At 60.7% G+C, this 114,302-nt stretch carries 103 protein-coding genes (1 of these 103 running past the window's edge); 53 read left to right on the top strand and 50 right to left on the bottom strand.

The features are described 5' to 3' along the window. Positions 1–2,683, top strand: the 3' portion of a protein-coding gene (locus HX855_RS06965; protein WP_177082864.1) for an ATP-binding protein. It extends 23 nt beyond the left edge of the window; the window shows 2,683 of its 2,706 coding nt (coding positions 24–2,706); its start codon lies beyond the left edge, outside the window; its stop codon occupies positions 2,681–2,683. A 4-nt stretch (positions 2,684–2,687) separates the two neighbouring features. Here HX855_RS06965 and HX855_RS06960 read toward each other — a convergent pair whose 3' ends face one another. Further along, complete coding sequence (locus HX855_RS06960; RefSeq protein ID WP_177082862.1) at positions 2,688–3,497, bottom strand: EAL domain-containing protein; 810 nt, start codon at positions 3,495–3,497, stop codon at positions 2,688–2,690. Between the two features lie 716 nt (positions 3,498–4,213). On the opposite strand from HX855_RS06960, the gene HX855_RS06955 reads away from it, so the two are divergent. The 5 genes from HX855_RS06955 (at position 4,214) to HX855_RS06935 (ending at position 13,220) form a co-directional block, all read left to right on the top strand. Continuing rightward, entirely contained in the window at positions 4,214–4,732 is a 519-nt protein-coding gene (locus HX855_RS06955; RefSeq protein WP_177082860.1) for an Hcp family type VI secretion system effector, read from the top strand. 132 nt (positions 4,733–4,864) lie between these two features. Next, entirely contained in the window at positions 4,865–7,765 is a 2,901-nt protein-coding gene (locus HX855_RS06950) for a type VI secretion system tip protein VgrG (protein WP_177082858.1), read from the top strand. Continuing rightward, positions 7,762–12,492 (top strand): RHS repeat-associated core domain-containing protein, encoded by a 4,731-nt coding sequence (locus HX855_RS06945; protein ID WP_177082856.1) that lies wholly within the window; start codon positions 7,762–7,764, stop codon positions 12,490–12,492. Before HX855_RS06950 ends, HX855_RS06945 begins: the two co-directional genes overlap by 4 nt. Positions 12,493–12,497: 5 nt before the next feature. Further along, positions 12,498–12,905 (top strand): Imm1 family immunity protein, encoded by a 408-nt coding sequence (locus tag HX855_RS06940; RefSeq protein ID WP_177082854.1) that lies wholly within the window; start codon positions 12,498–12,500, stop codon positions 12,903–12,905. Positions 12,906–12,956: 51 nt separating this feature from the next. After that, a complete protein-coding gene (locus HX855_RS06935) occupies positions 12,957–13,220 on the top strand; it encodes a PAAR domain-containing protein (protein ID WP_177082852.1) in 264 nt (87 codons plus the stop codon). An 83-nt stretch (positions 13,221–13,303) separates the two neighbouring features. Here the strand turns inward: HX855_RS06935 and HX855_RS06930 are convergent, their stop codons facing one another. The 10 genes from HX855_RS06930 to HX855_RS06885 form a co-directional block, all read right to left on the bottom strand. After that, positions 13,304–14,518, bottom strand: coding sequence for an integrase arm-type DNA-binding domain-containing protein (locus HX855_RS06930; RefSeq protein WP_177082850.1), 1,215 nt, complete (start codon positions 14,516–14,518; stop codon positions 13,304–13,306). Positions 14,519–14,887: 369 nt separating this feature from the next. Beyond that, on the bottom strand, positions 14,888–15,664 hold the full coding sequence (locus HX855_RS06925) for an XRE family transcriptional regulator (RefSeq protein ID WP_177082848.1): 777 nt from the start codon (positions 15,662–15,664) through the stop codon (positions 14,888–14,890). A 213-nt stretch (positions 15,665–15,877) separates the two neighbouring features. Beyond that, entirely contained in the window at positions 15,878–16,405 is a 528-nt protein-coding gene (gene ppa / locus HX855_RS06920; RefSeq protein WP_003176323.1) for an inorganic diphosphatase, read from the bottom strand. Between the two features lie 93 nt (positions 16,406–16,498). Beyond that, positions 16,499–17,329, bottom strand: coding sequence for a zinc-dependent peptidase (locus HX855_RS06915; RefSeq protein ID WP_177082846.1), 831 nt, complete (start codon positions 17,327–17,329; stop codon positions 16,499–16,501). A gap of 6 nt (positions 17,330–17,335) precedes the next feature. Then, a complete protein-coding gene (locus HX855_RS06910; protein WP_177082845.1) occupies positions 17,336–17,992 on the bottom strand; it encodes a DedA family protein in 657 nt (218 codons plus the stop codon). 240 nt (positions 17,993–18,232) lie between these two features. After that, positions 18,233–18,691, bottom strand: a complete 459-nt coding sequence (locus HX855_RS06905; RefSeq protein ID WP_177082843.1) for an N-acetyltransferase — start codon at positions 18,689–18,691, stop codon at positions 18,233–18,235. A gap of 92 nt (positions 18,692–18,783) precedes the next feature. Continuing rightward, positions 18,784–19,632: an ethanolamine ammonia-lyase subunit EutC gene (gene eutC, locus HX855_RS06900; protein ID WP_177082841.1), complete on the bottom strand. Its 849-nt coding sequence runs from the start codon at positions 19,630–19,632 to the stop codon at positions 18,784–18,786. After that, entirely contained in the window at positions 19,629–21,023 is a 1,395-nt protein-coding gene (locus HX855_RS06895; RefSeq protein WP_177082839.1) for an ethanolamine ammonia-lyase subunit EutB, read from the bottom strand. Before HX855_RS06895 ends, eutC begins: the two co-directional genes overlap by 4 nt. 64 nt (positions 21,024–21,087) lie before the next feature. After that, the gene (eat, locus tag HX855_RS06890) at positions 21,088–22,536 is read right to left on the bottom strand and encodes an ethanolamine permease (protein WP_177082837.1); all 1,449 of its coding nucleotides are present in this window, start codon (positions 22,534–22,536) and stop codon (positions 21,088–21,090) included. A 236-nt stretch (positions 22,537–22,772) separates the two neighbouring features. Beyond that, positions 22,773–24,293, bottom strand: a complete 1,521-nt coding sequence (locus HX855_RS06885) for an aldehyde dehydrogenase family protein (protein WP_177082835.1) — start codon at positions 24,291–24,293, stop codon at positions 22,773–22,775. Between the two features lie 283 nt (positions 24,294–24,576). On the opposite strand from HX855_RS06885, the gene HX855_RS06880 reads away from it, so the two are divergent. The 4 genes from HX855_RS06880 to HX855_RS06865 all read left to right on the top strand — a co-directional run bounded on the left by HX855_RS06880 (position 24,577) and on the right by HX855_RS06865 (position 28,795). Further along, positions 24,577–26,481, top strand: coding sequence for a sigma-54-dependent Fis family transcriptional regulator (locus HX855_RS06880; RefSeq protein WP_177082833.1), 1,905 nt, complete (start codon positions 24,577–24,579; stop codon positions 26,479–26,481). 61 nt (positions 26,482–26,542) lie between these two features. Continuing rightward, positions 26,543–27,892, top strand: a complete 1,350-nt coding sequence (gene mpl / locus HX855_RS06875; protein WP_177082832.1) for a UDP-N-acetylmuramate:L-alanyl-gamma-D-glutamyl-meso-diaminopimelate ligase — start codon at positions 26,543–26,545, stop codon at positions 27,890–27,892. Continuing rightward, positions 27,889–28,518 (top strand): flavin prenyltransferase UbiX, encoded by a 630-nt coding sequence (gene ubiX, locus HX855_RS06870; RefSeq protein ID WP_003219402.1) that lies wholly within the window; start codon positions 27,889–27,891, stop codon positions 28,516–28,518. The genes mpl and ubiX overlap by 4 nt, the downstream gene beginning before the upstream one ends. After that, positions 28,511–28,795, top strand: a complete 285-nt coding sequence (locus HX855_RS06865) for a YceK/YidQ family lipoprotein (protein WP_177082830.1) — start codon at positions 28,511–28,513, stop codon at positions 28,793–28,795. The genes ubiX and HX855_RS06865 overlap by 8 nt, the downstream gene beginning before the upstream one ends. A gap of 137 nt (positions 28,796–28,932) precedes the next feature. Here the strand turns inward: HX855_RS06865 and HX855_RS06860 are convergent, their stop codons facing one another. The 3 genes from HX855_RS06860 to HX855_RS06850 form a co-directional block, all read right to left on the bottom strand. Continuing rightward, the gene (locus tag HX855_RS06860; RefSeq protein WP_177082828.1) at positions 28,933–29,574 is read right to left on the bottom strand and encodes an oxidoreductase; all 642 of its coding nucleotides are present in this window, start codon (positions 29,572–29,574) and stop codon (positions 28,933–28,935) included. A gap of 28 nt (positions 29,575–29,602) precedes the next feature. Continuing rightward, positions 29,603–31,321 (bottom strand): C13 family peptidase, encoded by a 1,719-nt coding sequence (locus HX855_RS06855; RefSeq protein ID WP_177082826.1) that lies wholly within the window; start codon positions 31,319–31,321, stop codon positions 29,603–29,605. A gap of 102 nt (positions 31,322–31,423) precedes the next feature. After that, entirely contained in the window at positions 31,424–31,879 is a 456-nt protein-coding gene (locus HX855_RS06850) for a MaoC family dehydratase (protein WP_010174760.1), read from the bottom strand. 165 nt (positions 31,880–32,044) lie between these two features. Here HX855_RS06850 and HX855_RS06845 point away from each other — a divergent pair, with 165 nt between their 5' ends. The 4 genes from HX855_RS06845 (at position 32,045) to HX855_RS06830 (ending at position 34,049) form a co-directional block, all read left to right on the top strand. Next, the gene (locus tag HX855_RS06845; RefSeq protein WP_177082824.1) at positions 32,045–32,407 is read left to right on the top strand and encodes a CidA/LrgA family protein; all 363 of its coding nucleotides are present in this window, start codon (positions 32,045–32,047) and stop codon (positions 32,405–32,407) included. After that, complete coding sequence (locus tag HX855_RS06840) at positions 32,404–33,120, top strand: LrgB family protein (RefSeq protein WP_177082822.1); 717 nt, start codon at positions 32,404–32,406, stop codon at positions 33,118–33,120. The genes HX855_RS06845 and HX855_RS06840 overlap by 4 nt, the downstream gene beginning before the upstream one ends. 21 nt (positions 33,121–33,141) lie before the next feature. Then, on the top strand, positions 33,142–33,732 hold the full coding sequence (locus HX855_RS06835) for an LON peptidase substrate-binding domain-containing protein (RefSeq protein ID WP_177082820.1): 591 nt from the start codon (positions 33,142–33,144) through the stop codon (positions 33,730–33,732). A gap of 107 nt (positions 33,733–33,839) precedes the next feature. Then, positions 33,840–34,049, top strand: coding sequence for a hypothetical protein (locus HX855_RS06830; protein WP_177082818.1), 210 nt, complete (start codon positions 33,840–33,842; stop codon positions 34,047–34,049). On the opposite strand, the gene HX855_RS06825 is transcribed toward HX855_RS06830, so the two are convergent. Together HX855_RS06825 and HX855_RS06820 are read right to left on the bottom strand one after the other, a co-directional pair. Then, positions 34,043–35,359 (bottom strand): bifunctional DedA family/phosphatase PAP2 family protein, encoded by a 1,317-nt coding sequence (locus HX855_RS06825; RefSeq protein ID WP_177082817.1) that lies wholly within the window; start codon positions 35,357–35,359, stop codon positions 34,043–34,045. The two genes, HX855_RS06830 and HX855_RS06825, sit on opposite strands and share 7 nt — an antisense overlap. 149 nt (positions 35,360–35,508) lie before the next feature. Beyond that, positions 35,509–36,192: a DNA-3-methyladenine glycosylase gene (locus HX855_RS06820; protein WP_177082815.1), complete on the bottom strand. Its 684-nt coding sequence runs from the start codon at positions 36,190–36,192 to the stop codon at positions 35,509–35,511. Positions 36,193–36,368: 176 nt separating this feature from the next. Here HX855_RS06820 and HX855_RS06815 point away from each other — a divergent pair, with 176 nt between their 5' ends. From HX855_RS06815 to HX855_RS06755, 13 genes are all read left to right on the top strand, one after another. After that, positions 36,369–37,634 carry a glutamate-5-semialdehyde dehydrogenase gene (locus tag HX855_RS06815; RefSeq protein ID WP_177082813.1) on the top strand — a complete coding sequence of 422 codons (1,266 nt, stop codon included), beginning with the start codon at positions 36,369–36,371 and terminating at the stop codon, positions 37,632–37,634. After that, positions 37,634–38,278 carry a nicotinate-nucleotide adenylyltransferase gene (gene nadD / locus HX855_RS06810; RefSeq protein ID WP_003215431.1) on the top strand — a complete coding sequence of 215 codons (645 nt, stop codon included), beginning with the start codon at positions 37,634–37,636 and terminating at the stop codon, positions 38,276–38,278. Before HX855_RS06815 ends, nadD begins: the two co-directional genes overlap by 1 nt. A 69-nt stretch (positions 38,279–38,347) precedes the next feature. After that, positions 38,348–38,842, top strand: a complete 495-nt coding sequence (rsfS, locus tag HX855_RS06805) for a ribosome silencing factor (RefSeq protein ID WP_003215432.1) — start codon at positions 38,348–38,350, stop codon at positions 38,840–38,842. A gap of 9 nt (positions 38,843–38,851) precedes the next feature. Next, positions 38,852–39,319: a 23S rRNA (pseudouridine(1915)-N(3))-methyltransferase RlmH gene (gene rlmH, locus HX855_RS06800; protein ID WP_003185785.1), complete on the top strand. Its 468-nt coding sequence runs from the start codon at positions 38,852–38,854 to the stop codon at positions 39,317–39,319. Positions 39,320–39,334: 15 nt separating this feature from the next. Continuing rightward, the gene (gene mrdA / locus HX855_RS06795) at positions 39,335–41,233 is read left to right on the top strand and encodes a penicillin-binding protein 2 (RefSeq protein WP_177082811.1); all 1,899 of its coding nucleotides are present in this window, start codon (positions 39,335–39,337) and stop codon (positions 41,231–41,233) included. Between the two features lie 31 nt (positions 41,234–41,264). After that, positions 41,265–42,368 carry a rod shape-determining protein RodA gene (rodA, locus tag HX855_RS06790; protein WP_163003192.1) on the top strand — a complete coding sequence of 368 codons (1,104 nt, stop codon included), beginning with the start codon at positions 41,265–41,267 and terminating at the stop codon, positions 42,366–42,368. 17 nt (positions 42,369–42,385) lie between these two features. Next, entirely contained in the window at positions 42,386–43,399 is a 1,014-nt protein-coding gene (gene mltB / locus HX855_RS06785) for a lytic murein transglycosylase B (protein ID WP_177082809.1), read from the top strand. Then, positions 43,399–44,397 (top strand): septal ring lytic transglycosylase RlpA family protein, encoded by a 999-nt coding sequence (locus tag HX855_RS06780; RefSeq protein ID WP_177082807.1) that lies wholly within the window; start codon positions 43,399–43,401, stop codon positions 44,395–44,397. The genes mltB and HX855_RS06780 overlap by 1 nt, the downstream gene beginning before the upstream one ends. A gap of 185 nt (positions 44,398–44,582) precedes the next feature. After that, positions 44,583–45,740, top strand: a complete 1,158-nt coding sequence (locus HX855_RS06775; protein ID WP_177082805.1) for a D-alanyl-D-alanine carboxypeptidase family protein — start codon at positions 44,583–44,585, stop codon at positions 45,738–45,740. Positions 45,741–45,824: 84 nt separating this feature from the next. After that, positions 45,825–46,100 carry a DUF493 domain-containing protein gene (locus HX855_RS06770; RefSeq protein ID WP_177082803.1) on the top strand — a complete coding sequence of 92 codons (276 nt, stop codon included), beginning with the start codon at positions 45,825–45,827 and terminating at the stop codon, positions 46,098–46,100. Continuing rightward, positions 46,100–46,747: a lipoyl(octanoyl) transferase LipB gene (gene lipB / locus HX855_RS06765; RefSeq protein ID WP_177082801.1), complete on the top strand. Its 648-nt coding sequence runs from the start codon at positions 46,100–46,102 to the stop codon at positions 46,745–46,747. Before HX855_RS06770 ends, lipB begins: the two co-directional genes overlap by 1 nt. 2 nt (positions 46,748–46,749) lie before the next feature. After that, complete coding sequence (lipA, locus tag HX855_RS06760) at positions 46,750–47,769, top strand: lipoyl synthase (RefSeq protein WP_375140063.1); 1,020 nt, start codon at positions 46,750–46,752, stop codon at positions 47,767–47,769. Positions 47,770–47,964: 195 nt separating this feature from the next. Continuing rightward, entirely contained in the window at positions 47,965–48,900 is a 936-nt protein-coding gene (locus HX855_RS06755; protein WP_177082799.1) for an LD-carboxypeptidase, read from the top strand. Positions 48,901–49,033: 133 nt separating this feature from the next. On the opposite strand, the gene HX855_RS06750 is transcribed toward HX855_RS06755, so the two are convergent. The 5 genes from HX855_RS06750 to leuS form a co-directional block, all read right to left on the bottom strand. Continuing rightward, a complete protein-coding gene (locus HX855_RS06750; protein ID WP_177082797.1) occupies positions 49,034–50,359 on the bottom strand; it encodes a lytic murein transglycosylase in 1,326 nt (441 codons plus the stop codon). 61 nt (positions 50,360–50,420) lie between these two features. Continuing rightward, complete coding sequence (gene arfA, locus HX855_RS06745; RefSeq protein WP_177082795.1) at positions 50,421–50,585, bottom strand: alternative ribosome rescue factor ArfA; 165 nt, start codon at positions 50,583–50,585, stop codon at positions 50,421–50,423. An 84-nt stretch (positions 50,586–50,669) separates the two neighbouring features. Continuing rightward, positions 50,670–51,707 (bottom strand): DNA polymerase III subunit delta, encoded by a 1,038-nt coding sequence (gene holA / locus HX855_RS06740; protein ID WP_177082793.1) that lies wholly within the window; start codon positions 51,705–51,707, stop codon positions 50,670–50,672. Positions 51,708–51,746: 39 nt separating this feature from the next. Next, on the bottom strand, positions 51,747–52,352 hold the full coding sequence (lptE, locus tag HX855_RS06735) for an LPS assembly lipoprotein LptE (protein WP_177082791.1): 606 nt from the start codon (positions 52,350–52,352) through the stop codon (positions 51,747–51,749). Positions 52,353–52,441: 89 nt separating this feature from the next. Beyond that, positions 52,442–55,048 (bottom strand): leucine--tRNA ligase, encoded by a 2,607-nt coding sequence (gene leuS, locus HX855_RS06730; RefSeq protein WP_177082789.1) that lies wholly within the window; start codon positions 55,046–55,048, stop codon positions 52,442–52,444. Positions 55,049–55,309: 261 nt separating this feature from the next. On the opposite strand from leuS, the gene HX855_RS06725 reads away from it, so the two are divergent. Then, the gene (locus HX855_RS06725; protein WP_177082787.1) at positions 55,310–55,627 is read left to right on the top strand and encodes a hypothetical protein; all 318 of its coding nucleotides are present in this window, start codon (positions 55,310–55,312) and stop codon (positions 55,625–55,627) included. Between the two features lie 99 nt (positions 55,628–55,726). Continuing rightward, positions 55,727–56,488 (top strand): YdcF family protein, encoded by a 762-nt coding sequence (locus tag HX855_RS06720; protein WP_177082785.1) that lies wholly within the window; start codon positions 55,727–55,729, stop codon positions 56,486–56,488. Positions 56,489–56,608: 120 nt separating this feature from the next. Here HX855_RS06720 and lnt read toward each other — a convergent pair whose 3' ends face one another. The 5 genes from lnt to miaB all read right to left on the bottom strand — a co-directional run bounded on the left by lnt (position 56,609) and on the right by miaB (position 62,041). Further along, positions 56,609–58,132 carry an apolipoprotein N-acyltransferase gene (lnt, locus tag HX855_RS06715; RefSeq protein ID WP_177082783.1) on the bottom strand — a complete coding sequence of 508 codons (1,524 nt, stop codon included), beginning with the start codon at positions 58,130–58,132 and terminating at the stop codon, positions 56,609–56,611. An 8-nt stretch (positions 58,133–58,140) separates the two neighbouring features. Then, on the bottom strand, positions 58,141–58,980 hold the full coding sequence (locus tag HX855_RS06710; RefSeq protein WP_005791724.1) for an HlyC/CorC family transporter: 840 nt from the start codon (positions 58,978–58,980) through the stop codon (positions 58,141–58,143). 27 nt (positions 58,981–59,007) lie between these two features. Further along, the gene (ybeY, locus tag HX855_RS06705) at positions 59,008–59,481 is read right to left on the bottom strand and encodes an rRNA maturation RNase YbeY (RefSeq protein WP_177082781.1); all 474 of its coding nucleotides are present in this window, start codon (positions 59,479–59,481) and stop codon (positions 59,008–59,010) included. Continuing rightward, the gene (locus HX855_RS06700) at positions 59,474–60,475 is read right to left on the bottom strand and encodes a PhoH family protein (protein ID WP_177043315.1); all 1,002 of its coding nucleotides are present in this window, start codon (positions 60,473–60,475) and stop codon (positions 59,474–59,476) included. The genes ybeY and HX855_RS06700 overlap by 8 nt, the downstream gene beginning before the upstream one ends. Before the next feature lie 237 nt (positions 60,476–60,712). Continuing rightward, positions 60,713–62,041 (bottom strand): tRNA (N6-isopentenyl adenosine(37)-C2)-methylthiotransferase MiaB, encoded by a 1,329-nt coding sequence (gene miaB / locus HX855_RS06695; RefSeq protein WP_177082779.1) that lies wholly within the window; start codon positions 62,039–62,041, stop codon positions 60,713–60,715. A gap of 132 nt (positions 62,042–62,173) precedes the next feature. Here miaB and HX855_RS06690 point away from each other — a divergent pair, with 132 nt between their 5' ends. Beyond that, the gene (locus HX855_RS06690; RefSeq protein ID WP_003215457.1) at positions 62,174–62,500 is read left to right on the top strand and encodes a DUF1820 family protein; all 327 of its coding nucleotides are present in this window, start codon (positions 62,174–62,176) and stop codon (positions 62,498–62,500) included. 129 nt (positions 62,501–62,629) lie between these two features. On the opposite strand, the gene HX855_RS06685 is transcribed toward HX855_RS06690, so the two are convergent. The 4 genes from HX855_RS06685 to HX855_RS06670 all read right to left on the bottom strand — a co-directional run bounded on the left by HX855_RS06685 (position 62,630) and on the right by HX855_RS06670 (position 66,157). After that, positions 62,630–63,184 (bottom strand): tetratricopeptide repeat protein, encoded by a 555-nt coding sequence (locus HX855_RS06685; RefSeq protein WP_017476238.1) that lies wholly within the window; start codon positions 63,182–63,184, stop codon positions 62,630–62,632. A 225-nt stretch (positions 63,185–63,409) separates the two neighbouring features. Further along, complete coding sequence (gene hemL, locus HX855_RS06680) at positions 63,410–64,693, bottom strand: glutamate-1-semialdehyde 2,1-aminomutase (RefSeq protein WP_177082778.1); 1,284 nt, start codon at positions 64,691–64,693, stop codon at positions 63,410–63,412. 21 nt (positions 64,694–64,714) lie between these two features. Continuing rightward, positions 64,715–65,341 (bottom strand): thiamine phosphate synthase, encoded by a 627-nt coding sequence (gene thiE / locus HX855_RS06675; protein ID WP_177082776.1) that lies wholly within the window; start codon positions 65,339–65,341, stop codon positions 64,715–64,717. Between the two features lie 18 nt (positions 65,342–65,359). After that, the gene (locus HX855_RS06670; protein WP_003215474.1) at positions 65,360–66,157 is read right to left on the bottom strand and encodes a hydroxymethylpyrimidine/phosphomethylpyrimidine kinase; all 798 of its coding nucleotides are present in this window, start codon (positions 66,155–66,157) and stop codon (positions 65,360–65,362) included. Positions 66,158–66,443: 286 nt separating this feature from the next. Here HX855_RS06670 and HX855_RS06665 point away from each other — a divergent pair, with 286 nt between their 5' ends. The 4 genes from HX855_RS06665 to HX855_RS06650 all read left to right on the top strand — a co-directional run bounded on the left by HX855_RS06665 (position 66,444) and on the right by HX855_RS06650 (position 72,934). Further along, entirely contained in the window at positions 66,444–68,822 is a 2,379-nt protein-coding gene (locus tag HX855_RS06665) for a hybrid sensor histidine kinase/response regulator (RefSeq protein ID WP_177082774.1), read from the top strand. A 91-nt stretch (positions 68,823–68,913) separates the two neighbouring features. Beyond that, positions 68,914–70,566 carry an acyl-CoA dehydrogenase family protein gene (locus tag HX855_RS06660; protein WP_177082772.1) on the top strand — a complete coding sequence of 551 codons (1,653 nt, stop codon included), beginning with the start codon at positions 68,914–68,916 and terminating at the stop codon, positions 70,564–70,566. Positions 70,567–70,722: 156 nt separating this feature from the next. Then, the gene (gene amn, locus HX855_RS06655) at positions 70,723–72,222 is read left to right on the top strand and encodes an AMP nucleosidase (RefSeq protein WP_172834544.1); all 1,500 of its coding nucleotides are present in this window, start codon (positions 70,723–70,725) and stop codon (positions 72,220–72,222) included. Positions 72,223–72,292: 70 nt separating this feature from the next. Then, on the top strand, positions 72,293–72,934 hold the full coding sequence (locus tag HX855_RS06650; protein ID WP_029616066.1) for a pseudouridine synthase: 642 nt from the start codon (positions 72,293–72,295) through the stop codon (positions 72,932–72,934). Here HX855_RS06650 and HX855_RS06645 read toward each other — a convergent pair. Continuing rightward, positions 72,929–73,138 (bottom strand): DUF2788 domain-containing protein, encoded by a 210-nt coding sequence (locus tag HX855_RS06645; protein WP_026077819.1) that lies wholly within the window; start codon positions 73,136–73,138, stop codon positions 72,929–72,931. The genes HX855_RS06650 and HX855_RS06645 overlap by 6 nt on opposite strands. Before the next feature lie 186 nt (positions 73,139–73,324). Beyond that, a complete protein-coding gene (locus HX855_RS06640; protein ID WP_003194418.1) occupies positions 73,325–73,804 on the bottom strand; it encodes an Lrp/AsnC family transcriptional regulator in 480 nt (159 codons plus the stop codon). Between the two features lie 414 nt (positions 73,805–74,218). Here HX855_RS06640 and HX855_RS06635 point away from each other — a divergent pair, with 414 nt between their 5' ends. After that, on the top strand, positions 74,219–75,355 hold the full coding sequence (locus HX855_RS06635) for a DUF6515 family protein (protein WP_177082770.1): 1,137 nt from the start codon (positions 74,219–74,221) through the stop codon (positions 75,353–75,355). Here the strand turns inward: HX855_RS06635 and HX855_RS06630 are convergent. Together HX855_RS06630 and HX855_RS06625 are read right to left on the bottom strand one after the other, a co-directional pair. Further along, positions 75,352–76,245, bottom strand: coding sequence for a cation diffusion facilitator family transporter (locus HX855_RS06630; RefSeq protein ID WP_177082768.1), 894 nt, complete (start codon positions 76,243–76,245; stop codon positions 75,352–75,354). The genes HX855_RS06635 and HX855_RS06630 overlap by 4 nt on opposite strands. A 15-nt stretch (positions 76,246–76,260) precedes the next feature. Further along, complete coding sequence (locus HX855_RS06625) at positions 76,261–76,680, bottom strand: polyribonucleotide nucleotidyltransferase (RefSeq protein WP_177082766.1); 420 nt, start codon at positions 76,678–76,680, stop codon at positions 76,261–76,263. A gap of 250 nt (positions 76,681–76,930) precedes the next feature. Between HX855_RS06625 and hrpB the strand changes: the two genes are divergently transcribed. Next, positions 76,931–79,438 carry an ATP-dependent helicase HrpB gene (hrpB, locus tag HX855_RS06620; RefSeq protein ID WP_177082764.1) on the top strand — a complete coding sequence of 836 codons (2,508 nt, stop codon included), beginning with the start codon at positions 76,931–76,933 and terminating at the stop codon, positions 79,436–79,438. A 138-nt stretch (positions 79,439–79,576) separates the two neighbouring features. Here the strand turns inward: hrpB and HX855_RS06615 are convergent, their stop codons facing one another. Together HX855_RS06615 and HX855_RS06610 are read right to left on the bottom strand one after the other, a co-directional pair. Next, complete coding sequence (locus HX855_RS06615) at positions 79,577–80,665, bottom strand: endonuclease/exonuclease/phosphatase family protein (protein WP_177082762.1); 1,089 nt, start codon at positions 80,663–80,665, stop codon at positions 79,577–79,579. A 40-nt stretch (positions 80,666–80,705) separates the two neighbouring features. Beyond that, the gene (locus tag HX855_RS06610) at positions 80,706–81,365 is read right to left on the bottom strand and encodes a YciC family protein (protein ID WP_177082760.1); all 660 of its coding nucleotides are present in this window, start codon (positions 81,363–81,365) and stop codon (positions 80,706–80,708) included. Positions 81,366–81,544: 179 nt separating this feature from the next. Between HX855_RS06610 and HX855_RS06605 the strand changes: the two genes are divergently transcribed. The 3 genes from HX855_RS06605 (at position 81,545) to HX855_RS06595 (ending at position 83,557) form a co-directional block, all read left to right on the top strand. Then, positions 81,545–82,315 (top strand): DUF2076 domain-containing protein, encoded by a 771-nt coding sequence (locus tag HX855_RS06605; protein WP_177082758.1) that lies wholly within the window; start codon positions 81,545–81,547, stop codon positions 82,313–82,315. A gap of 129 nt (positions 82,316–82,444) precedes the next feature. After that, a complete protein-coding gene (locus tag HX855_RS06600) occupies positions 82,445–82,921 on the top strand; it encodes an NYN domain-containing protein (RefSeq protein WP_032861784.1) in 477 nt (158 codons plus the stop codon). 24 nt (positions 82,922–82,945) lie between these two features. Then, positions 82,946–83,557, top strand: a complete 612-nt coding sequence (locus tag HX855_RS06595) for a PolC-type DNA polymerase III (RefSeq protein WP_003215504.1) — start codon at positions 82,946–82,948, stop codon at positions 83,555–83,557. 193 nt (positions 83,558–83,750) lie between these two features. On the opposite strand, the gene HX855_RS06590 is transcribed toward HX855_RS06595, so the two are convergent. Further along, on the bottom strand, positions 83,751–84,044 hold the full coding sequence (locus tag HX855_RS06590) for a DUF6124 family protein (protein WP_177082756.1): 294 nt from the start codon (positions 84,042–84,044) through the stop codon (positions 83,751–83,753). 489 nt (positions 84,045–84,533) lie between these two features. Beyond that, a complete protein-coding gene (locus HX855_RS06585; protein ID WP_010174823.1) occupies positions 84,534–84,995 on the bottom strand; it encodes an Lrp/AsnC family transcriptional regulator in 462 nt (153 codons plus the stop codon). Between the two features lie 161 nt (positions 84,996–85,156). Between HX855_RS06585 and yedA the strand changes: the two genes are divergently transcribed. Beyond that, entirely contained in the window at positions 85,157–86,053 is an 897-nt protein-coding gene (yedA, locus tag HX855_RS06580; protein ID WP_177082754.1) for a drug/metabolite exporter YedA, read from the top strand. 48 nt (positions 86,054–86,101) lie between these two features. Then, positions 86,102–87,433, top strand: coding sequence for a DEAD/DEAH box helicase (locus tag HX855_RS06575; protein ID WP_177082752.1), 1,332 nt, complete (start codon positions 86,102–86,104; stop codon positions 87,431–87,433). 106 nt (positions 87,434–87,539) lie between these two features. Here HX855_RS06575 and HX855_RS06570 read toward each other — a convergent pair whose 3' ends face one another. From HX855_RS06570 to HX855_RS06560, 3 genes are all read right to left on the bottom strand, one after another. Beyond that, positions 87,540–88,769, bottom strand: coding sequence for a TIGR03862 family flavoprotein (locus HX855_RS06570; protein WP_177082750.1), 1,230 nt, complete (start codon positions 88,767–88,769; stop codon positions 87,540–87,542). Positions 88,770–88,836: 67 nt separating this feature from the next. Further along, positions 88,837–92,172 carry a type III effector HrpK domain-containing protein gene (locus tag HX855_RS06565; RefSeq protein WP_177082748.1) on the bottom strand — a complete coding sequence of 1,112 codons (3,336 nt, stop codon included), beginning with the start codon at positions 92,170–92,172 and terminating at the stop codon, positions 88,837–88,839. Between the two features lie 131 nt (positions 92,173–92,303). Next, entirely contained in the window at positions 92,304–93,224 is a 921-nt protein-coding gene (locus HX855_RS06560) for a histone deacetylase (RefSeq protein WP_177082746.1), read from the bottom strand. Between the two features lie 76 nt (positions 93,225–93,300). Here HX855_RS06560 and HX855_RS06555 point away from each other — a divergent pair, with 76 nt between their 5' ends. Genes HX855_RS06555 through HX855_RS06545 form a run of 3 tightly spaced genes read left to right on the top strand, consistent with a single transcriptional unit; the run spans position 93,301 to position 95,365 of the window. Beyond that, positions 93,301–93,870: a GNAT family N-acetyltransferase gene (locus HX855_RS06555; protein WP_177082744.1), complete on the top strand. Its 570-nt coding sequence runs from the start codon at positions 93,301–93,303 to the stop codon at positions 93,868–93,870. Positions 93,871–93,911: 41 nt separating this feature from the next. Then, positions 93,912–94,781: an acyl-CoA thioesterase II gene (tesB, locus tag HX855_RS06550; RefSeq protein ID WP_010174840.1), complete on the top strand. Its 870-nt coding sequence runs from the start codon at positions 93,912–93,914 to the stop codon at positions 94,779–94,781. Next, the gene (locus tag HX855_RS06545; RefSeq protein WP_177082742.1) at positions 94,778–95,365 is read left to right on the top strand and encodes an HAD family hydrolase; all 588 of its coding nucleotides are present in this window, start codon (positions 94,778–94,780) and stop codon (positions 95,363–95,365) included. Before tesB ends, HX855_RS06545 begins: the two co-directional genes overlap by 4 nt. Positions 95,366–95,494: 129 nt before the next feature. Here the strand turns inward: HX855_RS06545 and HX855_RS06540 are convergent, their stop codons facing one another. From HX855_RS06540 to HX855_RS06530, 3 genes are all read right to left on the bottom strand, one after another. Further along, positions 95,495–96,475, bottom strand: a complete 981-nt coding sequence (locus HX855_RS06540) for an alpha/beta hydrolase (RefSeq protein WP_177082741.1) — start codon at positions 96,473–96,475, stop codon at positions 95,495–95,497. Next, entirely contained in the window at positions 96,476–97,366 is an 891-nt protein-coding gene (locus HX855_RS06535) for a neutral zinc metallopeptidase (protein WP_003215526.1), read from the bottom strand. 236 nt (positions 97,367–97,602) lie between these two features. Beyond that, positions 97,603–98,019: a hypothetical protein gene (locus HX855_RS06530; protein ID WP_177082739.1), complete on the bottom strand. Its 417-nt coding sequence runs from the start codon at positions 98,017–98,019 to the stop codon at positions 97,603–97,605. Positions 98,020–98,205: 186 nt separating this feature from the next. Between HX855_RS06530 and HX855_RS06525 the strand changes: the two genes are divergently transcribed. Then, entirely contained in the window at positions 98,206–99,084 is an 879-nt protein-coding gene (locus HX855_RS06525; RefSeq protein WP_003215531.1) for a DMT family transporter, read from the top strand. A gap of 5 nt (positions 99,085–99,089) precedes the next feature. Here HX855_RS06525 and HX855_RS06520 read toward each other — a convergent pair whose 3' ends face one another. Further along, the gene (locus HX855_RS06520) at positions 99,090–100,424 is read right to left on the bottom strand and encodes an MFS transporter (protein WP_177082737.1); all 1,335 of its coding nucleotides are present in this window, start codon (positions 100,422–100,424) and stop codon (positions 99,090–99,092) included. Positions 100,425–100,678: 254 nt separating this feature from the next. On the opposite strand from HX855_RS06520, the gene quiC reads away from it, so the two are divergent. Both quiC and HX855_RS06510 read left to right on the top strand, forming a co-directional pair. Further along, positions 100,679–102,577, top strand: a complete 1,899-nt coding sequence (gene quiC, locus HX855_RS06515) for a 3-dehydroshikimate dehydratase QuiC (RefSeq protein ID WP_177082735.1) — start codon at positions 100,679–100,681, stop codon at positions 102,575–102,577. 71 nt (positions 102,578–102,648) lie between these two features. After that, positions 102,649–103,314, top strand: a complete 666-nt coding sequence (locus tag HX855_RS06510; protein WP_177082733.1) for a TetR/AcrR family transcriptional regulator — start codon at positions 102,649–102,651, stop codon at positions 103,312–103,314. A 125-nt stretch (positions 103,315–103,439) separates the two neighbouring features. On the opposite strand, the gene HX855_RS06505 is transcribed toward HX855_RS06510, so the two are convergent. Both HX855_RS06505 and aroQ read right to left on the bottom strand, forming a co-directional pair. Further along, a complete protein-coding gene (locus tag HX855_RS06505) occupies positions 103,440–104,300 on the bottom strand; it encodes a shikimate dehydrogenase (protein WP_177082731.1) in 861 nt (286 codons plus the stop codon). Further along, on the bottom strand, positions 104,297–104,737 hold the full coding sequence (gene aroQ, locus HX855_RS06500; RefSeq protein WP_087693554.1) for a type II 3-dehydroquinate dehydratase: 441 nt from the start codon (positions 104,735–104,737) through the stop codon (positions 104,297–104,299). The genes HX855_RS06505 and aroQ overlap by 4 nt, the downstream gene beginning before the upstream one ends. A 295-nt stretch (positions 104,738–105,032) precedes the next feature. On the opposite strand from aroQ, the gene HX855_RS06495 reads away from it, so the two are divergent. After that, entirely contained in the window at positions 105,033–105,461 is a 429-nt protein-coding gene (locus HX855_RS06495; RefSeq protein WP_177082729.1) for a DUF4160 domain-containing protein, read from the top strand. Then, positions 105,458–105,925 (top strand): DUF2442 domain-containing protein, encoded by a 468-nt coding sequence (locus HX855_RS06490; RefSeq protein WP_177082727.1) that lies wholly within the window; start codon positions 105,458–105,460, stop codon positions 105,923–105,925. Before HX855_RS06495 ends, HX855_RS06490 begins: the two co-directional genes overlap by 4 nt. A 57-nt stretch (positions 105,926–105,982) precedes the next feature. Here HX855_RS06490 and trmA read toward each other — a convergent pair whose 3' ends face one another. Together trmA and HX855_RS06480 are read right to left on the bottom strand one after the other, a co-directional pair. After that, positions 105,983–107,062, bottom strand: a complete 1,080-nt coding sequence (trmA, locus tag HX855_RS06485; RefSeq protein ID WP_177082725.1) for a tRNA (uridine(54)-C5)-methyltransferase TrmA — start codon at positions 107,060–107,062, stop codon at positions 105,983–105,985. Next, entirely contained in the window at positions 107,059–108,354 is a 1,296-nt protein-coding gene (locus tag HX855_RS06480; RefSeq protein ID WP_003215557.1) for an NCS2 family permease, read from the bottom strand. Before HX855_RS06480 ends, trmA begins: the two co-directional genes overlap by 4 nt. Positions 108,355–108,554: 200 nt before the next feature. On the opposite strand from HX855_RS06480, the gene HX855_RS06475 reads away from it, so the two are divergent. From HX855_RS06475 to HX855_RS06460, 4 genes are all read left to right on the top strand, one after another. Next, a complete protein-coding gene (locus tag HX855_RS06475) occupies positions 108,555–109,001 on the top strand; it encodes a DUF4879 domain-containing protein (RefSeq protein WP_177082723.1) in 447 nt (148 codons plus the stop codon). A gap of 106 nt (positions 109,002–109,107) precedes the next feature. After that, on the top strand, positions 109,108–109,632 hold the full coding sequence (locus HX855_RS06470; protein ID WP_177082720.1) for a (2Fe-2S)-binding protein: 525 nt from the start codon (positions 109,108–109,110) through the stop codon (positions 109,630–109,632). After that, entirely contained in the window at positions 109,629–110,618 is a 990-nt protein-coding gene (locus HX855_RS06465; RefSeq protein ID WP_177082718.1) for a xanthine dehydrogenase family protein subunit M, read from the top strand. Before HX855_RS06470 ends, HX855_RS06465 begins: the two co-directional genes overlap by 4 nt. After that, entirely contained in the window at positions 110,615–112,798 is a 2,184-nt protein-coding gene (locus HX855_RS06460; protein ID WP_177082716.1) for a xanthine dehydrogenase family protein molybdopterin-binding subunit, read from the top strand. The genes HX855_RS06465 and HX855_RS06460 overlap by 4 nt, the downstream gene beginning before the upstream one ends. On the opposite strand, the gene HX855_RS06455 is transcribed toward HX855_RS06460, so the two are convergent. Beyond that, positions 112,795–114,033, bottom strand: coding sequence for an MFS transporter (locus tag HX855_RS06455; RefSeq protein ID WP_177082714.1), 1,239 nt, complete (start codon positions 114,031–114,033; stop codon positions 112,795–112,797). The genes HX855_RS06460 and HX855_RS06455 overlap by 4 nt on opposite strands. Between the last annotated feature and the right edge of the window lie 269 nt (positions 114,034–114,302).

Here is a 114,302-nt window from a genome sequence, read left to right as displayed (position 1 = left end):
TGAAGATGCTATTTTTCTCTCAATAACTTTCGTGATGATGTTTTTTATTTTTAAGTTTTATAAAAAGAAGAAAAGCGCTGAAAGAATTGAATTTGAAAAAAACAATTTAGAAGCAATTATCGAGGGTGTGTCTTCACCTTTAGCATACATTGATGTTTATGGGGAATGTAAATACGTCAGTGACCAATATAGAGAGCGGTTCGGAATTGAAACTGGCGAAGACGAATTTTTAAAAAAAGACTTATCCGCTTTTTATCCATCTTGTATTAAGAGCGCGATTGATGACGCTTTAAAAAAAGTATTGAGGGATAAACAAAGAGTTGATTTTGAAGTCGAACACGGCCAAGGCGAATCAGGAGTTTTGCTGTTTAATATCAAACCAGTGTTTAATTCAGGTGTGATCTTCGTCGGTGCAGTGATTTCTTTTACGGACGTTAGTTATATGCGCTTAATTCAGCAAAAGGCTCTGTCCCTCGAGATGCATCTTGATCGAGTGACTACACATTTACCAGTGGGTTTATTTGAAGCTCACCAAATAGAGGGTAGCCATCCAAGCTTTAAATATCTGTCCGGTCCCGTCGAAAAAATGCTTGGATTGAAAATAGAGGACATTCAACATGATTCGAAGAATCTTTTTAAAATGTTACATTCCGCGGATTACCAAAAATTACTAATAGATATGGCAGTATCTGCTGAAAACTTACAGCCAATGTCCTGCGTTGTACGTTGTCAAACTGAGAGCAGGGAGCGGCATATTAGAATTGATGCCGTTCATGAAACGATTGCCAAAGGAGTAATTGTCTGGAGCGGAATTTGGGTCGATATAACGAATGAATGGGAACAATCCTTGGATTTATCAAAAGCTAAGGAGTCCGCTGAGGAAGCGGTTAGAGTCAAAAGTGAGTTTTTGGCAACAATGAGTCATGAGATCCGAACTCCAATGAACGGGATATTTGGATTGTTGGAATTATTGCATTCTAAATCGATGTCTCCTGACCAGCAGCGTATTTTGCAAATGATTGATGAGTCAACGAAGTCTCTCATGACAGTGCTAAATGATATTTTAGATCTTTCAAAAATGGAGTTTAATCATCTAGACTTGCATTATGAACAAACTGATTTAAGGGCGGTCATTGGCAATGCTATAGGAATAACTGCACATCAAGCTCATTCAAAAGGGCTTAACGTATATGTCAATATCGATGATAAATTGGCCCCAACGGTTCTCATCGATAATTTGCGTTTGAGGCAGGTATTGCTAAACCTGATCACTAACGCCATTAAATTTACATCTGAAGGTGAAGTATCTCTCCAAGTGAGTGTGGATAATATAAATGAGGCTGAGCAATTTGTAACTATCGTTATCTCTGATACAGGTATAGGTATGGACGAGAAGCAGACAGGCAGGCTTTTTAGCCCCTTCACTCAAGGCGACAGTTCCGTAACCCGAAGATATGGAGGGAGCGGGTTGGGGCTAGTTATTAGTGAGAGACTTATAAAGCTAATGGGAGGAGCTATAAGTTTAGAAAGTACACTTGGATTTGGCACGCATGCTAGTATTAAGCTCTTAGTAAGAAAGTCTCCATCACCTAAAAATTTCAATTTTTTATATGGGAAGTGCGTTTCCATAGATTTAGTTAGTGAAAAAAATAAAACTGCGCTTGAAAATTTGCTTTTGGTTTTAGGAGCTAAGATTGAAAATAAAGAAGACCTTAAACATTGTTGTATTCGCTTCATCGATGAATCAAAACTAATAGATAAAAAAAGTTTAAAAAATGTTATTGCGGTATCTGATAGCCCTATATTTTCTGGTTGGAAAGAAAACTCTAATTCCTATCCAATACTCAGTAGCAATCCATTTATATGGGGGGATTTGATCTATGCTTGTAGTGAAATAGTTGAAATGCTCGATGAGCCAAGCAATATTTCTGATATTGGTTGCATAGAGAAAAAGCAATGTAAAATTTTAGTTGCAGAGGACCATCCTATTAATCAGGAGCTGATCAGAGGGCAGTTAAAACGATTGGGCTATGCTTGCGAAATCGTTTCAAATGGATCAGAAGCAATACATCGTTTTAACTCTAAAATTCATTGTATGTTAATAACAGACTGCTACATGCCCGTAATGGATGGATATTCTTTAGCGAAAAAATTGAGATCGAAATTACCTAAGCTTTCTAATTTTCCAATCATTGCAATGACTGCAAGCGTTCAAGTTGAAGAGCACGAGCGTTTCTTGTCTTCAGGGATCAATACGCTTTTGTTAAAGCCACTTAACTTAGATACTTTAAGATGTACTCTTGAAGAGTGGCTGCCCTTATACTTTCATACATGCGAAGAGGCTGGCTCAGCGTCGCCGAAGACTGTCGATACCGCGCAACTATCCGAAGCACTCATGGAAAATCCTGAACTTTCTTGCTTGTTAGAACAGTTTAAAGAATTGAATCTGTCTGACTTAAATAAACTTTCAGTTTTTTCATTGCTTGATAATCCTGAAAGCGTACTCGAGACTCTGCATAGAATTCGAAGTAGTTTAAATGTTTTTAAGCTAAATAATCTGGTGGAGTATGTTTGCACTGTTGAGGAAGCTATCGTTGATAATGTGGGTTTTAATGCGGAACAAAGTCTTTCGGAATGCATCTCAAGGTTGATTGGTTTTTTTGAGGCTATCAAGCTCAAATAGACTTTTACAGTAATATAGCTCCGTTCCAGCGATTGTACCAATTTTCTATATATGCTTGAGGGATAGGAGGGGAGAAAAGAAAACCTTGAGCAAAGTCACAGCCTAAGCTTTGTAACAATAAGAGTTGCTCTTTATTTTCCACTCCTTCAGCCACCACATGTATGCCCATTGACTTTGCCATGGTTACAGTATTTTCTACTGCAATTAAATGTTTGTTTGATGTTAGAATTTTTTTTATGAATAGCCTATCTAGTTTTAACTCGTCGCAAGGTAAATCACATAGCCTATCTAAAGACGAGTATCCAGTGCCATAGTCATCGATAGAAATGCGTATCCCTGCGCTTTTAATTTTTCGAATGTTGCTCGCTACAGATTGTTTTTTGAAATTAGTGTCTGTTGTTTCAGTAATTTCGAATGTTAAAGGGGCGGAAGCTTGTTTTTTTGTCTCGATAGTTTTCAGTAATTTTCTAATGTATTCTGAGTCTTGTATCTGGTTAGCATTAATGTTTAAAGACAGTGGTAGAGTTTTTCCTGAATCAATAAATTTTTTTTGGGTATCCAGAACTTGATGTAGAATTGACTCGGTTATCGGATTTAATAGCTTGTGTGATATTATTCTATCCAAAAAAAAGTTTGGTGTGATAAGCCCATGAGAGGTGCTTTGCCATCTCATTAATACCTCCATTCCTATAAAATCCATACTGAGTAAGTCAATTTTTGGCTGGTACCAAGCTATAAATTCATCATTGTTAAAAGCATTGAAAATGGCCTCATCGGAAATGTAAATGGATTTCGTAAAAGGATTTGATCTCACAGTTTTTCTCTTTAATAGATGTTAGTTATAATTATCCCATACAAGATAAAGGCCGACATCCAGAATATTCTGGTAATTGTATTGTGGTCATAAGCGAGCAGAATGCCATATTTTCATGGCCCTGTTTAATTTTTGCAGGGCGTATTGTGCTTATTAATAAGGTAAGATCGGTGTTTAATAGTATATTAAATATTTGGGGCTATCTGCGGCTAGACTTTGGATTTTAATAATTTTTTGGTTCGTTGCTTTTATTTTTAATGCCCTATTTTACGTTGGATAACCTTGCAAGAACTCAGCCCAGATGCCGGCTTCATAACTAAACTCATCCTTTCGCCTGGGGGTGTAAAAAAGATCTCGCCTTTTTTGAAAAGCTAGAATCCAAACGATAAATATGTCACCGAGAAGCAGTTGCTGGTCGGCTGAAAGGTTGAGTAAGATGTTGCGCACTGAAATGTGGATAAACTTGTGGATAGTTTTATGCAGCCTGCATGGTCCGCTATGTACAGACGAAAGTGCAAAAAGTTGCGCAACTATGCGCAACTTTTTGCGCACTTTATTCTGCGTTTTCGCATGAAAGTCGGAAAGTATACGGGGAGGTAGATTTAAGTCTTTGATAAATAATGGCTATGGAATAGCTGGCTTGGATTTTGATATCTCAGTCGGACACCTGGCAGGCATTGCGCCTACGGGTTCCCTATTTAGCAAGGAGCATCTCCATGGCTACGCCCGCCTATATGTCCATCACCGGTACCAAACAAGGTTTGATCACCGCCGGTGCCTTCACCGCTGATTCGGTTGGCAACACCTACCAGGAAGGTCATGAAGACCAGGTCATGGTTCAGGGTTTCAGCCACGAAGTGATCATCCCGCGTGACCCGCAGTCCGGCCAACCCACCGGCCAGCGCGTGCACAGGCCAGTTAAAATCACCAAGGTGTTCGACAAGTCCTCGCCGCTGCTGCTGGCAGCCCTGACGTCGGGCGAGCGTCTGACCTCCATTGAAATCCAGTGGTACCGCACCTCGGCTGCCGGCACCCAGGAACACTACTTCACCACCAAACTTGAAGACGCAATCATCGTCGACATCAAAGACTACATGCACAACTGCCAGGATCCGGCGAACTCACACTTCACTCACCTGGAAGACGTTGAGTTCACCTACCGCAAAATCACCTGGACCCACGAAGTTTCTGGCACTTCGGGTTCCGATGACTGGCGTACCCCGGTCGCCGGTTAAGTCGGGCCGACTGCCTCAATACATCGGCCAGCGTTGCTGGTCGATGCTGTTCGCGTTACTCAAAAATTCTGCGTTCGTTGATGCCCCACTTGGGTGTTGAGGGACGCTGCTGCACTGTATGAGGAGCCAGGGATGTTCTCACCGGCCAACCAGCCCCATTTCATGCTGACCCTCGAGGGCGCGGACTTTCAGGTTCTGGCCTTCAAGGGTCGCGAAGCCTTGAACACGCCATTTGAGTTTGAGCTGGAGTTGGTCAGTGAACGCGCTTTCCTCGATCTCGAAAGCCTGCTGCACAAACTCGCGTTCTTGCAGCTGTCGCCCTCGGGCAGCGGTATTCACGGGCTGGTCTACAGCATCGCTCAGGGCGAGGCCGGTAAACGCCTGAGCCGCTATCGGATTTCGTTACGTCCGCAACTGGCCTACCTGGCCCATCGGGTCAATCAGCGCATTTTCCAGCAGATGACGGTGCCGCAGATTATCGCTCAGGTATTGGAAGAGCACGGCATCCTCACCAGCGATCATAAATTCCAGCTGGGTGCGGTCTACCCCGAGCGCATTTACTGCGTGCAGTACGATGAATCCGACCTGGATTTCATCCAGCGTCTGTGTGAGGAAGAGGGTATTCACTACCATTTTCAGCACAGCGCCCAAGGCCACCTGCTGGTGTTCGGCGACGACCAGACGGTGTTCCCGAAACTCTCGCCAGTGGCCTATCAGCAAGACACCGGGATGGTCGCCGACACACCAATGGTCAAACGCTTCGGTCTGCGGCTGGCCACCCGCACCAGTCGCGTCACTCGCCGTGATTACGATTTCACCAAACCGCGCATCGAACTGGAAAGCGCCGCCAAGAGCGCCGCCCAACCGGACTTGGAAGATTACGATTATCCGGGCCGTTTCGTTGACCGCGAACGCGGCAAGTACCTCGCCAATCGGAACCTTGAGCGCCATCGCAGCGACTACCAATTGGCCGAAGGTCACAGCGATCAGCCGCTACTGGTCAGCGGGCATTTCCTGGCCCTGACCGAACACGCCAATCCGGCCTGGAACGACCTATGGCTGCTGACCGAAATATTCCACGAAGGCAAGCAACCGCAGGTGTTGGAAGAGTCGGTGACCGGCGATGTCACGGACGTGAAGGACGGCTTCCAGCAGGGGTATCGCAACCGGTTCAGCGCCATCCCCTGGAGCGTGCCTTACCGTCCGCCACTCGATCACCCGAAACCGAAAGTGCTCGGCACCCAGAGTGCGGTGGTCACCGGCCCCGAAGGTGAAGAGATTTTTTGTGACCAGTATGGCCGGGTGAAGGTGCAATATTTTTGGGACCGAGAAGGTCAGCACGACGACAAAACCAGCTGCTGGATGCGTGTCGCGTCGAACTGGGCCAGTCAGAATTTCGGCGCGATCAATCTGCCGCGTATCGGTATGGAAGTGCTGATTACCTTTTTGGAAGGTGATCCCGATCAACCTCTGATTACTGGCTGCCTGTACCACGGCGCCAACCTACCGCCGTACAAGCTGCCGGATTTCAAAACTCTGGCTACGGTCAAGAGCAAGGAATACAAAGGCAGCCGTGCTAACGAATTACGCATCGACGACACCACCAGCGAGATCAGCATCGCCTTGCGCAGTGACCATGGCGCCAGCGCGATCAACCTTGGCTACCTGACTCATCCGCGCCCGTCGGGTGGTCAGCCGCGAGGTGAAGGCTTTGAACTACGGACTGATCGACACGGGGCAATACGCGCTGCTGCGGGTTTATTGATTACCACCGAGCCGCGCCCGAACGAAACCAAGCATCACAAGGACTTGCCGGAAACTGCCGAACGCCTGGCCACGGCCAGCGATCAGCAGGATGGTTTCTCAATCCAGGCCATCGAGAATCAGGCGCAGGAAGCTGGCGATCAGGATGACGTAGCCAAGGCGCTGCATGCCCAGCATCAGGGTATTGTCGGCCCCGCCAACATCAACGCAAATGAGTTTTCGGAGTTCACTCAACCGCATCTGGTACTCGCCAGTCCGGCGGGTATCGCGCTGACCACGCCACAGTCCACTCATATTGCTACCGGCGAACACTTGGCCTTGAGCAGCACAGGGCACACCAGCCTGTCGGTCGGCAAACGCCTGCTCGCCAGCGCCAGCCAGGGTATGCGCCTGTTCGTGCAGAGCATGGGCTGGCGACTGGTCGCAGCCTCGGGCGATATCGACGTGCGAGCGTTGAAGGACAGCATCAACCTGCTGGCTAAACTCAACATTACCGCCAACGCTGACCGCATCACCCTCACCGCCAAGACCGAACTAGTGATTCAGGGCGGCGGTAGCGCTACGACTTACAACGCCGGTGGCATTACCCACGTCACCACCGGGCCCTACACCGCCCACGCGGCGAGCTTCGCCTATACGGGGGCAAAAAATCTGGCCGGCGCCTTCCCGGAACCGCCGAAACCGGGCAACGGCAATCTCGAATTGTTCAATCAGTACGCCGGGCTACAGGGCATCAAAGGCGGCGATTTTGAAGTGATTGATGCGCTGGGCAAGAGCCTCAAGGGTACGCTCGACGCCAAAGGTTTTGCCACGGTCTCTGGCGCTGCGCCGGGGCCGGCGCGGGTGATGTTTGGCAAGGACCCGGCGGACACCTGGAGCGAGGGCAGCTACATCGGTAAACCGGATTGGCCGCTCAGTCCGCCAACGTCCGGTGGTATTCCGTCCCAGGTGCAAGCCATGGTCGCCAAGGCTCTACCGAGTGCGAGCGGTAGTACCGACCTCTTGGCGAAAGGGAAAGGCTTGGCACAGACCGGCATGAGCGCCGTGAGCACCGCCCAAGGCGCGATGCAAACCGCGCAGCAAGTCCAAGGCGTAATGCAAGGTGGTTCGGCTGGGTTGCCGAAGCTCGCCAGTGCGGTCATACCGAACGCAACGAGCCTCCTCGGCTCGGCGAGCAAGAGCGGCAAGTTGCCGAGTCTGCCGGCCCTCACACCTCCCAATATTTCCCTCAAAACCCCGAGCCTGCTGGCGGGTGAGATGCTTTCATGACTTCAGAAATCACTGTTGCAACAAAGCGCGAACCTCAGGTAGCGATCGTTCCGCTGAACCTCATCAAAGTGGAGGATGTCGGACGTAGCGCCGCGCATTTCGACGCTTGGCTCCAGTCCGCCAGCGGCGGTGTCGTCACCCTCGACCAGATCAAGAACGTTGCCGGTATGTTGCCGGTCGTCGGCAACATCATGGCGCTGGTTGATGCCTTGAATGACATCGTCACTCTGTCCACCAGCCAAAAACGCGACGTGCTCGATTGGGTCAGCCTGGGCATCAATCTGATCGGTGTCTTACCCGCGCCACCGAGTATGGCCGCTGCCCGTATGAGCCTGCGCCCGACGCTATTCCTGGTTCGCCAGGAGTTGATGCAGGCTGGCAAGACGTTGCTGGGGGATTCGCTGATTGAGATTGTCGTCGGGCACCTGAATGCCGATATCGTCGGCACCATCGATGACTTCGTGAAACAGGCTCAGACCAAACTCAAGGAAATTCTCGACGACGCCGGTAAGCTCGGTGAAAGCGTGATCAACGAGATTGCCAATGGCCTCGAGAAAGCAGTCACAGGTCAACTCGACGCCAAGGGCAATGTTCACGAGGCAGAGCAGCAGTTCGACGCCGCAGGCAATCAGTTGCTGCATGATCCCAAGGCCGCCATCAGCAATATCTTCAGCGCTGTGGCCAATGTCTACAAGGCTGCCGGCAAGGGCGTTGCCAATAGTGCCGCACAGCATCTGCTTCCTGATGAGGTGAAGAAAAAGGTGCTGGCCAGCACCTCCTCGTTGCGAGCTGTGGGTCCGGAGTTGCGTACTCAGCTCAATAGTCTGAGTGATCCTCAGATGCAGAAATCCATAGGCGCGTTGCTATTAGTGCTGGCCGGCGCTGTCGCGACTTGGCGTAAGCGCAACGCCCATGGTCAAGGTGGCAATGTCAAACCCGGTGCTACCAGCCAGGCCACACACAAGGCGGGTGAAGGCAAGGTGGACGTCAATGAGCACGAGGGACCGGCGCAAAACCATCCCAATGAAAAGAAGAATTGTGCCTGCGCAGGTACCGGCGGGAGTATCAGTTTCGCTTTGGGCTCGGAGTCCTTAAAACACACTGATTTCAGTTTGCCGGGACCGTTTCCGATTGAGTGGACCCGTACCTATTCCTCAAACCTAGACGCTTATGATCAGGATGTACTGGGTGCGCGCTGGATCACTGCCTTCACGACGCGTTTCGACCTGGTCGATAACGCACTGAAGTTCCATGACGCCGACGGCCGCAGCCATGACTATCCGCTGCCCAAAGTCGGCTTGTTCCACTACGACGCTATCGAAAATCTCACGGTGGTCCGCGTCACTGACGACCAGTTGCTGCTGTGCCGTGGCTTCGAGCGCAAGGAAACCTACGTGCGCCGTGGCCAGCGCTACCTGCTGACCGGCGTGGTACTGCGCAACGGCGCCGGGATCATGCTCCATTATGAACACCGCCACGGCGAGCGGTCAGTGTTGTCGGACCTGATCACCTATCAGGATGATGTGACCAAGGTCCACCTGCACCTCGGCACGATGATTGATGATCACGGTCGGCTGATCGGTCTGTGGGAAATTCGTGACGGCGTACCGCTGCGTCAGCTCTGCGCTTACCAGTACGACAGTGTCGGTGACTTGATTCAGGCACAGGATGAGAATGGTGCAGCCTGGAGCTACCAATACCAGCGTCACCTGATTACCCGCTACACCGACCGCACGGGGCGCGGTATGAACCTGGAATGGCAAGGCCAGGGCGCCGATGCCAAGGCCGTGCGCGAATGGGCCGATGACGGTAGCTTCTATACCCACTTGGAGTGGGACGAGAACATCCGTCTGGCCTACGTCACGGATGCCCTTGGCAACGAAACCTGGCACTACTACGACAGCCTTGGCTACACCTACCGCATCCGTCATCCCGACGAACGTTCCGAATGGTTGTTCCGCGATAACGCAAAAAACGTCGTCCGCCATGTCCACACTGACGGCAGCACCGATCGCTACAGCTACGACGAACGCAGCAATCTGCTCGAACATATTCGGGCTGACCACAGCGTCCTGCACTACGCCTACGACGACCAGGATCAACTGATCAAGATCAGCGACGCCGAAGGCGGACTGTGGCAGCGAGATTACGATGACCACGGCAACCTCGTTGAGGCCGTCGACCCGCTGGGTAACAAGACTGAATACGCCTACAACCCGGCCGGTCTGCCGACGGAGATCAAGGACGCCAACGGCAACGCGAAAGAACTCGAGTACAACGACGCGGGTCAGTTGGTGAAGTACACCGACTGTTCTGGCAAGGTGAGCGCTTGGGAATATAACGAACGTGGGCAAATGGTTTGTTTCACCGACGCCGTCGGGAACAAAACCGAATACCAGTACAAGGCAGGGCAACTGGTACTGATCCAGCATCCAGACAAGACCGAGGAACGTTTTGAACGCGACGCAGAGGGCCGTTTGCTGGCCCATGTCGACGGGCTGGATCGTTGCACCACCTGGAGTTACACCGCCGCTGGCTTGATCTCCGAGCGAGTAGACGCTGCCGAACAAACCCTGCGCTACCGGTGGGACCGTCTTGGTCAGTTGCTGGCGTTGGAAAACGAAAACCAGCAACAGGCAACGTTCCAGTACGACCCGGTTGGCCGCTTGCTCAAGGAAACGGGCTTCGACGGTCGCAGCACTGTGTACGACTACGACCCGAGCACCGGCCAATTAGCGGGCACCATCAATGGGCAGCGTGTTACTGCAGTCAAATTCGACCCAATGAATCGATTGATTGAGCGTCGCGCCAGTTTGGGGAATCAGTCACAAAGCGAAACCTTCGCCTACGATGGCAACGGCAATATGGTCATGGCCAGCAACGCCGATAGCCGCCTGCAATGGTTCCACGACCCCGCCGGCAATGTGCTGCACGAGCACCAACACTATCTGGGCCTGCAAAAGCCGATGGTCGCGGTCTGGGCGCACGAGTACGACGTACTCAACCAACGTGTCGCCACCACCCGCCCGGATGGGCACCGTGTCAGTTGGTTGACCTATGGTAGCGGCCATTTACTGGGGATGCGCCTGGATGAACACGAACTCATCGGCTACGAGCGCGACGACCTGCATCGCGAAATCGCCCGTCACCAAGGCAACCGCCTGTTGCAAACCCAGCAATGGGATCCGGCGGGGCGCTTGCAAGAACAACTGCTGAACCGCAGCGACGACAAATCCACACTGCTCAAACGCGAGTACAAGTACGACGCTGCCGGGCAACTGACCAACATTAACGACAGCCGCCGTGGCCCGCTGTCCTATCGCTACGATTTGGTGGACCGATTGCTCAGTGCCACCAGTCGTCTGGGCGTCGAAAACTTCGCCTTCGACCCGGCCAGCAACCTGCTGGACAACAGCGTCGCGGAAGTCCGCCGCCCACTGGATCAAGATCCAAAACGCAACAAACTGATGGATAACCTGCTGCGGGAATACGCTGGCACCCATTACGAATACGACGAACGCGGCAACCAGATTCGGCGCTGGCACAACGGCCAACAGAGCCACATGCGGTGGGACCTATTTGACCGACTGGTGCGTTTTGAAGACAGTCGCCTGAGAGTCGATTATGCCTACGATGCACTGGGGCGTCGTCTGCACAAGAGTTCCTTCGCGCACCATAAACAACGACCTGACGGCGGCTCACAATGGAACCACAACGAGCATGCCCGTAAACAACGCGAGCATGGCTGCGGCTTCACCCTGTTTGGCTGGGACGGCGACACACTCGCATGGGAAAGCAGCCCGGCCCAGGTTGATGGCCGCGCGGGCCGCACGGTGCATTACCTTTACGAACCCGGCAGTTTCGTGCCCGTGGCGCAGGCCATGCGACACCAACCGATTCGCCTGTTGGCCCAACCGACTTACGAAGGTGCCTACAACGTTGATGATGATCCGTTGTGGAACCACAAGTCCAAAGCACAACCCTTTGATGTGCTGGCTTGGTACCAGTGCGACCATCTGGGTACGCCGCAAGAGCTTACTGATCACAACGGGAAAATCGCCTGGAGCGCGCAGTACAAGTCTTGGGGTGAAGTGCAAGAACAGCGCTCGGAATGGGCCCAGCGTGAAGGGCTGACCAATGCGATTAGGTTTCAGGGGCAGTATCACGACCATGAGACGGGGCTGCATTACAACCGGCATCGGTACTATGATCCGCAGGTTGGACGGTTTATTAGCAAAGACCCGATTGGGTTTTCTGGTGGGTTGAACGTATATGCGTACGCCCCAAACCCTACCGGCTGGGTTGATCCTTTTGGATTGGAAAGAGAATCCTGCAGTCCGACGCAACAGCTTGCTGAGCGAAGAAAATCACTTGGACTACCTAAGGCAGGTTCAGCAGAAGACACTTCTACGTTGGCTCTTTTAGAGGTCAATGGCCAACGTTTTGAAGGTATAAATTCAGGGGCTCAAAATCCTAAAACTCCGATTACCCTTGACCGCGTCAACGCTCAAACTAAAACTCATGCAGAAGCAGAGGCGGTACAGCATGCGGTTAATGCTGGTAAGGCAGGTAAAGCAGATAGCGCTGAAATGTGGGTGGACCGGGATCCCTGTCGGGCATGCGGTCTGCCTGGTGCCGGTGGGATTCGCTCACTGGCTCGTAACCTTGGCTGTAATATAACCGTGCATTCGCCAAGCGGAACAAAAGTCTATACACCAACGAAGTGATGACGATGAAGATCAAAAAGATAATTGAAGATGAAAGCATGGGTAACCGCTGTAACTCTCACGAGCGCTTAAATCCCCGCGAATCAGACCTACTTTCAGCGCTAGATCGCTTGGATGGCAGGGCATTCAGCTCAACTCTGTTTTTTATCGATGATGAAAATTTCATGAGCGTCGGCGGAGGAAGAGACAACATTTATATTGTCTTTGTCGGTATAGGCGTAGACCAATCGCTGTTTACCTTGATCAACGCAGATTCGCCTGATAGTGGGTTTTGCGATGTAGTCGTAGGAGGGCAATCCGGCAGCTATCCCCAGCACCAATGTGTTGATAAAGAGACGGCGAAGAAGGCCTTATTGCATTTTGGCGCAAGTGGGGCTCCGGATTCCAAATTATCTTGGGATCATGAAAGCTGAGTGCAGTATTTTTACGACAAAGCGATATTTTCAAGTGAAGGGGACTGCTAATTGAAAGACATCATTCGCCTTGGTGACTCCACCAGCCACGGTGGAGTGGTACTTGAAGCGTTTTCCCAAGCCGACCTCAACGGCAAACCCATTGCTGGTGTCGGCCATAAGGTCAGTTGCCCTCTGTGCAAAGGTATCTTCGCCATAGCCGAGGGCAGCAGCACCTACACGATAGACGGGACTCCGGTGGCTCTTGAGGGTATGAAAACCGCTTGTGGTGCTGCTCTTATTGCCAGTGGCCCACTAGGTGCGGTGACCAGTTAGTAGATGGCATATCAATTCCTAAAGCCGTAGGTCAGGGGGATTTGTCCAACCGATCTTCCGGCTGGGCGGAAGTGATGGCACGCTCAACGTTGGGATACTGTGGTGGGGGAAGTTATAAAGTTGCTCCAGTCGTTCATTAGTAAGCGGCGTTTATCTAAAAAGTCTGAGCGAGAATAGGCCCCTTCAGTCTGATCGCGTTCATCATGCGCCAACGCCATCTCGCAAACCTCGCGTGGGTAGTGAGTGCACTCACCGGCCCAATCACGAAACGAGGATCGAAAGCCGTGTCGTGTTACATGTTCATACTCCATGCCGTGTAGGAGCGTTCGTATTGCGTTTGCATGCATGAATCCTGTCTTGCCCTGGCCTGGAAATAGAAAGGCGCTTCCCTCATCTCGCGGAATGCTCTTAACCAGCTTTACTACTTCTTCGGCAAGCGGAATTACGAAAGGTACCCGCATCTTCATTCGCTCACCTGGCATCGACCAAGTCCCAGCTTCTAGATCAAACTCATCCCAACGAGCGAACCTGACCATGTGGGCGCGTGCGCTGGTCATGATCAACAGTTGAGCGGCCCAAGACGGAGGCGTGGAGTTTGCCCTGAGTTTTATCATCAGATCCGGCACATCCTGCCAGCGCAACGCTTCAAAGTGCTCGCGCTTCCGGGCCTTCTTCTTTTCAGCACGGCTCAACAGATTGTCTAAGTGCCCGCGCCAGCGAGCAGGGTTCTCACCCTCTCGTAGATTGCGTGCCTTGGCGGCGTCCAGGACTTGCTCAATTTGCCCACGAACCTCATCGGCAGTTCGCGTTTTGGTAGCCCAGATAGGTTGCAGCACCTTGAGCACTTCGGGAGTCCCGATGTCTTCGGCTGACAGCTTGCCTATGTGAGCAAACGCATACAGCTCCAGCTTTCGCAGCCAGCCTTTACGCCACTTCTCCGACCACGTCGCGCCGTGAGCATCCCGGTATTCCGTTGCGAGTGTTTCAAACTTCAGTTTCTTGGCTTCACTTACTCGTTCGGCTTCCCGTTGAGCTGCACGTTCTATGTCTCTGGCAGCTAGGGGATCGATGCCATCGCTCAGTTGGCTGCGTTTGGCACTGGCTGCTTGTCTGGCTTTCTTGAGACTGACTTCAGGGAATGAGCCCAAGCCCATTTCCCTACGACGTCCCGCTAATTGAAAGCGAAGTAGCCAGGATTTACGTCCGGTAGGTTTGACCACCAAGCGAAGCCCATCACCATCTTCATAGGTGCCGGGTTCAGTCAGGTTTTCGACTTGTTTCGGATTCAGCTTACTCATTGATTTCCCCTTGCAGTCCGTCTTGTCCCCCCACCTGTCCCCCCACTTCATCGTCGGATGAGATCAAATGGCGTTGAACACTATCGGACAGGGGTATGCCTGAAGCCCCCAGAATAGCTAAGCTATCAGGAAGATTCTTGGATGGGATAGGATTATTTCGGACAATTAAAAAGCCGGCTTGTGGCCGGCTTCTCGGGGACTGGTTCAGCTTATTTTTGGTAAACCTCACCAGCCTTCAAATCGTTCACCCAAACTCGCGCCCGGGTGATAAGGGGCATCAGCGGGAACTCCTCCGCATCGCCAGGCAGGGCGGACTGGCTTTACGCCAACCCCCTGCCAAATGTGCGGCGCATGATACCCACATTCGCCTCAATTTCCCAGCTTCGGATCCGATTTAGAGCCTTCGTAGCCCAATAAATGCTCATCCAGCGGCACCGGTGGGCGGCGATTATTCAGCGTGGCCCACCAGAACACCCAACCCAGAATCTCGAAGTTCTGCTCGTGCCGCTGTTCGTAGGTCAAAAACTCGTCCGGGTGCTCGGCGCTGTTGTGGCTGCGCATTCGCAGGCCGCCTCCGGGGCGGTTGTAGAGGTATTTGATGCGCAACATTCCATCGTGTTGTACCGCGTAGATCTCGCCGTCGATGATTTTTTTGCGGCCGCAGTCGATGGCAAGGGTGCTTCCGTCCTGGATGATATCGATCATGCTGTTGCCGACCATGTAGGCACCGAGTGCCCGCTCCGGGTTGACGCCGATGGTTTCAAGGGTGTGCAGGGAGAGGCGAATGCTTTCGGTTGAGGTGAAGGTGGGGTGGAGGGGAATCTCCACGTCGATTTTTACCGGCCCCGAGACCGGGTGAGTGATGTAGTTGCCGCTTTGTTCGCGGGCGATACGGTGGGAGTTGTCTGCTTCGTTGCCTTCCAGCAGGTAGTTGGTGGGTGGATGTTTGGGGCCTTCACCCGTGCGCAGCCAGCGGCTGGTGACGCACAGCAGTTCTGCGAACTCGTTGAGACGGCCCATGGGGACGCCGCGTTTGAACCAGTTGTTTACGTGTTGAGGCGTAACATCGCGGTTCTTGGCGAAGTCGGAAGCGGAAAGATGAACTTCCCTTAATAGCGCTCTTAAGCGATCACCTGATGTATTCATAAACGCAGAGTTTACTGGCCGTAAAGTCAGATCAAATAAACCATGCGTTGAGTTGCCGTATGTAGGTGTTTCCTTATTGAAGGCTTATTCTATTAGTTAACTAAGCTAGTTAAACATGAGCTGTAAAAGTGTTTATTAAAATGGCGGGGTGTTTATGTTTTTCCCAAAAAAAAGCCCCGAATAATCGGGGCTTTTTCAGAGCGAGTAGCGGTATCAGCCTTTGTAGGCAGCCACCGACTTCATGATCTCGGCGCGGGCGGCGTCTGCGTTGCCCCAACCGTCGATCTTCACCCATTTGCCTTTTTCGAGGTCTTTGTAGTTCTCGAAGAAGTGTTTGATCTGTTCCAGCAGCAGTGGCGGCAGATCAGTGTATTCCTTCACGTCGACGTACAGCTGGGACAGCTTGTCGTGAGGGACTGCGATAACTTTGGCATCGCCGCCGCCGTCGTCAGTCATGTTCAGGATGCCGACCGGGCGTGCGCGGATAACCGAGCCTGGGGTAACCGGGTAAGGGGTTACGACCAGCACGTCGAGGGGGTCACCGTCGTCAGCCAGGGTGTTGGGGATGAAACCGTAGTTGGCCGGGTAGAACATCGGGGTGGCCATGAAACGGTCAACGAACAGGCAGTCGCTGTCTTTGTCGATTTCGTATTTGATCGGCGCGTGGTTGGCCGGAATCTCGATGGCGACGTAGATGTCGTTCGGCAGGTCTTTGCCAGCCGGAATCTTGCTGTAGCTCATTGGGCGTTGCCCCCGTAGTTGGCCATGAAACATGGCCGGATTGGCCTAAAAGTGGCGGCGATTATAGGCATATTCTGACGCCGATGCCATGCGTCAGACGTCGTAGGGCGCTTGGCGTTCAGTCGGGTACCGCACGTCGCCGGCCTGCAGTTGGTGCAGGCGCGCCAGGGGATCCTGACGGTAGAAGTGGCTCAGTTGCGCGTACACCTGTGGATAAGTGCTGACCAGCAAATCCGGGGCACTGAAGAAATATTCGCTGGTGACGGCAAAGAACTCGGCCGGGTTTTCTGCGGCGTACGGGTCGATGGCGGTTTCGGCGTCCGGGTTGCGGTCAAGCTGGTGGTTGAGGTCGTCGAAGGCGCTTTGCATGACGCTGGCCCACTCCTGCACGCGCATGTGGCTGTGCAACGGCGGTAGGCCGTTGGCGTCGCCGTTGAGCATGTCCAGTTTGTGGGCCAGTTCGTGGATCACCAGGTTGTAGCCTTCCCAGTTGCCACTGGCCAGCACCCCCGGCCAGGCGAGAATCACCGGGCCCTGTTGCCAGGCTTCGCCGCTGTGCTCGCCGTCCCACTCGTGTTCCACGCCGCTGGCGTCGCGATGGCGCTGGGGGCTGAGGAAGTCGTCGGGGTACAGCACGATCTCGTGGAAACCCTGGTACCAGTCGAGGTCGCCGAGGTTCATCAGCGGCAGTTGCGCCTGGGCGGCGAGCAGCAGGCGTTGTTCCTGGTGCAGTTCGACGCCGGGCAGGGCCGTGAGGTGTTTTTCGGCGAGGAACACCACGCAGGCTTCCCGCAGCCACTGGTCTTCTTCTGCGGTGATACCGTCGAGGAAGGTCAGGTGATGGCGCACCCGCTGCCACGTTTCATCGGCAATCGGGTGCTTGGCCAGCAGGCGCCGGCGACGCCAGGCGCTGAGGGACCACATCGCCGGTTACTGCGGCTTGGCTTCGGAGGAGCTGCGGCCAAAGCGGCTGCGGAACACGCCGATGATCATCGGTATTAGCGACAGCAGGATGATGAACACCACCAGCAGCGACAGGTTTTTCTTGATGAACGGCACGTTACCGAAGAAGTAACCCAGGGTTACCAGGCCGCCGACCCAAAGGATGGTGCCGAACACGCTGAAACCGAAGAACCGCGGGTAGGGCATTTTCGCGATACCGGCGACGAACGGTGCAAAGGTCCGCAGGATCGGCAGGAAGCGCGCCAGGGTCACGGTTTTGCCGCCGTGCTTGTCATAGAAATCGTGGGTTTTTTGCAGATAGTCGCGACGGAAGATTTTCGAGTTGGGGTTGCTGAACAAGCGCTCCCCGGCCGTTCGTCCTATCACGTAGTTGGTGCTGTCCCCCAGGATGGCCGCGAGCATCAGCAAGCCGCCCAACAATACAGGGTCCATGCCGCCGCCCGCTGCGATGGCGCCAGCGATAAACAGCAAGGAGTCACCCGGCAGGAATGGCATGACCACCAGGCCTGTTTCGCAAAAGATAACCAGGAACAGAATGGCGTAGATCCACACTCCGTAGTTTCTCACCAGCATGTCGAGGTACACGTCGAGATGCAGGATAAGGTCGAGCGGGTTGAAATCCATGGAGGGCACCTGTGTGAATGGCCTGGCTCAGCGGGCCTGTGCGGAGGCTTCGGGTAATAAGGGCTACAAGGTAGTGGGGTATTTCTTACGACCCTGAAAGGTCCGCATTATACGGACAGAGTCGTGAAAAGCGTGTTGGTTTTGTAGCGGGGAATGTCGCGACATGGGTCTTAGTGTAGACACCGACTCAGCGTGGGAGGGGGCTCCCACACCCGATGCATGTCGTTTGGTTAATAGATGTCAGTCTTCACTGATGGGCAGCACGTAGTTCTTGAACTCGGTGTCTTCCCGAAAGCCAATGGATTCGTAGGTTTTTTGTGCCACCTGGTTGTCGCTGCTGGTGGAGACACGCAGGCGCACGGCGTGGGTTTCCTTGGCCATCTTCTTCGCGGTGCGCATCAGGTTGTCGGCCACCAGCTGCCGGCGAGCGTCTTCGGCCACGTAGATGTCGTTGAGGATCCACACGCGCTTCAACGAGAGAGAGGAGTAGCTCGGGTACAGCTGGCAAAAGCCGAGCAGTTTCTTGTCGTCATCGTCGGCCAGCGCCAGGTAGATCACGGACTCCTTGCGGCGCAGGCGTTTTTCCAGGAAGGCGCGGCTCGAATCAGGGAAGGGCAATGCGCCGTAAAACTCGCGGTATTTGACGAACAGCGGGGTCAACAGGTCCAGGTGTTCCAGGGTCGCTTGAGTTATCCGCATGCCAGGCCTCAACTTCCAAATGGGGTATGACCACACAAGCGGCCGTGTCTCGATGCTGCCTAAAGCGGACAAAAAGCGCAATCGTGCAGGGATCAGTCCTTAGGTGCGCTGAGCAGGAAGTTGCCTTTCATCAGGTCAGGATCATCCGACTCGAGTGTCTGCAACTGCGCTTCATCCTTGAGATTGACCCCCGACAACTGCCGGCGACAGGCCTCACGCATCAAGTAAAGCAGGCGATGAGCCGCCATGCCGTAGCTCAAGCCTTCCAGCCGCACATTGGAGATGCAGTTGCGGTACGCATCGGTGAGGCCCACCTTGGGGTTGTAGGTGAAATACAGGCCCAGGCTGTCCGGCGAGCTGAGCCCCGGCCGTTCGCCGATCAGGATCACCACCATTTTCGCCCCCAGCAACTGGCCGACTTCGTCAGCCACTGCCACACGGCCCTGTTCCACCAGAATCACCGGCGACAGCGACCAGCCTTCAGCGTGGGTTTGTTCCTCCATGCGTGTCAGAAACGGCAGCGTGTGTTTATGCACCGCCAGGGCCGACAAACCGTCGGCCACCACCACCGCCAGGTCCACGCCGCCGGGGTTGGCTTGTGCGTAGTCGCGCAATGCCTGGGCCGACTCATCACTCAGGCGCCGCCCCAGGTCGGGGCGTTGCAGGTAGCTATGGCGGTCGACGGCGGCGCTGTGCAGCAGCAGGGTGTCGCGGCCACGCTCGGCCAGTTGGCTGCTCAGTCCTGCATGGTCAAACGGCAGGTGTACCGCGTCCCGCGCCTGGGCGTGGGCAAACTGGAAATCCAGCTGCGCACCCGTAGGAATGCTGGTACCGGTACGGCCCAAGGCAATCCGCGCCGGGGTCAGGCGCCGCAGCTCCAGCCACGGGTTGTCCACGTTATTTTCCGGGGTGTCGATGTGCACAGGCGGTTCCTTCTTCATCCCAGTTGCGCCAGGGCGTGGCGAAATGCCGGTGGCAGGCTGTTGCCGAAGTGCACCTTGCCGTCGGCTTGCGTGAAGATGCCCATCTTCGCCAGCCACTGTTCAAACTCCGGCGCCGGCTTTAAACCCAATGTTTGCCGGGCGTACAGCGCGTCGTGGAACGAGGTGGTCTGGTAGTTGAGCATGATGTCGTCGGAGCCCGGGATGCCCATGATGAAGTTGATCCCGGCCACGCCCAGCAGGGTCAGCAGGGTGTCCATGTCGTCCTGGTCGGCTTCGGCGTGGTTGGTGTAGCAGATGTCGCAGCCCATCGGCACGCCCAGCAGCTTGCCGCAGAAGTGGTCTTCGAGGCCGGCGCGGATGATCTGCTTGCCGTTGTACAGGTACTCGGGGCCGATAAAACCGACCACGGTGTTCACCAGAAACGGCTTGAAATGCCGGGCCACCGCATAGGCGCGGGTCTCACAGGTTTGCTGGTCGACGCCAAAATGCGCGTTGGCCGACAAGGCGCTGCCCTGGCCAGTTTCGAAATACATCAGGTTTTGCCCGAGGGTGCCGCGGTTCAGGCTCAGGCCTGCGTCGTAGCCTTCCTGCAGCACGCTCAGGCTGATACCGAAACTGGCGTTGGCCGCTTCGGTGCCGGCGATCGACTGGAACACCAGGTCCAACGGCACGCCACGGTTGATGGCTTCGATGGACGTGGTGACGTGGGTCAGCACGCAGGCCTGGGTCGGGATTTCGTAGCGCTGGATGATCGCGTCGAGCATTTCCAGCATGGCGCAGATCGAAGCGATGCTGTCGGTGGCCGGGTTGATGCCGATCATGGCGTCGCCGTTGCCGTAGAGCAGGCCGTCGAGAATGCTCGCGGCGATGCCGGCGGGTTCGTCGGTGGGGTGGTTGGGTTGCAGGCGGGTGGACAGGCGCCCGCGCAGGCCCAATGTGCCGCGAAATTGTGTGATGACGCGGATCTTTTGCGACACCAGGATCAAGTCCTGCACGCGCATGATCTTCGACACGGCAGCCGCCATTTCCGGTGTCAGCCCGGGCGCCAGGGCGCGCAGGCTGTGTTCATCGGCCGCGTCACTGAGCAGCCAGTCCCGCAGGCCGCCCACGGTCAGGTGGCTGATCACCGAAAATGCCTGTTTATCGTGGGTGTCGATAATCAGCCGGGTGACTTCGTCGCTTTCGTACGGGATCAACACCTCTTCAAGAAAGTGTTTCAACGGAATATTGGCCAGGGCCATTTGCGCCGCGACCCGCTCACCGTCGTTCTGGGCGGCAACGCCGGCCAGGAAGTCCCCGGAACGCGCCGGGCTGGCCTTGGCCATCACGTCCTTGAGGCTGTCAAAGCGGTAGGTCAATGCGCCGACCGCGTGGGAAAAGCTTGCCATACAGAGTCTCCTTGTCGGTGCGGGCAGCATTTGAGTAAAGCGCCCGCACCGAGGTTTACGGCGTTTAGTGCAAGGCGGCCTCTGCGGCCTGGATCGCCGCAAATTCTTCTTCCGGCGTGCCTGCTACCAAGTGATGCCGACTGTAGAAAGCAAAGTAAGCAATTAATACTCCATAGATGATCGCGGCGCCAATGACCACGCGCGGATCCACCAGGAAGCCCGCCACAACAGCGATGCAGGCCAGCACCAGGGCGACGCCCGAGGTGAAGATGCCGCCCGGCGTACGGTACGGGCGGTCCATTTTGGGGCGTCGGATGCGCAAGGTGATGTGCGCGGCCATCATCAGTACGTAGGAAATGGTCGCGCCGAACACGGCCACCAGGATCAGCAAATCACCCTGGCCGGTCAGCGACAGGCCAAACCCGATGATGCCGGGGATGACCAGGGCCAGCACCGGCGCCTTGCTTTTGTTGGTCTGGGACAGTTTGCGCGGCAGGTAGCCGGCGCGGGACAGGGCGAAGATCTGCCGAGAGTAGGCGTAGATGATCGAGAAGAAGCTCGCGATCAACCCGGCCAGGCCCACCAGATTGACGAAGTGGCCCATCCACGTGGAGCCGCCGTAGGCCTTGGACAAGGCTTCCACCAGCGGATTTCCCGATGCCATCAGCGCGTAGGCGCCAGCGCCGCCGGGTGCGATCACCAAAATCAGCAGGGCGAAACTGGTCAGCACCACAATGGCGCCAATCAGGCCGCGAGGCAGGTCGCGTTTGGGGTTTTTGGTTTCTTCGGCGGCCAGCGGCACACCTTCGACGGCCAGGAAGAACCAGATCGCATAGGGGATCGCCGCCCACACCCCCACATAGCCAAAGGGCAGGAAGGTGCTGGCACCCTTGGCCTCGGTCACCGGAATGTCCAGCAGGTTGGCGACACTGAAATGCGGCACCATCGCCACCAGGAACACACCCAGGGCAATCGCGGCAACGGCGGTAATCACAAACATCAGCTTCAACGCTTCACCCACGCCGAAAATGTGGATGCCGATAAAGATGATGTAGAACGCCAGATAGATCATCCAGCCGCCAATGCCGAACAACGACTCGCAATAGGCGCCGATAAACACCGCAATGGCGGCGGGGGCGATCGCATATTCGATCAGGATCGCGGTGCCGGTGAGGAACCCGCCCCAGGGGCCGAATGCGCTGCGGGCAAAGCCGTAGCCGCCGCCGGCGGTAGGAATCATGGAAGAGAGTTCGGCCAGGGAGAAACACATGCACAGGTACATGGTGGCCATCAGCAGTGTGGCGAGGAACATGCCGCCCCAGCCACCCTGGGCCAGGCCGAAGTTCCAACCGGCGTAGTCGCCGGAAATAACATAGGCAACCCCGAGACCGACCAGAAGCACCCAGCCGGCGGCGCCTTTTTTCAGTTCCCGTTGTTGGAAGTATTCGGTGCCGACGTTTTCGAAGTCGACGGAAGACCCGGACGCCGGAGCGCCGTTTGGTTCGCTAGGCATAATGGAATCCCTTTCTTATTGTTTTGTCCCGGCTGACTTAAGCCGGATGAGTCGCAAGGTCTTGTGAAGATCACGTGTGGGAGCGGGTTTGCTGTGGTGAGGGGGCTTGTCCCCCGTTGGGTTCACCACCGATTGACGGGGCTGCTTCGCAGCCCAACGCGGGGCAAGCCCGCTCGCCACAGCAAGCCCGCTCCCACATTTTTTATTGCGTTTCAAATGTGGGAGCGGGTTGTCAGTTAGAAGAAGCCCAGCGGATTGATGTCGTAGCTCACCAGCAGGTTTTTGGTCTGCTGATAGTGATCGAGCATCATTTTGTGGGTTTCACGGCCCACGCCGGACTTCTTGTAACCACCGAACGCGGCGTGCGCCGGGTACAGGTGATAGCAGTTGGTCCAGACACGCCCGGCCTTGATCGCCCGGCCCATGCGGTAGGCGCGGTTGATGTCGCGGGTCCACAAGCCGGCACCCAGGCCGAACTCGGTGTCGTTGGCGATTGCCAGGGCTTCGGCTTCGTCCTTGAAGGTGGTGATGCTCACCACCGGGCCAAAGATTTCTTCCTGGAACACCCGCATTTTGTTGGTGCCCTTGAGCAGGGTCGGCTGGATGTAATAGCCGGTGGACAGGTCGCCCGTCAGCTTCTCGACCTTGCCGCCGGTCAGCAACTCAGCGCCTTCGCCCTTGGCGATTTCGAGGTAGGACAGGATCTTGTCGAATTGTTGCTCGGACGCCTGGGCGCCGACCATGGTGTCGGTGTCCAGCGGGTCGCCACGTTTGATCGACTCGACCTTCTTCATGACCACTTTCATGAAGTCGTCGTAGATCGACTCTTCCACCAGCGCGCGGGACGGGCAGGTGCACACTTCACCCTGGTTGAAGAACGCCAGCACCAAACCTTCGGCGGCTTTCTCGATGAATTGCGGTTCGGCTTTCATGATGTCGGCGAAGAAGATGTTCGGCGATTTGCCGCCCAGCTCAACGGTGGACGGAATGATGTTCTCGGCGGCCGCATGCATGATGTGCGAGCCCACTGGCGTGGAGCCGGTGAAGGCGATCTTGGCGATGCGCTTGCTGGTGGCCAGGGCTTCGCCGGCTTCTTTGCCGTAGCCGTGCACCACGTTCAGCACGCCTGGCGGCAGCAGGTCGCCGATCAGCTCCATCAGCACGTTGATGCCCAGCGGGGTTTGCTCGGCGGGCTTGAGCACCACGCAGTTGCCGGCGGCCAGGGCGGGCGCGAGTTTCCAGGCGGCCATCAGCAGCGGGAAGTTCCACGGGATGATCTGGCCGACCACGCCCAGCGGCTCGTGGAAGTGGTAAGCGGCGGTGTGTTCGTTGATTTCGGCGCTGCTGCCTTCCTGGGCGCGGATGCAGCCGGCGAAGTAACGGAAGTGGTCTGCGGCCAGCGGGATGTCGGCGTTCAGGGTTTCGCGCACGGCCTTGCCGTTGTCCCAGGTTTCGGTAATGGCCAGCAGTTCGAGGTTCTGCTCAATGCGGTCGGCGATTTTCAGCAGCACCAGCGAGCGGTCCTGGGCCGAGGTCTTGCCCCAGGCGTCAGCGGCAGCGTGGGCGGCGTCCAGGGCCTTGTCGATGTCCTTGGCCGTGGAACGCGGGAATTCGGCGATAGGCTTGCCGTTGACCGGCGAGGTGTTGGTGAAATAGTTGCCATCGACCGGCGCAACAAACTCACCGCCGATGTAGTTGCCGTACTTGGCCTTGAACGAAACGATAGCGCCTTCAGTACCGGGGTGTGCGTAACGCATGGTGGGTATCTCCTGGCTTTTGTGTTTATTGGAGGACGCACGGTTGTGCTTGTTAAAGCGTAGAGCAAAGGTTGGGCCAGTGCCTCGCAGTGCCCGTAAATCAAGGGGTTGGAGGTTGTTGCAAACCGTTGCTGTGGCACGCCTGATACAGGCCGAGTGACACTTTGTGCCATAAACGGTACAGCCTGTGACCCATGGGTCTGCCCGGGATTGCAATGGTCGGAGCGCTGGAGGATGCTGGGTGTTCGCGCGGTGTCGTTCACGCAGGGAGAATAATAAGAACATGCAAAACGATCATTTCAGTCGCCATGCCCAGCAAGTCCTGACCGTCACCCGTGGGCAGGACCCGCTGCACGGCCCCGGCAGCGATCCGTCCATCGCCCGCTCCTGGCTGCGCTGCCTTGAGGACTATCACCTCGACCCCGCGCTGACCATCGCCCCCACGGTGCTTGAACATGGCCGCCTGCTGGAAAGCCGCGAACGCCTGCAGCAAGTGCTGACCATTGCCGGCAGCGAAATGAACAGCCTGCATCAACAGCTCTCCGGTGCTGGCCATGCGGTGCTGCTCACCGACGCCCGCGGGGTGATCCTTAACTGCGTCACCGCCCCCAGCGAGCGCAAGATTTTCGAGCGCGCCGGGTTGTGGCTGGGCGCCGACTGGAGCGAGGCCTGCGAAGGCACCAATGGCATTGGCACCTGCCTGGTGGAGCGCCAGTCCCTGACCATTCATCGCGATGAACACTTCCGTGGCCGGCACACCGGCCTTACCTGCTCGGCCAGCCCGGTGTTCGACCCCCATGGCGAGTTGCTGGCGGTGCTGGATGTTTCGTCTGCCCGGGAAGCGGTGTCGCGCCAGAGCCAGTTCCACACCATGGCGCTGGTCAATCTCTCGGCGAAAATGATCGAGAGCTGTTACTTCCTGCGGCATTTTGAGAACCAGTGGTTGCTGCGCTTTCATTTACAGGCGGAGTCCGTGGGCTTGTTCAGCGAAGGGTTGCTGGCGTTCGATGGTGAAGGGCGCATTTGTGCGGTGAACCAGAGTGCGTTGAACCTGCTGGGGAAAGTCCGTGGCGGTTTGATGGGGCAGCCGGTGGAGGCGTTTTTCGATTGCTCCCTGGACGAATTGCTCGGGCGTGCCAGCGCGAATGCCAGCGCCAGTTGGCCCCTGCGTACCCGCGATGGCCGTGGGTTGTTCGCGGTGTTGCGCGGCCAGCCACGGAGCGTGCCGGCGCCGGTGGCCCAGGCCGTACCCGAGCGGCCGCGGCTGCCGGGCATTTGCCTGGGGGATGCGGCGCTGCAAAACGATTTTCGCAGAGCCTTGCGTGTGTTCGAGCGTGATGTGCCGCTGCTGATCCAGGGTGAAACCGGGTCGGGCAAAGAGGCGTTTGCCAAGGCGGTGCACCATGCCAGCCTGCGCGCGGATAAAGCCTTTGTGGCCCTCAACTGCGCCGCCATCCCCGAAAGCCTGATCGAAAGCGAGCTGTTCGGCTATCGCGGCGGCAGTTTCACCGGTGCCCGCAAGGAAGGCATGCGCGGCAAGCTGCAGCAGGCGGACGGCGGTACGTTATTCCTGGATGAAATCGGCGATATGCCGCTGGCGTTGCAAACCCGGCTATTAAGGGTGCTTGAGGACCGCCTGGTGGTGCCCATCGGCGGAGAACCCCAGGCGGTGAACGTCAGAATCATCAGCGCCACCCACCGTCACCTGGTGGACCGGGTGCAGGACGGCAGCTTTCGTGAGGACCTGTATTACCGGCTCAATGGGCTGGAAGTGGCCTTGCCGCCGTTGCGTGAACGCAGTGACAAGTCACAGTTGCTGGACTTCCTGCTGGCCGAGGAGGCCAGCGATCAGGCGGTGTTACTCGACGTCGAGGCCCGCCAGGCCCTGTTGGCATTCGCTTGGCCGGGTAACGTGCGGCAGTTGCGCACGGTATTGCGCACCCTGGCGGCACTCTGTGACGACGGACGGATTGGGGTTGAGGACTTGCCGATAGCCATTCGCCAGGTCCGGCCGCAGCCCGTGAGGATGGAAGAGTCTTCGGATTCGCCCCTGGATGATGCGGAGCGCCTGGCGCTGCTCAATGCCCTGGAGCAGCAGCGCTGGCACATGAGCCACACGGCTGAGCAACTGGGGGTTAGCCGCAATACCTTGTACAGAAAACTGCGTAAACACCGGATCGCCCGCTAGCTAAAGAGTGCGATTTTCCCCACCCTACGCTAACCTGCCTCGATGTTTTACGAGGTCGACTATGCACATTCATATTCTCGGTATTTGCGGCACGTTCATGGGCTCAATGGCGGTGTTGGCCAAAGAGCTGGGCCATCATGTTACTGGCTCCGATGCCAACGTTTACCCGCCCATGAGCACGCAACTGCAGGCCCAGGGCATTGAGCTGACCCAGGGTTACGACCCGGCGCAATTCGACCCGGTCCCGGACCTGGTGGTGATCGGCAATGCCATGGTGCGTGGCAACCCGGCGGTCGAGTACGTCCTGAATAAAGGCTTGCCCTACGTGTCTGGCCCGCAATGGCTGGCCGATCATGTGCTGCAGGGCCGTTGGGTGCTGGCGGTTGCCGGCACTCATGGCAAGACCACCACCAGCAGCATGCTGGCCTGGGTGCTGGAGCATGCGGGCATGAGCCCGGGCTTCCTGATCGGCGGTGTGCCGCAGAACTTCTCGGTGTCGGCGCGCCTCGGTGACACGCCGTTTTTTGTCATCGAAGCGGATGAGTACGACAGCGCGTTCTTCGACAAGCGCTCCAAGTTCGTTCACTACCGCCCGCGCACGGCGATCCTGAACAACCTGGAGTTCGATCACGCCGACATCTTCCCCGATTTGCCGGCCATCGAGCGGCAATTCCACCACTTGGTACGCACCATTCCGAGCGAAGGCCTGGTGATTCACCCCACCACCGAACCGGCGTTGCAGCGCGTGATCGAGATGGGCTGCTGGACCCCGGTGCAAACCACCGGCGCGGGCGGGCAGTGGCAGGTCAAGCTGCTGAGCGAAGACGGCTCCACATTTGAAGTGCTGTTTGAAGGCGTTGCCCAAGGCATCGTCGAGTGGGACATGACCGGCCAGCACAACGTCGCCAACGCCTTGGTCACCCTGGCGGCCGCACGGCATGTTGGCGTGGTGCCGTCCATGGGCATCGCCGCCTTGAGCGCGTTCAAGAGCGTCAAGCGCCGTATGGAAAAGGTCGCCGAAGTGAATGGGATTACCATCTACGACGACTTTGCCCACCACCCGACGGCCATCGCGACCACCCTGGATGGCCTGCGCAAGCGCGTGGGGGACGCCCAGGTGATCGCGATAATCGAGCCACGCTCCAACTCCATGAAGCTGGGCGCCCACCGTGATGGCTTGCCGGAAAGCGTCAACGATGCCGACCAGGTGGTGTGGTATGCGCCGGCCAACCTTGGCTGGGACCTGCCTGCCATCGCGGCGCTGTGCACCGTACCGTCGATTTGCTGCGACGCTCTGGAAGGGATCATTGAGCACGTGAAACACCAGGCCAAGCCCGGCGCCCACGTGGTGATCATGAGCAACGGCGGCTTCGGCGGCCTGCACGGCAAACTCGCCGAGGCCCTGAAGTGAGCGGCCCGGAACGCGTCACCCTGGCGATGACCGGCGCGTCTGGCGCGCCCTATGGCTTGCGTTTGCTGGACTGCCTGGTGCGCGAAGACCGTGAGGTGCATTTCCTGATCTCCAAGGCCGCGCAACTGGTGCTGGCCACCGAGACCGATGTCGCGTTGCCGCCCAAGGTGCAGATGATGCAGGCCTTCCTCACCGAGTACACCGGTGCGGCGGCGGGGCAGATCAAGGTGTATGGCAAGGAAGACTGGATGTCGCCGGTGGCCTCGGGCTCCGGCGCGCCGGCGGCGATGGTGGTGGTGCCGTGTTCCACCGGGACCTTGTCGGCGATTGCAACGGGTGCTTGCAACAACCTGATTGAACGTGCCGCAGACGTGACCTTGAAGGAGCGCCGCCAGTTGATCCTGGTGCCGCGCGAGGCGCCGTATTCGAGCATTCACCTGGAGCACATGCTCAAGCTGTCGAATATGGGCGTGACCATCTTGCCCGCGTCGCCGGGTTTTTATCACCAGCCGCAAACCATCGATGACCTGGTGGATTTTGTGGTGGCGCGGATTCTGAATCTGCTGAATATCCCTCAAGACATGCTGCCGCGCTGGGGCGAACACCATTTGAGCAGTGATGAATAAGCTATTGATGGTGCTGGTTGCGCTGCAACTGGGTGGGTGTGCCACGGCGCGCACCCTGGACGCGGCACAACCCGGGGCGCCGGTGGTGTATGCCGGGACCCGCCTGGATATGTATGCGATTCAGGGCGGGTGCTGCGCGATGGACCGCTTTGGGGCCGAGGCGCCGAGCTATCCCCATGTGGACCTGCCGGCCAGTGCCTTGCTCGACACGCTGCTGTTGCCGCTGTCGGTGCTGACGGTGTTGGGGGTTGGGTTTAACGCGACGGGCGGGCTGTAGGAGCTGAAAGGGTCGGCGCCTGTGACGGCCTCATCGCAGGCAAGCCAGCTCCCACATGAGACGGTACTCACCATGACAGCGCGGTCAATGTGGGAGCCGGGCTTGCCCGCGATGAGGCCAGCTGGCTCACAGCAAAACTACTTGCCGAGCTTGCGCAGCTCATCCGACTCCACCACCCGTATCCCATCCTGCTCTTCCAGCGCCAGGCGCCACATCGCCCGCGCCAGTTCACACACTTCAATACCGTGGTACTTGCCCGGAATCAGGCGCGACAATGGCCCGGCCAGTTGCTCGGCCAGCCGTGGCTCCAGCCGCTCACCCAGCAACAGCGAAGGTCGGACGATGGTCAGTTGTGGCCAGTCCTGAGCCTTCAGTGCCTGTTCCATCTCGCCCTTGACCCGGTTGTAGAAGATCGAGGATTTCGGGTCGGCGCCAATCGCGCTGATCACGATCAGGTGCCGGGCGCCCATTTCCCGTGCCCGCTTGGCGAAGGCCACCACCATGTCCAGGTCCACGGCGCGGAAGGCGGCTTCGGAGCCGGCCTGCTTGATGGTGGTGCCCAGGCAGCAGAAGGCGATGTCCACTTGGCCGCTGAGCTGCGGCAGGAATACCGCCGGGTCGCCTACCGGGTTTTCCAGGTGCGGATGCTCGGCCAACGGCTTGCGGCTCGGTGCGAGCACCCGGGTCACGGTCGGTTCGTTGAGCAGGCGGTCCAGCAGGTGCTCCCCGGTCAGGCCGGAGGCACCGGCGAGCAAGATATGCTGAGGCGTCAGGTACATGATGTTTCCCCCTTGGTACAGTTTCAGCTTAGTTGCTCTTGGCTTCCTTGCTATTCATTGAGACGCTTTCCAGCGCTTTTCGTGCCTGCTGTTTGCGTAATAGTTGCCAGTGGGCAATCACGCCCTTGGGGGCCCAGATCTGCGGTTCGGAGGCTTCGAAGTTGTCCGCCTGTTCCCGTTCGGCCACGTGGGTTTGCGCCAGTTTGAAGGCTTGCTGCAAATCGTCGGTCTGGTTGAAGGCCTGGGCGAAGAGGGCGTCGCCGAAGTAGGTGAAGTCGGCCTCTTCGGAGCAGCCGAACGACACGCGGTCGGCCCGCGAGGCGGTCATGATCAGGGTGTGCTCGTCTTTCAGGGCTGGAATGAAACCACCGGAATAGCAGGCCGAAATCACGATGATCTTGTCGCGGTTTTTCAGCGGTGCCAGCACGGCGGCCAGCTCATCGGCCGGCAGGTCGGCCAGCTCCATGCGCGGTTGGTCGAGCACCAGTTCGTGTTCGTGGGTGCCGTGGCTGGTCAGGTAGATAAACACCAGGTCTTGCGGGCCACTGCGTTCGGCCAGGGTCTGGACCGCGCGGCGCAGGCTTTCGCGGGTGGCCATGGGGCGGTCGGCGATGTGGTCGCGGTGGTTCACCAGGCGGATCTGGCCATAAGCGCCGAAGCGGGTGGCGAGCATGTTGCTGACGTAGTCGGCCTCACGCAGGAACACGCTTTGTTTGCCGTCGCCGGCCACCACCAGGGTGTACAGCTCTACCCCGGATTTGGAGGCGGGCACGGCGGCGAGGGCGGCATCCAGCAAGCGGCCCTGGGCAAACAGGCCGATCTCCAGCGGGTCTGGCAACAATTTGCCATCGGCGTCGCGCACGCGCATGCCGTTCACCCAGGTGCCGGCCTGCACGGTGCCGTCGGTAAGCACCAGGGTGCCGCGGCCTTGGTAACTGTCACTGTCGAAGCCGCCGATATAGAAGCTGCCGTCGGTGAGGTTCAGGCGGCCCGTGCCCGTGAAGCGCCAGTCGACGAATTGGCCCACGTAGTGGCTGCCGTCGACGCCGATCAGTTCGCCTTTTCCGCTGAGGGCGCCTTCCTTGAATTCGCCGATCCACACGTCGCCGTCGGCGTTTTCATAACGGCCCTTGCCGTTGAGTTGGTTCTGTTTGAAATGGCCGATGTACATGTCGCCTTCGGCGCTGTTGAAGGTGCCGTTGCCTTCCAGTTGGCCATCGACGAAGCGACCGCTGAACTGGTTGCCGCTGTCGTCGTTGCGCTGGCCTTCGCCGTTGGGTTTGCCGTGGGCGAACTGGCCCTGGTACTGGCTGCCGTCGGCCAGTTCGAGGCGGCCGAGGCCGGAGTACTGGTCGTCCTTGAATTCGCCGCGATAGGTCATCTGCCCTTCTTTGAGGGTGCCTTCGCCGTTGCGTTTGCCTTGTTTAAAACCACCGACGTAGCTATTGCCCGCGGTGGTCAGGCTGCCCTGGCCATCGAACAGGCCTTGCTGGAAGCGGCCTTTATAGACCTCGCCGTTGCTGCCGTGCCATTCGCCCTGGCCGTGCCACTGGCCTTTATCGAACTGGCCGGCGTACCAGCTGCCGTTGGGGTAATCCACCCGACCCTGGCCTTGCAGCAAGCCATTGACCACATCGCCACGGTAACGACCGCCATCGGGCAGCCGTGCATCGGGCGGCAACAGCGATTCGCCGTCGCCGCACGCGGTGAGCAACAGGACAAGAGCAAGGGGAGCGAGTGGGCGCATAGCGGGATCCGGATAATTGAGCGCCGAGTATGCCGCAGCTGCGAGATCTATACATAAATTTACATGAAATGTGGTGAGCAGGCGGGCTCACCACGGCAAGGCTCAGACGAAGCAGAGTGACAGCGACTCGGCTATGTACGCAGGTTTTTCCTGGCCGTCGATTTCCAGGGTGCAGGTGGCTTTAAGCAGCCATTGGCCGGGTTTTTTCTCGGTGGCGTCGGTCAGGGTCACGGCCAGGCGCACCCTGGAGTCAACCTTCACCGGCTGGATGAAACGCACGCTGTCCAGGCCATAGTTGACGGCCATCTTCAGGCCCTCGGGCATGATCAGAATGTCTTCGATCAGCTTGGGAATCAGTGACAGCGACAGGAAACCGTGGGCGATGGTGCCGCCGAATGGCGTCTGGGCGGCTTTCACCGGGTCGACGTGGATGAACTGAAAATCGCCGGTGGCTTCTGCGAACAGGTTGATGCGTTCCTGGTCGATGGTGAGCCATGCGGAACGTCCCAGTTCCTTGCCGACATAATCCTTGAGTTGCGCTACGGGTACTGAGGGCATTGCGACTCTCCTTGGTTCATCAGTGTGTAGGTTTGGACAGGTCCAGAGAACCAATGTAGATCATCACGGGCACTTGGTACGGTCAACCCACCATGCTTTTGGCGAATGCCGCTCCATAGAGGCGGCGTGCTTATAATGCCGGCACGCTTTAAGGGGGGAGAACGGATGCTGTTACGCGGTCTGACATGGCTGGTGCTGTTTCAATTGCTCGGCACGGCGCTCAATCATTTGTTTGTCCCGGTGTTGCCGGGGCCGATTATTGGCCTGCTGCTGATGCTGGCATTCTTGATATGGCGCGGCGAAGTCGGTGAGCCCCTGAGCCTGGCGGCCAGCAGTCTGCTGCGCTATTTGCCGTTGCTGCTGGTGCCGCCGGCGGTCGGTGTGATGGTGTATGCCAAGGACATTGCCGCCGACTTCTGGGCCATCGTCGGCGCATTGGTGCTGTCGCTGGTGGTCGCCATGGGTTTTGTCGGCGTGTTGATGCAAAAACTGGTCAAGCGTCAGGCGCAGCGGGAGGAGGGCCAATGACCGTGGATTGGCAGGGCGCCTGGGCCGCCGTGATTCACCACCCCTTGTTCGGCATCGGCATTACCCTGGGCGCCTATCAACTGGTGCTGGCCGGTTTCGAGAAAACCCGCTGGATATTCCTGCAGCCGGTGCTGGTGTCGATGCTGCTGGTGATCGGCGTGTTGCTCGGGTGCGGCCTGACCTACGTCGAGTACCGCAAAAGCACCGAGATCATGAGCATCCTGCTGGGCCCGGCGACGGTGGCCCTGGCGGTGCCGCTTTACCTGAATCTGCGACGGATTCGCCAATTGTTCTGGCCGATTTTTACTACGCTGATGGTGGGAGGCGTATTGGCTACCGGCCTGTGCGTGCTGTTGGGCTGGTGGTTTGGCGCCGAACACATGATGCTGATGACCATGGCGCCCAAGTCGGTGACATCGCCGATTGCGATGCTGGTGGCCGAGCAGATCGGTGGCGTGGCGGCATTGGCGGCGGTGTTTGTGCTGATCACCGGGGTGATTGGCGCGATGATCGGGCCGGCGTACTTGTCGCGCCTGGGGGTGCACAGCCCCGAGGCCCGGGGTATGGCGCTGGGCATGACCGCCCACGCCGTGGGCACGTCGGTGGCCCTGCAGGAAAGCGAAGAAACCGGCGCCTTTGCGGCGCTGGCCATGAGTTTGATGGGCGTGGCCACGGCGGTGTTCCTGCCGTTGGCCGTGTCGCTGGTTAGTTAAGTCGGGTTTAAGGAAACCTTTATGAGTCTGGCGCTTTTCCCGCTCAATACCGTGCTGTTCCCCGGGTGCACCCTCGACCTGCAACTGTTCGAGGCGCGCTACCTGGACATGATCAGCCGCTGCATGAAAAAGGGCGAAAGCTTTGGCGTGGTGTGCATCCTCGACGGCAACGAGGTCGGGCTGGCCCCGGATGGCTACGCGTTGATTGGCTGCGAAGCGCTGATTCGCGATTTCAAGCAGCAGGACAATGGCCTGCTGGGGATTCGGGTCGAGGGCGGCCGGCGTTTCCGGGTGCGCGACGCCGGTGTGCAAAAGGACCAGCTGCTGGTGGCCGAGGTGCAGTGGCTGCACGAGCACCCCGAGCAACCGCTGGAGGAGGAAGACGCCGATTTGCTGGCGCTGCTCCACGCCCTGGCGGAGCACCCGATGGTGGCCTCCCTGGACATGGGTACCCATGCCGATGGCCAGCAAGCCTTGGGCAATCAGCTGGCGTACCTGCTGCCCTTCACCGAGGCCGACAAGATCGACCTGTTGCAACTCGATGACCCGCAGCAACGGCTGGATGCGATCCAGCTACTGCTGGATGAGCTGCAGGGCGAGTTGTTCACCTGATCCGGCTGTCCGGAATTAACCTTCACGATCTTCGGATTTGTCGTCGTTGTCCTGATCCCGTTGCCTGAAATAGTGGGCAATCACGTAACGAGGATCAGGGGAAACGGATGATTCGGCTTTCGCAATCGGAGCAGATGGTGTGGGATGGTTTTTTTATCGCCATCACCACACAGATACTTCATTTGGACGACGGGCGTGGCGCGGAGTACATCGCCGAACGCGCCGCAGATATCGCTGACGAGATGCTCTTGGAGCGGCGCGAGCGCAGCGTTGAGCGGGTTGCCGCGCCGGTCGACTGGCTGGGGCCCGCTCAGTAGGCGTACCTGAGCAGTGCGTGGGACGTACCGGTAAACGCTATGGCCCCGAGCACGGCGCCACACACCGGCAAGATCAGCCACCAGACTCTCGGCGGCATCGGCGGCAGCAGGCTGCGGTGCTGGCTGAAGTGCAGGCTGAACGCGCAAACCGTCATCGCCAGCAGGGTGCCCGCCAGGATGTCCGTGGGCCAGTGGGCGCCCAGGTACACCCGGGACACGGCGATGGTGGCGGCGGGGATGCAACCCAGCACCAGCCACGTCAAGCGCAGGCGGGTCGGTTGACCACGGCCGGCCAGCACTGCCAGCGCCAGGAAGAACGCAAACGAGCCGGACGCATGGCCGCTGGGCATGCTGAAGCTGGTGAGCGGGTCGGTCAGCACTTCCGGGCGCATCCGCGCAAAAAACAACTTGGTGCCGGTGTTGATCAACGCGGCGCCCAGCAGGGTGGCGCCGACAAAGATTGCCTGGCGCCACTGCCTGGCCACGACCAAAAGGCCGGTCAACACGGCGCTGGCGACGAACATTTTCTTGAACTCACCGAGCTGGGTCACCATCACCATCGCCCGGTCGATCGCCGGGCCGCGGTGTTCCTGCACCAGGGCCATCAGGCCTTGGTCAAAGTCGTTGAGGTAGCGGTAGCCGATAAACAGCGCGATCAGCAGCGTGCCGCCCATGCAGCCAATCCACAGCGTGGCACGCCGGTGGCCGCGCAGGCTGCTATTCAGGCTCACGCCGATCAGCACCGCCAGGCAGGCGGCGACAATCCCGGCCTCCGGCCAGAACCCTTCGGGCAGTGGCAGGCGGAAGGCGGCGCCGGTGGCCCAGCCTGGCAGCAGATACACCACCGACCAGCCCGCGCCGGCCAGCAGGCTCACGGCCGCAAAGCGCGGGAAGGGCATGTCGCACATGCCTGCGACCATCGGTAACATCGGCCGCAACGGGCCAATGAAGCGTCCCACCAACAAACTGGCGATGCCGTACTTCTGGAAGTAAGCCTCGGCGCCGCTCATCCATTCAGGGTGATGCCGCAAGCCAGGAAGGCGCCGGATGTTCTGGTGGAAGTGACGGCCGAGGAAGTAGGAAACAACATCGCCCAGCACGCCGCCGAGGAAGCCCAGCAACAGGGTTTCCCCGAGGGATAATGCGCCGCTGCCCGCCAGCGCAGCGATGGCGAACAGCAACACCGTGCCCGGTACGATCAGCCCGGCAATCGCCAGGCACTCCACGCACGCCACGATAAACACCGCCACGGCCAGCCATTGCGGGTTCAGGGTCAGCCAGCCGGTAATGCCATCGAGCCATGGGCCCATAAAAACAAACTCCCTTTGTGAATGCTGCCCCCACTGTAGGAGCGAGCTTGCTCGCGAAGGTCGTTAACGATAACGCGGGCTTTCTGGTTTAACGCGGCGCTCTCAGGTTTTTCACGAGCAAGCTCGCTCCTGCAGAGGGCTAGTGTGTTTCAAATCAAAAAATAGTCGCGGCCTTCGACCTGGCCCCGGCGCAGCGGGTTCCGCGTGCAATACGGCGCGTAACCGGCATCGACGAAACGGTACATCAGGTGTTCATCGCGTCCGCCGGGGATGCCCAGGCGGGTGGTCTGGATGATCTGCGTCGGCGCCAGGCCCACGTCTTCGACATAGAGCAGTTCCTGGTCAAAGCGTTTGGCATCCCACATCGGCACCTTCAGCCCCAAGGCCTTGCACAGTAGCGTCTGGCCGGCACACAGCTTTTGCGAGGCGCGCGGCCGGCCGCTGGCGTCCGGGTTATTCAACAGCATCTGCGCCAGGCTGGCCGGGCCGGATACATCATCGACCCAGGGATAGGCCGATTTGATCAGCACCGCATTGCCTGGACCCTGGGCGCTGAAGTTCAGCGAATCGCCGCCGCGGGCGTAGTACATATAGATGTGGCCGCCATCCAGAAACAAAGCCTTGCGCTTTTCTGTGTAGCCCAGGGACGCGTGGCTGCCTTTTTCCGCCAGGTAATAGGCTTCGGTTTCGATAATTCGCGCCGACAGCCACAAATCGCCCACGCGATGACGGATGACTTTTCCCAACAAATCCCGCGCGAGCAGTTGCGCGTCGCGGTCGAAAAAGCCGTCGGGCAGGGCGTTGGCAGGGATCAAGGGCGCAAAACTGGACATGGCGATCGAAGGTAATACGGCTAAATGTGACAGGATGATAACAACTCCAGCCTTAATTCCCGCTGAACGTCGGGTTTTTACAGTTCATTTCGACCATCCGCCCCTCACCGCTGTCCGTAGGACGGCGTCACAGCTATAATCTGCCGCTTTCCTCTTTGCCAAGACCCCACCCGACCATGACTGAGTCCGTTCTTGACTACATGACCCGCCTGGGTCGCGCTGCCCGTCAGGCTTCGCGGTTGATCGCCCGTGCGAGCACCGCGCAGAAGAACCGTGCGTTGCTGGCCGCCGCGGATGCTCTGGATGCCTCGCGCTCCGAGTTGACCGCCGCCAACGAGCAAGATCTGGCCAACGGCCGGGCTAATGGTCTGGAGCCTGCACTGCTCGATCGCCTGGCGCTGACGCCGGCACGCATCGACGACATGATCGAAGGCTTGCGTCAGGTGGCCAAGCTGCCTGACCCCATCGGTGAAATCCGCGACATGCGCTACCTGCCGTCCGGCATTCAGGTCGGCAAGATGCGTGTGCCCCTGGGCGTGATCGGCATCATTTATGAGTCGCGCCCGAACGTGACCATCGACGCCGCGAGCCTGTGCCTCAAGTCCGGCAACGCCACCATCCTGCGGGGCGGCTCCGAGGCCATCAATTCCAACCGTGCCATCGCCGCGTGCATTCAGCAGGGCCTGGCCGTGGCCGAGCTGCCGGCCGAAGTGGTGCAAGTGGTGGAAACCACCGACCGCGCCGCCGTCGGCGCACTGATCACCATGCCTGAGTTCGTCGATGTGATCGTACCGCGCGGCGGCAAGAGCCTGATCGAGCGCGTGAGCCGTGATGCCAAGGTGCCGGTTATCAAGCACCTGGACGGCGTCTGCCACGTGTTCATCGACGTCGCCGCCGACCTCGACAAGGCGATCCGCATCGCCGACAACGCCAAGACCCACCGCTACGCCCCGTGCAACACCATGGAAACCCTGCTGGTGCACGCCGGCATTGCCGAGCGCGTGCTGCCGCCGCTGGCCGCCATCTACCGCGACAAGGGCGTTGAGCTGCGTGGTTGCGAGCGTACCCGGGCGATCCTCGGCAGCGACGTGATCGAAGCCACCGAGCAGGACTGGTACACCGAGTACACGGCGCCGATCCTGTCGATCCGCATTGTCGACGACCTGGACCAGGCCATCGAGCACATCAATAAATACGGCTCCAAGCACACCGACGCCATTGTCACCGAGCATTTCAGCGATGCCCGGCGTTTCCTCAACGAAGTGGATTCCGCTTCGGTGATGGTCAACGCCTCGACGCGTTTTGCCGACGGCTTCGAGTACGGCCTGGGGGCGGAGATCGGTATCTCCACCGACAAGCTCCACGCACGCGGCCCGGTTGGCCTGGAAGGGCTGACCAGCGAGAAGTACGTGGTGTTCGGTGACGGTCATGTGCGCACTTGATGGGTAAACGCATCGGGCTGCTCGGCGGCACCTTCGACCCCGTGCACATCGGCCATTTGCGCAGTGCACTGGAAGTCGCGGACGCCCTCGGGCTGGATGAACTGCGCCTGGCACCGAATGCCCGGCCGCCTCATCGCGACACGCCGCAGGTGTCTGCGCAGCAGCGCCTGGAGATGGTCCGCCTCGCGGTGGCCGGCATTGCACCGCTGGTGGTGGACGACCGCGAACTCAAGCGCGACAAACCGTCCTACACTGTCGACACCCTGGAACTGATGCGGGCCGAGCTGGCCGCAGACGACCAGTTATTTCTACTTTTGGGCTGGGACGCATTTTGCGGCCTGCCCACTTGGCACCGCTGGGAAGAGTTGCTCCAGCATTGCCACATCCTGGTGCTGCAACGCCCGGATGCCGACGCAGAATCGCCGGATGCCTTGCGCAACCTGCTGGCAGCGCGGTCGGTAAGTGACCCATTGGCCCTGACCGGGCCGAGCGGGAATATTGCATTCGTCTGGCAAACCCCGCTTGCGGTGTCTGCCACCCAGATCCGTCAACTGCTGGCCAGCGGGAAGTCGGTACGTTTCCTGGTGCCTGACGCGGTCCTGGCCTACATCGATGCGCACGGACTTTACCGTGCGTCGAACTGAAAAGGCGCGCTTGAACGCACGAACATTCGTGCAGCGAGCGCCCGAACATACGAGCAAAACGAGTTTTATATGACGAACAAAGACGTAAGCAAAGTTAAGCGCAAAGGCACGTTCAAGAGCGCTCCTCTGCCAGTAGAAGCCCACACCGGCCCTGAGCTGGCCGGCGAAGAGCTGGTCAAGGTTGCCGTGGCTGCCCTGGAAGACGTGAAGGCCCAGGACATTCAAGTCCTGGACGTGCGCGACAAGCAGAGCATCACCGACTTCATGATCATCGCCACCGGTACCTCCAACCGCCAGATCGGCGCGATGCTGGACAAGGTTCGCGAAGCGGTCAAAGCCCAGGGCGTCAAGCCATTGGGTGAAGAAGGCAAGGGCGACAGCGACTGGGTGCTGCTGGACATGGATGACGTGATCGTTCACATGATGACCAGCAACGCCCGCCAGTTCTACGACCTGGAGCGTCTGTGGAAAGGCGCCGAGCAGAGCCGTGCCGCTGATGGCAAGCACCACAGCCCTGAAGTCGGCCACGCGCACTTCGACAAGCTCAACAAAGACCAGGAATAAGGAACGGCTGTGCGCCTGCGTCTGATCGCTGTCGGTTCACGCATGCCCAAGTGGGTGGAAGAAGGCTGGCATGAATATGCCAAGCGCCTGCCATCCGAATTGGCGCTGGAACTGGTGGAAATACCGCTCAATACCCGGGGCAAGAATGCCGATGTGGCCCGCTTTATCCGTCAGGAAGGCGAAGCCATGTTGGCCAAGGTTGGCCCCAATGAGCGGATCGTGACCCTCGAAGTGCACGGCAAGCCCTGGAGCACCGAGCAGTTGGCGGTGGAACTGGACCGCTGGCGCCTGGATTCGCGCACGGTGAACTTCATGGTGGGCGGCCCCGAAGGGCTGGCGCCGGAAGTGTGCGCACGGGCGGACCAGCGCTGGTCGCTGTCGCCCCTGACACTGCCGCACCCGCTGGTAAGAATCCTGATCGGTGAACAGCTGTATCGCGCCTGGACAGTTCTGTCCGGGCACCCTTACCACAAATAATCTGCGCCTTTCCCGATGACCCAGCCGATCCGCATCAAGGACCACGAGAAAGACGCACGTCTGGTACGCGCTCGAGTGGTATTTGGCGCGATCATGGTGTCGGTGCTGTTTGCGGTGCTGATTGCCCGCCTGTATTTCCTGCAGGTGATCCAGTACGACTATCACTCCACGTTGTCGGAAAACAACCGGGTGCACGTGCAGCCGATTCCTCCGACCCGTGGGCTGATTTTCGACCGCAATGGCGTGGTGGTAGCGGATAACCGGCCCAGCTTCAGCCTGAGCATGACCCGTGAGCGCTCCGGCGACTGGCAGCAAATCCTCGATGTGATCGTTGACGTGCTGCAACTGACGCCGGAAGACCGGGTGATCTTCGAAAAACGCATGAAGCAGGGGCGCCGGCCATTTGAGCCGGTGCCGATCCTGTTCGAGCTGAGCGAAGAGCAGATCGCCCGCATCGCGGTGAACCAGTTCCGGCTGCCGGGTGTGGAAGTGGTGGCGCAGTTGGTGCGCCATTACCCGCAAGGGGCGCACTTCGCGCATTCGGTTGGCTACATGGGGCGGATCAACGAGAAAGAGCTCAAGACCCTCGACCCGGTCAACTACAGCGGCACCCACCATATCGGCAAGACCGGCATCGAGCGTTTCTACGAGGCGGAACTGCACGGGCAGGTGGGTTACGAGGAAGTCGAGACCAACGCCCGTGGTCGCGTGTTGCGGGTGCTCAAGCGCACCGACCCGGTTCCCGGCAAGGACATCGTGCTGAGCCTGGACATCAAGTTGCAGGAAGCGGCAGAGATGGCCCTGGGCGGTCGCCGTGGTGCGGTGGTGGCGCTGGACCCGAATAACGGCGAAGTGCTGGCAATGGTCAGCCAGCCGAGTTTCGATCCGAACCTGTTTGTCACCGGGATCAGCTTCAAGGCCTACGCCGAGTTGCGCGATTCGATTGACCGGCCGTTGTTCAACCGTGTTCTGCGCGGCCTGTATCCACCCGGCTCGACCATCAAGCCGGCGGTGGCGATCGCCGGCCTGGACTCGGGTGTGATCACGGCGTCGAGCCGCGTGTTCGACCCCGGCTACTACATGCTGCCCAACTACGATCACAAATACCGTAACTGGAACCGCACCGGCGACGGCTATGTGGATTTGGACACGGCGATCATGCGTTCCAACGACACCTACTTTTATGACCTAGCCCACAAGCTGGGGATTGATCGGCTGTCGGCCTACATGGGCAAGTTCGGCCTCGGTCAGAAAGTCTCCCTGGACATGTTCGAGGAGTCCCCGGGCCTGATGCCGTCCCGCGAGTGGAAGCGCGCGACGCGCCGGCAGGCGTGGTTCCCGGGCGAAACCCTGATCCTGGGGATCGGCCAGGGCTATATGCAGGCCACGCCGCTGCAGTTGGCCCAGGCCACGGCGCTGGTGGCCAACAAGGGTGTATGGAACCGCCCGCACCTGGCCAAGACCATCGAGGGCGAGCGCCCGCTGGATGAAAACCCGATCCCGGACATTGTCCTGCGCGACCCGTCCGACTGGACCAAGGTCAACCATGGCATGCAGCAAGTGATGCACGGTGCCCGGGGCACTGCGCGCAAAGCCGCAGTGGGCGCGCAGTACCGGATTGCCGGCAAGAGCGGTACCGCCCAGGTGGTCGCGATCAAGCAGGGCGAAAAATACGACCGATCCAAAGTTCAGGAGCGTCACCGCGACCACGCCTTGTTCGTCGGCTTTGCCCCGGCCGACAACCCGAAAATCACCGTGGCGGTGATGGTCGAGAACGGCGAGTCCGGCTCCGGCGTGGCTGCGCCCGTGGTACGCCAGGTGATGGACGCCTGGTTGCTGGCCGAAGACGGCCGGCTCAAACCCGAGTATGGCGGCACCCCATCCAGCGTGGAGGCTACGGCCAGTGAAGAGTAATTTTGATCGCATCCTCTCCAGCGAGGATGTGATGCGCCGTCGCGCCACCCTGCTGCAGCGCATGCACATTGATGGCCCGTTGTTGATCCTGCTGCTGACCCTGGCGGCCGGCAGCCTGTTCGTCCTGTATTCGGCCAGTGGCAAAAACTGGGACCTGCTGATCAAGCAGGCGTCCTCGTTTGGCCTGGGCCTGTTGTCGATGGTGGTGATCGCCCAGTTGGAGCCGAGGTTCATGGCGCGCTGGGTGCCGCTGGGTTATGTCGCCGGCGTGTTGTTGCTGGTGGTGGTGGACGTCATGGGGCACAACGCCATGGGCGCCACCCGCTGGATCAACATCCCGGGGGTGATTCGCTTCCAGCCGTCGGAATTCATGAAGATCCTGATGCCGGCGACCATCGCCTGGTACCTGTCAAAACGCACACTGCCGCCCCAGCTCAAGCACGTGGGGATCAGCCTGATATTGATCGGCGTGCCGTTTATCCTGATTGTGCGCCAGCCCGACCTGGGCACCTCGCTGCTGATCCTCGCGGGCGGTGCGTTCGTGCTGTTCATGGGCGGCCTGCGCTGGCGCTGGATCCTCAGCGTGCTGGCGGCTGCCGTACCGGTGGCCGTGGCGATGTGGTTCTTCTTCATGCACGACTACCAGAAGCAGCGAATCCTGACGTTCCTCGACCCGGAGAGCGACCCGCTCGGCACGGGCTGGAACATCATCCAGTCCAAGGCCGCCATCGGTTCCGGCGGCGTATTCGGCAAGGGCTGGCTGCTGGGCACCCAGTCGCACCTGGACTTTTTGCCGGAAAGCCACACCGACTTTATCATCGCGGTGCTGGGGGAGGAGTTCGGCCTGGTGGGCATTTGCGCGCTGTTGCTGATCTACTTGCTGCTGATCGGTCGTGGCCTGGTGATTACCGCCCAGGCGCAGACGCTGTTCGGCAAATTGCTCGCCGGCAGCCTCACCATGACGTTTTTTGTTTACGTTTTCGTCAACATCGGTATGGTCAGTGGCCTGTTGCCGGTGGTTGGGGTGCCGTTGCCGTTCATTAGCTACGGCGGAACTTCGCTGGTGACATTGCTGTCAGCGTTTGGGGTTTTGATGTCGATCCATACCCATCGTAAGTGGATCGCACAGGTTTGAATAAGGTGAAGATGTCAATGCAAGTAATGCGCGGCTGGGCGGCTCGGCACGTGTCCTGGATGGGCCTGTTGGGCCTGTTGGGAGCCACTGTGCAGGAAGCGCAGGCCGGCGACTACGACGGTTCGCCCCAGGTTGCCGAGTTTGTCGGTGAGATGACCCGCGACTATGGTTTCGCCGGTGAACAGCTGATGGGCGTGTTCCGCGAGGCCCAGCGCAAGCAAGCGATCCTTGACGCCATCTCCCGGCCCGCCGAGCGCGTGAAGCAGTGGAAGGAATATCGCCCGATGTTCCTGACCGACGCCCGCGTGGCGCGTGGCGTGGACTTCTGGCGCCAGCACGAAGCCGTGCTGGCCCGCGCCGAGCAGGAGTACGGGGTTCCGGCCCAGGTGATCGTGGCAATTATCGGCATCGAAACCTTCTACGGCCGCAACACCGGCAGCTACCGGGTGATCGACGCACTGTCGACCCTGGGCTTCGATTACCCGCCGCGCGCCGAATTCTTCCGCAAGGAACTGCGCGAGTTCCTGCTGTTGGCCCGTGAAGAGCAGGTCGACCCGCTGACCCTCAAGGGTTCCTACGCCGGAGCCATGGGTTTGCCACAGTTCATGCCCAGCAGCTTTCGCGCGTATGCCGTGGATTTCGACGGCGACGGCCATATCAATATCTGGAGCAACCCCGACGATGCCATCGGCAGCGTTGCCAGCTACTTCAAGCGTCACGGCTGGGTAGCCGGTGAGCCGGTGGTGATCCGCGCCGAGGTGACCGGTGACCGTGCCGACGAGGGCCTGACCCAAGGTATCGAGCCCGTCAAGACCGTCGGGGAGTTGCGGGCGCTGGGCTGGTCGAGTCAGAATGCGCCACGCGATGACATGTCGGTTACGGCGTTCCGCCTCGAAGGCGAGAACGGCCCGGAATACTGGATGGGCCTGAAGAATTTCTACGCAATCACGCGTTATAACCGCAGTGTGATGTACGCCATGGCCGTGCATCAGCTGTCAGACATGCTGGTCCAAGCACGGGGCGTCAAGTAATGCCGGTATCACCGATGTACAAACCCCTGAAGCTGGTGGCATACGCCGCATTGTCGTTATTGGTGGTCAGTTGTTCCACCAGTCGCGCACCTGTGCAAAAGTCCGGTGGTACGGCCATCCGCTCGCAGCCGGGCCTGGACATCAACCGTGCCCACAAAGACGGCGCGCCGTGGTGGGATGTGGATGTTTCGAAAATCCCGGATGCCACGCCAACCCTGCACACCGGTCCTTACAAGGCCAACCCCTATACCGTGTTGGGCAAAAACTATTTCCCGCTGCAAGACTCCAAAACCTACGTTCAAACGGGCACGGCCTCCTGGTACGGGACCAAGTTCCATGGCCAGAACACCGCCAACGGCGAAGTGTATGACCTGTACGGCATGAGCGCGGCCCACAAGACCCTGCCGCTGCCCAGTTATGTTCGGGTGACCAACCTGGACAACAACCGCACGGTGATCCTGCGGGTCAATGACCGCGGGCCGTTCTATTCGGACCGGATCATCGATCTGTCCTACGCCGCCGCGAAGAAACTCGGGTATGCCGAGATCGGTACGGCGCGGGTGAAGGTTGAAGGTATCGACCCGGCCCAGTACTGGGCCGAGCGTGGCAAGCCAGCACCGTTGATGCTCAACGAGCCGCAAACCCCGCAACCGCAAGTCACCGCATCGGCCGGCAAGATCGAGCAATGGACGCCGCCGCCGGCGCAGCACGCTCCGGACACGGTCGTCATACCGCGCGCAGCACCGGGCGCGTCTACCGCGGGCGGGCAATACCTGCAAGTTGGCGCTTTCGCCAACCCGGACGCGGCAGAACTGTTAAGGTCCAAGCTCAGCGGGATGGTCAACGCGCCGGTGTTTATCAGCTCTATTGTGCGTAACCAGCAGACCCTGCACCGTGTGCGCATGGGCCCGATCGGAACGCCTGGCGAAGTGGCACAAGTGCAGAACAGTGTGCGCATGGCCAACCTGGGGCAACCCAGCGTGGTCACCGCCGAATAAGCAGTACAAAGGATTGATGGTTCAGGCTCGCATGCGGGTTTGAGCCTTGGTTGTTGGCTCGTTGAACAATAAAAACCCAGGGGCAAGGGGTGGGCGTACAACCGAACACGCGACAGTCTGGCGACGGGCTGTCTGAATAGTTTTGCCCGCGAGGGCAAGTTTCCATAAGCAATTTCGAGAGACGGATGAACATCACCACCTTAGCCAAACGCACGTGCCTGCTTCTTTCGCTGATCATCACCCCGGCCGCCTGGGCGGTTGAAATGGTGCCGGCTTCCCCGCAACTGGCTGCCAAGGCCTGGGTCCTCATGGACGCCGCCAGCGGCAACGTGCTGGTGGAGAACAATGGTGACCAGCGCCTGCCCCCAGCCAGCCTGACCAAGCTGATGACCGCCTACATCGCGACCCTGGAAATCCGTCGCGGCCAGATCGGTGAAAACGATCCGGTGACCGTCAGCGAAAACGCCTGGCGTACCGGCGGTTCGCGGATGTTCATCAAGGTGGGCTCGCAGGTTACCGTGAGCGACCTGCTGCACGGCATCATCATCCAGTCCGGTAACGACGCCAGCGTGGCCCTGTCCGAGCACATCGCCGGCAGCGAAGACGCGTTCGCCGACATGATGAACAAAACCGTGACTGACCTGGGCATGACCAACAGCCACTTCATGAACCCGACGGGTCTGCCGAACCCGGAGCACTACTCGTCGGCTCACGACATGGCGATCCTGGCGCGCGCGATCATCCGCATCGACCCGGTGCACTACGCGATCTACTCCCAGAAAGAGTTCTACTGGAACAACATCAAGCAGCCTAACCGCAACCTGTTGCTGTGGCGTGACAAGACCGTCGACGGTCTGAAAACCGGCCACACCGAAGAAGCCGGCTACTGCATGGTGTCGTCTGCTGTCCGTGACGGTCAGCGCCTGATTGCCGTGGTGTTCGGTACCAACAGCGAGCAGGCCCGTGCGGCCGAGACGCAGAAGCTGCTGACCTATGGTTTCCGTTTCTTCGAAACCCAGACCTTCTACCAGAAAGGCACCGAGCTGGCTCAAGCCCCTGTATGGAAAGGCGCGACCCATCAAGTCAAGGCCGGCCTGGCTGAAGACCTGACCCTGACCATGCCTAAAGGCCAGCTCAAGAAGCTCGTTGCCAGCATGACCATGAACCCGCAACTGGTCGCACCGATCGCCAAGGGCGACGTCATCGGTAAAGTCGAAGTGAAGCTGGACGACAAAGTGGTGCACAGCGCCGACCTGATCGCTCTGGACGCCGTCGACGAAGGTGGTATCTTCCGACGCGTGTGGGATAGCATCCGTCTATTCTTCTACAGCTTGTTCAACTGATAGTGTGCACCTGCATGACCCTGCGCTGATCCGGCGCGGGGTTATGCCCGTCGCCACGGCTTACGCTTACGAGGCCGTTACGCCATGACCGATACCGAAGTAAAGGCGCCAAAAATCGAATTCCCGGTGGTTGATTACCCCATCAAGGTGATCAGCGATACCGGTGTGGGCCGTAAGGACGCGATTATCGCAATCGTCAAAAAGCACGCGACGATCAACGATAACCGCGTGGACGAGCGCCCAAGCTCTGCCGGCAAGTACACCACCATTCAGTTGCACATCGTTGCGACTGACCAGGACCAGCTCTACAACATCAACAGCGAACTGCGGGCTACCGGCTTCGTGCACATGGTGTTGTGATGTCACAGACCCTGGGCTTTCGCGAGCTCGGCCAAATGGCTTACGAACCGGTGTGGCACGCCATGCAGCGGTTCACCAACGAGCGCGGCACCGAAGCCCCGGATGAAATCTGGCTGGTCGAACACCCGCCGGTTTTCACCCAGGGTCAGGCCGGCAAGGCCGAGCATTTGCTGCTGCCGGGAGAAATCCCGGTGGTGCAGGTCGACCGCGGCGGGCAGGTGACTTACCATGGCCCTGGCCAATTGGTGGCTTATCTGTTGCTGGACGTGCGCAGGCTGGGTTTTGGCGTGCGTGAGCTGGTCAGTCGCATGGAGACATGCCTGATCGAGCTGTTGGCCAGCTACGGTGTGACCGCAGTGGCCAAGCCGGATGCACCGGGGGTTTATGTCGATGGCGCGAAAATCGCCTCCCTGGGCCTGCGGATTCGCCACGGCTGCTCCTTTCATGGCCTGGCCCTGAACGTGGACATGGACCTGGCGCCGTTTCGACGGATCAATCCCTGTGGTTACGCCGGTTTGGCGATGACCCAGTTGAGCGATCATGCAACACCACTAGAATTTGCCGAGGTAAGTGCCCGGCTGCGCGCGCAGCTCGTCAAACACCTCGACTATGCTGAGCAGACGACCCTAACGGGCGGAATCGACTGATTATGACTACTGATGCAGTGCAAACCATGATCCCGACGCTGGATGTTACCGAGCGTCCGGCCCCGCGTGCCAAGGTGGAAGCCGGCGTCAAGCTGCGCGGCGCCGAGAAGGTTGCACGCATTCCGGTAAAGATCATTCCGACCACCGAACTGCCGAAAAAGCCTGACTGGATTCGCGTGCGCATCCCGGTTTCGCCGGAAGTCGACCGTATCAAGGCCCTGCTGCGCAAACACAAGCTGCACAGCGTGTGCGAAGAAGCCTCCTGCCCGAACCTGGGCGAGTGCTTCTCCGGCGGCACCGCCACCTTCATGATCATGGGTGACATCTGCACCCGTCGTTGCCCGTTCTGCGACGTTGGCCACGGCCGGCCGAAGCCACTGGACGTCAACGAGCCGGAAAGCCTGGCCATCGCCATCGCCGACCTGAAACTCAAGTACGTAGTGATCACCTCAGTGGACCGCGACGACCTGCGTGACGGTGGTGCCCAGCACTTTGCCGACTGCATCCGCGAGATCCGCAAGCTGTCGCCGAACGTGATGCTCGAAACCCTGGTCCCGGACTACCGTGGCCGGATGGACGTCGCGCTGGCAATCACCGCCGCCGAGCCGCCGGATGTGTTCAACCACAACCTGGAAACCGTGCCGCGCCTGTACAAGGCTGCGCGTCCGGGTTCGGACTACCAGTGGTCGCTGACGTTGCTGCAGAAGTTCAAGCAGATGATGCCGCACATCCCGACCAAATCCGGCCTGATGCTGGGCCTGGGCGAAACCGACGAAGAAGTCATCGAAGTCATGAAGCGCATGCGCGAACACGACATCGACATGCTGACCCTCGGCCAGTACCTGCAGCCGTCCCGCAGCCACTTGCCGGTACAGCGCTTCGTGCACCCGGACGTGTTCGCCTGGTTTGCCGAAGAAGGCTACAAGATGGGCTTCAAGAACGTCGCTTCCGGCCCGCTGGTACGTTCCTCGTACCACGCCGACGAGCAGGCGAAACTGGTCAAGGCCAGCCTGGTCTCGTAAGCCTCGCCCTCACTGTAGGAGCGAGCTTGCTCGCGAAGAACTCAAGAGCACCGCGCGCGTCCAGGACGCGCGCGTTATCGTTGACGACCTTCGCGAGCAAGCTCGCTCCTACATGTTGCGGTTAAGTCATCCTCTTCTGTTTGCAACCATTGCTGTTTAGAGTGCCTTGGGCAATCCACACGAGGAGAACCATGGATGACGACTCAATTAACCACTTGTGCGGTACCTGCGCTGCGCGCCGAAGGCGTGATCGGCCTGATTGCCCCTGCCGGGCCGGCCGAGCTGGATATCGACAAGGCCACGCAATGGATGCGTGCCCGAGGCTACACACTGCGGATTTTTCCGGGCGTGAGGCAGCGTGATGGCTACCTGGCCGGCAGTGACGATGTACGCCTGAATGACCTGCACGGGGCGTTCGCCGACGCGTCCATCGACGCCATATTTTGCCTGCGGGGCGGCTACGGCACGCCGCGCCTGCTGGACCGCCTCGACTTCGACCTGCTGCGGGCCAACCCCAAGCCATTCGTCGGCTACAGCGACATCACCGCCTTGCACCTGGCGATCCACCGGTATGCCGGTTTTGTCACTTTCCACGGGCCGATGTTCAACGCTGACCTGTTGGGCGACAAGCTGCAGCCGACTGAGTCGTCACTGTTCAGCCTGCTGCGCGGGCAAGTGAAGGCCGGTAGCCAGCTCACCCACCCGGTGGCTTACCCGTTGACCACCATCGAGCCAGGCATCGCCTGCGGGCGGCTGCTGGGTGGCAATCTATCAATGATCGCGGCGGTGATGGGGACGGCTTACGAGATGGATGCCGAGGGCATCATCCTGTTTATCGAAGACGTTAACGAACCGCTGTACCGCATCGACCGGCTGCTCACCCATTTGCGCCTGGCGGGCAAGCTCGCTCAGGTGGCGGGCGTTGTGGTGGGGGATGTGGCGGGGGTTGATAGCCTTGCGCTTGAGCGATTGCTGAAGCAGACCTTCGAGCCGTTGTGCATCCCTGTGCTGTCCGGCTGGCGCAGCGGGCACTGCAACCCGAACCTTACGTTGCCGATGGGCGCCAGGGTGCGGTTGGATGCGGGGGAGAAGCGGTTGGTGTTGGAGCAGGATGTGGTGTTTAAGGCCTGAGACTTCTGTGGCTTCTGAGGGCCTCTTCGCGAGCAAGCCCGCTCCCACATTTTGACCGTGTACTCCCTGAAGGAATAAGGTCGAAGTGTGGGAGCGGGCTTGCTCGCGAAGACGGTAGCAGCCATACCGCTATCTAGCGGCTCTGCAACGACTCCAGCAACTTCACCGTCGGATACCCATCCGCCGGCCAGCCCAGTGACTGCTGCGCGGCACGAATCGCCTTGCGGGTATTGGCGCCGATGATCCCGTCCGGGTTGCCGGCATCGTAACCATTGGCGCTGAGCACCGACTGCAAGTCCATCCGCTGTGAGCGCGTCAATGGCAGCTCGTCTTTCGGCCAGCTCCCACGAATCACACCTCCACCACCGAACCGTTCCGACAACAAGCCGACTGCCAATGCGTAGGACGACGAGTTGTTGTACTTGAGGATCGCGCGGAAGTTGTCCAGCACCAGGAACGCCGGGCCACGGTAGCCGGCCGGCAACAGCAGGGCTGCGGAAAGCTGGTCCACGTTGGGCGGGACGCTGGCGCCAGGCGGCACCTGGATCCCCAGTTTCAGCCACTCGCCAACGGTTTTGCGCACACTGCCATCGGCCAGGGCGTAATCGAAATTCAATGGCAGTTGCTGCACCTCAAAGCCCCACGGCTGGCCTTTCTGCCAGCCGGAGCTTTGCAGGTAGTGCGCGGTGGAGGCGAGGGCGTCGGCTGGGCTGTTCCAGATATCGCGGCGACCGTCGCCGTCGAAATCCACGGCGTGGGTGTTATAGGTGGTCGGGATGAACTGGGTCTGGCCCATGGCCCCGGCCCAGGAGCCTTTCATCTGGTCGGCGGCGATGTCGCCATGCTGGATGATTTGCAGCGCCGCCAGCAGTTGCGCCTGGGCGAACGCCGGGCGACGACCTTCGTAGGCCAGGGTCGCCAGGGAGCGGATCACCGAGTTGTTGCCCTGGAACTGGCCGAAGTTGCTCTCCATGCCCCACACCGACACCAGCGCCTGGCGGTCGACGCCATAACGATCCTCGATGCTTTTAAGCGTGTCGGCGTACTTCACCAGCAGCGCTTGGCCATTGCGCACGCGCAGCGGTGACAGGGCGCCATCCAGGTATTCCCACACCGGGCGGGAAAACTCCGGCTGGCTGCGGTCGGCGCGGATCACTGCCAGGTCGGGCACAACGTTAGAGAAGGCGTTATCAAACACCGCAGGCGTAATGCCGGCCTTCAAGGCTTCCACGCGAAAGCCCGCCTGCCATTCGGCAAAGGTCTGGGTGGGCTGGATATCAAGATTGTCTACCGCCAGTGGCGCAACGACGGCAGGCGCAGCTACCGGTGCAGTCTGGAGTGGGGGCAGGGGTTGAGCATCGGCGGCGGTGGGTTTTTCCGCGCAGGCGACTAACAGAATGAGGCTGGAGGCAGCGATCAGTTGGCGAAGGTGCCAACGACGGGAAAGACTAGAGGGCATGCACAGGTCCAGGGAATACGAATCAGGTACAGACCTTATCATGCCAGAGGGTCGCTTGCCTTCAGGCAGCCAGAAAGTATGAAGCCTCCCAGCTATTAGACTGGAAGGCTTCGCGGCGGTAGCTGCCTTTGCCTTTGCCGGCTCGTTCCTGGCGACTGCGGAACAACGGCTGGGCGATGATGGATTTGGCCTTGTTGGGGCCATGCGGGGATGGCTTTTTGCTCATGATCGGTACTCTCCGGTGGGTTGATGATGCGGTGCGAATCATCGGCCGAAGTGTGGATTCTGTCCAGCCCAGCGATGCGTAGGACTATTCAGCGGGCAATGCCAGGCGCTGCCCTGACATCAAAAGTGACAAACGACTCAGGCTCATCCAGGGGGATCCCGCCGCCTGGCCCTTGATCTGCGCGTCGATGCGCTGGGCCTCCAGCAGCAATTGCGCCCAGCGTTGCGCCGAGTGCCGTTGCAGGGCTTTGCTGATCAGCGGTTTGCGCTTGTCCCACACCGGTGGCCGGGCCTGGCTGAAGGCCTTGTCCAGTGGGATGCCCTGGCTGTATTGCAGGGCAATATTGGCCAGCAGGCGTAACTCCCGGGCCAGGGCCCAGAGAATCACCGGTGGCTCGACCCCTTCACCGCGCAGCCCTTCGAGCATGCGCAGGGCGTGGGCGGGTTCGCCGTTCAGGATCGCGTCCACCAGGCCAAATACGTCAAAGCGCGCGCTGTCCGCCACGGCGCCTTGTACGGTCTCGACGGTGATCTGGCCACCTTCAGCCATCAACTTGAGCTTTTCGATTTCCTGGGCGGCCGCCAACAGGTTGCCTTCGACCCGCGCCGCGATCAGCTCTACGGCGTCCTGGCTGGCGGTCAGCCCGGATTGAGAAAGGCGCTGACGAATCCACTGTGGCAGCTGACTGCTGTCCACTGGCCAGATCTGCATGAACTGGGTCTGTGCACCTTCTACCAGCGCCTTGCCCCACTTGGTTTTTTGCGCGCTGCCATCAAGCTTGGGCAGGCTGATCAACAGCAACGTGTCCTCGGCGGGGCGTGCGCAGTATTCCATCAAGGCCGCCGCGCCCTTGTCACCCGGTTTGCCCGAAGGCAGCCGCAGTTCCAGCAGGCGTTTTTCAGCGAACAGCGACATGCTCGCCCCGGCTTGCAACAGCGTACCCCAATCGAAACTGGCGTCGGCGCTGAACACTTGGCGTTCATCGAAGCCCTGTTGGCGGGCGGCAGTGCGAATCGCGTCCGCAGCCTCCTGGCACAGCAGCGGGTCATCACCGCTGACGATGTAGACGGGCGCCAGGCTGCCTTGCAGATGTTTGGCGAGTTGGGCGGGGGCAAGTTTCATAGGCGGGGCGAACGGGGCGCCTGGGGCGCCCCGTCTGGCTTACTCGGCAGGGACTTCAACAGGCGACTGTTTCGGCTGGCTGTTTTCATACTCTTGCGCAGCTTTCAGCGCATCGGCATCTGCCTTGGCCTTGTTATCTGCCGTCTGCTGCAGTTGATCCAGTTTTTCAGGGGTGATCAGTTGCAGGCGCAGAACCATGCGCTGTACCAGTTCACGACGCATTTCCTTGCGCACCTGGATGGCTTCGGAGTCCGAACCCACCAGGTTGTTGCCGTCGTGGCTCACGACTTTTTGTACCTGGATCTTGTCACCCATCAGTGGCAGATGGTCGTGGCCCTGGATTTCGAAGAAGAGCGTGGTGCTCAACTCGACGTCCGAAGAGCGCCCGGCACTGGCGTAGCTGAGGTTACGCTGCTCTTCTTTTTCATCCGTCAGGTTCAGTTTATAAGCGGCGCCTGAATAGACTTTGACGCCACTGCTTTCCAGGACCTGGCGCAGCTGTTGCACGGTCTCGCCGTAGGAGTTGCGGGCGGTGACGTCCAGTTCCTTGATCGCCAGTTCGGTGGTGCCGGTGCCGCGCAGCTGGAAGCCGCAAGCGCTCAGCAGCACGGCAAGGCCCATAACCAGCAGATTGCGTTTAATCATTTTGATGCTCCCCTTGAAACCATGTGGGCCTTATCGAGGCCCTGGAGGTTTTGTTCGGCGCCAGGGTGATGCCCTGGCGCCCGATCCGATTAGCTAGCGACGATATTGACCAGTTTGCCGGGCACCACGATCACTTTGCGGATCGTCAGGCCTTCGGTGAAGCGCAGCACGTTCTCGTTGGCACGTGCGGCGGCTTCGACTTCTTCACGGCTGGCGCTGGCGGGCATGTCGATCTGGCCACGCAGTTTGCCGTTGACCTGAATCACCAGTTGCAGCGTGTCCTGTACCAGGGCGCTGTCATCCTGTACCGGCCAGCCGGCGTCGATGACGGCACCGCTGTGGCCCAACCGGCTCCACAGGTCGTGGCTGATGTGCGGCGTGATCGGAGCCAGCAGCAGGGTGACCGTTTCCAGGCCTTCCTGTACCAGCGCGCGGTCCTGTTCGGTGGCCTGCGGGGCTTTTTCCAGCACGTTCATCAGCGTCATCACTTGGGCGATGGCAGTGTTGAATTTGTGGTGCTGGCCCACATCCTGGCTGGCGTGCTTGATGGCCAGGTGGGTGCTGCGGCGAATGGCTTTCTGCTCGTCGCTCAGGGCTGCCACGTCCAGTCTGCCCGGCAAACCCTGGCTGACATGGGCGTGCGCCAGGCGCCAGACGCGTTTGAGGAAACGGTGCGAACCTTCTACGCCGGAGTCGGACCATTCGGCGCTCATGTCGGGCGGCGAGGCGAACATCATGAACAGGCGGCAGGTGTCTGCGCCGAACTGGTCGATCATCGACTGTGGGTCGACGCCGTTGTTCTTCGACTTGGCCATTTTCTCGGTGCCGCCGATTTCCACCGGCAAGCCGTCGGAGATCAACTTGGCACTGATCACCTTGGCCTTGCTGTCACGCACCAACTCGACGTCCGCCGGGTTGAACCAGGTGTAGGCGCCATTGGCTTCGCGACGGTAGTAAGTCTCGGCAATCACCATGCCCTGGGTCAGCAGGTTCTTGAACGGCTCGTCGGAGCTGACCAGGCCTTCGTCACGCATCAGCTTGTGGAAGAAGCGCGCGTACAGCAGGTGAAGGATGGCGTGTTCGATACCGCCGATGTACTGATCCACCGGCAACCAGTGGTCGGCCGCGGATTTTTCTACCAGGCCGCCTTCATAGTGCGGCGAGGCGTAGCGGGCGTAGTACCACGAGGACTCCACGAAGGTGTCCATGGTGTCGGTTTCACGCTTGGCCGGTGCGCCGCATTTCGGGCAGGTGCACTCGTAGAATTCAGGCATGCGTGCCAGGGGCGAACCGGCGCCGTCCGGCACCACATCTTCTGGCAGCACGACGGGCAGTTGGTCTTCCGGCACCGGCACGTCACCGCAGGTATCGCAGTGGATGATCGGGATCGGGCAGCCCCAGTAGCGCTGGCGGCTGATGCCCCAGTCGCGCAGGCGGAACTGGGTGCGCGAGGCACCGAGGTTTTTCTTGATCAGCGCCACTTCAATGGCGTCGAACGCGCCTTCGAAATCCAGGCCGTCGAACGCGCCGGAATTGATCAGGGTGCCGTGTTCGTTGTACGCGTCCTGCCACGGCACAGGGTTAGTGTCACCCGAGCTGGTGCGAACCACAGACTTGATCGGCAGGTTGTATTTGACGGCGAATTCGAAATCGCGCTCATCGTGTGCCGGCACAGCCATTACCGCGCCATCGCCGTAGTGCATCAGCACGTAGTTGGCGACCCATACCGGCAGCTTCTCGCCGGTCAGCGGGTGCTCCACGAACAGCGAGGTCGGCAGGCCTTTTTTCTCTTGGGTGGCGACGTCGGCTTCGGCGACGCTGCCGCCTTTGCATTCGGCGATGAACGCCTGCAGCTCAGGGTTGTTCTGTGCGGCCTGGGTGGCCAGCGGGTGTTCGGCGGCCACGGCGACGTAGGTCGCGCCCATCAGGGTGTCCGGACGGGTGGTGAAGACTTTCAGTACGCCTTCTGCGCCGATGGAATCGACGTTGTAGGGGAACTGCACTTCCATGCCACGGGACTTGCCGATCCAGTTGCGCTGCATGGTCTTGACCTGCTCGGGCCAGCCCGGCAAATCGTCGAGGCTCGACAAGAGTTCATCCGCATAGGCGGTGATCTTGAAGTAGTACATCGGGATTTCGCGTTTTTCGATCAGCGCACCGGAGCGCCAGCCGCGGCCGTCGATCACCTGCTCGTTGGCCAGAACGGTCTGGTCCACCGGGTCCCAGTTCACGGTGCCGCTCTTTTTGTAGATCACGCCTTTTTCGAACAGGCGAGTGAACAGCCATTGTTCCCAGCGGTAGTAATCAGGCTTGCAGGTGGTCACCTCGCGGGACCAGTCCACCGCCAGGCCCAGGCTGCGCAGCTGGGTCTTCATGTAGGCGATGTTTTCGTAGGTCCACTTGGCGGGCGCCACGTTGTTCTTCATCGCGGCGTTTTCTGCCGGCATGCCGAAGGCGTCCCAACCCATGGGTTGCAGGACGTTCTTGCCCAGCATGCGCTGGTAGCGGGAGATGACGTCGCCGATGGTGTAGTTGCGCACATGCCCCATGTGTAGCTTGCCGCTGGGGTAAGGGAACATCGACAGGCAATAGAAAGTTTCCTTGCCTGGCTGTTCACTGACTTCAAAGGACTTTTGCTCATCCCAGAACGACTGGGCGGCATTTTCTATTTCACGGGGCTGATATTGTTCGTGCATGGCTACTTTTGAACTGAATAGGGGTGGCCTAATCCTCTTCGGTGCAACGTTCAGGTTGATCGACACCAAAAAGCGGCGCGTCCGTGCCCAAACCCTGCGGGAAGTGGAGTTACAGGAAGCGCCGTAGCATACATGACCCCACTCTATCGAGGGAAACCCTGATTGCGCCGCCGAGGCCGTTGGTCGCGGCGTCAGGCAGGCAGGGCCAGCAGGACTACGCTGTTTAGTGGGGAGTGAGTCTTATCTTCAATGAGGTGAGGGATGGTTGATTCGCAGCGAACTTTAACGAAACCGCAGGTGTACGAAGGACTGATCGACCGTTTGGGTCGAGCGCTGGATGCAGCAAAAACCGCAGGCCGATTGTGTGATGAGCGGCCTCTGGAGTTGGAACTGCGTGGCTTGAGCCAGGCAGAGCTGGACGTGATCAGGGTGTATCTGGAGTTAAATGAGCATCGCGCGCCCCATGGCATGGCCTCCCCGGCAGCCCAGGAGTTTTCGCGCTCGGCCAAGGTGGTATGGCTGAAGGATTTGTCGGCCGGTCGCGGCCCGGAAAAACTTCGGTCCGTGCGTTTCAAGTGAAGTACCGCGTTATCGTTAGCCTTCTCAACGCGTGTTGTTTTAAAGATTGTCGCTAAACCCCGTTACACCTTAGGCTTCGGGCATCTTTGGAGATGCCCGATGCCTATTCGTTATTTCATTAAACAATTGCTGTTGCCGCCCGGCATTCTGTTGCTGTTGCTGGCCCTTGCCTGGTGGTTTCGTCGCAGTCGCCCGCGCCTGGCGGCAGTGTGCTTTGCGCTGGGGTTCGGCGGGATGTGGCTGATGAGCCTGCCGGTGGTGGTGCAGTGGGGGGCAAAAGCCCTGGAGACCGAGCCGCCCCTGGCCCTGGATGAATGGGCGACCCTGGCGCAGCGGGCTGATGCCATCGTGGTGTTGGGTTCGGGGCGCGAGCGTGGGGACCCGGCGTGGGGCGCCGATCAACCGACCGGTATCGGCCTTGAGCGCCAGCGTTATGCGGCGCGATTGGCCAAGGCGTCGGGCTTGCCGGTGCTGACCACCGGAGGCTTGCATTACGGTACGCCGCCCAGCGAGGCGGAGTTGATGGCGGTGTCGATGCAGGATGACTTCGGTGTGAGCGTGCGCTGGAAGGAAGAGCGCAGCCGTACCACGTGGGAAAACGCGCAGATGAGTGCCGGGATTCTGTTACCCCAAGGCATCAAGCGTGTCGTCGTCGTGACTCAGGCCTGGCACATGCCGCGTTCGCGCTGGAGCTTCGAAAAGGCCGGATTTACGGTCGTTCCGGCGCCAGTGGGGTTTCTGGGCCTGGACAATGCCCGGCCACTGGGTGGCTGGATGCCGGAGTTCAAGTCGGTGTGGGAGAGCGGGCTGTTGCTGAATGAAGCGGTGGGGCAGGTGGGTTACCGGTTATTTTACCGATAACACCGCGGGGCAAATGTGGGAGCGGGCTTGCTCGCGAATGCAGTGTGTCAGTCGCTGGTGCTTTAACTGACAGGCCGCATTCGCGAGCAAGCCCGCTCCCACACTATCCGAGTATGCCTCTTAAACCGTTTTCGACATCCGGCCCGCCAGCAACGCCCAGCCAAACAGCCCAAGGCACAGGATGATCAGCGGCCACGAGCGCCATTGCAGGTACGGCGTGAGGTTGTGCATCGGCACCACTTCACCGTAGAGAATGCCGCGCTCGAATTGCGGAATCTGCACGGTGATCTGCCCGTACGGGTTGATCAGGCCGGTGACGCCGTTGTTGGTGGCGCGGATCATCCAGCGACCGGCTTCCAGGGCGCGCATCTGGGCCATCTGCAAATGCTGCAGCGGGCCGATGGAGCGGCCGAACCAGGTGTCGTTGCTGATGGTCAGCAGCAAGTCGCTGCGGGCCGACAGGCTGGCGGCGAATTCCGGGTACACCACTTCATAGCAGATGAATGGCGCAATCTGATAACCCTTGGCTTGCAGCAGTGCCTGATCGGCCGGGCCGCGGGCGAAGTCCGACATCGGTAGGTCGAAGAAGGCAATCAGGCCGCGCAACATGTCCTGCAGGGGCACGTACTCGCCAAACGGCACCAGCTTCTGCTTCAGGTAGGTGCCGTCGCCTTCCCCCACTACCGTGATGCCATTGAAGAAGCGCTTGTGGTGGTGCACTTCCTGGCGAATCGGCACGCCGGTGATCAGTGCGGTGTGCCGGTCAGCGGCAAACTTGCCCATCATGGCCAGGTAGCCTTCGACGGATTCCTTGAGCACCGGCACCGCGGTTTCCGGCCACACCAGCAGGTCCACAGGTTTGGAGCTGAAACTCATGTCGCGGTACAGCGCGAGCTGCGCGTTAAGCTGCTCGGGGTCCCATTTCATGCTTTGTTCGACGTTGCCCTGGACGGCCGCCACCGTCAGTGGGGCGCCGGCGGGGGTGGTCCAGGCGTGATGCTTGAGTGCCAGGCCGATGGCCCATGGCGCCACCAATAGCAACAAACCAGCACCTATGAACAGGTTGCGCTTGCCCGCCAGCAGGCGCGGCAGGTTGAAAATCAAGGCCGCAGTCAGCGCCAGGGCAAAGGAAATCAACCACATGCCACCCAGCGGCGCCAGGCCGGTGAGGGGGCCGTCAAGCTGGCTGTAGCCGGAGTAGAGCCACGGGAAGCCGGTGAGGAACCAGCCGCGAAACGCTTCCTGGCCAACCCACAAGGCCGCAAAGGCCAGGGCATCGGCCAGTGGCGCTTCATTGCGGCGCAACCAGCGTGCCCACAGCCAGGCGGGCAGGGCAAAGAACCAGGCAATGGCTGCGGTAAACGCCAGCATCAGCATGCCGGCCAGGAGCACCGACGCACCGCCGAAATGGTGAATGCTGTAGTAGATCCAGCTGGTACCGGCGCCAAACAGGCCGAAACCGAAACACCAGCCACGGCCCAGGGCCTGGCGTGGTGTCAGTTCACGCAATCCCGCATAAAAGAAACCGACCGCCACCAGCGCAAATGGCCAGAGGTCGAACGGCGCCAGCGCCAGGGTAGTGAGGGCGCCGGCCACCACGGCCAGCAGGTTACCGGGCCAGCCGGGTGCAATCATACGGCGCATGTCAGTCCTTAGCGGGCAATAGGTGTCAAACGGATCAAGTGAATACGACGGCTGTCAGCATTCAGGATGCGGAAGCGATAGGCGCCGATTTCGGTGGTTTCGTTACGCTTGGGCAGATGCCCGAACGCGCTCATCACCAGGCCGCCGACGGTGTCGAATTCATCGTCGGAGAATTCGCTGTCGAAGAACTCGTTGAAGTTCTCGATCGGCGTCAGGGCCTTGACCAGGAAGTCACCGCTGGGCAGCGGCTTGATGTAGCTGTCTTCTTCGACATCGTGTTCGTCTTCGATGTCGCCGACGATCTGTTCCAGCACGTCTTCGATGGTCACCAGGCCAGCCACGCCGCCGTATTCGTCAATCACGATGGCCATGTGATTGTGGTTGGCGCGAAACTCGCGCAGCAGCACGTTCAGGCGCTTGGATTCAGGGACGAAGGTGGCAGGACGCAGCAGGTCCTTGATGTTGAAGCTGTCGCCGTTCTCCTTGAGGATCAGCGGTAACAGGTCCTTGGCCAACAGGACGCCCATGACGTCGTCATGGCTTTCGCCGATCACCGGGTAGCGCGAGTGCGCCGAGTCGATCACGGCCGGGAGGAATTCCCGTGGTGTCTGGGTCGCCTTGATGCTGATCATCTGCGAGCGCGGAACCATGATGTCCCGTACTTGCAGGTCAGCGACCTGGATGGCGCCTTCGACGATGGCCAGCGCTTCGCTGTCCAGCAACTTGTTCTGATGTGCCTCGCGCAGCAGCTCCAGCAGCTCCTGGCGGTTTTTCGGCTCGTGGGCAAAGGCCTGGGTGAGTTTCCCCAGCCATGACTTTTGCCCGTTGCTCGATCGGTCTTCGCTCATAGCGATTACTCTAAATCCTTTGTTGTGTCAGTTAGGTGTAGTTTCTGTTTCGTCGTCTGCATAGGGATCGCGATGACCCAATTCTGCAAGCAACGTTCGTTCCAGTGCTTCCATTTCTTCGGCTTCTTCATCGTCTATATGGTCGTAACCCAAGAGATGCAAACAGCCGTGGATGACTAGATGGGCCCAATGGGCCTCAAGTTCCTTGCCCTGTTCCTTGGCTTCGCGCTCGACCACCTCGACGCAGATAACCAGATCGCCCAGTAATGGGATATCCAGTAACTCATCGGGTACGTCGGCGGGAAAGGACAGCACGTTGGTCGCGTAGTCTTTTTGTCGCCAGGTGTGATTCAGTTCACGGCCTTCGGGCTCGTCCACCAGGCGAATGGTCAGTTCCGAGTCGGCGGTGCGCTGGCGCAGGGCCAAGGTGCACCATTGGCGGAACTGTTCTTCGCTGGGGGCGGGCGCGTCGGTGGCCAGTTGCAGGTCAAGCTCAAGCATCGCGGCGAGTGTCCTTGGCCGGTTGGTCGTCGCGGTGTTCGAAGCGCTCGTAGGCCTCGACAATGCGCTGCACCAGCGGGTGACGTACCACGTCTTTGGGCATGAAATGCGTGAAGCTGATCCCCGGCACGTCCTTGAGCACGTCAATCACCTGGGCCAGGCCCGACTTGGTGCCCTTGGGCAGGTCGACCTGGGTGACGTCGCCGGTGATCACGGCCGTGGAGCCAAAGCCGATCCGGGTCAGGAACATTTTCATCTGCTCGACGGTGGTGTTCTGGCTTTCGTCGAGAATGATGAAGCTGTTGTTCAGCGTACGGCCGCGCATGTAGGCCAGCGGGGCGATCTCGATCACCTGGCGCTCGATCAGCTTGGCCACGTATTCAAAGCCGAGCATCTCGTAGAGCGCGTCGTAGAGCGGGCGCAGGTACGGGTCGATCTTCTGGGCCAGGTCGCCAGGCAGGAAACCGAGTTTCTCACCCGCTTCCACCGCCGGGCGCACCAGCAGAATGCGTCGCACCTGCTCGCGCTCCAGGGCGTCGACCGCACAGGCCACGGCCAGGTAAGTCTTGCCGGTACCGGCCGGGCCGATGCCGAAGTTGATGTCGTTGCCCAGGATCTCTTTGACGTAGCGCTGCTGATTCAAGCCGCGAGGGCGAATCATGCCTTTCTTGGTGCGCAGGGCCACGCTGGCTTCGGCCACCGGGTTGTTGGCCAGGTCTTGCACCGCGGATTCCTGCAGGTACAGGTGCACGGTTTCCGGCGACAGCTCGCTACCTTTGGTTTCCCGGTAGAGGCGGCGCAGCAGGTTTTCTGCCGAGGTGGTGTGTTGGGGTTCACCAATAAGCTCGAACTGATTGCCGCGGTTGCGGATCTCGATGCTCAGGCGCTGTTCGATCAAGCGCAGGTGCTCGTCGAACTGTCCGCACAGATTGGCGAAACGGCGAGCCTCAAAGGGCTCGAGGAGGAAACGATGTGGTTCTATGGGTGCGTTCAAGGTCGTTTTTAGCCGCCCTGGGGCAATTAAGATGAAATCAAGGATAACGCCAGCAGGCGGTGTGCGAAAGCACTTATATATCCCGGACCCGCTCTCAAGAACAAAGGCGATCCAGTGTGGGAGCTGGCTTGCCTGCGATGAGGCCGGCAGGTCCAAAAGAGAGGCTGCCTGTTATATCGCTATCGCAGGCAAGCCAGCTCCCACATTTGATCTTCATTTGCCTTGAAAGCCGGGCTCTCAGTTAACCAGCGAGCCGCGCAGCGAGTGCGGTTGTGCCGCGTCGATGTGCACATCGGCGAACTGCCCGATCAGCGTCGGATTATCGCAACGGAAATTGACGATCCGGTTGTTCTCGGTCCGGCCCTGCAATTCGCCAGGGTCTTTCTTCGAGTAGTCGGTCACCAGGATGCGCTGGGTCGAACCCACCATCTGCCGGCTGATTTCGAAACCCTGTTGATTGAGGCGGTGTTGCAGGGCGTTCAGACGCTCTTTCTTCAACGCTTCCGGGGTCTCGTCGAGCAGGTCTGCCGCCGGGGTGCCCGGGCGCTGGCTGTAGACGAAGGAGTAGGAGAAGTCGAAACCGACGTCTTCAATCAGCTTCATGGTCTGCTGGAAATCTTTCTCGGTCTCGCCCGGGAAGCCGACGATAAAGTCCGAGCTGATGCAGATTCCCGGCACGGCCGCACGCAGTTTGCGCAGCTTGGATTTGTATTCCAGGGCGGTGTGGTTGCGCTTCATGGCCGAGAGAATGCGGTCCGAGCCCGACTGCACCGGCAAATGCAGGTGTTTGACCAGCTCCGGTACGTCGGCGTGGGCCTGGATCAGGCTGTCGGAGAATTCCAGCGGGTGCGAGGTGGTGTAGCGAATCCGCTCGATTCCGTCGACGGCCGCCACCACGCGGATCAGCTCTGCCAGGTCGGCCAAGCGGCCGTCGTGGGTCTGGCCACGGTAGCCATTGACGTTCTGCCCCAGCAGGGTCACTTCACGCACGCCGTTTTCGGCCAGGTGAATGATCTCGGCGAGCACGTCGTCGAACGGGCGGCTGACTTCTTCGCCGCGGGTGTAGGGCACCACGCAGAAGGTGCAGTACTTGCTGCAGCCTTCCATCACCGACACATAAGCACTCGGGCCGTCGATGCGCGGCTCGGGCAGGTGGTCGAATTTTTCGATTTCCGGGAACGAGACGTCGACTTGCGGCAGCTTGGTGATGCGCGCCGCGTTAATCATTTCCGGCAGGCGGTGCAGGGTTTGCGGGCCGAAGACCACGTCGACGTACGGAGCGCGGTCGCGAATCGCGGCGCCTTCCTGGCTGGCCACGCAACCGCCGACGGCGATCACCATGTCCGGGTTGGCCAGTTTCAGTTCACGCCAGCGTCCCAGCTGCGAGTAGACCCGGTCCTGGGCCCGCTCGCGGATCGAGCAGGTATTGAGCAGGATCACGTCGGCATCTTCAGCGCGAGCGGTGACTTCCAGGGCCTGATGTTCACCCAGCAGATCGACCATGCGCGAGCTGTCGTACTCGTTCATCTGGCAACCGTGGGTTTCGATGTAAAGCTTCTTGGCCATGGGGATCGTCAACTGGTGGTAAAGAACCGCGCATTATAGGGGGCATGCCGATAGGTTCCTAGCACTGTGCATCGGACGCCATGCTATAGTTCGCGCCCTCTTTTATATCCCCCGATGTGTTACCCGCCCACCATGACCAAACGTGAAGCTCCAATCTACAAGGTGATTTTCCTTAACCAGGGCCAGGTGTTCGAAATGTACGCCAAGCAGATCTATCAAAGTGATCTGTGGGGCTTCCTGGAAGTGGAAGAGTTCGTCTTTGGCGAGCGCACACAGCTGGTCGTCGACCCGGGCGAGGAAAAACTCAAGGCTCAGTTCGAAGGCGTGGTGCGCAGTTTTGTGCCGATGCATTCGATTGTGCGCATCGATGAAGTCGAGCGCCTGGGTACGCCGAAAATCAGCGAGGCCCGGGGCATGAGCAACGTCATGCCGTTTCCGATGCCGATGCCAGAGAAGTAAGGCTTAAGACCGCGTCGACCCCTTCGCGAGCAAGCCCGCTCCCACATTCGACCGAGTTCCACTTTTGGAATGCCGTCAAATGTGGGAGCGGGCTTGCTCGCGAAGGCGGCAGTAAAGGCGCTACAAAACTCAGGGCAGTGGCGAAAATGGCGAGCTGCCATCTGCGCTCTGCAGTTCCTGCAGGTAGTTGCGGAAAATCTGCCCCAGCACCTGGGTCGCCACTTCCAGTTCGTCCCGCTGCATGTGCTCGGCCACTTCATCGGCCGTGTCCAGTGCATCTTCAGCGCCATTGACCGCCGCCATTTTCAGCACGATATACGCCTGAACGTTATTGGCCGGTACGCCTTCGCCGTGGAAAAACATGGTGCCCAGCTGGAACTGCGCCTGGGCGTGGCCCTGCAACGAGGCTTTCTCGAAGTAGCTCAAGGCCTTGTTGAGGTCGCGTGCGGGATTTTTACTGTCGTAGAAGTACTCGCCCAACTCGTATTGCGCCTGCGCATCCCCGCCGTCGGCCTGTTTCTGGCACGCGCTCAGGGCTTCGGCCTGGCTTTCTGGCTGGGTATTGAGGGTGCAACGACCCATCGCTGGGATTAACAACGAGTTGCCGCCTGCTTGGGCAAACGCCAGCAGTGGCTGAAGGAGCAACAGGCAGCCCAGAACCAGGGTGCGGCCGGTGCGTTTCATGGGAATCGACTTACCTCTGACGGGGCGCGGGACCCACGGGGGGATCCAATAAGCGCGCATTATGAAATAAGCAGGCACCTGCTTACAAAGTCTTTACTCGTTTTTCTGCTGCGTGGGCAAGTTATCTGCCGGATTGCAGGTGAATTCTCGAAAAAAGACGGAAATGTCTGTAAGCAAAGTAGCAAATCTGACGCCGCCAAGGGCGACGTCAGATGTTTGATCCGCTTATTTCAAGGCGGCGAAGGCGCGTTCGGCGGCATCGAGGGTCAGTTTCAGTTCGGCATCGCCATGGGCGATCGAGGTGAAACCGGCTTCAAAGGCGCTCGGTGCCAGGTACACGCCACCTTCCAGCATCAGGTGGAAGAAGCGCTTGAACAGATTGGCATCACTGCCCATCACGTCGTCGAAGGTGACGATGTCGTCGGCGCCGCTGAAGTACAGGCCGAACATGCCGCCCGCCTGGGTGGTCACGAACGGTATGCCGGCGGCATCGGCGCGCTGTTGCAGGCCGTCCAGCAGGCGGGTGGTGTAGTCGGTCAGCTCGGCGTGGAAGCCCGGGCGGCTGATCAGGCGCAGGGTGGTCAGGCCGGCGGCCATGGCCAGCGGGTTACCCGACAGCGTACCTGCCTGGTACACCGGGCCCAGCGGTGCGATGTGTTGCATGATTTCGCGCTTGCCGCCGAAGCAGCCCACGGGCATGCCGCCACCGATGATCTTGCCGAAGGTGCTCAGGTCGGGCGTCACGCCGTAGTGCGCCTGGGCGCCGCCGAGGGCCACGCGGAAACCGGTCATCACTTCATCAAAAATCAGCACCACGCCGTGCTTGTCGCACTGTTCCCGCAGGCCTTCCAGAAAGCCCGGCGCCGGCGGCACGCAGTTCATGTTGCCGGCCACCGGCTCGACGATGATGCACGCCACGTCCTGGCCGACTTCGCTCAGCATCTGCTCGACGGCGGCGATGTCGTTGAACGGCAGGGTCAGGGTGTGTTTGGCAAACGCGGCCGGCACACCGGCGGAGCTCGGTACGCCCTGGGTCAGTGCGCCGGAGCCGGCCTTGACCAGCAGGCTGTCGGAGTGGCCGTGGTAGCAGCCTTCGAACTTGATGATGCTGTCGCGGCCGGTGAAACCACGGGCCAGGCGAATCGCGCTCATGGTGGCTTCGGTGCCGGAGCTGACCATCCGCACCATCTCCATGGACGGCACGATGGAGCACACCAGGTCAGCCATCTCGGTTTCCATGGCGGTGGGAGCGCCATAGGACAGGCCGTGCTGCAGCTGCTGGCGTACGGCGTCCAGCACGTCCGGATGGCTGTGGCCGAGGATCATCGGGCCCCACGAGCCCACGTAGTCGACGTAGCGCTTGTCATCTTCGTCGGTGACGTAGGCGCCTTCGGCATGCTTGAAGAACAGCGGAGTGCCGCCAACGCTCTTGAACGCTCGCACGGGGGAGTTCACACCGCCGGGGATGTGTTTCTGGGCATTGGCAAACAGGGTTTCGGAACGGGACATGATCGGGCTCTCTGAAATCGATTATTGAGGCTTGAGCAATTCGTTGAAGGCGCGGGCGCGGCGGGTGACTTCCTGGGGGGTGTCGGCACCAAACAGGCCGTGGACCACGGCCAGCAGGTCCGCACCGTGGGCCACCAATGGCTCGGCGTTTTCCAGGGTGATGCCGCCGATCACGCAGATCGGCAGGTGCAACCGTGCGCGGGCCTGGGCCAGCAGCTCAACGGTGGCGGCCGGCGCGCCGGGCTTGGTGTTGGAGTTGAAGAAGCGGCCGAAGGCGACATAGCTGGCCCCTTCACGCGCGGCCTGCTCGGCCAGTTCGATCTGGCTGTGGCAGGTGGAGCCGATAATCGCCTTGGACCCCAGCAGCGCGCGGGCCGGCGTCAGCGGGCCGTCGGTTTGGCCCAGGTGCACGCCGACGCCGAGGCGTGCGGCCAGTTCGGCGTCATCGTTGATGATCAGTTGTGTCTTGTAGCGCGAGCAGAGCTCACGCAGCTTTTCGGCTTCCCGCAGGCGGCGCGCTTCGTCGCTGCTTTTATCGCGGTATTGCAGCAGGGTCACGCCACCGTCCAACGCCGCTTCGACGTAGGCCAGGAACTTGCCGGCCAACAGTTGGCTGTCGGTAATGGCATAAAGGCCACGTAGTTTCATCGGGCAGGCCTCTTGGTGTTACGAGCAGAAATCCAACGGCAGACGACGAGGCACAAACTGCCCCTGGCCGAGTTGTTCAGCGTCACGCAGGGTGCGCCAAGTGTAGTTGAGGGCCGATTGCACTGCGCTGACCAGGCCTTCGCCCTGTGCCAGCCGACCGGCCAGTGCGCTGGCCAGGGTGCAGCCGGAGCCGTGATAGCTGCCGGGCAGGCGTTGGCAGGTGAATGTCTGGTGCGTGCCGTCGCGGCTGTAGAGGCGGTTGTGCACTTCGTGCTCGTCGCCATGGCCGCCGGTGATCAGCAGGTGCTTGATGAACGGCAGCAGCTTAGCGGCGCATTCGTCCGCCGTGCCTTCGGGCAACTCGGCGAGGATGCGGGCTTCGGGCAGGTTGGGGGTGGCAATCAGCGACAGCGGCAACAGCCGCTCGCGCATCGCGTAGCCGACCTCGTCCTTGCCCAGGCTGCCGCCGCCGCCGGCGCGCAGCACCGGGTCGCAGACCACCGGCAAATGCGGGTGTGCCTTGAGCAGTTCGACCACGGTGTCGACCATTTCCAGGGAACCGAGCATGCCCAGTTTCACCGCAGCGACTTCGGAGTCGCCGAGCACGGCGTTGGCCTGGGCCAGCACCCACTCGCGGTCGAGCACGCGGAAATCGCTGACGTTGACCGTGTTCTGCACGGTCAGCGCGGTGACGGCCGGGGCCGCATGACAACCCTGGGCGAGCAGGGCTTCGATATCTGCCTGCAAGCCGGCGCCACCACTGGGATCATGGCCGGAGAGACAGAGGACAACGGGGCGAGAGCTGTAGATATTCATGGTGCGCGAGCTTACCACCAAACGCTTTTTGGGTGGCTGTTGGACGAGGGTTGAATTTTTACCTGATGAACCGAGTTAAGTGGCGGTTTGCTATCATCCTGAAAAGCAGGTCAAATGCGCTGCAATGCCCGCTCTAGAGCCTTTCAAAAAATTATTTCAATGGTGTCTTTTGGCCTGTAATGGCTATGCTAGAGTGGATCCAAACCAATAACTGTATCGCCGGATTACGTCTGCTCAAAAGGAATGGAGGCTTTTGACATAACCGGACAGGCCACGCTGGGGCTCTATGCGCTATTTGCTGATGTTACTGTTGACCGGGCTGCCAATGCTGGCCGGCGCAGTCGAGTTCAACGAGACCACAAGCCGGTTGCCCCTGGGCACAGTGATGCAGGTGCTTGAAGACCCCAGTGGCGCCCTGACGATTGGCGATATCAGCTCGCCGGTCCTCGCCAGTCGTTTCAAACCCCATGACAAAGCCACCCTGAATGCCGGCTATTCGCGCTCGGTGTTCTGGCTCAAGGTTGACCTTCATTACCGTCCTGAAAACCCGGATGCCCCGCGCCGATGGCTGCTGGAACTGGCCTACCCGCCACTGAACCAGCTGGAGCTGTACCTGCCTGACAATGTCGGCAACTATCGACTGATTTCGCGCACCGGCAGCATCCTGCCGTTTTCCAGCCGTGAAGTTCGCCAGAGCAACTACCTGTTCAAACTCGACTTCGTACCTGGCCAGCAGGAAACCCTGTACCTGCGCCTGCAAAGCCAAGGCTCGATCCAGGCGCCGCTGACCCTCTGGTCCACCACCGCGTACCTCGAAGAGCAGCCATTACGCCTCTACGTGCTGGGTGTGATCTACGGTGTGTTGCTCGGCATGCTGGTCTACAACCTGTTCATTTACCTGAGCGTGCGCGACACCAGCTACCTCTATTACATCTTCTATATTGCCTCGTTCGGCCTGTATCAACTCTCGGTCAATGGCGTGGCGGTGCAGTACTTCTGGCCCGACAGCCCGTGGTGGGCGAACGCGGCGGTGCCGTTCCTGATCGGTTCGGCGGCGCTGTTCGGCAGCCTGTTTGCCCGCAGCTTCCTGCACACCGCGCTTTACAGCCGCTGGATCAACCGGTTGTTGCTGGCGCTGGCGGTCAGCGGCGCTGCCGTGATGGTGCTGGCGCTGTTCACCAGCTATGCGTTGGCCCTGCGCCTGGCCACCGGTTTGGCGCTGGTGTTCACCGTGACCATCTTCGTCGCGGCCATCAAGGCCTGGTATTGCGGCCAGCGGATGGCGCGTTACTTCATCATTGCCTGGACCGCGTTCCTGCTGGGCGGCGTGGTCAATACGATGATGGTGCTGGGTTACCTGCCCAATGTGTTCCTCACGATGTACGCCAGCCAGATCGGCTCGGCACTTGAAGTGGCCTTGTTGTCCCTGGCCCTGGCCGACCGCATCAATGCGATGCGCGAACAACAGGCGCAGATCCTGTTTGATGCCAGCCAGAAACTCGAAGTGCTCAACACGCAACTGGCCCGCAGTAATCAGCTCAAGGACGAATTTCTCGCCACCTTGACCCACGAATTGCGCACGCCGATGAATGGTGTGATCGGCTCCCTGGAATTGATGCAGACCGAGCCGCTGCAAGGCGACCTCGCGCAGTACCATCAAACCGCCGCCGGCTCGGCCCGCGAGATGATGCGCATGGTCAACGGCATCCTCACCCTTACCGAATTGCAGGCCGGGCGCCTTAGCCCGCAACCTCAGGTGTTCAGCCTGCGTGAGTTACTCGACACGTTGCGCCAGCAGTTCGCGACCAGCGCCCAGAGCAAGGGCCTGGCGTTTTCGATTGATCTGGCGGATGAACTGCCGGACCGCATCAACGGTGATCCCGGCAAGCTGGCACAGTGCCTGGATTGCCTGCTGGACAACGCCTTCAAGTTCACCCACGAAGGCTCGGTGCGCGTGCGGGTGGTGGGCGTGCCCCAGGCTGGCGGGACGTTGCGCCTGACCTTTATTGTCACCGACACCGGCATCGGGTTTGCCTATCTCGATGAGGCGACCCTGTACCAGCGCTTCTTCCAGCTCGACGGCTCGACCACGCGTCGATACGGCGGCATGGGCATCGGCCTGGCAATCTGCCGGCAATTGATCGAATTGCTCGGCGGGCGCCTTACCCACAATTCCGAGCCACGGCGCGGCAGCCGGTTCCAACTGGAGCTTGAGGTCATCCCGGTGCAGGCCGAGCCCGCGCCCGTACGGCGAGCGCCTCAGCCGCAACGCACGCCCCAGGAGTGCGCGGTGTTGCTGGTGGATGACAACAGCGTGGCGCAACTGGTGGTACGCGGGATGTTGCTCAAGCTCGGTTACCGCGTGAAAACCGTTGATAACGGGCCGGCCGCGCTGGCGCTGTTGCAGAGTGAAACCTTCGATGCGGTGCTGCTGGATGTGCCGGAGGGCGGGTTCTCTCTGTGCTGCCAGATTCGTGCGTTGCCGGGCGGTGGCGAACTGCCGGTGATTGCCCTCGGCAACTCGTCGCAAAGCACCGAGCGAGAGCGTTGCCACGGCGTTGGCATGACGGATCTGCTGGCCAAACCGGTGCGATTTGAGGCCTTGCAAGCGATGTTGCAGGCTCGGTTGCTGTCAACAGAAAAGGGCGAAAGTGCCGACATTTAGGCATTTATCCCCTTTTTCTTTCTGCGGCGGTGGTGCTTAACTCAGAAACAGGCCTTTGAATCAGCAGGCCGACTTTTTCGAGGAGGCTGCCATGAACCTGCACCAGTTCGCCGAAACCCACGACGTTACCAACCAGCCACCGTCCCTGGACGGCACCAACCTGTACCGTATCGATTTGCCGCTGCAAGAGTGGTCCCGACGCTTCGGCGCCGGCTGGGCCGAGCAGCGCATCGACACCTACGGCGCACTGGCGGGTGGGCCGCTGATGGAAGCCGGGTTTTTGGCCAACCAGAACAAGCCGGTGTTCAACAGCCACGACCGGTTTGGCCATCGTATCGACCTGGTGGAGTTTCACCCGGCTTACCACGAACTGATGCGCACCGCCGTCGAGCATGGCTTGCCGTCGCTGCCGTGGGCCCACCCGCAATCTGGCGCCCATGTGGCCCGCGCGTCCATGACCTACCTGCACAGCCAGGCCGAAGCCGGCACCGGCTGCCCGCTGACCATGACCTTCGCCTGCGTCCCGGCCCTGCGTTTGCAGCCGGACTTGGCTGACACCTGGCTGCCGAAAATCCTCGCCACCGAATACGACCCGCGCAACGTCGGCATTGCCCATAAGGCCGGCGCCACCATCGGCATGGCCATGACCGAGAAACAGGGCGGCACCGACGTGCGCGCCAACACCACCCGCGCGTATCCGGTGGGCGGCGGGGGCCCGGGCCAGGCGTATGAGTTGGTGGGGCACAAGTGGTTCTGCTCGGCGCCGATGTGTGATGGCTTCTTGACGCTGGCCCAGACCGACAAGGGCCTGAGCTGTTTCCTGCTGCCCCGGCACCGCCCGGACGACACCCGCAATGAGTTCTACATCCAGCGTTTGAAAAACAAACTCGGCAACTGCTCCAACGCCTCCAGCGAAGTGGAGTTTCGCGGTGCGCTGGCCTGGATGATCGGCGAGGAAGGGCGTGGCGTACCGACCATTATCGAAATGGTGGCCATGACCCGTTTCGATTGCATGGTCGGCTCCAGCGCCCTGATGCGCCAGGCGCTGACCCAGGCCAGCCATCATTGCGCCCATCGCCTGGTGGGCGGCCGCGTGCTCAGCGAGCAACCGCTGATGCAAAACGTGCTGGCCGACCTGGCCCTGGAAAGCGAGGCGTCCCTGGCCTTGAGCATGCGCATGGGCCGGGCGCTGGACCATCTGGATAACGAACAGGAAGCCAAATTCGCCCGCTTGGTGACGGCGGTGGGCAAGTATTGGATCTGCAAGCGCGCCCCGGCACTGATCAACGAAGCCGCCGAGTGCATGGGCGGTGCCGGGTATGTGGAGGACAGCATCCTGCCGCGCCTGTACCGTGAGGCGCCGGTCAACTCGACGTGGGAAGGTTCCGGCAATGTGCAGTGCCTGGATGTGCTGCGGGCGTTGTCGAAAGAGCCGGGCGTGCTGGAAGTGTTGTTTGTCGAACTGGGCGACGGCCACGGTCACCAGCACCTGGCACGACACATCGGGCAGTTGAAGTCGGCCTTTATGGACACCCAGGACATCCAATACCGAGCCCGGCAGCTCACCGAAGACATTGCGGTGGCGTTGCAGGCCAAGCTGTTGCTGGAGGCGGGCAATGCCAGTGTGAGTGATGGCTTTATCGCCAGCCGCCTGGGCGAGTCGTCGGGCCGGGTGTATGGCACCTTGCCGCGCGGTGTGGAGGTGGAGGCCATTGTCGCCCGGTCGACCCCTCAAATCCTCTGAATGAATGCGGTCAAAATGTGCGAGCGGGCTTGCTCGCGAAGACGATGGGCCAGCTAATACATGGGCTGACTGACCTACCGCTTTCGCGAGCAAGCCCGCTCCCACATTGATCCCATTCCAATTCCGGTGTTCCAGTGCGCCAGGGATACAGGCAAGATGAAGGCCTGCAAGTCAGAACACAGGATGCTTACCGTGACCGAAGCTTTTGTTGTCGTTCAAACCGCCGAAGAAGCCGTGGATCGGCTGGCGGCTCTCCATGAGCGTGCCACTGGCGCACTCAATCAAGCCCTCAAGCGCTACCTCAAAGACCGCGTCGAACCCGACGCCGAACAACGCGCGATGTTTCGTTACCCGGAACTTCGCCTGACCTACCTGGTGCAGGGCGAAGTCCCGCAAACCACCCGGGCGTATGCCAAGGTCCAGTTGCCGGGGACCTACAGCGTCACCGTCACCCATCCGTCGGCCTTCCGCAAATACCTGCTGGAGCAACTGGTGCCGCTGATGCACGACTTCACCGTGACGGTGGAAGTGGGCGTCAGCCAGCAGAACATTCCCTACCCGTACGTGGTGGAGCAGGGCGATGAACTCGCCGGCTCCGGTGTCACCGCCGCCACGCTGGCGCGGGTGTTCCCGAGTACCGACCTGTCGGCTGCCACCGATGGCATTGCCGATGGCCTCTACGACTGGGAAAACACCGATCCGCTGCCGCTGGCATTGTTCGATGCGGCCCGCGTCGACTTCTCCCTGCGCCGCCTGGTGCACTACACCGGCAGCGACTGGCGCCATGTGCAGCCGTGGATTTTGCTGACCAACTACCACCGTTATGTTGACCAGTTCATCGTGCACGGCCTGGAGCAGTTGCGCAGCGACCCGCGTTTTATCCGCATGGTGCTGCCGGGCAACGTGATCATCGACAAGAGCATGGACCACGGCGAAGCGTCTGCCATCGCTGCAGGCGTGGTCTGGCATCGTTACCAGATGCCGGCCTACCACTTGCAGGCCAGCGATGGCCACGGTGTGACCCTGGTGAACATCGGTGTGGGTCCGTCCAACGCCAAGAACATCACCGACCACCTGGCCGTGTTGCGCCCGCATTGCTGGCTGATGATTGGCCACTGCGGCGGCCTGCGTCAGTCCCAGACCATTGGCGACTACGTGCTGGCGCACGCCTACATGCGCCGCGACGGGATTCTCGACCGGGTAGTGCCGCCGAACATCCCGATCCCGGCCCTGGCCGAAGTGCAGATGGCCTTGCAGCAAGCGGCCGCCAACGTCACCGGCGAAAAGGGCGAAGAGCTGAAAAAGCGCCTGCGTACTGGCACCGTGTTGACCTACGACGACCGCAACTGGGAGCTGCGTTGGGCCCAGGAACGACCGCTGATCAACCTTTCACGCGCGGTAGCGGTGGACATGGAAAGCGGCACCATCGCCGCCCAGGGCTACCGCCTGCGGGTGCCGTACGGCACGTTGCTGTGTGTGTCGGACAAGCCGCTGCACAGTGAGATCAAGCTGCCGGGTTCGGCCAACGCGTTCTATGAACGTGCGGTCAGCCAGCACTTGAAGATCGGCATCGAGGCGGTGGATTTGTTGCGCACCGAACTCAACTCGCTGCACTCGCGCAAACTGCGCAGCTTCGACGAGCCGCCGTTCCGCTAAACGGTTGGGATGGTTATTTAACGGTCAGGCCACTAGCATTGTCGGTCCTGACCGTTAGATGTTCCTTGCCATGTCCCGTCCTGCCCGTCCCGTTTCCCGCCGCCCCGGTGTGAAAAGCCCACAAACTTCGTCAGCCCCGCGCCGTGTCGCCAAGGCGCCACCGGCCGAGCCCAAGCTGATCCTGTTCAATAAACCCTTCGATGTGCTGACCCAGTTCAGCGACGAAGGCGGACGGGCGACCCTCAAGGATTTCATCGACATCCCCGGCATCTACCCGGCCGGGCGCCTGGACCGTGACAGTGAAGGCCTGTTGCTGCTGACCAACGACGGCCAATTGCAGGCGCGCATCGCTGACCCCAAGCACAAGCTGGCGAAAACCTACTGGGTGCAGGTGGAAGGCGAGCCGACCGAGGAACAGTTGCAGCGCTTGCGCGACGGTGTGGAACTCAACGACGGCATGACCCTGCCCGCCGAAGCGCGGCAGTTGGACGAGCCGCAACTGTGGCCGCGCAACCCGCCGGTGCGGTTTCGCAAAAGCGTGCCGACCCATTGGCTGGAGCTGGTGATTCGTGAGGGGCGTAACCGCCAGGTGCGACGTATGACGGCAGCGGTGGGCTTGCCGACGTTGCGGCTGGTGCGGGTGCGGATAGGTGACTGGTCGATCGACGGCCTGGATCAAGGCCAATGGAAGGAAGTGCCGGCGCGCTTATAAGGCGCCGGACTCGATCAGGCCGATCACCACGCTCTTGATGATGAACGCGGCGACGCCCAGGCCCAGCACGAAGAACAGGATCATCGAGCCAAAGCGCCCGGCCTTGGATTTCTTCGCCAGGTCCCAGACGATAAAACCCATGAAAATGATCAGGATGCTGACCAGGCCGGTCATCATCCATTCTTCAAACACGGCGGGATCAATCGAGTTCATCGGGTGGTTTCCGGCGGGGTAGGGCCGCAAGTATACGCCAGCATCATAAGCCCATCATTGACCTGCGTCGGTCTGTGGGAGCTGGCTTGCCTGCGATTGCATCACCTCGGTGTCTCGGAAAGACCGAGTCGTTTGCATCGCAGGCAAGCCAGCTCCCACATTTGTTCCGCGCTGGTCTTAAGTGCGCAGGTGGGTCAGCGGCAATTCGGTGCTGTTGAGCACCTGGTTCAACACAAAGCTTGAGCGCACGCTGGTGACGCCTTCGATCCGGGTCAGGTGCCCCAGCAGCAGTTTCTGATAGTGATCCATGTCTGGCACCACCACCTTCAATTGATAGTCGGCATCCATCCCGGTTACCAGGCTGCACTCCAGTACCTGCGGCAAGGTGCGGATGGCCGCTTCGAAATTCTCGAAACGCTCGGGGGTATGTCGGTCCATGCCGATCAGCACGTAGGCCGTGAGACTGAGACCGAGCATCTTGCGGTCGAGCAAGGCGACCTGGCGGGCGATGTAGCCGTCATCTTCCAATTGCTTGACCCGGCGTGAGCACGGCGAAGGCGACAAGCCGATGCGTTCGGCCAACTCCTGGTTGGAGATCCTCGCGTCGCGCTGCAATTCCGCCAAAATACTCAGGTCGTATCGGTCAAGCTTGCTCATGGGGCTGGCCTTTGTCGTAACTATTGCGGCGAATTATCTATCCAGGGTTAAAAATTGCGCAAGCACTGTTTATTGACGCAATCTTCGCAATCCTCTGTCCGGGCTTGGGGCGTAAAGTTATCAACAGAATCACCGCCCGGACATACAGTCCACTGCAGCCCGCTCATACCGCCGGCTGCGGCCGCCAACCCCACCGGGTTGCCCCGGCCCCCGGGCTGCACACTGTCCACAAGACGGCGTGAGGTGAGCCAACGTCAAAAGCGTTGAGCCAGGACGAAGTTCTCAAGGGGCGACCGACGGGTCGCCCCTTTTTATTGCCTGCGAAAATAGTTCTCGTGACTGATAACCTGTCGCAGAACCGGGCCCCGGTTTTCCAGTCTTACGTGTAGGCCCTAATCCGCAGTGAGGAATAGCATGAAGCGCATCTGGCGTTTGGCAGGTGTTGGTTTGCTGATGATGAGTGTTGGTGCGCAAGTGATGGCCGACGACCCGCCACGCCAGGAAGGCGGTGGTCAGCATGAAAGAGGCCCGGAAGGGCACCCGGGCAATAACCAGCCGCGGCCGCAGAACAACCAGCCTCGACCGCAAAACAATCAACCGCGTCCTGAAGCCCCTCGTCCCGAGAGTAATCAGCCGCGTCCGCAGAATCAGCATTTCGAAAATAATCAGCCACGGCCGCAGAACCAGAATTTCGAGCGCCCGAATGGCGGCGGCCAGTGGCAGGGTCACCCGCAAGGCAATCAACAGCCGCACCCGGCGCCGCAGCCTCAAGCACCGCAGCCGGCCAATAACCTGCCGATCCAGGGGCGCCCGGACACCGTGCGCCAGACCCAGGAACCGCGTCCCGGCAATTACCAGGACATTCCGCGTCGTAATGATGGCAACCAGCATTGGCAAGCCGGTAATGGCGGCCAGGGTGGTCCGGGCCGGCCTGGCTTCAATGGCGGTAATGGCGGCGGCAATAACCACCCCAACGATCACCGCTGGCCAGGCCGCCCCGACGGGCACGGCAACGGCTGGGGCCCTGGCCCGCAATACCGTCCGGGTTACATCGTCGACCGCTTCCCCGACCGCAATTACCGCGTGCCGTATCGCGGCCAGGACTACTTCTTCTCGGGTGGCTACTGGTATCGCCCGCAAGGCCCGCGCTACGTCGTCGTGACGCCGCCGTACGGGATTCGCGTGCAATACCTGCCGGACTACGCGCGGGAAGTGTGGGTGGGCAGCGCGTTGTTTTTCCTCGCGGCCGGTGCCTATTACACCTACGAAGAAAGCAGCCAGCAGTACGTGGTGGTTGAGCCCCCACCGGCCGCGCCAGCGCCGCAACCCGTGCCCCAAGGCAATGGTTATGACGTGGTCGCGTACCCGGCCAACGGCCAGTCACCGGCGCAAGTCCAGCAGGACGGCTATGACTGCTATCGCTGGGCCGTGCAACAAAGTGGGTTCGACCCCAGGACCGTCACCTACGCGCCAGACCCGGCGGTGGTGCAAACCTACCGCCAGGCCCAGGGCAACTGCCTGACCAGTCGCGGGTATCAGGTGCAGTACTAGGCCTTCGCGCCCTTGACCACTTCCTGCGGGTCGGCGTGCACCAGCACTTCGGCTCGCGGGTAGGCGTTGTGGATGGCATCGGCGGCCTGGTCGCTGATGCCATGGGCCACTGACAGACTCAATTCCCCCGGCAATTCCAGGTGCAACTGCACAAACCAGTGGCTGCCGGAAATCCGCGTGCGCAAGTCATGGGCACCCAATACGCCGGGCACACTGCACGCCAGTTCCAGCATGTGCTGGCTGACATCCGGCGGCAGCTCCTCGTCCATCAACACCGAAAAGCTTTCCCGGGCGATCTGGATCGCGCTCCACAAAATGTAGGCCGCGATGCCCAGGCCGAACCAGGCATCCACCTGATGAAACCCAAACGCCGCCAGCACCAGCGCTACCAGAATGCTGCCGTTGAGCATCATGTCTGAGCGGTAGTGCAGCGAGTCGGCGCGGATGGCGTTGGAGCCGGTTTCGCGGATTACCCGGTGCTGCAGGACCAGCAGCGCCGCCGTCAGCGCCAGGGACAGGACGATCACCCCGATGCTCAACCATGGCGCGCCCACCGGTTCCGGATGCTGCAAACGCTGGAACGCCTGGAAGGCGATCAACACCGCACTGCCGGCGATAAACAGCGCCTGGGCCATGCCCGACAGGGACTCCGCCTTGCCGTGGCCATAACGGTGGTCGTCATCGGCCGGGCGCAAGGCGTAGTGCACGGCCAACAGGTTAAGCAGCGAGGTGACGCCGTCGAGCAGGGAGTCGGTCAGGCCGGCGAGCATGCTCACCGAGCCACTGAGCCACCAGGCGATGGCTTTGGTCACAATCAGCACACAGGCCACACCGACGGACGCGCGGGTGGCCAGGCGCAACAGCCGGGCGTGTTCGGGACTGGTGGTCATGGGGCGGGTCAGTCCTTAAGCGGCGGGTTGCAGGCCCAGGGTGGCGAGCTGTTGCACGCTGCCCTTGAACTGGATCATGCGCGGGTCGTCCAGCGGCAGGTTATGCCCGGTTTCTTTCTGGATGATGGTTTGCAGCTTGGCGTTATCGACCTTACCGTCGGCGCCGATGGCTTGCTGGAGTTTTTCCGGGGCCACCTGGGCGGTCTTGCCGGGCTCGAAGTAAATCGCGCCGGTGGCGAAGTCGACACCGAAGGCGATCAGGCCCGGGATTATGTAGAACAGCAGGCCGACCGCATCGAGCACGGCAATCGCCGGGTCGATCTTGCCGTCGATCTGGCCCCGGCGGTCGGGGTAGAAAATCGAGCCGCACGCCGTCAACTGGCTCAGCAGGGTGACGGCCAGAACACCGCCGATGACACGGGAAGCAACACGCATGGGACTCTCCTTGAAAATAATGAAAGTGACTATAAGCCAGTCTACAAGGCGACGATGATCAAATGTGGGAGCTGGCTTGCCTGCGATGGCGGTGGTTCAGTGTCAGGTGTGTTGGCTGACACACCGCTATCGCAGGCAAGCCAGCTCCCACCTTTGACCGCATTCCAGTCAGGACGGGGCCGTGTTGTTGAGACCACCACCGACACCCGGCAGTTCGCCGTTATACTCGCCGCTCTGCTTTGGAGCCAGTATGAATTCGTTGCCAATCGATGATGTTTTACCCGCCCTGCGTGACGCCTTGGCGACGCGCCATGAAGCCGTGCTCGAAGCACCGCCCGGCGCCGGTAAAACCACACGGGTGCCATTGGCGCTGTTGAATGAGCCCTGGCTGGCCGGGCAAACCATCTTGATGCTTGAACCCCGGCGGCTGGCCGCCCGCGCCGCAGCAGAAAGGCTGGCCAGCGAACTGGGCGAAAAGGTCGGCGAGACCGTCGGCTACCGGATTCGCCTGGACAGTAAAGTCGGCCCCCACACCCGGATCGAAGTGGTCACCGAAGGCATCCTCACCCGCCGCTTGCAGGATGACCCGGCGCTGGACGGCGTGGGCTTGCTGATCTTCGATGAGTTCCACGAACGCAGCCTGGACGCCGACCTGGCTTTGGCCCTGAGCCTGAATGGCCGGGACCTGTTTCGCGACGAGCAGCCGCTGAAAATCCTGCTGATGTCCGCCACCCTGGAAGGCGAGCGCCTGGCCGGGTTGCTGGACGATGCGCCCATCCTGCGCAGCGAAGGGCGCATGTACCCGGTGCAGATGCGCTGGGGCCGGCCGTTCCAGCCCGGCGAATTTATCGAGCCACGGCTGGTGCAGACGATCCTTGAAGCCCTGCACGATGAGACCGGCAGCGTGCTGGTGTTCCTGCCGGGCCAGGCCGAGATTCGTCGGGTCCATCAGCAATTGGCTGACGCGCTGGGCCCTGACACCCAGGTGCTGCTGTGCCCGCTGCACGGCGAACTGGACCTGGCCGCCCAACGCGCCGCCATCGACCCGGCCCCCGCCGGCCAGCGCAAAGTGGTACTGGCCACCAACATTGCCGAGACCAGCCTGACCATCAACGGCGTGTGCGTGGTGATCGACGCCGGGCTGGCGCGGGTTCCGCGTTTTGACCCGGGCAGCGGCATGACCCGCCTCGACACCCAGCGCATCTCCCGCGCCAGCGCCACCCAGCGTGCCGGCCGGGCAGGGCGCCTGGAGCCGGGGGTGTGTTACCGGTTGTGGTCCGAGGACCAGCATGAAGGGCTGGCGGCGTATTCCAGTGCGGAAATTCTCTCGGCGGATCTTTCCGGCCTGGCCCTGCAACTGGGCCGCTGGGGCGTGGCGCCTACTCAGTTGGTGTGGCTCGACGTACCGCCTACCGCCGCTTATGCACAAGCGCAGGATTTGCTTGAGCGCCTCGGCGCGTTGAGCGACGCCAAGCTGACCGCCCACGGCCAGAAAATGGCCGGGCTACCGGCGCATCCACGCATCGCCCATCTGTTGTTGCGTGGCCAGGATCTGGGCCTGGCTAACATGGCCTGTGACGTGGCAGCACTGCTGGGTGAACGCGATATCCTGCGCGGTGCCGGTGCGGATTTGCACAGCCGCCTGGCGTTGCTCTCCGGCGAAGAAAAGGCCCGTGGCACCCAAGGTGGTGTGCAGCGTGCCCGGCAACTGGCGCGGCAATACCGTGGCTATTTAAGAGGCAAGGCCGAGCAGCCGGTGGCTGATCCCGATCATCCGCGCTGGCTGGGCGCCTTGCTGGCGCTGGCCTACCCGGACCGCGTCGCCCAGCAACGGCGTGCCGGCGGTGCCGAATACCGCCTCGCCAACGGTCGTGCTGCACTCTTCGCCGAAGCCGACAGCCTGATGAAACAACCTTGGCTGGTGATCGCCGATTTGGGCAGCCGCCAGGGCCAGCGCGAAGAACGGATTTACCTCGCGGCGGATTTCGATCCGGCGCTGTTTGATTCGGTGCTGGCCGAGCAGGTGCGTAACGTCGACCAGCTCGATTGGGACGAGCGCGAAGGCGTGCTGCGGGCCGAACGCCAGCGCAAGGTCGGCGAGCTGGTGCTCAGCCGCGAACCGCTGACCGGCCTCGACGAGTCTGCCCGCAGCCAGGCGCTGGTCAATCTGGTACGGCGCAAAGGCCTCGAACTGCTGCCCTGGACCCCGGAACTGCGCCAATGGCAGGCGAGGGTGATGCTGCTGCGTGAGCTGGATACCGGCAAGGCCAGTGAATGGCCGGACGTCAGCGACCGCGCCTTGCTCATCAGCCTGGAACACTGGTTGATGCCGTACCTGGGCAAGGTCTCGCGCCTGAGCCATTTCGCCAATCTGGATATTTCCAGCTTCCTGCACAACCTGCTGCCGTGGCCGTTGCCCCAGCGGCTGGACGAGTTGGCGCCCCACCATTTGAAAGTGCCGTCGGGCTCGTCGGTGCGGCTGGACTACAGCGAGCAGCCGCCGATTCTGGCGGTGCGCTTGCAGGAATTATTCGGGCTGGCAGACACACCACGGATTGCCGGCGGGCGGCAGGTGGTCAAGTTGCATCTGCTGTCACCGGCAAGGCGTCCGGTGCAGGTGACGCAGGATCTGGCCAATTTCTGGCGCAGCACGTACGCGGAGGTGAAGAAGGATTTGAAAGGGCGGTATCCGAAGCATTACTGGCCGGATGATCCGTTGATTGCTGAACCTACGGCTCGGATCAAGCCGAGAAAGTAAGTACATCGCAGATCTAATGTGGGAGCTGGCTTGCCTGCGATGGCATCATCTCGGCCTGTCGGCTAGACCGAGGTGCCTGCATCGCGGGCAAGCCCGGCTCCCACACAAGCCAGCTCCTACACTGTTTTGCCGCGTGGCTTACTGCGCCGCCGGCAACAGGAACCGCGCAATCACCGGCATGTGAGTGGAGATACGCACCGTATCGCTCTGCCGCACGTTGCTCTCCACCTTTCTGATCCGCGAGCTGTGGAACAGGTAATCCAGCGTACGGTCCGGCCCGTCTACCGTCGGGTCATTCGGGAAGTACGTCAGCCATTTTTCCCGGTCAATCCCGCTGGACTGGCTGTTGCTCGGGATCATCGGGTACTTTTCCCACAGCAGGTGCAGCTCACTGTCCGGCGAATATTGCCCACGTTTGCCGGGATCCAGGCGCAGGAACTGCCCCAGCGGCAACAAGTTGAAATCCCCACCCATCAGCCATGGCGTGCCACGGCTTTCGAATTTATCCACCAGCTTGACGGTGGCCTGCACCTGTTCCAGCACCGCGTTGTGCCCGGGGGCCGTGCCGTCCAGGCGGGTATTGAGCACGGCCAGTTGACCGCCATCGCTCAATGGCAGGTAGGTCAACAATAACGCGGGCTTGGGCTGGAATTGACGGCTGATCAGGTTGGCCCGGGCCACCGGCAATTGCTGGCGCTCGGCGTGTTCGATCTGGTAGCGGCTCATGGTCACCAGCTTGCGGCCGACGCTGCCGAAGATGTGCAGGTCGGGCACAAAGTCGGCTTTCCAGTCGAACGCCTCGGCGCTGCACGGGTAAAAATCGGCCAGCCGTTCCTGGAGCAAGGCCAGTTGGTCCTGGTAGCTGGAAGGCTTGGCGCCTTCGTCGACTTCCTGCAGCAGCAGAATGTCTGGCTGCTCGTCGCGGATCACCCGCGCCACTTCGTCGAGGCTGGACGCCATGTCTTCAACGGTGGGGCGGTCGTCCGGGCCGCTGCCGTCCGGGGTGTCGTACCAGAATACGTAGTTCTTGCCCGCCAGGTATTGCACGTTCCAGGTCATGACCTTGAGCGCCTGGCCCGGCAACAGGGTCGGCGCACGGGGTGCGACGCAGCGGATGGGCAGGGTTTCCTTGGCGGCCGGGCGCCAGGTCAGGCTGTAGATCAAGCCGGTCAGCAGGGCCGCGAGGATCAGCAGGCCCAGCAGGGTAATGCGCAGTAATCGGGTCATCGGCTCGGCTTATGGCGTTGCAGGACAGCCCCGGAGCATATCACCGCGCGTCGGCGTCGCCACCAATCAACATGAACAGGCGGAACAACACCACGCTGGTGAACAGTTGCAGGAAGCTTTGCGCGCTGTCGATCAGCAGGCCCAAAAGTGGGTTCGGATCCGGGTATACCGCCAGGCTGGCACCTTTGAGCAACCACAGCGGGGTCATCACGCACAGCAGGCACACCAGGATGCGCCAGAAATGCCCACGGGTCAGGCGCAGGCTTTCCTTCATGGCCGACAGTGCCGACATGCCCCGCAGTACCAGCAAATACTCGGCAAAGGCCAGCACCACCATCAGCCACAACCCCGGCAGGAAATACAGCGACAGGCCCAGCAGGATCAGCAGCGTGCTGACCGCCGTCAACAGGGCAAAGCGTGGCCACAGGCTCAAGGCCATGGCCAGGACGTTCAGGGTGCGCGGCGACTCGCCACGGGTGCGGGCGTCGAGGAACAGGATCAGTGCGCCGGTGTAGAGCGGATACACCAGCAGCCCGACGATCACGCTGTAGCCGGGAAACGCATCCGGGCCGAGGGTGTGGTCGAGTACTTGTTGCAGCAGGGCCTCGAGGATCACCAATGGCAGGCACAACTGCACGATGGCACCCAGGTTGCGCTTGAAAAAGAAGAAGGAGTCGCGCAGTACGTCTAACGGATTCATCAGGGTCTTCACAGGCCAAAAAGCAAGGGCATTACTTTAACCGATCACGACCAGATGCAAGCAAACGTAAACCTTACGTAAAGGCTATTGAAACAATCGGTAACAGCCCCATAACTAGGCTGTACCTTGCACATCGTGCGCAAGGCGAAGATTTCTACCGGCAATCTAACGAGGTCGCCATGAACAGCGAAGAGCAAACCCTGATCGATGGACTGTTTTCACGGTTGCAGCAAGCCGAAACGGACTCAGCCCCCCGCGACGCCCAGGCCGAAGCGCGGATCAAGGAACACGTCACTCGCCAGCCGGCCGCTGCGTACTACATGACCCAGTCGATTCTGGTGCAAGAGCATGCGATCAAGAGCCTTGATGCGCAGAACAAGCAGCAGGCCGAGCAGATCCAGCAATTGCAGGACCAACTGCAACAGGCCAGGTCCCAGGCGGCGCAGCCTGCACCGAGCAGCGGCGGTTTCCTGTCGAGCATCTTTGGTGGTGGCTCCCGCGACCCGCAGCCGGCCCAGAGTGCACCGGCATCGTCGGGCGGTGGCTGGCGTGAACCGGCGCGTCCGTCGTTTGGCGGGCAACCTGCGCCGCAGCAGAACTACGGCGCGCCGCAGCAGAATTACCAACAGCCGCAACAGGCACCCGCAGCGCCGATTGGCAGTGGTTTCCTCGGCGGCGCACTGAAAACTGCAGCCGGCGTGGCCGGTGGTGTGATGCTGGCAGAAGGCATCAGCAGCCTGTTCAGCCACAACTCGCAACAGCCGCAAGTGGTTGAAGAAATCATCCGCGAAGAGCCGGCACCGGCCAGTGACAACGGCAACTGGGGCAACGACGACCAGAAATACGCCGGCAACGACAGCTGGGGCAGCGACAATTCATCCGACAGCTTCGCTGATAACGACTATTCCGACGACTCCTCCTCCTTTGGCGACGACGATTCCTTCGTCTGATCCACACTCAACCGGGGCGCTTCGTCGCCCCGGGCTGATTTTTCTCGGAAACTTCCGTGTGGCTGGCATACTGGCAACCTTTCCGGGCCTTTGAGTCCGGGGTCCATGCACGTGTCATGAGGATTTGCGGTGAAAAAGATAGCCGTGTTCGCCGATGTACAAAACCTCTATTACACCGTGCGCCAGGCGTACGGCTGTCATTTCAACTACGCCGCCCTGTGGGCTGACATCAGCCAGCGCGGGCAGATTGTCGAGGCGTACGCCTATGCCATCGACCGTGGCGACAGCAAGCAGCAGCAATTCCAGCAGATCCTGCGCAACCTCGGGTTTACCGTGAAGCTCAAGCCCTACATCCAGCGCAGCGACGGCTCGGCCAAGGGTGACTGGGACGTGGGCATCACCATCGACATCATGGACGCTGCCGCCCATGTGGACGAGGTGGTGCTGGCCTCTGGCGACGGTGATTTCGACATGCTGCTGGACCGCATCATCCACAAGCACGGCGTGGAGGCAGTGGCTTACGGCGTTCCGGGGTTGACGGCCAACTCATTGATACGCGCCGCCAGCCGCTACGTGCCGATCGAAGGCGCGTTGCTGCTTAAATAGATTTTTGACGGAGTTGGAACAGGTTTGGAACGTATAGCGGTCATCGACTTTGAAACCACCGGCATCCAGCCGAGCAGCAGCTGCCGGGCCACGGAAATCGCCGTGGTCATCCTGGAGCAGGGCCAGATCGTGGACCGCTACCAGAGCCTGATGAATGCGGGTGTGCGCGTGCCGGGGTTTATCGAGCAGTTGACGGGCATCAGCAACGCCATGCTGCGCACGGCGCCGTCCGCAGAGCGGGTGATGAACGAGGTGAACGAGTTTGTCGGCACCACGCCGCTGCTGGCCCACAACGCCGCGTTTGACCAGAAGTTCTGGGATTTCGAGCTGGGGTTGATCCGGCGTACCCGTTTGCAGAAGTTCGCTTGTTCGCTGTTGCTGGCGCGACGCTTGATGCCGGCGGCGCCGAACCACAAGCTGGGTACCCTGACCTCATTCGCCCAACTGCCCCACACCGGCAAGGCTCACCGGGCGATGGCGGATGCGGAGATGGCGGCGAACCTCACCGCGCATCTGGCCGAGGAGCTGCGCCGCACCCACGGGTTGCGGGAGTTGTCACACGAGTTGCTGTGCAGCTTGCAGAAGGTTCCGGCGGCGAAGATCAATGATCATTTGAAGAAGCATCGCGGGTTCTGATTCCTGCACCGTTCCCTGTGGCTGGGTACTTTCTTGGAGAGGGGCTCTCTGTGGTGAGGGGGCTTGTCCCCCGTTGGGCTGCGAAGCAGCCCCTCCCAAAAACTCCGCTATCTGTCTGAAAAACTTCGGTGAGCCTGCTGGGGCTGCTGCGCAGCCCAACGGGGGACAAGCCCCCTCGCCACAGAAAGCACGGTTATCGAGGCTGTAGGCAGTCCAGCGACCGATCCACCACCACCTTCGCCATCTCCACCCAATGCATCACCGCCCGCTGCTGTCCGTTCATAGGCTCGCCGGATATCTGTGCGGTTGCCACGGCGCAATGCAGCAAGTCGGCCGCCCGTGCCAGGGCGTCTTCAAAACTCATGTTGTCGTTCAGCACGAACGGCGCGCCGTCCGGGGCGGAGGCTTTGAGGTAGTAATCGATGGCGCGGCGGGTGAGGGGGCTGTCGCTGCGAAATTCTGGTGGATCGGGTGTGACTTTGACCATGGTGGAACTCCTTTGAGGTAAGAAGCTATCACCGTTCGCTTGCACGCGAATGAAGGTGGCAGCTGTACGCAGGTGTGCAAGACCGGGCAAAGGGAACCCGGCAGACCCGAAGGCCTCCCGCACACAGCCGCCATAACAGATAAACGCCTAGCATCAAAACCAGACGTTGAGGGGGTTGGTACGTGTGCACCTTGGCGAATCGGACTTGCACGTCCGGTCACCGATTGTTCGATGACCGAGCGAGACTAGCTACGTGGTCCGGCCGAAACAAGGCCGTGGGATTTTCTAGGAAAGGTCCTGTAAATGAAAGGGATCAGTCTTGCTGGCCCTTAAAAAGTAGGCGTATGAGGAAGGAAATGGCGATCGTTCCCACGCTCCGCGTGGGAATGCCGCCTTGGACGCTCCGCGTCCGCTCTTGAAGTCGTGACGCAGAGCGTCACCGGATGCGTTCCCACGCAGAGCGTGGGAACGAGCTGCCGAGCGGCGTGTTCAGCCACCATTCTTCCCATTCCCTTCCAACTGCCCCAACGGCACCCGCCGCTCTATCGCGCTCGACAAGATGATCGAGGTCTTGCTGAACCCGAACTTAGCCACCCGGTTGATCAAACTCTCCAGCTCCGGCATCGAGCCCACCGCCGCCTGCATAATCACGCATGGATCGCCGGTCACCCGGTGGCATTCAGTCAACTCAGGAATTTCCGCCAGCGCGTCGTACACCTTCTGGCTCCCATGATTGGTCAACCGTAACTCAATCACGCATTGGATCGGCAACCCCACCTTCGACAGGTCGACCTTGGCCTGGTACCCGGTAATCACACCACTGGCTTCCAGTTTCGCCACTCGCTCAGCCACGGCGGGCGCCGACAGGTTTACCGTGCGCGCCAATTGCGCGTAGGACGCGCGGCCGTCTTCCAGCAGGGCGCTGAGAAGCATGCGGTCGTATTTGTCCATGATAAGGCTCCGGGAATACGTGGCTTTCGAATGCACGGTTTATAGCGTTGATAACCATGCTTTGAAAAGTGTACGGGCGCTTTAAACAGGTTTTGTAACTTATGTTTATAGGCGCAGATTCCTAAAATAACGCTCCTTTGTCCTGCCGCAAGAGCTGCCCAATGCCTGGCCCACGTCGCTTTCCCTTACCGTTGATCGCCGCCTTTTTTGCGTTGTACGTGATCTGGGGGTCTACCTACCTGGTGATTCGCATTGGTGTGGAGTACTGGCCGCCGCTGTTGCTGGCGGGGATCCGCTTCATGACGGCAGGCGCGCTGATGTATGGCTTCCTGCGCTGGCGCGGGGCCCCGGCGCCGACCTGGGTTCAGTGGAAGGCCGCCGCGAAGATTGGCATTTTGCTGCTGACCTTTGGTAACGGTGCGGTGAGCGTGGCCGAGCATACGGGCGTGGCGTCCGGTGTGGCCGCGTTGGCGGTGGCGACGGTGCCGTTGTTTACCTTGCTGTGTGGCTATTTCTGGGGTGCACGCAATACCCGTCTGGAATGGGCCGGCGTAGTGCTGGGGATTATCGGCATCGCCATGCTCAATATGGGCTCCAACCTGCAATCGAGCCCAAGTGGCGCGGCCTTGTTGATTTTTGCGGCGGCGGCCTGGGCCTTTGGTTCGGTGTGGAGCAAGCATTTGCCGCTGCCCCAGGGTGCCATGGCCAGTGCGGCGGAGATGCTGATTGCCGGGTTTGTGCTGCTGGTGCTCAGTGCCGTCAGCGGCGAGCACCTGCAAGCCATGCCGCCGCTGGAAGGCTGGCTGGCCCTGGCGTACTTGACGGTGTTCGGTTCGATCATCGCCTTCAATGCCTATATGTACCTGCTCAAGCACGTGCGCCCGGCGGCGGCGACCAGCTATGCCTACGTCAACCCGGCGGTGGCGGTGTTGCTCGGGATTGTGTTTGTCGGTGAGACCATCGGCAAGGAAGAAGCCCTGGCGATGCTGGTGATCATCAGCGCGGTGCTGCTGATCAGCCTGCCACAGTGGCGAAAGCCGAAACCGGATTTAGGGTAAACTGCGGCGCATTGCGACCTTGCGCTGAACTTTTCCTACGGTAATTCCATGACTTTCGCCACCCTTGGCCTGATCGAACCCTTGCTGCGCGCCCTTGAGACGCTTGGCTACCAGACCCCGACGCCGGTGCAGGCCCAAGCCATTCCGGCCGTGCTGGCCGGTCGCGACCTGATGGCCGCGGCCCAGACCGGCACCGGCAAGACCGCCGGTTTCGCCGTGCCGCTGCTGCAATTGCTGACCATGGAAGGGCCGAAAGTCACCCCCAACTCAGTACGCGCGCTGATCCTGTGCCCGACCCGCGAGCTGGCCGAGCAGGTTCACGCCAGCGTCGCCGAGTACGCCCAAAACTTGCCGCTGACCACGTACGCCGTGTACGGCGGCGTGAGCATCAACCCGCAGATGATGAAGCTGCGCAAGGGTGTCGATGTGCTGGTGGCCACCCCTGGCCGCCTGATCGACCTGTTCCGCCAGAACGCGCTGAAACTCAATCAGCTGCAAACCCTGGTGCTGGACGAGGCCGACCGGATGCTCGACCTGGGCTTCTCCGAAGAACTGGCGAACATCTACCGCATGCTGCCGAAAAAGCGCCAGACGTTGCTGTTCTCCGCGACGTTCTCCGACGAGATCCGCCAGTTGGCCGGGCAGATGCTCAACGACCCGCTGACCGTCGAAGTCAGCCCGCGCAACGTCGCCGCCAACACCGTCAAGCAATGGGTGGTGCCGGTGGACAAGAAGCGCAAGGCGGAGCTGTTTGTGCACCTGATGCGCAAGGGCCGCTGGAAGCAGGTGCTGGTGTTCGCCAAAACCCGTAACGGTGTGGATGCACTGGTGGAAAAACTCCAGGGCCTGGGTATCAATGCCGACGGGATCCACGGCGATAAGCCACAAGCCACGCGCCAGCGGGCGCTGGATCGCTTCAAGAGCAGCGACGTGCAGATCCTGGTGGCCACCGACGTGGCGGCCCGTGGCCTGGACATCGAAGACTTGCCACTGGTGGTCAACTTTGACCTGCCGATCGTCGCCGAGGATTACATCCACCGCATCGGCCGTACCGGTCGTGCGGGCAACACCGGCGAGGCGATTTCCCTGGTGTGTGCCGATGAAGTGAACATGCTGTCGGCCATTGAGATGCTCACCCGCCAGACATTGACCCGCAAGATGGAGCAGGACTTTGAGCCGGAGCATCGCGTGCCGGACACCGATGCCACGGGCCAAGTGGTGAAGAAACCGAAAAAGCCGAAGAAACCCAAGACGTCCGGTGGCGGCAAGCGCAACCTGGGCAAGTGGGTGGAAAGTGGTGAAGTGTCGGTGGCGGAGCCTTCGATCAAGCCAGTGCGTAAGGTGCCTGCGTTTAATACGGGTCCGCGTAAGAAGAAGTAAGGTCACTGTGGCGAGGGAGCTTGCTCCCGCTGGAGTGCGCAGCGCTCCCGCTTTTTTTGGGGCCGCTACGCAGCCCAGCGGGAGCAAGCTCCCTCGCCACAGGTAATCAGCTAGCGTTCAACCATTCCAGTACGCCACGCCCGGCAACCTGCCCGCTGGCAAAACACCCCGTCAGCAAATACCCGCCCGTCGGTGCTTCCCAATCGAGCATCTCGCCCGCGCAAAACACGCCCGGCAATTGCTTGAGCATCAGCCGCTCATCCAGCGCCTCAAACGGCACACCGCCAGCGGTACTGATGGCCTCATCCATCGGCCGGGTTTTCACCAGCGTCAGCGGCAGCGCCTTGATATCGACTGCCAATTGCGCGGGATCATTGAAGTGCTCCGCCGGTGCCAATTCGCGCAACAGAGCGGCCTTCACCCCATCCAACCCCAACTGGCTGTGCAAATGTTTGCTCATCGAGCGTGACCCGCGCGGCTTGCTCAGCGCCGCAATCACCTTGTCCAGCGGCTTGCTCGGCAGCAGGTCGAGATGCACGGTGGCCGATCCATCGCGATTGATGGCCTCGCGAATCGGCGCCGACAGCGCATAGATCAGGCTGCCCTCGATACCGGTGGCGGTGACCACGCATTCGCCCAACCGGGGCTTGTCGCCTGCCAACCCGATGGCGACGTTTTTCAACGGTGCACCGGCGAATTTGCTGACCATCAGGTCGCTCCAGGCCGACACCTCGAAGCCGCAATTGCTCGGTTGCAGCGGGGTGTACGGCACCCCCTTGTCTTCCAGCAACGTGAGCCAGGCCCCGTCGGAGCCCAGTCGCGACCAACTGCCGCCACCCAAAGCCAACAGCACGGCGTCGCTGTGGACCGTTTTTTCGCCGTCCGGGCTGTGGATAAGTAAGCTGCCGTCGGCGGTCCAGCCCAGCCAGCGATGCCGGGTGTGGATAACCACGCCCTGGTCCCGCAGGCGCTTGAGCCACGCGCGCAGCAGCGGGGCGGCTTTCATGTCGGTGGGAAACACCCGGCCGGAGGTGCCGACAAAGGTTTCAATGCCCAGCCCATGAATCCATTCACACAACGCCTCGGCACCAAACGCTCGCAGCAACGGCGCCATAAACGGCGCCCGCTCGGCATAACGCGAGAGGAATGCCGGGTACGCCTCGGAGTGGGTGATGTTCATGCCGCCCACGCCCGCCAGCAGGAACTTGCGCCCCACCGACGGCATGCCGTCGTACAGGTCCACCTGGATGCCGGCCTGGCTCAACACTTCGGCCGCCATCAGTCCGGCGGGGCCGCCGCCGATAATGGCAACGCGGGGGGTGGCAGTGGCGGACATCAGCGGGCCTGGTCAATAAGGAAAGGGCGCACATTGTAAGCAATGCGACGCCCTTGTGCAGGCGCTATCAGGCAAAGCCGGTGTTGGTGATGGGCGGGTACTCGTCGTCGCGGTCTTGCTGGGTGATCGGGCCGCCCGTCAGGCCGTATTTATCCAGGACCGGTACCAGGTCGCCAAAAAACTGGTCCTGTTGTTTTTCCCGTTTAACCACTTCGATGATCGGGAACACAAACGCGGTAACGATGCCCACACCCGCTGCCGCCCAGCCGAGCACGCCGGCAAAGGTCCCGGCGATGGCGGCGGCGTCGGCCACGCCGAACAGCCCTGCGCCGCCTTCGATGATTGAGGCCACCGCCGCACCCGTGCCCAGTGCGCCGCCGGTCAGCGAGAAGCCGGCGTTGAGTTTGTCCCCGGCAAACGCGCTGTTTACCCCGCTGATCAGGCCGAACACGCCACCGATAAAGCTACCGGTGCCGCCCACCAGTTTGCCGAGGTTGCCCAGGCGGTTGAGGCCGTCGGTGTTCTGCACCATCTTGCCGGTGGGGAAGTCGCCGATACCCTGGGGCTTGCTTGGGTCGATCGGCGTGGGCTTCCAGGTCATGCCATAACCGGCTTCCTTGGCGTATTTGGTGCCGCCTTCGGTGAGCAGGCCGGCAAACTGCATGCCCGCCGCCACGCGCCCGGCGTTGTCGGCCGGGCTGTTGCCGCCGGTGGCCGAACGCGCCGCCAATACGCCGCCGGCCAGCAGGGCGCTGCCGATGTGCAGCAGCCCCTGTTTATAGGCATCGCTGGCGTTGAGCTTGAGCCCATCAACAGCCTTGGGCAGCACGTCGCTGATCTTCTGGCCCTGGCGGTTTACGTCCCACATCGAGCGGATCAGCGAGATCACGTCCTGCGGTTTGATCTGCGCGCCGGTGGCGTCCTTGAACAGGTCGGGGTCGTCGGCCATGGCCTTGTCGATGATGGCCTCGGTCTTGGCCTCGTCGAAGTTGCCGTTGTCGTCGCCGAAGGCGCCTTTGAGTACGTCATCGCTGGCACCGTTGACCAACGTGTCGGAGACCGCCTGATTGACGTATTGCTGCACCGTCGAGGCGTCCTGGGCCGACACCTTGTCGCCAAGAAACTCCTTGAGCAGCGCGGCGTGGGCGGCGTATTGGCCGATGGCGGTCATCGGGTCGGCGTTCGGTTGGGCGAGGGCATCGTCCAGGTCCTTGCCGTTGAGGATATGGTCGGTGAAGTACTGTTGGATGTCCCCCGACTTGCCGGATTTGTCGGCAATGGCGGACAGGTCGACATTGCCGTCGCCGCCCAGGGCCAGGTCGGTCAGGGTGGCGTCGGTGCCGGCCAGGCTCAGGGCGTCCATCAGCGACAGCGGTTTGCCGTCGGCGTCCTGGGTGCCCAGGGCGGTGTTGATCACGTTGCCGCTGTTGATCTGGCTGTCCTGGTAGGCCTGCAGTTCGTGCTTGATCGCCGGGTCGCTGTTGGCAATATCCCGCATGCCGGAGGCCTGGTTTTGCGACAGGAAGGTCTTCACGTCCGGGTCAGCGGACAGCTGGCCGATGGCGGCGTCGAGTTGGTCGGTGACTTTGGACTTGGTCGGGTTGAGGTGGTAGACGCTGTCGGCCTCGATCCCGGCGTACAGGTCGCCGTCACCCACCTTGTCACTGGCGGCCATGCGCGCGCGGGCGTCGCTGATTTCCATCATCACCGCGGCCTTGGTCTTGCCGTCATAGTTCTCGGGATGTTGCAGCACGTCCTGGGTCAGCTTGGAAGTGTCGACATCCGCGACCGCGCTGCGCACCGAGGCGTTGCTGAGCATCATCAGCACGCCGTGGTCGTCTGTGGGGGCCTGGTTTTCCAGCCAGGCGCCGAGGTTTTTCTGCTGAACGATGCCGTCAGCGGTGGCGGTGGCGGGCAGGTCGCCGGCCATGTCGAGGGTGCGCAGCATGCCGGGGGTGGACCAATAGCCGGCGGCGCCGGTCAGTTCGGTGCTCAGGCCCGCGTCATCCTTGATCGCGTTGAGGTTGGTGGCGTTCAGGCTGCCATTGTTGGCGCGCTGGTTGTCGCCCTGCATTTGCGGGCCGGCGCTGCTGACGAGGGAAATATTGGCCATGACGATGGCGGCGGACTTGGCGTTTTCCTTGGCCAGGCTGCTGGCGTCGGGGTTCTTGCTGAGGAACTTGCTGTAGGAACTGGAGGCGGCCGACAGGTCCTTGTTCGACTGGCTGATGAATTTGTCCACATCGGCGTGGGTAATCACCCCGTCGCTCTTGCCCAGGCCGCCGCTGTCGAGGGCATTCATCAGGCTCGGGCTGCCCGCCAGGTACTTGAGGCACGCTTGGGCCTCGGGCGGCAGGTCGGCGGGCGGGTTGGAAAAGTCGATGGGGCGGTCGTGCAGGCCCCACGCGGTCCAGTTGTCGCTGAGCATTTTGGCGGCGGCGTGGGGGCGGTCCAGGTCGCGCTCTTCCTGGGTCGGCGCGCTGCCGGTGTTGCCGGCGATCGTGTCCCAGTCCTTGGCGCCGCTGGCGTAGGGGGAGTTGTCGATCCAACTGGTGTCGACCGCGCCGCCGGTGCCGAAGATGCCGTTCGACTCCTTGACCACCGAGGCGTACAGGTCGGGGCTCATGCTCTGGGACACAATGATTTTATCGCCGGAGGCGGTTTCATAGCGGATCAGGCCGTGGCCGAGTTCTTCCGGGGTGCCTACCAGGCTCACGCTGCCGGCTTCGTCGGCGCCGGCCAGGCGGTAGCCTGCGTTTTTGCTGTCGTTGATCAGGCCCCAGGTTTCACCGTCGGACTTCACTTGATCGTACAGGGCGGGGTTCACTTCCCGACTGACAATGACCTTGTCGCCTGACAAGGTTTCGTAGCGGATAAACCCCGGGCCTACTTCATCGGGCGGGCCGATTTCGGTGTAGGTGTCCAGCCCGGGCGCGGTGTCGCCGGCCTGGGCGATGCGGTAGCCGTCGGCCTTGCTCTGGTTCAGGGCGTTGACGCCGTCGACTTTGCTGGCCATGCCATCAAACAGATAAGGCGTCATCTGTTTGATAATGATGATGTCCTGGCCTTCGCGGGTCTTCAGGTCCAGCACGTTATCGGAGAGCTTGGTGATGCTGGCGATGTCGGCCAGGGGCACCCCGGTGTTGCTGATGTCGGCCAGGTTCGGGTCGTTGAGGTGGTCGATTGCCACCGGGTCGCCGCTGGCTTTGACGGCGGCGATCTTCTGGTCCCGGGTGTTGTCGGTGACCCCGGTGCTGGCCAGTACCTTGAAATCACGGGTGTTGGCCGGTTCCTTCTGGCCGGACAGTGCGCGATTTACCGCCATGTCGAAGGTCGCTGCGACCTTTTTCAACGCGTCATCATTGTCGGGGGTGGGGCCGCTGCCGATCTTGTAAGTTGCCATGCGCGAGTGCTCTGAACCGGAAAGACGTTCAGGGTGATCCTGGATTTTGGCAGTTTTGTTTCAGTGTGCGGGGGCGGGGGCAATTTGCACAATGATTCACACGGACAGGCTTTTTGGAGGGCGCGCGTGCCTCAGTGACAACCTGATGACGTCCAGACCCGCTGTGCACTGTGGTGCAAAATCCCGTGGCGCCGGGCCAGGGCCGGGCGGTCCTTGCTGTAGCCGCCGCCGATCACGCCGACCACCGGAATATCGCGGCCCAGGCAGTGGCGCATCACGCTTTCATCGCGGGCGGCCACGCCTTGGTCTGTCAGCTTGAGGTAACCGAGGGCGTCGTCCTTGTGCACATCTACGCCGGCGTCGTACAGCACCAGGTCGGGTTGATACAGCGGCAACAGGTAGTTGAGGGCGTCGTCGACGACCTTGAGGTAATCCGCGTCGCCCATGCCCATGGGCAACGGGATGTCCCAGTCGCTTTCGGCCTTGCGGGCGGGGAAGTTTTTTTCGCAGTGCAGGGACACGGTGATCGCGTCCGGCGTGTTGTGCAGGATACGTGCGGTGCCGTCGCCCTGGTGCACGTCGCAGTCGAAGATCAGCACCCGGTTGACCCGCCCGCTGGCCAGCAGGTAATGGCTGATCACGGCCAGGTCATTGAAGATGCAGAAACCCGCCGGGTAATCGTAGTGGGCGTGATGGGTGCCGCCGGCCAAATGGCAGGCCAGGCCGTGTTCCAGCGCCTGCTCGGCGGCCAGCAACGAGCCGCCCACCGCGCGCACGGTGCGCCGGGCCAAGGCTTCGCTCCACGGCAGGCCGAGGCGCCGTTGGTCTTCGCGGGACAACTCGCCGCTCATGTAGCGTTCGATATACCCAGGTTCATGAGCCAGGGCCAGAATCTCGGCTGGGCACAGTTGCGGGCGCAGCAGTTGGCTGTCCCGGGTCAGGCCGCTCTCCACCAGGTGGTCACGCAGCAGGCGGAACTTGTCCATGGGGAAGCGGTGGTCCGCCGGGAACTCGGGGCTGTAGTCGTCGTGGTAGATCAATGGCAAAGGCATGGCGATTTCTGACGGGAACCAGCGACGGATCTTAACAGCGCGTTACACTCACGCACATGGCAAGGGAGGGGGATCAATGGAGCCGATACTGGAATTGGAAAGCGCACGCCTGGTGCTGCGCCAATGGAGCGATGCCGACTTGCCGGAGTTTGCGCGCATGTGCGCCGACCCGCAGGTGATGCGGTATTTCCCGGCCACCTTGAGCCGCCTGGAAAGCGCCGCGCTGATCGGGCGCATTCGCGGCCATTTCGCCGAGTACGGCTTTGGCCTGTGGGCCTTGCAGCGCAAGGACAGCGGCGAATTCATCGGCCTCACCGGCTTGCTGAATGTGAGCTTCTACGCCCCGTTCACCCCGGCGGTGGAAATTGGCTGGCGCCTGGCCCGGGAGCACTGGGGCCTGGGTTACGCCAGTGAGGCCGCCTGGACCGCCCTGCGTTGTGGTTTCGACCGGCTGAAGCTGGACGAGGTCGTCGCGTTTACCACTGAAGCCAATCTGCCATCACAAAAAGTCATGCAGGCCATCGGTATGCATTACGATCCCCTGGCAGATTTTGAACACCCCAAGGTCGCAGCCGATGACCCGGTGCGGCATCATGTGTTGTATCGCATCACCCGCGCCCAATGGTTGGACACGCTGCACGGATAAGCAGCCCGGAATGCCCAATAGATTGTTGTAGGAGATGCTTTATGAGCCAAGTGTTGGAAGATCTGGTGGACCTGCTGACCCTGGAGCCGATCGAGGAAAACCTGTTTCGCGGCCGCAGCCAGGACCTGGGCTTTCGCCAGCTGTTCGGCGGCCAGGTATTGGGCCAGTCGTTGTCGGCGGCCAGCCAGACCGTTGAAGAAACCCGGCATGTGCATTCGTTGCACGGTTACTTCCTGCGCCCGGGCGATGCGGCGTTGCCGGTGGTGTATTCGGTTGACCGGGTGCGCGACGGCGGCAGTTTCAGCACGCGCCGGGTGACGGCGATCCAGAAGGGCAACCCGATTTTCACCTGCAGCGCCTCGTTCCAGTACGACGAAGAAGGCTTCGAGCACCAGACCACCATGCCGGTGGTGGTCGGCCCGGAAAACCTGCCGTCGGAGCTGGAGCTGACCCAACAGCGCGCGCACCTGATTCCTGAGCACATGCGCGAAAAGCTGCTGTGCCCCAAGCCGATCGAAGTGCGGCCGGTGACCGAGAAAGACCCGTACAACCCGCAGCCGTCCGACCCGGTCAAGTACGTGTGGTTTCGCGCGGATGGCGCCTTGGCCGACTCGCCGGCGCTGCACAAATACCTGTTGGCCTACGCCTCGGACTTCGGCCTGCTGACCACCTCGTTGCTGCCCCATGGCAAGACGGTTTGGCAGAAAGACATGCAAGTCGCCAGCCTCGACCATGCGCTGTGGTTCCACGCCGATTTGCGTGCCGATGACTGGTTGCTCTACGCCATGGACAGCCCGTGGGCCGGCAACTCCCGTGGGTTCTCCCGGGGCAGCGTGTACAACCGCGCCGGGCAATTGGTGGCGTCGGTCACGCAGGAAGGCTTGATTCGTCATCGCAAGGACTGGGCATGAGCCTGGCGGAAGTGAAGCATTGGGTGTTCGACATGGACGGCACCCTGACGGTGGCCGTGCATGACTTTGCGGCGATTCGCGTGGCGCTGGGTATTCCGGCGACTGACGATATTCTGACCCACCTGGCGGCGTTGCCTGCTGATGAAGCCGCCGCCAAACATGCCTGGTTGCTGGAGCATGAGCGCGAGTTGGCGCTGGGCTCGGTGGCGGCTGTCGGTGCGGTGGAGTTGGTGCGGGAATTGTCCGGGCGGGGTTATCGCCTGGGCATCCTGACGCGCAATGCGCGGGAGCTGGCCCATGTGACGTTGCAGGCGATCGGCCTCGCGGACTGCTTTGCGGTCGAGGATGTGCTGGGGCGTGATGATGCGCCGCCCAAGCCGGATCCGGGTGGGTTGCTGAAACTGTCGCAAGCGTGGGGCGTGGCGCCGCAAGCGATGGTGATGGTCGGTGATTACCGGTTTGATCTGGATTGCGGGCGGGCGGCGGGCACGAAGACGGTGCTGGTCAATCTGCCGGAAAACCCGTGGCCGGAACTGGCGGATTGGCATGCCGAGGATTGCGCGGTGTTGCGCCGGATGCTCTAACCCCAGGCAATGAAGATCAAATGTGGGAGCTGGCTTGCCTGCGATGCAGACACTGCGGTGTATCAGTAACACCCAGCGGATGCCATCGCAGGCAAGCCCGCTCCCACATTTTTGATCCGGTTTCGTCAGTTAGCGGGAGAACAACACCTTCTGCCCTTCAGGCGACGTAAACATCCCGTCCCCGTTATGCCCAACCCCCGGCACTTCAACCAGTTTGTGGCCCAACTGCGGGTGCCGCTGCTTGAGGTAGTCGAAGTAGTTGTGCCCGCGAATCAAGCGATACGCGCCCTGGGTTTCAGCCCCGCAGCTCTTGTCCAGTGCCGGGTGATTCGGGTCGGTGTCCTGCTGGCCCAAGAGGTAGGTGACATTGCGCGACACATACGCCTGCTCAAGCTGCTCGGCACTTTGCCCCTTGGCGTAGTCCGGCAGGTTCTGCATGCCGTACTTCCAGTCGTTGAAACCCGGGCAACTGGCGACGTCGAATTTCACCGGACGCTGCGGGCTGAAGTACGCGTAGGACGACGGGTTGGCCACCACATAACGCAGGCTGATGCCTTCGGTTTGCAGCAGCGGGTGATCATGGCCGGTCAAGGCAAAGCGCTGCACCACCTGGCCGCCACCGGAATGGCCGGCTACCACGATTTCCTTCAGGTTCGGGAAAAGCTTGCGGTTGCCCAGGTGCTTGATGATCTGGTCCAGGGCGCCATAGGAGCTGATCTGGCCCGGGCCGGTGGACGGCTCGCCGGCCATCCAGTCATTGCTGTTCCAGCGCAGGGTCTGGCTGTCGATCTGATTACGCTTGAGGTCGGTCTGGTTGAGAAACTGCGGTGCAATCACCAGGGTGTTGGCGTTTTGCCCCGCGGCTTCGGCGGCTTTTTCGCCGCTTTCCAGGTAGGTCATGGCGTTGCGCAAGCGACCATGCACGATGATCAGCGCACGGGTGACCTGAGGCAGCGGCTGGCGCCAGTCCTGGCTCAAGCCGACGCTGAGGTCGCCGGCATCCAGGTGAAAACGATCGGGACTGACCACCTTGACGCCATGCTCGGCGGCCCAGGTGGAGGAGGAACAGGTGATCAACAAACCTAACAGCAGACCCAGTCGTTTATTCATTTAAAGGCTCTTGGCGGTAAAGGTGTCGCATTGAGTGATCTGGCCCTGGGCGAAGCCGGTCTTGAACCAGCGAACCCGCTGTGCCGAGGTGCCGTGGGTAAACGAGTCAGGCACCACACGGCCCTGACCCTGTTGCTGCAAGCGGTCATCGCCAATGGCATTGGCCGCATTCAGTGCTTCTTCAATATCGCCGGGCTCCAGCCAGTTCAGGCGCTTTTGCGCCCGGTTGGCCCACACCCCGGCGAAGCAGTCGGCTTGCAGTTCCTGGCGCACCAGCAGGCCGCCGTCACCTTGCATCTGCCGGCCTTGCTGGCGGGCGGCCTGAATCTTCGCCGAGATGCCCAGCAGCGTCTGAACGTGGTGCCCGACTTCATGGGCGATCACGTAGGCCTGGGCGAAATCGCCGGCGGCCTTGAAGCGTTGGGACATTTCCCGGAAGAAATCCAGGTCCAGGTACACCTGCTGGTCTGCCGGGCAATAGAACGGCCCGCTGGCAGACGTGGCGCCACCGCAGGCGGAATTCACCCGGCCACGGAACAGAATCAATTTGGGGTTCTTGTAGGTCAGGCCGTTTTCCTGGAACACCTGGGCCCAGGTGTCTTCGGTGTCACCGAGCACGGCGCGCACGAAGTCGGCCTGTTCATCATTGGCCGGCGGCGCCTGGCGGGTTTGCGGGCTGACGGAGGGCGCTTGCTCGGTGAGTTGGCCGCTGAGTTGCCCGAGGATCTGCATCGGGTCCTGGCCGGTCAGCCAGCCGATGCCGACGATCAGCACGATCGCCGTCAGGCTCAGGCCTTTGCCGCCGCCAAAGCGCATGCCACCGCCACCGCCGCCACTGTCATCGCGGGCGTCCACCACGTTGTCGCTGCGTCGGCCTTTTTTCCATAGCATGTGGCAATCCTCTTGATGAACCTGCAGCTCAGTGTTGTTGGTGTGTCGGGTTGGCGCCAGTCCGGCTGTCGGTGGCGAGGGGGCTTGTCCCCCGTTGGGCTGCGCAGCAGCCCCAATAAGAACACCGAATTCCTCCAAAAAGAACACCCTGGCCTGTTATGGGGCTGCTGCGCAGCCCAACGCGGGGCAAGCCCGCTCGCCACAGGTGAGGGGTGTCCGGCGGGGAGTTGTTGGTGTCAGTCGCGGCAATACCCTTCACCGGTGTCGACGATCAGGCAATCCTTCTTGTCGGCCAGCCATTTCAGGCCGGTGGCTTCGCCGTCGCCGGCGCTCAGGATTTGCGGGCCGTCGGGGCGTTCAAAGGTGATGCCGTCTTCAGCGGCTTCGCCCTTGAAGGTGCCGGAATCATCGTCATCCAGGCCATATTTCATGGTCAGTACATAGTGGCCGCGGCCGATGCTGTCGTCCTTGGCGATGGTCAGGTTCAGGCCTTCGACGCCGATCCACTTGCCGACCCATTGGTCGGTGGGCAGCACTTGCGGTACCAACGTTGCCTGAATGGAGGGCGGGGCGGGTGTTTTGGCGGGCTCCGGGTGTTTATCGCAGGCGCTGAGCAGGGCAAGGGTCGAAAGCATAAACAGGGTTTTTTTCATGGTGCGAAGGCCTTGGTTAAAAAACGCGCAATGGACGGGCGGACGTGGAGCGTTGGACTGGATAACCGCAATTTAGTGCGCTGTTCGAACAGTGTTTGGTTATGCTCTTGAGCGAGGCGCGTCACACGTTCTAGATTATGCCGCGGTATGCGGCGGTCATTTCAGCCTGCCACTCAAGAGAATGCAATGACCCTCAGCACTCCACTTTCCGGCGTCAACCACCCGCTCAAAGGCATTTTGCTGATTGTGGTGGCCACCTTTCTGTTTTCCAGCCACGACGCGCTGTCCAAATACCTGGCCGGGTTTTACCCGATCGTGATGGTGGTGTGGGCCCGGTACCTGGTGCACACGCTGTTGATGGCCGGGATCTTCCTGCCGCAATCAGGCCTGCGGGTGCTGCGCAGCAAACGGCCGTTGCTGCAAGTGGCGCGCGCCTTGTGCCTGTTGGGCACCAGCCTGTTCTTCACGGCGGCGCTGCACTTTATCCCGTTGGCCGAGGCCACGGCGGTCAACTTTCTTGCGCCGATCCTGGTCACTGCATTGTCGGTGCCGCTGCTGGGCGAACACGTGACCCGCGGCCAATGGCTGGCGGTGATTTGCGGGTTTATCGGGGTGTTGATCATCGTGCATCCGGGGGGTGAGCTGTTCACGCCGGCGGTGTTGTTGCCGCTGACCTCCGCGCTGTTCTTCTGCTTTTACCAACTGCTCACGCGCATCCTCAGCAAGTACGACACGCCGACCACCAGCAACTTCTTCGCCGGGCTGTGCAACACCTTGGTGATGAGTGCCCTGGTGCCGTTCTTCTGGCAAGTGCCGAGCCTGTGGCATGGGGTGTTGATGCTGGCGCTGGGCACGTGCGGGATGACCGCACACTTGATGCTGACCCAGGCCTTCCGCTTCGCGGCGCCGGCACTGCTGGCACCGTTCGGCTACTGCCAGATCGTGTTTGCGGGGTTGTTGGGCTGGCTGGTGTTCAACCACACCCCGGACCTGACCACCGTGGTCGGGATCGGGGTGATTTGCCTGAGCGGGTTGGCCGCTGCCTGGCAGCAGCGGCGCAGGTAGGAAACTCAGACCTCGACGGTCGGAATCTTGCGCGGCGCCATGAAGTACATCCAAATCAGCGCGATGAAGTACATCGCCGGAATCAGGGTGAACAGCACGGTGTAGTTGTTGTTTGTCACCGTCAGGATATGGCCGACAATCTGGGTCATGAACATCCCGCCGACCGCCGCGCACATGCCGCCAAAACCAAACACCGTGCTCATCATGTGCTTGGGCGTGTAGTCCATCACCAGGCTCCAGATGTTGGCGGTCCAGGCCTGGTGCGCGCCGATGGCCAGGGAGATGGCAAACACCGCGACCCACAGTTGGCTGGAACCGGCGGCCATGATCACCCCGACGATGCAGCAGGCGAACAACAGCATGGATAACAGCCGCGCCTTGATCGGATTCATCCCGCGACCAATCAGGAACGAAGACAGAATCCCGCCGCCAATGCTGCCGAAATCCGCCGTCAGGTAAATGATGATCAGCGGGATGCCCATCTGGGTCACGTTGATGCCCAGGTTGTACTGCTGATTCAGGAACGGCGGCAGCCAATACAGGTAGAACCAGAACACCGGCGCGGTCATCGAGTAGGCGAGGGCGAAGGCCCAGGTGCCGCGCATGCGCAGGATACGGCTGAACGGCACGCGGGGTTGTTCCGGTTCGACTTCCTGTTGCACGTAGTCCAGTTCCGATTGCTTCACGCTCGGATGCTCTTCCGGGTTGTAGTACTTCAACCCCCAGAACACCAGCCAGATGGCGCCCAGTGCCGACATGCACAGGAACGCGGCCTGCCAGCCCCACACGTGGAGGATCAGCGGCAGCAGCATGGGTGTCATCATCGCGCCGACGTTGGTGCCGGCGTTGAAGATCCCGGTGGCCACCGCACGTTCGCCGGCGGGGAACCACAGGCGGGTGGTCTTGACGCAGGCCGGGTAGTTGGCGGCTTCGGTCAGCCCGAGGATAAACCGGCAGACCATAAAGCCCACCGCCGAGGTGGCCAGGCCATGGGCGCCGGTGGCCAGGCTCCACAGCAGCACCGCGCAGAAGAACACGCGCTTGACGCCGACCCGGTCGATCAACCGGCCCTGCAGCACAAAGCCGATGGCGTAACCCACCTGGAACCAGAAGTTGATGTTGGCGTAGTCCATCGCCGTCCAGCTCATTTCCTTGGCCAGGATCGGCTGCATGACGCCGAGTGCGGCGCGGTCAATGTAGTTCAGGGTGGTGGCGAAGAACACCAGGGCCAGCATGCCCCAGCGGGTTTTACCGACCGCCATGGCGCCACGGATTTTGTCGCCGATGCCGCTAGGGGAATTGCTGTGGCGCACGGCCACGGCGGGAGTTTGCGAAGGCATGAGGAAGTACCCGTTTTTTTGAAATTTTTATGGTGTGTTCAGGGTCTTGGTTAACCGAGGCCGCTCAACAGGAGCGGGACTCAATGTGTTGTCGATGGTGCGCAGTGGCTAAAAAATCGTCAATTCGCGGATTGCCATTCTGTTCGATAATCGCCCATAAAACTAACTGGTTCGTACATTTCAATTGCTGTGAGGGGTTTGGCGGCCAATAATTTGCCGTAAATAAGGCATGCCACACTACCGGGAGTCGCCCCATGCAACGCTCCATCGCCACCGTTTCCTTGAGCGGAACCCTGCCGGAAAAACTCGAAGCCATCGCGGCGGCCGGGTTTGATGGCGTGGAAATCTTCGAAAACGATCTGCTGTATTACGACGGCAGCCCGCGGGAAGTCAGGCAGATGTGCGCCGACCTCGGCATTGCCATCACCTTGTTCCAGCCGTTCCGGGATTTTGAAGGCTGCCGCCGCGACCGCCTGGCACGCAACCTGGAGCGAGCCGAGCGCAAGTTCGACTTGATGCAGGAACTGGGCACCGACCTGGTGTTGGTGTGCAGTAACGCGTCAGCCGATTCCGTCGGCGATGAACGCATTCTGCTGGATGACTTGAGCCTGCTGGCCGAACACGCCGGCCGCCGTGGCCTGCGCATTGGCTATGAAGCGCTGGCGTGGGGGCGGCATGTGAACACCTGGCAACAGGTGTGGAACCTGGTGCGCAAGGTCGATCACCCCAGCCTCGGCGTGTTGCTCGACAGCTTCCACACGCTGTCCCTCAAGGGCGACCCGAGTGCCATCGCCGAGATCCCCGGCGACAAGATTTTCTTTGTGCAGATGGCCGACGCGCCGATCCTGGCGATGGACGTGCTGGAGTGGAGTCGGCATTTTCGCTGCTTCCCCGGCCAGGGCGAATTTGACCTGGCGGGCTTCCTCGCGCCGATCATCAAGAGCGGTTATACCGGGCCGTTGTCCCTGGAGATTTTCAACGACGGCTTCCGCGCCGCACCGACCCGGGCCAACGCCGCCGACGGCCTGCGCTCGCTGCTGTACCTGGAAGAGAAGACGCGCCAGCGTTTGGAGCAAGAGGCGCCGCCGGCCCCCGAGATTCTGTTTGAAACCCCGGCCGCCAGCGAATACGACGGCATCGAGTTCCTGGAATTTGCCGTGGATGAAAACCTCGGTGCCAAGCTCACCTCATGGCTGGAGCGCCTGGGCTTCGTCAAGGCCGGGCAGCATCGTTCCAAGAGCGTCAGCCTGCTGCGCCAGGGCGATATCAACCTGATCCTCAATTGCGAACCCTATTCCTTCGCCCATAACTTTTTTGAGGCCCACGGCCCATCGTTGTGCGCCACGGCGATCCGCGTGAAAGACAGCGCCAAGGCCCTGGAGCGGGCGGTGGCCTACAAGGGCCAGCCGTACCGCGGCCTGGTCGGCCCCAATGAGCTGGAACTGGCGGCGGTGCGTGCACCGGATGGCAGCCTGATTTACCTGGTGGACCAGCATGAAGGCGGGCTCTACGACACCGATTTCAACCTGCAACCGGCGCGCGCGGCCAGCGGCGGCCTGCTGCGCATCGACCATATGGCGATGGCGTTGCCTGCCGACAGCCTCGACAGTTGGGTGCTGTTCTACAAGAGCCTGCTGGATTTCGAAGCCGACGATGAAGTGGTGCTGCCCGACCCCTACGGCCTGGTGAAAAGCCGCGCACTGCGCAGCCGGTGCAGCTCGATTCGCCTGCCGCTGAATATTTCCGAGAACCGCAACACCGCGATTTCCCACGCGCTGTCGAGCTATCGCGGCTCGGGTGTGCACCACATTGCCTTCGACTGTGCGGACATTTTCGCCGAGGTCAGCCGGGCCAAGGACGCCGGCGTACCGCTGCTGGATATTCCGCTGAACTACTACGACGATCTGGCGGCGCGGTTTGATTTTGATGACGAGTTCCTCAGCCAGCTCGCGTATTACAACGTGCTGTACGACCGTGATGCCCAGGGCGGTGAGCTGTTTCACGTGTACACCGAACCGTTTGAAGGCCGGTTTTTCTTCGAGATCATTCAGCGCAAGAACGGTTATGCCGGTTACGGTGCGGCCAACGTGGCGGTGCGTCTGGCAGCCATGGCCAAGTCCCGCAGCGGTGCGGCGCGCCAGGCCAGGTTGTAAGGTGCCGGCGCTTCCTTCGGCGTGCAGCGCGGCCCATAATCACCGCCTGCACCTAAGGCCGTGAGCGCACCATGACCCTGACTTCCGAGCTTCCCGCCGCGGCCCTTGCGCCGCGCAAGAGTCGCAAGAACAACCCGGAAAAGACCCGCGAAAACATCCTGCAGGAAGCCATCGTCGAGTTCGTCACGCAGGGCCTTTCCGGCGCTCGGGTGGACGCGATCGCCGAGCGCATCCAGACCTCCAAGCGCATGATCTATTACTACTTCGGCAGTAAGGAGCAGCTCTACGTCGAGGTGCTGGAGAAGCTCTACGGCGATATTCGCAACACCGAAACCCGGATGAACCTGACGGCCCTGGAGCCGCGGGAAGCGATCCGGCGGTTGGTGGAATTCACTTTCGATCACCACGATCAGAACGTGGATTTTGTGCGGATCGTGAGCATCGAGAACATCCACAACGCCGAGTATGTAAAACAGTCGACGTCCATCAAGGCGATGAACAGCAACATCCTCGAAGCCCTCGGCACCACGTTGCGCCGGGGCGCCGAGTTGGGTGTGTTCCGCGCAGGGCTGGAGCCGTTGGACGTGCACCTGCTGATCAACTCGTTCAGCTTTTACCGGGTGTCCAACCGCCACACCTTCAGCGAGATCTTTCAGATCGAGTTGTCGGATGAGGCGGTCAAGCAGCGGCACCGGGCGATGATCTGCGAGTCGGTGTTGCGCTACCTGCAGGCTTGAATTTAACACTGAACAAATGTGGGAGCCGGGCTTGCCCGCGATAGGATCAACTCGGTTTGTCTGAAGTACCGAGGTGCTTGCATCGCAGGCAAGCCAGCTCCCACATTTTGATCCGGTTCCTGCAGTTAGTGGTTCATGCTCTGGAAGTGCGCCAGCATCCGCTCAGCATCCGCCACTTCCCCACTGAACAACTCAAACGCCTTCACCGCCTGAAACACCGCCATGTGGCCACCATCCAGGGTGCGGCAACCCAGGGCGCGGGCGTTGCGCAGCAGTTCGGTCTCCAGCGGGAAATACACAATCTCGGCCACCCACACATCGGCGCGCAAGGTGTCCAGTGGCACCGGCATGCCCGGCAGCTTGGCCATGCCCATCGGCGTGGTGTTCACCAGGCCGTCGGCCTCGGCCATGGCACTTTCCAGGTCATTGCCCGCCTGCGCCCGGCCCGCACCGAAGTGCTGGTTGAGGTTGTCCGCCAGGCTGCGGGCGCGCTCGGCGTCCATGTCGAAAATGCTCAACCGTTCCACACCTTCCCCCAGCAGCGCATGGGCCACCGCCGCCCCGGCACCGCCGGCGCCCATCTGCACCACGCGTTTGCGAGCCACGTCACTCAAGCCCCGGCGAAAGCCTTCGGCAAAACCCAGGCAGTCGGTGTTGTGTCCGATTCGCTCACCATCCCGGAACACCACGGTATTCACTGCGCCGATGCCCCGCGCCTCGGGCGACAGGTCGTCCAGCAACGGCAGGATCGCCTGCTTGCAGGGGTAGGTGATGTTCAGGCCGGTGAAGTTCATCTGCTCGGCCGCCATCAGCAGGTCGGGCAGGGCGCGGGTGTCCGTTTGCAACTGATCGAGGTCGATCAGGCGGTACAGGTAACGCAGGCCCTGGGCATCGCCTTCGTGCTCGTGCAGGGCGGGCGTGCGGGAGGCCTGGATGCCCGCGCCTATCAGGCCGGCGAGGATTCGACGTTTGGACACAGGGTTCATCCCTTCAAGGTCTTGCTGAAATGTTCAAGGGCCAGGTGATAACCATGGCTGCCAAAACCGGCGAGCACGGCCTTGGCGATAGGCGATACAAACGAGTGATGACGGAACGCTTCCCGGGCATGCACGTTGGACAAATGCACTTCGATTACCGGCACTTCACTGGCCACCAGCGCGTCGCGGATGGCCACCGAGGTGTGGGTCCAGGCCGCCGGGTTGATCACGATGCCGGCGCAACGGGCGCGGGCGCCGTGGATCCAGTCCAGCAGTTCGCCTTCGTGGTTGGTCTGGCGGAACTCGACTTTCAACCCGAGCTGTTCAGCGCTGCGGCCACACAGGGCGGCGAGGTCGGCGAGGGTTTCATGGCCGTAGGTGGCGGGCTCGCGAGTGCCGAGCAGGTTGAGATTGGGGCCGTTGAGCACCAGCACGATGGGCGGCATAAAGGGGTCTCCACTGTTGTTTTTGTCGGTGGAGTTAAAATGTACTGAATGGTTAGTTTGGTCAATCGACGGGGTGGGAAACGGGCGATTATCGAACGCCAATTGAAAGCGGGTGTGACGAGGATTCTCGCGCGTTGGGCGTTGGGCACTGTTTCCATGAACGGTTACAACACGGCGTTCGACGAATGGGGGCCTGCGACTAGCCTGTGGCGATAACTCCAGCAGGCGCTGCCGCTTGTCGGGCTGCAGGAGGAAAGTGTTACCTGGCAGAAAATAACCTAACGGATGGGTTAAGATGAAAGTAGGCACTTACAAAGGACATGTGATTGCGGTGTTTCTCAGGGATGAGCATTGCCCACCCCATGTGCATGTGGCTGGCAGGGAATGGAATGCGAGGTTTCGTTTTAGCTTTCTGGATGGCCGGGTGGAGTTGTGGGATGTGGACCCTGAAGGGAGGCGGCCAACGACAGCGGTCCTGGAGGGAATACGCGAGGCAATAATGCAGCGGCACTACCTGGCGCGGGCACGCAGGATTTGGTGGGAAAAGCTGCAAACAGTGTGTCTGGAGAATCACTCCTGGGATTGGGACGCCGGTGAGGTGTTACCCGGGTTGATCATTCAGCGGGGTGTTTATGTGATCGCACATGCCCGGCACGACGTCGTGGGGCAGAAAACCATTCTGAATCTGGTCAGGGCGCCGGGTTTTGTAGAGATCGACTTATGAAAAAAATCGTAAAAGCCAACGTTCTACCGTACGTACCGATCACCGAGGCCGATATCGACGCGGCGATAGACCGGGGGCGCAGGTCAAAGCGTCTGTACGCCAACGCCAGTAACGTGCGTTATGAGAATGACTGCCTGTCCATTGGCTTCAGCGACGGCAGTCGCATCCTGTTGCCGGTGGCGGGCCTGCCGGAGTTCGACGGGTTTACCTTGCAGGATTTCCAGCAGTTGGACGTCGGGTTTGGTGGCAGGGCGGTTTGCTGTGAGGCCCGGGACCTGGATGTTTCCATCACGGGCCTTATCGCCACAAGCGCGCCTTTAATGGCCCTGGCGACAAGCCTGGTGGCCTCCCACAACGGTCGCAAGAGCAGCGCCGCCAAATCCGCTGCCGCCCGAGCCAATGGCAAGAAGGGCGGGCGGCCACGCAAGGAGGTGCTGGAAGACGGTGATTCAACTGAGACATGAGTACCAATGTGAGGGCTGGACAGCTCCCACATTGGATACGTTCAGTGGCCTGGGTACTTAACGCCGGGTCAGCAACACGCCCGATTCCATGTGGTGGGTCCACGGGAACTGGTCAAACATCGCGCACTGGGTAATCCGGTGCGTGTCATGCAGTTGCGCAATGTTCGCCGCCAGCGTCTCCGGGTTGCAGGAGATGTACAGGATGTTTTCGAAGCGCCGGGTCAGTTCGCAGGTGTCCGGGTCCATGCCCGCACGCGGCGGGTCGACGAACACGCTGCCGAACTCGTAGCCCTTGAGGTCGATGCCGTGCAGGCGTCGGAACGGCCGCACTTCGTTCAAGGCTTCGGTCAGTTCTTCAGCAGACAAACGCACCAGGGTGACGTTATCCACCGCGTTTTCATCGAGGTTGCTCAGGGCCGCGTTCACCGAAGTCTTGCTGATCTCGGTGGCCAGCACTTTGCGTACGCGGGTAGCCAGGGGCAGGGTGAAGTTGCCGTTGCCGCAGTACAGCTCCAGCAAATCATCACGGCGATCGCCCAGGGCTTCGTACGCCCAGTTGAGCATCTTCTGGTTCACCGTGCCGTTGGGCTGGGTGAACGCGCCTTCGGGCTGGCGGTAGCTGAAGGTGCGCCCGCCAACGTCGAGTTTCTCGACCACGTAATCGCGGCCGATCACGTCACGCTTGCCCTTGGAACGGCCGATGATGCTGACATTCAGATCAGCCGCCAGCTTGTTCGCGGCGGTGTGCCAATGCTCGTCCAGCGGGCGGTGATAGCACAGGGTGATCATCGCATCGCCCGCCAGGGTGGTGAGGAACTCCACCTGGAACAGCTTGTGGCTCAGGGCGGCGCTGGCTTGCCAGGCGGCCTTGAGCTGCGGCATCAACTGGTTGATGCGCAGGCTGGCAATCGGGAACTCTTCGATGAGGATCGGCGTGCGCTTGTCATCCTGGGAGAACATTGCGTAGTGGCGCTCACCGCCTTCGCGCCACAGGCGGAACTCCGCCCGCAGGCGGAAGTTCTGCAAGGGCGAGTCGAACACCTGAGGCTCCGGCGCGTCGAACGGCGCCAGCAGGTCACGCAAGCGCGTGACCTTGTCTTGCAGTTGAACGGTGTAGCTTGCGGCGTCAAAAGTCATGCGTTGAACCAGCCCAGCTTGATCACAAACAGAATCGACAGGATCACCAGCGCCGGGTTCAGCTCACGGTAGCGGCCCGAAAGCAGCTTGATGGCGGTCCAGGCGATGAAACCGAAGGCAATGCCGTTGGCGATGGAATAAGTGAATGGCATCGCCAGGGCGGTGATCACCACCGGTGCGGCGACGGTGATGTCGTCCCAGTCGATTTCGGCCAGGCCCGAGGTCATCAGCACGGCCACAAACAGCAGCGCCGGCGCGGTGGCGAAGGCCGGTACGCTGGCCGCCAGTGGCGAGAAGAACAGCGCCAGCAGGAACAGGATCGCGACCACAACGGCCGTCAAACCGGTACGGCCACCGGCGCTCACGCCTGCCGCCGATTCGATATAGCTGGTGGTGGTGGAGGTGCCCAGCAGGGAGCCGGCCATGGCGGCAGTACTGTCGGCGATCAGCGCACGGCCCATCTTCGGCATGTGGCCGTCCTTGCCCATGAGACCTGCGCGCTTGGCGACGCCGATCAGGGTGCCGGAGTTGTCGAACAGGTCGACGAACAGGAAGGCGAAAATCACGCTCACCAGACCGATGTCCAGCGCGCCTTTAATGTCCAGCTGCAGGAAGGTCGGGGCCAGCGAAGGTGGCATCGACATCACGCCGCCGAACGGGGTAAAGCCCAGCACGATGGAGGCGATGGTCACCACCAGGATGCCGATCAACACTGCGCCGCGCACTTTCAGGGCTTCCAGCGCAACAATCAGCGCGAAACCCAGGGTGGCTAGGATCGGCGCCGGTTGTTTCAGGTCGCCCAGGCCCACCATGGTGGCCGGGTTGCTGACCACGATGCCGGCGTTGTGCAGGGCGATCAGCGCCAGGAACAGGCCGATACCCGCCGCAATCGCCGAGCGCAGCGGCAACGGGATGCTGTTGATGATCCATTCACGGATGCGGAAGATCGACAGCAGGAAGAACAGCACCGCCGAGATGAACACCGCCCCCAGCGCCACTTGCCAGGTATGGCCCATGTGCAGGACCACGGTGTAGGTGAAGAACGCATTGAGGCCCATGCCCGGTGCCAGGGCAATCGGGTAGTTGGCGATCAGGCCCATCACGGTGGAGCCGATGGCGGCCGCCAGGCAGGTCGCAACGAAGACCGCGCCCTTGTCCATGCCGGTCTCGCCGAGAATGCTCGGGTTGACGAACAGGATGTAGGCCATGGCCAGGAAGGTGGTGACGCCCGCAAGAATCTCGGTGCGCACATTCGTATTGTGTGCCTTGAGTTGAAACAGCTTTTCCAGCATGCCTGCTCCCAGTGACGCTATTTTGCGTCGTTATTTGTTGACCTCTAAGTCAAAGCACAAACTGCGCCAAGCGCCTGTGGTTCCAGAGAGGATCGGAAAAAGCGGCGCATCATACCAGCAGCCGAGGGCCAGTGGCGCATAGGCTTGATCATGGCCTTGAGGCATACTGCGCCGACGTTTATTACAGGGTCATCGACAGCATGAAAAAAGCCAGCGCCTGGAGTCTAGCTCTGTTCGGTTGTATCGGCCTGTGGCTCGGCGCAGCACCGGCTTGGGGCGCGCCTGCACCGGCGTTGAGCGAGGTGCGGGTATTCAAGGTGCAGTCGGCCACGTGCACGGAAACCATCCCTGAACGAGCGGCCAGCACCCAGATGTGCACGCACCGCGGGCAAACGCTCGTGTACGTGATGGAGGTCGGCTTGGGCAACAGCTCCCAGGCGTTCTTCGATGGCGCCTCGCTGTCGGGCAGCCGGACGCCGATCTGCCAGGTGGGCTCCATCAGCCAGGCGTGCAGTGGCGCCGGCAGGTTGATGGGCTACATCTATGCATTCCAGGTGGATATCGAAGCCGGTGGCACGTTCCAGTACAGCAACACCTCGATCAACGCACCGCGCAACCAGCTGGTGACGACCCTCAGCATTCGTTGATCGCCACCCATCAATTGTCTTGAACGCTCATAACCCCCGCCAGTCGTACCGCTAAGACGGCGACTTTCCTGAACGCCGCGATTGCACACCAATCCGTGAGGTGTTTATGAGCGCGACCCCCGACGTTGCTGCGGCCAAGCCGTTTGTTACTCATCCGATAAGCCTGATGCTCAATCGCCGAGACATCCAATTGGATGTGTTGCCTTGGACCACCCTGCTGGACCTGCTGCGCGAACAGCTGGACCTGACCGGCACGAAGAAGGGCTGCGACCACGGTCAGTGCGGCGCCTGCACGGTGTTGCTCAACGGCAAGCGGGTGAACGCCTGCCTGACACTGGCGGTGATGTGCGACGGCGCCGAGTTGACCACCATCGAAGGCCTGGCCTCGGGTGAAAGGCTGCACCCGATGCAACAGGCTTTTATCAAGCACGATGCTTTCCAGTGCGGCTACTGCACGCCGGGGCAGATTTGTTCGGCGGTGGGCCTGGCCCGTGAAGGCCGAGCCTGCAACACGGCGCAAATTCAGGAGCTGATGAGCGGCAACCTGTGCCGCTGCGGTGCCTACAACAACATTCGCGACGCCATCGAAGAAGCCTTGCCGGCGTGCCGCACCCAGGGCGGTGAACAATGAATCCCTTCCATTACAGCAAACCGGCCGATGTGCAGGAGGCGGTGCATCTGGCCAGCCCGGTGTCGCGCTTTATCGCCGGCGGTACCAACCTGCTGGACTTGATGAAAGAGAACATCAGCCGCCCCGAACACCTGATCGATATCACCGGCCTGCCCCTTCGCGACGTTGAAGAAACCACCGAGGGCGGCCTGATGATCGGCGCCTTGGTGAGCAACGCCGACCTGGCCTGGCACCCGCTGATCGAACAACGCTACCCTCTGCTGTCCCAGGCGATCCTCGCGGGCGCGTCGCCGCAATTGCGCAACATGGCCAGCACCGGCGGCAACCTGTTGCAGCGCACCCGTTGCTACTACTTCTATGACGCCGCCGTGCCCTGCAACAAACGCGAACCCGGCAGCGGCTGCCCGGCGCGGGTCGGTTTGAACCGCATCCACGCGATCCTCGGCGCCAGCGACCAGTGCGTCGCCACCCATCCCTCGGACATGTGCGTGGCCCTGGCCGCCCTGGATGCCCGGGTGCATGTGCAAGGCCGAGGCGGTGCGCGGGTCATCGAGTTTGCCGACTTCCACCGGTTGCCGGGCGATGCGCCCCAGCGGGATAACCAGCTGGCCGACGACGAATTGATCACGGCGATCGAGTTACCCGCCGACCACCTGGCTGCCCACAGCCACTACCTGAAAGTCCGCGACCGGGCGTCTTATGCCTTCGCACTGGTATCCGTTGCGGCAGCGCTGGAGTTGGACGGCGATGCGATCGTGGATGCCCGGCTGGCCCTGGGCGGCGTCGCCCACAAACCCTGGCGGGACCGCGCAGTGGAGGCGGCGCTGATCGGCCAGTCCGTCAGCCGCGAAACTTTCAGCGCCGCCGCCGAAGCCATGCTGCAAGACGCCGAGCCTTTGGAACACAACGGCTTCAAGATCAAACTGGCACGCCGCGCGATCATTCGCGCCCTGAGCGATGCCGCTGTTGCAGGAGCCACATCATGAGTGCGATCGGCCAACCATTGGACCGGGTGGATGGTCTGCTCAAGGTCACCGGGCAAGCGCGTTATGCCGGTGAGTTTGCCGAAGATGGCCTGCTGCACGGCAGCGTGGTGTCGAGCAACATCGCCAAGGGGCGCGTCATTCGCATCGATGCGTCCAAAGCCCTGGCGCTGCCGGGTGTGGTGATGGTGCTCGATCACCTCAACCGCCCGAAACTGGCCAGTTACGATGACAGCTACGCCGACGCCGATGCCGCCGACGGCTCGCCGTTTCGCCCGCTGTATAACGACCGCGTGCTCTACAGCGGCCAGCCGTTGGCGTTGGTGATTGCCGACAACCTCGAACTGGCCCGCCACGCCGGTTCCCTGGTGCAGATCGAATACGCAGCCGAGCCCGCCGAGACCGACCTGCTGGCCTTGCAGGGCCAGGCGCACCTGTCGCCGCAAACACCGCCCACGCCGCGGGGCAACTTCCAGGCTGAATGGACCGGCGCTGCCACCCGCCTGGATCTGCACTACAGCACGCCCATCGAACACCACAACCCGATGGAGCCCCACGCCAGTACCGTGCTGTACCAGCCGGATGGCACCCTGCATATCCACGACAAGACCCAGGGCCCGCAGAATTGCCAGGCCTACGTGCAAAAAGTCTTTGGTCTGGATAAAAGCCAGGTGCGGATCTTTGCCGCATTCGTCGGCGGTGCTTTTGGTTCCGGCCTGCGCCCGCAGTACCAACTGCCGTTGGCGGTGATGGCCTCGCTGGCATTGAAACGCTCGGTGCGCGTCACCCTGACGCGCCAACAGATGTTCACCTTCGGCTATCGCCCGCGCACCTTGCAGCGCCTGCAATTGGGTGCTGCCGCGAATGGCCGCTTGCTTGCGCTGGGCCACACCGCCATCGGCCAGACCTCGCGCTTCGAGGACTTCAGCGAACACGTGGTGGAATGGAGCGGCATGCTTTATCACTGCGACAACGTGCAGCTGACCTACAAACTGGTGCCGCTGGATGTGTTCACGCCGTTGGACGTGCGTGCGCCGGGTGCCGCCCTCGGGGTGGTCGGCCTGGAGTGCGCCATGGACGAACTGGCCTGCGCCCTGGGCATCGACCCGGTGCAGTTGCGGTTGATCAACTATGCCGAGCGCAATCAGAACGAAGACAAGCCCTGGTCCAGCAAGGCCTTGCGCGAATGCTACAGCGAAGGTGCCGAACGGTTCGGCTGGAGCCAGCGCAACCCGGAGCCGCGGAGCATGCGTGATGGCCGTCAGCTGATTGGTTGGGGCATGGCCGGTGGCGTGTGGGAAGCCCTGCAAATGAAGGCCAGCGCCAAGGCGCGCATCGACCACCTCGGCAAACTCACGGTCAGCAGCGCCACAACGGATATTGGCACCGGCACTTACACGGTCATGGCCCAGATTGCCGCCCAGGCCAGTGGCGTTCCAGTGGGAGACGTGACGTTTCTGCTGGGTGACTCATCACTGCCGACGGCACCGTTGCAGGGTGGCTCGTTTACCGTGTCGTCGGTGGGCAGCGCGGTGCAGCAGGCATGTGAGGCGTTGAATGCCACGCTGTTGGACATTGCGCGCAGGACTTACCCGGCCTTTAAAGACGCTGAGTCGGCGCGGTTTGAAAATGGCCAGTTGCATGCCGGTGACCAGCACATCTCCCTCGCGCAACTGGTGCAGGACAGCGGCGAACAGGCGCTGGAAGTGCAGGTGGATTGCGAGCCGGGCAAACAGCGAGAAGGCTATGCCTGCGCCACGCATTCGGCGGTGTTTGTCGAAGTGCGGGTGGATGAGGACTTGGGCACCATCAAGGTCAGCCGGGTGGTCAGTGCGATTGCGGCGGGGAGGGTGGTTAATCCGAAAATGGCCCGTAGCCAGATCCTTGGCGGGGTGGTCTGGGGGATTGGCATGGCGTTGCATGAAGAGACCCAGATTGATCATCAACTGGGCCGCTACATGAACCACAGCCTGGCCGAATACCACATTCCGGTAAACGCGGATATCGGCGAGATTGACGTGCTGTTCGTCGAAGAACGCGACGAAATCGTCAACGCGTTGGGTTCCAAGGGCGTTGGCGAGATCGGGATTGTCGGGGTAGCGGCGGCGGTGGCCAACGCGGTGTATCACGCCACCGGCAAGCGGGTGCGGGACTTTCCCGTCACCCTCGACAAGGTGTTCTAAACCTTGGGTTCTTCCATCGGCACATGCATGCGGTCGCGGTTGGCCAGGGTCGGGAACAGTTTGATCCAGACCCCGGTCACCACCAGCGTGCCGATCCCGCCCATGACCACCGCCGGCACGGTGCCGAACCAGTGGGCGGTGATCCCGGATTCAAACTCGCCCAACTGATTCGACGCGCCGATAAACAGGCCGTTGACCGCACTGACCCGGCCACGCATTTCATCCGGGGTTTCCAGTTGCACGAACGAGGCGCGGATCACCATGCTGATCATGTCCGCCGCGCCCAATACCACCAGCACGGCCAGGGAGAACCAGAACGAGGTCGACAGGCCGAACGCAATGGTGGCGACACCGAACACGCCGACGGCGGTAAACATGATCCGCCCCACATGCCGGTCCACCGCGAACCGTGCGAGCCACAACGACATGATCAACGCCCCGACCGCCGGCGCCGAACGCAGCAGCCCGAGCCCCCACGGCCCGGTCAGCAGAATGTCCTTGGCAAACACCGGCAGCAGCGCCGTGGCGCCGCCCAGCAGTACGGCAAACAGGTCGAGGGAAATCGCCCCGAGGATGTCCGGCCGGCTGCGGATAAAGCGAATCCCTGCCAGCAGCGAATCCATGGTGGCCTTGGCCTTGTTCAGCGGCGTTTGCCGGGCGGGCAGGTTCAGGGTCAGCACACAGGCGATCAGGTACAGCACCACGGTGGGGCCATACACCCAGACGCTGCCAAAGGCGTAGAGCAAACCGCCCAGGGCCGGCGCCACGATGGTCGCCAATTGTTGCGCCGACTGCGACGACGCTACTGCGCGGGGAAACAGCGCGGTGGGCACGATGCTTGGCAGCAGGGCCTGGGTGGTGGGCATTTCAAACGAGCGCGCTGCGCCCAGCAGGAACGCCAGGATGAAAATCATCTCGCGGGTGACGTTGCCGGTCAGTCCGCCAATTGCCAGGGACAGCGCGATCAAGGCCTGCACGGTCTGGCAGATGGCCGCGACCTTGCGCCGTTCATAGCGGTCGGCCACATGGCCGGTGTGCAGCATGAACAGCACTCGCGGCACGAACTCCACCAGGCCGACCAAGCCCAGGTCCAGTACATTGCCGGTCAGTTGGTAGAGGTTCCAGCCGATGGCCACGGTGAGCATCTGGAAGCCGCTGGCGGTAAAGATCCGCGCCAGCCAGAACGCGATGAAAGGGCGGTGGTGACGTAACAGCAGCGCGGGTTCACTGGGCATCGGGGAGGCAGGTCTGGGTGGGGGGAAACTGAGGTTATCACCAACTTGTAACTAATGGTTGCGTAGGTGGGGTGGGGGGGGAGATATGTACGCCTGACTGAGTACATATCCGTTATTTAGGTAACGGCGGCTTATGGTTCCGCTCTTACAGCGGGTCACTTTTGGCAAACGCCCCAAAAGTAACCAAAAGGTCTTTGCCCCACCACTCGGTGCCTCGCCTAGGCTCGGCATGCCCGCACTCCGGCCCGGTTGCGCGGGCCGCCGCGATG

Origin of the sequence: Pseudomonas sp. IPO3778, from assembly GCF_013386825.1 — a bacterium.
Classification (GTDB): domain Bacteria; phylum Pseudomonadota; class Gammaproteobacteria; order Pseudomonadales; family Pseudomonadaceae; genus Aquipseudomonas.
Note: the sequence above shows the minus strand (reverse complement) of the source record. Positions and strands in the feature narration are given on the sequence as shown.

What these genes read in the sequence shown, in the direction of transcription:
- HX855_RS06650 (WP_029616066.1), top strand. Translation starts at nt 72,293, where the DNA reads ATGTCCCGTCCTGCCCGTCCCGTTTCCCGCCGCCCCGGTGTGAAAAGC.
- HX855_RS06660 (WP_177082772.1), top strand. Translation starts at nt 68,914, where the DNA reads ATGAACCTGCACCAGTTCGCCGAAACCCACGACGTTACCAACCAGCCA.
- HX855_RS06815 (WP_177082813.1), top strand. Translation starts at nt 36,369, where the DNA reads ATGACTGAGTCCGTTCTTGACTACATGACCCGCCTGGGTCGCGCTGCC.
- HX855_RS06560 (WP_177082746.1), bottom strand. Translation starts at nt 93,224, where the DNA reads ATGCCTTTGCCATTGATCTACCACGACGACTACAGCCCCGAGTTCCCG.
- HX855_RS06565 (WP_177082748.1), bottom strand. Translation starts at nt 92,172, where the DNA reads ATGGCAACTTACAAGATCGGCAGCGGCCCCACCCCCGACAATGATGAC.
- HX855_RS06750 (WP_177082797.1), bottom strand. Translation starts at nt 50,359, where the DNA reads ATGCCCTCTAGTCTTTCCCGTCGTTGGCACCTTCGCCAACTGATCGCT.
- HX855_RS06455 (WP_177082714.1), bottom strand. Translation starts at nt 114,033, where the DNA reads ATGCCCAGTGAACCCGCGCTGCTGTTACGTCACCACCGCCCTTTCATC.
- HX855_RS06635 (WP_177082770.1), top strand. Translation starts at nt 74,219, where the DNA reads ATGAAGCGCATCTGGCGTTTGGCAGGTGTTGGTTTGCTGATGATGAGT.
- HX855_RS06780 (WP_177082807.1), top strand. Translation starts at nt 43,399, where the DNA reads ATGCCGGTATCACCGATGTACAAACCCCTGAAGCTGGTGGCATACGCC.
- hemL (WP_177082778.1), bottom strand. Translation starts at nt 64,693, where the DNA reads ATGTCCCGTTCCGAAACCCTGTTTGCCAATGCCCAGAAACACATCCCC.
- HX855_RS06490 (WP_177082727.1), top strand. Translation starts at nt 105,458, where the DNA reads ATGAAAAAAATCGTAAAAGCCAACGTTCTACCGTACGTACCGATCACC.
- HX855_RS06910 (WP_177082845.1), bottom strand. Translation starts at nt 17,992, where the DNA reads ATGGATTTCAACCCGCTCGACCTTATCCTGCATCTCGACGTGTACCTC.
- HX855_RS06825 (WP_177082817.1), bottom strand. Translation starts at nt 35,359, where the DNA reads ATGGGCCCATGGCTCGATGGCATTACCGGCTGGCTGACCCTGAACCCG.
- yedA (WP_177082754.1), top strand. Translation starts at nt 85,157, where the DNA reads ATGCCTGGCCCACGTCGCTTTCCCTTACCGTTGATCGCCGCCTTTTTT.
- hrpB (WP_177082764.1), top strand. Translation starts at nt 76,931, where the DNA reads ATGAATTCGTTGCCAATCGATGATGTTTTACCCGCCCTGCGTGACGCC.
- HX855_RS06670 (WP_003215474.1), bottom strand. Translation starts at nt 66,157, where the DNA reads ATGAATATCTACAGCTCTCGCCCCGTTGTCCTCTGTCTCTCCGGCCAT.
- HX855_RS06710 (WP_005791724.1), bottom strand. Translation starts at nt 58,980, where the DNA reads ATGAGCGAAGACCGATCGAGCAACGGGCAAAAGTCATGGCTGGGGAAA.
- HX855_RS06720 (WP_177082785.1), top strand. Translation starts at nt 55,727, where the DNA reads ATGCCTATTCGTTATTTCATTAAACAATTGCTGTTGCCGCCCGGCATT.
- thiE (WP_177082776.1), bottom strand. Translation starts at nt 65,341, where the DNA reads ATGAAACTACGTGGCCTTTATGCCATTACCGACAGCCAACTGTTGGCC.
- HX855_RS06525 (WP_003215531.1), top strand. Translation starts at nt 98,206, where the DNA reads ATGACCCTCAGCACTCCACTTTCCGGCGTCAACCACCCGCTCAAAGGC.
- lipB (WP_177082801.1), top strand. Translation starts at nt 46,100, where the DNA reads ATGTCACAGACCCTGGGCTTTCGCGAGCTCGGCCAAATGGCTTACGAA.
- arfA (WP_177082795.1), bottom strand. Translation starts at nt 50,585, where the DNA reads ATGAGCAAAAAGCCATCCCCGCATGGCCCCAACAAGGCCAAATCCATC.
- HX855_RS06535 (WP_003215526.1), bottom strand. Translation starts at nt 97,366, where the DNA reads ATGCTATGGAAAAAAGGCCGACGCAGCGACAACGTGGTGGACGCCCGC.
- HX855_RS06575 (WP_177082752.1), top strand. Translation starts at nt 86,102, where the DNA reads ATGACTTTCGCCACCCTTGGCCTGATCGAACCCTTGCTGCGCGCCCTT.
- HX855_RS06585 (WP_010174823.1), bottom strand. Translation starts at nt 84,995, where the DNA reads ATGGACAAATACGACCGCATGCTTCTCAGCGCCCTGCTGGAAGACGGC.
- mrdA (WP_177082811.1), top strand. Translation starts at nt 39,335, where the DNA reads ATGACCCAGCCGATCCGCATCAAGGACCACGAGAAAGACGCACGTCTG.
- quiC (WP_177082735.1), top strand. Translation starts at nt 100,679, where the DNA reads ATGCAACGCTCCATCGCCACCGTTTCCTTGAGCGGAACCCTGCCGGAA.
- HX855_RS06945 (WP_177082856.1), top strand. Translation starts at nt 7,762, where the DNA reads ATGACTTCAGAAATCACTGTTGCAACAAAGCGCGAACCTCAGGTAGCG.
- HX855_RS06610 (WP_177082760.1), bottom strand. Translation starts at nt 81,365, where the DNA reads ATGAATCCGTTAGACGTACTGCGCGACTCCTTCTTCTTTTTCAAGCGC.
- HX855_RS06570 (WP_177082750.1), bottom strand. Translation starts at nt 88,769, where the DNA reads ATGTCCGCCACTGCCACCCCCCGCGTTGCCATTATCGGCGGCGGCCCC.
- HX855_RS06820 (WP_177082815.1), bottom strand. Translation starts at nt 36,192, where the DNA reads ATGTCCAGTTTTGCGCCCTTGATCCCTGCCAACGCCCTGCCCGACGGC.
- HX855_RS06470 (WP_177082720.1), top strand. Translation starts at nt 109,108, where the DNA reads ATGAGCGCGACCCCCGACGTTGCTGCGGCCAAGCCGTTTGTTACTCAT.
- HX855_RS06940 (WP_177082854.1), top strand. Translation starts at nt 12,498, where the DNA reads ATGAAGATCAAAAAGATAATTGAAGATGAAAGCATGGGTAACCGCTGT.
- HX855_RS06685 (WP_017476238.1), bottom strand. Translation starts at nt 63,184, where the DNA reads ATGAAACGCACCGGCCGCACCCTGGTTCTGGGCTGCCTGTTGCTCCTT.
- HX855_RS06640 (WP_003194418.1), bottom strand. Translation starts at nt 73,804, where the DNA reads ATGAGCAAGCTTGACCGATACGACCTGAGTATTTTGGCGGAATTGCAG.
- HX855_RS06510 (WP_177082733.1), top strand. Translation starts at nt 102,649, where the DNA reads ATGACCCTGACTTCCGAGCTTCCCGCCGCGGCCCTTGCGCCGCGCAAG.
- HX855_RS06885 (WP_177082835.1), bottom strand. Translation starts at nt 24,293, where the DNA reads ATGCGTTACGCACACCCCGGTACTGAAGGCGCTATCGTTTCGTTCAAG.
- rodA (WP_163003192.1), top strand. Translation starts at nt 41,265, where the DNA reads ATGCGCCGTCGCGCCACCCTGCTGCAGCGCATGCACATTGATGGCCCG.
- HX855_RS06860 (WP_177082828.1), bottom strand. Translation starts at nt 29,574, where the DNA reads ATGTACCTGACGCCTCAGCATATCTTGCTCGCCGGTGCCTCCGGCCTG.
- HX855_RS06615 (WP_177082762.1), bottom strand. Translation starts at nt 80,665, where the DNA reads ATGACCCGATTACTGCGCATTACCCTGCTGGGCCTGCTGATCCTCGCG.
- HX855_RS06480 (WP_003215557.1), bottom strand. Translation starts at nt 108,354, where the DNA reads ATGCTGGAAAAGCTGTTTCAACTCAAGGCACACAATACGAATGTGCGC.
- HX855_RS06625 (WP_177082766.1), bottom strand. Translation starts at nt 76,680, where the DNA reads ATGCGTGTTGCTTCCCGTGTCATCGGCGGTGTTCTGGCCGTCACCCTG.
- HX855_RS06630 (WP_177082768.1), bottom strand. Translation starts at nt 76,245, where the DNA reads ATGACCACCAGTCCCGAACACGCCCGGCTGTTGCGCCTGGCCACCCGC.
- HX855_RS06770 (WP_177082803.1), top strand. Translation starts at nt 45,825, where the DNA reads ATGACCGATACCGAAGTAAAGGCGCCAAAAATCGAATTCCCGGTGGTT.
- HX855_RS06520 (WP_177082737.1), bottom strand. Translation starts at nt 100,424, where the DNA reads ATGCCTTCGCAAACTCCCGCCGTGGCCGTGCGCCACAGCAATTCCCCT.
- ybeY (WP_177082781.1), bottom strand. Translation starts at nt 59,481, where the DNA reads ATGCTTGAGCTTGACCTGCAACTGGCCACCGACGCGCCCGCCCCCAGC.
- leuS (WP_177082789.1), bottom strand. Translation starts at nt 55,048, where the DNA reads ATGCACGAACAATATCAGCCCCGTGAAATAGAAAATGCCGCCCAGTCG.
- HX855_RS06925 (WP_177082848.1), bottom strand. Translation starts at nt 15,664, where the DNA reads ATGAATACATCAGGTGATCGCTTAAGAGCGCTATTAAGGGAAGTTCAT.
- HX855_RS06590 (WP_177082756.1), bottom strand. Translation starts at nt 84,044, where the DNA reads ATGGTCAAAGTCACACCCGATCCACCAGAATTTCGCAGCGACAGCCCC.
- HX855_RS06465 (WP_177082718.1), top strand. Translation starts at nt 109,629, where the DNA reads ATGAATCCCTTCCATTACAGCAAACCGGCCGATGTGCAGGAGGCGGTG.
- HX855_RS06895 (WP_177082839.1), bottom strand. Translation starts at nt 21,023, where the DNA reads ATGGCAAGCTTTTCCCACGCGGTCGGCGCATTGACCTACCGCTTTGAC.
- aroQ (WP_087693554.1), bottom strand. Translation starts at nt 104,737, where the DNA reads ATGCCGCCCATCGTGCTGGTGCTCAACGGCCCCAATCTCAACCTGCTC.
- HX855_RS06755 (WP_177082799.1), top strand. Translation starts at nt 47,965, where the DNA reads ATGACGACTCAATTAACCACTTGTGCGGTACCTGCGCTGCGCGCCGAA.
- HX855_RS06855 (WP_177082826.1), bottom strand. Translation starts at nt 31,321, where the DNA reads ATGCGCCCACTCGCTCCCCTTGCTCTTGTCCTGTTGCTCACCGCGTGC.
- HX855_RS06475 (WP_177082723.1), top strand. Translation starts at nt 108,555, where the DNA reads ATGAAAAAAGCCAGCGCCTGGAGTCTAGCTCTGTTCGGTTGTATCGGC.
- HX855_RS06775 (WP_177082805.1), top strand. Translation starts at nt 44,583, where the DNA reads ATGAACATCACCACCTTAGCCAAACGCACGTGCCTGCTTCTTTCGCTG.
- holA (WP_177082793.1), bottom strand. Translation starts at nt 51,707, where the DNA reads ATGAAACTTGCCCCCGCCCAACTCGCCAAACATCTGCAAGGCAGCCTG.
- HX855_RS06460 (WP_177082716.1), top strand. Translation starts at nt 110,615, where the DNA reads ATGAGTGCGATCGGCCAACCATTGGACCGGGTGGATGGTCTGCTCAAG.
- HX855_RS06495 (WP_177082729.1), top strand. Translation starts at nt 105,033, where the DNA reads ATGAAAGTAGGCACTTACAAAGGACATGTGATTGCGGTGTTTCTCAGG.
- HX855_RS06530 (WP_177082739.1), bottom strand. Translation starts at nt 98,019, where the DNA reads ATGAAAAAAACCCTGTTTATGCTTTCGACCCTTGCCCTGCTCAGCGCC.
- mpl (WP_177082832.1), top strand. Translation starts at nt 26,543, where the DNA reads ATGCACATTCATATTCTCGGTATTTGCGGCACGTTCATGGGCTCAATG.
- HX855_RS06840 (WP_177082822.1), top strand. Translation starts at nt 32,404, where the DNA reads ATGACCGTGGATTGGCAGGGCGCCTGGGCCGCCGTGATTCACCACCCC.
- HX855_RS06835 (WP_177082820.1), top strand. Translation starts at nt 33,142, where the DNA reads ATGAGTCTGGCGCTTTTCCCGCTCAATACCGTGCTGTTCCCCGGGTGC.
- tesB (WP_010174840.1), top strand. Translation starts at nt 93,912, where the DNA reads ATGAGCCAAGTGTTGGAAGATCTGGTGGACCTGCTGACCCTGGAGCCG.
- HX855_RS06950 (WP_177082858.1), top strand. Translation starts at nt 4,865, where the DNA reads ATGTTCTCACCGGCCAACCAGCCCCATTTCATGCTGACCCTCGAGGGC.
- eat (WP_177082837.1), bottom strand. Translation starts at nt 22,536, where the DNA reads ATGCCTAGCGAACCAAACGGCGCTCCGGCGTCCGGGTCTTCCGTCGAC.
- HX855_RS06545 (WP_177082742.1), top strand. Translation starts at nt 94,778, where the DNA reads ATGAGCCTGGCGGAAGTGAAGCATTGGGTGTTCGACATGGACGGCACC.
- nadD (WP_003215431.1), top strand. Translation starts at nt 37,634, where the DNA reads ATGGGTAAACGCATCGGGCTGCTCGGCGGCACCTTCGACCCCGTGCAC.
- HX855_RS06865 (WP_177082830.1), top strand. Translation starts at nt 28,511, where the DNA reads ATGAATAAGCTATTGATGGTGCTGGTTGCGCTGCAACTGGGTGGGTGT.
- HX855_RS06955 (WP_177082860.1), top strand. Translation starts at nt 4,214, where the DNA reads ATGGCTACGCCCGCCTATATGTCCATCACCGGTACCAAACAAGGTTTG.
- eutC (WP_177082841.1), bottom strand. Translation starts at nt 19,632, where the DNA reads ATGAAGAAGGAACCGCCTGTGCACATCGACACCCCGGAAAATAACGTG.
- HX855_RS06725 (WP_177082787.1), top strand. Translation starts at nt 55,310, where the DNA reads ATGGTTGATTCGCAGCGAACTTTAACGAAACCGCAGGTGTACGAAGGA.
- amn (WP_172834544.1), top strand. Translation starts at nt 70,723, where the DNA reads ATGAAGGCCTGCAAGTCAGAACACAGGATGCTTACCGTGACCGAAGCT.
- HX855_RS06605 (WP_177082758.1), top strand. Translation starts at nt 81,545, where the DNA reads ATGAACAGCGAAGAGCAAACCCTGATCGATGGACTGTTTTCACGGTTG.
- HX855_RS06690 (WP_003215457.1), top strand. Translation starts at nt 62,174, where the DNA reads ATGACCAAACGTGAAGCTCCAATCTACAAGGTGATTTTCCTTAACCAG.
- lptE (WP_177082791.1), bottom strand. Translation starts at nt 52,352, where the DNA reads ATGATTAAACGCAATCTGCTGGTTATGGGCCTTGCCGTGCTGCTGAGC.
- HX855_RS06915 (WP_177082846.1), bottom strand. Translation starts at nt 17,329, where the DNA reads ATGTGGTCCCTCAGCGCCTGGCGTCGCCGGCGCCTGCTGGCCAAGCAC.
- miaB (WP_177082779.1), bottom strand. Translation starts at nt 62,041, where the DNA reads ATGGCCAAGAAGCTTTACATCGAAACCCACGGTTGCCAGATGAACGAG.
- HX855_RS06930 (WP_177082850.1), bottom strand. Translation starts at nt 14,518, where the DNA reads ATGAGTAAGCTGAATCCGAAACAAGTCGAAAACCTGACTGAACCCGGC.
- rsfS (WP_003215432.1), top strand. Translation starts at nt 38,348, where the DNA reads ATGACGAACAAAGACGTAAGCAAAGTTAAGCGCAAAGGCACGTTCAAG.
- lnt (WP_177082783.1), bottom strand. Translation starts at nt 58,132, where the DNA reads ATGCGCCGTATGATTGCACCCGGCTGGCCCGGTAACCTGCTGGCCGTG.
- HX855_RS06505 (WP_177082731.1), bottom strand. Translation starts at nt 104,300, where the DNA reads ATGAACCCTGTGTCCAAACGTCGAATCCTCGCCGGCCTGATAGGCGCG.
- trmA (WP_177082725.1), bottom strand. Translation starts at nt 107,062, where the DNA reads ATGACTTTTGACGCCGCAAGCTACACCGTTCAACTGCAAGACAAGGTC.
- HX855_RS06555 (WP_177082744.1), top strand. Translation starts at nt 93,301, where the DNA reads ATGGAGCCGATACTGGAATTGGAAAGCGCACGCCTGGTGCTGCGCCAA.
- HX855_RS06905 (WP_177082843.1), bottom strand. Translation starts at nt 18,691, where the DNA reads ATGCGGATAACTCAAGCGACCCTGGAACACCTGGACCTGTTGACCCCG.
- HX855_RS06850 (WP_010174760.1), bottom strand. Translation starts at nt 31,879, where the DNA reads ATGCCCTCAGTACCCGTAGCGCAACTCAAGGATTATGTCGGCAAGGAA.
- HX855_RS06830 (WP_177082818.1), top strand. Translation starts at nt 33,840, where the DNA reads ATGATTCGGCTTTCGCAATCGGAGCAGATGGTGTGGGATGGTTTTTTT.
- HX855_RS06540 (WP_177082741.1), bottom strand. Translation starts at nt 96,475, where the DNA reads ATGAATAAACGACTGGGTCTGCTGTTAGGTTTGTTGATCACCTGTTCC.
- ppa (WP_003176323.1), bottom strand. Translation starts at nt 16,405, where the DNA reads ATGAGCTACAGCAAGATTCCGGCTGGCAAAGACCTGCCGAACGACATC.
- HX855_RS06880 (WP_177082833.1), top strand. Translation starts at nt 24,577, where the DNA reads ATGCAAAACGATCATTTCAGTCGCCATGCCCAGCAAGTCCTGACCGTC.
- lipA (WP_375140063.1), top strand. Translation starts at nt 46,750, where the DNA reads ATGACTACTGATGCAGTGCAAACCATGATCCCGACGCTGGATGTTACC.
- HX855_RS06665 (WP_177082774.1), top strand. Translation starts at nt 66,444, where the DNA reads ATGCGCTATTTGCTGATGTTACTGTTGACCGGGCTGCCAATGCTGGCC.
- mltB (WP_177082809.1), top strand. Translation starts at nt 42,386, where the DNA reads ATGCAAGTAATGCGCGGCTGGGCGGCTCGGCACGTGTCCTGGATGGGC.
- HX855_RS06845 (WP_177082824.1), top strand. Translation starts at nt 32,045, where the DNA reads ATGCTGTTACGCGGTCTGACATGGCTGGTGCTGTTTCAATTGCTCGGC.